Annotated in this window: 112 protein-coding genes and 4 pseudogenes; 51 read left to right on the plus strand and 65 right to left on the minus strand. The window is 59.1% G+C overall.

Going from position 1 to position 113,497, the window contains the following annotated elements:
- Positions 1–74: 74 nt before the first annotated feature.
- The 6 genes and pseudogenes from AWB76_RS25660 to AWB76_RS25685 form a co-directional block, all read left to right on the plus strand.
- Positions 75–353: pseudogene (locus AWB76_RS25660) on the plus strand (TraM recognition domain-containing protein); the annotation flags it as partial.
- Positions 354–363: 10 nt separating this feature from the next.
- Positions 364–882, plus strand: coding sequence for a hypothetical protein (locus AWB76_RS25665; protein WP_053572914.1), 519 nt, complete (start codon positions 364–366; stop codon positions 880–882).
- The gene (locus AWB76_RS25670; protein WP_236572880.1) at positions 839–1,093 is read left to right on the plus strand and encodes a hypothetical protein; all 255 of its coding nucleotides are present in this window, start codon (positions 839–841) and stop codon (positions 1,091–1,093) included. Before AWB76_RS25665 ends, AWB76_RS25670 begins: the two co-directional genes overlap by 44 nt.
- On the plus strand, positions 1,086–1,700 hold the full coding sequence (locus AWB76_RS25675; protein ID WP_061162952.1) for an IncC plasmid conjugative DNA transfer DtrJ family protein: 615 nt from the start codon (positions 1,086–1,088) through the stop codon (positions 1,698–1,700). Before AWB76_RS25670 ends, AWB76_RS25675 begins: the two co-directional genes overlap by 8 nt.
- Positions 1,701–1,985: 285 nt before the next feature.
- The gene (locus AWB76_RS25680; protein ID WP_061162953.1) at positions 1,986–2,822 is read left to right on the plus strand and encodes a hypothetical protein; all 837 of its coding nucleotides are present in this window, start codon (positions 1,986–1,988) and stop codon (positions 2,820–2,822) included.
- 10 nt (positions 2,823–2,832) lie between these two features.
- Entirely contained in the window at positions 2,833–4,557 is a 1,725-nt protein-coding gene (locus AWB76_RS25685) for an ATP-dependent helicase (RefSeq protein WP_061162954.1), read from the plus strand.
- Between the two features lie 668 nt (positions 4,558–5,225).
- Here AWB76_RS25685 and AWB76_RS43095 read toward each other — a convergent pair.
- The 5 genes from AWB76_RS43095 to AWB76_RS25705 form a co-directional block, all read right to left on the minus strand.
- A complete protein-coding gene (locus AWB76_RS43095; protein ID WP_445343874.1) occupies positions 5,226–5,423 on the minus strand; it encodes an RNA chaperone Hfq in 198 nt (65 codons plus the stop codon).
- 267 nt (positions 5,424–5,690) lie between these two features.
- Positions 5,691–5,900, minus strand: coding sequence for a hypothetical protein (locus tag AWB76_RS25690; protein WP_061162955.1), 210 nt, complete (start codon positions 5,898–5,900; stop codon positions 5,691–5,693).
- A gap of 62 nt (positions 5,901–5,962) precedes the next feature.
- A complete protein-coding gene (locus AWB76_RS25695; RefSeq protein WP_061162956.1) occupies positions 5,963–6,415 on the minus strand; it encodes a bactofilin family protein in 453 nt (150 codons plus the stop codon).
- Between the two features lie 12 nt (positions 6,416–6,427).
- A complete protein-coding gene (locus tag AWB76_RS25700; protein WP_157696214.1) occupies positions 6,428–7,258 on the minus strand; it encodes a hypothetical protein in 831 nt (276 codons plus the stop codon).
- Positions 7,259–7,343: 85 nt separating this feature from the next.
- Positions 7,344–7,943: a hypothetical protein gene (locus AWB76_RS25705; protein WP_061162958.1), complete on the minus strand. Its 600-nt coding sequence runs from the start codon at positions 7,941–7,943 to the stop codon at positions 7,344–7,346.
- Positions 7,944–8,620: 677 nt separating this feature from the next.
- On the opposite strand from AWB76_RS25705, the gene AWB76_RS25710 reads away from it, so the two are divergent.
- From AWB76_RS25710 to AWB76_RS41700, 12 genes are all read left to right on the plus strand, one after another.
- Positions 8,621–8,887 (plus strand): DUF7696 family protein, encoded by a 267-nt coding sequence (locus AWB76_RS25710; protein WP_061163043.1) that lies wholly within the window; start codon positions 8,621–8,623, stop codon positions 8,885–8,887.
- Positions 8,884–10,209, plus strand: coding sequence for a recombination directionality factor (locus tag AWB76_RS25715; RefSeq protein ID WP_061162959.1), 1,326 nt, complete (start codon positions 8,884–8,886; stop codon positions 10,207–10,209). Before AWB76_RS25710 ends, AWB76_RS25715 begins: the two co-directional genes overlap by 4 nt.
- Positions 10,210–10,391: 182 nt before the next feature.
- Complete coding sequence (ybiA, locus tag AWB76_RS25720; protein WP_061162960.1) at positions 10,392–10,886, plus strand: riboflavin biosynthesis intermediates N-glycosidase; 495 nt, start codon at positions 10,392–10,394, stop codon at positions 10,884–10,886.
- 68 nt (positions 10,887–10,954) lie between these two features.
- A complete protein-coding gene (locus AWB76_RS25725; protein WP_061163044.1) occupies positions 10,955–12,349 on the plus strand; it encodes a metallophosphoesterase family protein in 1,395 nt (464 codons plus the stop codon).
- A gap of 239 nt (positions 12,350–12,588) precedes the next feature.
- On the plus strand, positions 12,589–13,137 hold the full coding sequence (locus AWB76_RS25730; RefSeq protein WP_061162961.1) for a hypothetical protein: 549 nt from the start codon (positions 12,589–12,591) through the stop codon (positions 13,135–13,137).
- A complete protein-coding gene (locus AWB76_RS25735; protein WP_061162962.1) occupies positions 13,125–15,446 on the plus strand; it encodes a nuclease SbcCD subunit C in 2,322 nt (773 codons plus the stop codon). The genes AWB76_RS25730 and AWB76_RS25735 overlap by 13 nt, the downstream gene beginning before the upstream one ends.
- 85 nt (positions 15,447–15,531) lie before the next feature.
- On the plus strand, positions 15,532–15,711 hold the full coding sequence (locus AWB76_RS25740; RefSeq protein ID WP_061162963.1) for a hypothetical protein: 180 nt from the start codon (positions 15,532–15,534) through the stop codon (positions 15,709–15,711).
- A gap of 40 nt (positions 15,712–15,751) precedes the next feature.
- Complete coding sequence (locus tag AWB76_RS25745; RefSeq protein ID WP_061162964.1) at positions 15,752–16,138, plus strand: hypothetical protein; 387 nt, start codon at positions 15,752–15,754, stop codon at positions 16,136–16,138.
- 91 nt (positions 16,139–16,229) lie between these two features.
- Positions 16,230–16,415 carry a hypothetical protein gene (locus tag AWB76_RS25750; protein ID WP_008343260.1) on the plus strand — a complete coding sequence of 62 codons (186 nt, stop codon included), beginning with the start codon at positions 16,230–16,232 and terminating at the stop codon, positions 16,413–16,415.
- Positions 16,412–16,708 carry a hypothetical protein gene (locus AWB76_RS25755; RefSeq protein WP_061162965.1) on the plus strand — a complete coding sequence of 99 codons (297 nt, stop codon included), beginning with the start codon at positions 16,412–16,414 and terminating at the stop codon, positions 16,706–16,708. Before AWB76_RS25750 ends, AWB76_RS25755 begins: the two co-directional genes overlap by 4 nt.
- 307 nt (positions 16,709–17,015) lie before the next feature.
- Positions 17,016–18,959, plus strand: a complete 1,944-nt coding sequence (locus AWB76_RS25760; RefSeq protein ID WP_167357788.1) for a hybrid sensor histidine kinase/response regulator — start codon at positions 17,016–17,018, stop codon at positions 18,957–18,959.
- A gap of 107 nt (positions 18,960–19,066) precedes the next feature.
- The gene (locus AWB76_RS41700; protein ID WP_061136767.1) at positions 19,067–19,333 is read left to right on the plus strand and encodes a hypothetical protein; all 267 of its coding nucleotides are present in this window, start codon (positions 19,067–19,069) and stop codon (positions 19,331–19,333) included.
- On the opposite strand, the gene AWB76_RS25770 is transcribed toward AWB76_RS41700, so the two are convergent.
- Complete coding sequence (locus AWB76_RS25770; RefSeq protein WP_061162967.1) at positions 19,330–20,691, minus strand: sensor domain-containing diguanylate cyclase; 1,362 nt, start codon at positions 20,689–20,691, stop codon at positions 19,330–19,332. The genes AWB76_RS41700 and AWB76_RS25770 overlap by 4 nt on opposite strands.
- A 200-nt stretch (positions 20,692–20,891) precedes the next feature.
- On the opposite strand from AWB76_RS25770, the gene AWB76_RS41145 reads away from it, so the two are divergent.
- Positions 20,892–21,218, plus strand: coding sequence for a hypothetical protein (locus AWB76_RS41145; protein ID WP_157696215.1), 327 nt, complete (start codon positions 20,892–20,894; stop codon positions 21,216–21,218).
- Between the two features lie 877 nt (positions 21,219–22,095).
- Here AWB76_RS41145 and AWB76_RS25780 read toward each other — a convergent pair.
- From AWB76_RS25780 to AWB76_RS25790, 3 genes are all read right to left on the minus strand, one after another.
- On the minus strand, positions 22,096–23,196 hold the full coding sequence (locus tag AWB76_RS25780; protein ID WP_061162968.1) for a hypothetical protein: 1,101 nt from the start codon (positions 23,194–23,196) through the stop codon (positions 22,096–22,098).
- Positions 23,197–23,211: 15 nt separating this feature from the next.
- Positions 23,212–24,018: a hypothetical protein gene (locus AWB76_RS25785; protein WP_157696216.1), complete on the minus strand. Its 807-nt coding sequence runs from the start codon at positions 24,016–24,018 to the stop codon at positions 23,212–23,214.
- A gap of 178 nt (positions 24,019–24,196) precedes the next feature.
- Positions 24,197–25,885: a zinc dependent phospholipase C family protein gene (locus tag AWB76_RS25790; protein WP_157696217.1), complete on the minus strand. Its 1,689-nt coding sequence runs from the start codon at positions 25,883–25,885 to the stop codon at positions 24,197–24,199.
- Positions 25,886–26,147: 262 nt separating this feature from the next.
- Here AWB76_RS25790 and ligD point away from each other — a divergent pair.
- From ligD to AWB76_RS41155, 4 genes and pseudogenes are all read left to right on the plus strand, one after another.
- Positions 26,148–28,055, plus strand: a pseudogene (gene ligD / locus AWB76_RS25795) (DNA ligase D).
- A gap of 206 nt (positions 28,056–28,261) precedes the next feature.
- Positions 28,262–28,564, plus strand: coding sequence for a hypothetical protein (locus tag AWB76_RS41150; RefSeq protein ID WP_157696218.1), 303 nt, complete (start codon positions 28,262–28,264; stop codon positions 28,562–28,564).
- A gap of 625 nt (positions 28,565–29,189) precedes the next feature.
- Positions 29,190–29,699, plus strand: a complete 510-nt coding sequence (locus AWB76_RS25810; RefSeq protein ID WP_061136751.1) for a hypothetical protein — start codon at positions 29,190–29,192, stop codon at positions 29,697–29,699.
- Between the two features lie 604 nt (positions 29,700–30,303).
- Positions 30,304–30,786, plus strand: coding sequence for a hypothetical protein (locus tag AWB76_RS41155; RefSeq protein ID WP_157696219.1), 483 nt, complete (start codon positions 30,304–30,306; stop codon positions 30,784–30,786).
- Between the two features lie 55 nt (positions 30,787–30,841).
- Here AWB76_RS41155 and AWB76_RS25820 read toward each other — a convergent pair whose 3' ends face one another.
- The 6 genes from AWB76_RS25820 to ku are packed head-to-tail and all read right to left on the minus strand — an operon-like array spanning position 30,842 to position 35,048.
- The gene (locus AWB76_RS25820; protein ID WP_157696220.1) at positions 30,842–31,351 is read right to left on the minus strand and encodes a hypothetical protein; all 510 of its coding nucleotides are present in this window, start codon (positions 31,349–31,351) and stop codon (positions 30,842–30,844) included.
- A 4-nt stretch (positions 31,352–31,355) separates the two neighbouring features.
- Positions 31,356–31,685, minus strand: coding sequence for a DUF4148 domain-containing protein (locus AWB76_RS25825; RefSeq protein ID WP_061162975.1), 330 nt, complete (start codon positions 31,683–31,685; stop codon positions 31,356–31,358).
- Positions 31,685–31,894, minus strand: a complete 210-nt coding sequence (locus tag AWB76_RS25830) for a hypothetical protein (RefSeq protein WP_061162976.1) — start codon at positions 31,892–31,894, stop codon at positions 31,685–31,687. Before AWB76_RS25830 ends, AWB76_RS25825 begins: the two co-directional genes overlap by 1 nt.
- A 57-nt stretch (positions 31,895–31,951) precedes the next feature.
- On the minus strand, positions 31,952–33,256 hold the full coding sequence (locus AWB76_RS25835; RefSeq protein ID WP_061163045.1) for a cation:proton antiporter: 1,305 nt from the start codon (positions 33,254–33,256) through the stop codon (positions 31,952–31,954).
- A 9-nt stretch (positions 33,257–33,265) separates the two neighbouring features.
- Positions 33,266–34,090 carry a tetratricopeptide repeat protein gene (locus tag AWB76_RS25840; protein ID WP_061136748.1) on the minus strand — a complete coding sequence of 275 codons (825 nt, stop codon included), beginning with the start codon at positions 34,088–34,090 and terminating at the stop codon, positions 33,266–33,268.
- A 1-nt stretch (position 34,091) separates the two neighbouring features.
- Entirely contained in the window at positions 34,092–35,048 is a 957-nt protein-coding gene (gene ku, locus AWB76_RS25845; protein ID WP_061136747.1) for a non-homologous end joining protein Ku, read from the minus strand.
- A 196-nt stretch (positions 35,049–35,244) separates the two neighbouring features.
- On the opposite strand from ku, the gene AWB76_RS25850 reads away from it, so the two are divergent.
- Complete coding sequence (locus tag AWB76_RS25850; protein ID WP_061136806.1) at positions 35,245–35,955, plus strand: SOS response-associated peptidase; 711 nt, start codon at positions 35,245–35,247, stop codon at positions 35,953–35,955.
- 249 nt (positions 35,956–36,204) lie between these two features.
- Here the strand turns inward: AWB76_RS25850 and AWB76_RS25855 are convergent, their stop codons facing one another.
- From AWB76_RS25855 to AWB76_RS41160, 8 genes are all read right to left on the minus strand, one after another.
- Complete coding sequence (locus AWB76_RS25855) at positions 36,205–36,690, minus strand: hypothetical protein (protein ID WP_061162977.1); 486 nt, start codon at positions 36,688–36,690, stop codon at positions 36,205–36,207.
- Between the two features lie 323 nt (positions 36,691–37,013).
- Positions 37,014–37,208 carry a hypothetical protein gene (locus tag AWB76_RS25860; RefSeq protein ID WP_035510755.1) on the minus strand — a complete coding sequence of 65 codons (195 nt, stop codon included), beginning with the start codon at positions 37,206–37,208 and terminating at the stop codon, positions 37,014–37,016.
- Positions 37,209–37,312: 104 nt separating this feature from the next.
- Entirely contained in the window at positions 37,313–38,122 is an 810-nt protein-coding gene (locus AWB76_RS25865) for a CsgG/HfaB family protein (protein ID WP_244173451.1), read from the minus strand.
- Positions 38,123–38,312: 190 nt separating this feature from the next.
- Positions 38,313–38,495, minus strand: a complete 183-nt coding sequence (locus AWB76_RS25870) for a hypothetical protein (protein ID WP_061136744.1) — start codon at positions 38,493–38,495, stop codon at positions 38,313–38,315.
- Positions 38,492–39,433 carry a hypothetical protein gene (locus AWB76_RS25875; RefSeq protein WP_061162979.1) on the minus strand — a complete coding sequence of 314 codons (942 nt, stop codon included), beginning with the start codon at positions 39,431–39,433 and terminating at the stop codon, positions 38,492–38,494. Before AWB76_RS25875 ends, AWB76_RS25870 begins: the two co-directional genes overlap by 4 nt.
- 95 nt (positions 39,434–39,528) lie before the next feature.
- A complete protein-coding gene (locus tag AWB76_RS25880; RefSeq protein WP_061136742.1) occupies positions 39,529–40,038 on the minus strand; it encodes a DUF2726 domain-containing protein in 510 nt (169 codons plus the stop codon).
- 672 nt (positions 40,039–40,710) lie between these two features.
- Entirely contained in the window at positions 40,711–41,262 is a 552-nt protein-coding gene (locus AWB76_RS40480) for a hypothetical protein (protein ID WP_061162980.1), read from the minus strand.
- Positions 41,263–41,332: 70 nt separating this feature from the next.
- Entirely contained in the window at positions 41,333–41,818 is a 486-nt protein-coding gene (locus AWB76_RS41160; protein WP_157696221.1) for a CAP domain-containing protein, read from the minus strand.
- Positions 41,819–42,142: 324 nt separating this feature from the next.
- Between AWB76_RS41160 and AWB76_RS25890 the strand changes: the two genes are divergently transcribed.
- From AWB76_RS25890 to AWB76_RS25915, 6 genes are all read left to right on the plus strand, one after another.
- Positions 42,143–42,376, plus strand: a complete 234-nt coding sequence (locus AWB76_RS25890; protein WP_061162981.1) for a type II toxin-antitoxin system Phd/YefM family antitoxin — start codon at positions 42,143–42,145, stop codon at positions 42,374–42,376.
- Entirely contained in the window at positions 42,376–42,753 is a 378-nt protein-coding gene (locus AWB76_RS25895) for a type II toxin-antitoxin system VapC family toxin (RefSeq protein WP_061162982.1), read from the plus strand. The genes AWB76_RS25890 and AWB76_RS25895 overlap by 1 nt, the downstream gene beginning before the upstream one ends.
- A gap of 248 nt (positions 42,754–43,001) precedes the next feature.
- On the plus strand, positions 43,002–43,220 hold the full coding sequence (locus tag AWB76_RS25900; RefSeq protein ID WP_061136738.1) for a hypothetical protein: 219 nt from the start codon (positions 43,002–43,004) through the stop codon (positions 43,218–43,220).
- Positions 43,221–43,234: 14 nt separating this feature from the next.
- Positions 43,235–43,525, plus strand: a complete 291-nt coding sequence (locus AWB76_RS25905; protein WP_061162983.1) for a DUF2471 family protein — start codon at positions 43,235–43,237, stop codon at positions 43,523–43,525.
- A 118-nt stretch (positions 43,526–43,643) separates the two neighbouring features.
- A complete protein-coding gene (locus AWB76_RS25910) occupies positions 43,644–43,892 on the plus strand; it encodes a hypothetical protein (protein ID WP_061162984.1) in 249 nt (82 codons plus the stop codon).
- A gap of 15 nt (positions 43,893–43,907) precedes the next feature.
- Entirely contained in the window at positions 43,908–44,258 is a 351-nt protein-coding gene (locus AWB76_RS25915) for a hypothetical protein (RefSeq protein ID WP_061162985.1), read from the plus strand.
- A 600-nt stretch (positions 44,259–44,858) separates the two neighbouring features.
- Here AWB76_RS25915 and AWB76_RS25920 read toward each other — a convergent pair.
- The 3 genes from AWB76_RS25920 to AWB76_RS25930 all read right to left on the minus strand — a co-directional run bounded on the left by AWB76_RS25920 (position 44,859) and on the right by AWB76_RS25930 (position 48,345).
- Positions 44,859–45,641, minus strand: a complete 783-nt coding sequence (locus AWB76_RS25920; protein WP_061136734.1) for an SDR family oxidoreductase — start codon at positions 45,639–45,641, stop codon at positions 44,859–44,861.
- Positions 45,638–45,976, minus strand: a complete 339-nt coding sequence (locus AWB76_RS25925; RefSeq protein WP_061163046.1) for a hypothetical protein — start codon at positions 45,974–45,976, stop codon at positions 45,638–45,640. Before AWB76_RS25925 ends, AWB76_RS25920 begins: the two co-directional genes overlap by 4 nt.
- 506 nt (positions 45,977–46,482) lie before the next feature.
- Positions 46,483–48,345, minus strand: coding sequence for a CocE/NonD family hydrolase (locus tag AWB76_RS25930; RefSeq protein WP_157696222.1), 1,863 nt, complete (start codon positions 48,343–48,345; stop codon positions 46,483–46,485).
- 458 nt (positions 48,346–48,803) lie between these two features.
- On the opposite strand from AWB76_RS25930, the gene AWB76_RS25935 reads away from it, so the two are divergent.
- Entirely contained in the window at positions 48,804–49,715 is a 912-nt protein-coding gene (locus AWB76_RS25935; RefSeq protein ID WP_061136731.1) for a LysR family transcriptional regulator, read from the plus strand.
- Between the two features lie 267 nt (positions 49,716–49,982).
- Positions 49,983–50,234, plus strand: coding sequence for a hypothetical protein (locus tag AWB76_RS25940; protein ID WP_061162987.1), 252 nt, complete (start codon positions 49,983–49,985; stop codon positions 50,232–50,234).
- Between the two features lie 2 nt (positions 50,235–50,236).
- Here the strand turns inward: AWB76_RS25940 and AWB76_RS25945 are convergent.
- The 6 genes and pseudogenes from AWB76_RS25945 to imuA form a co-directional block, all read right to left on the minus strand.
- Positions 50,237–51,265: pseudogene (locus tag AWB76_RS25945) on the minus strand (helix-hairpin-helix domain-containing protein); the annotation flags it as partial.
- Between the two features lie 28 nt (positions 51,266–51,293).
- The gene (locus AWB76_RS25950) at positions 51,294–53,363 is read right to left on the minus strand and encodes a recombinase family protein (protein ID WP_061162989.1); all 2,070 of its coding nucleotides are present in this window, start codon (positions 53,361–53,363) and stop codon (positions 51,294–51,296) included.
- Complete coding sequence (locus AWB76_RS41165) at positions 53,356–53,547, minus strand: hypothetical protein (RefSeq protein ID WP_157696223.1); 192 nt, start codon at positions 53,545–53,547, stop codon at positions 53,356–53,358. Before AWB76_RS41165 ends, AWB76_RS25950 begins: the two co-directional genes overlap by 8 nt.
- A 344-nt stretch (positions 53,548–53,891) precedes the next feature.
- Positions 53,892–56,009: pseudogene (locus AWB76_RS25955) on the minus strand (error-prone DNA polymerase); the annotation flags it as partial.
- Positions 56,010–56,013: 4 nt separating this feature from the next.
- The gene (locus tag AWB76_RS25960) at positions 56,014–57,492 is read right to left on the minus strand and encodes a Y-family DNA polymerase (protein ID WP_074171416.1); all 1,479 of its coding nucleotides are present in this window, start codon (positions 57,490–57,492) and stop codon (positions 56,014–56,016) included.
- On the minus strand, positions 57,416–58,123 hold the full coding sequence (gene imuA, locus AWB76_RS25965; RefSeq protein ID WP_061163047.1) for a translesion DNA synthesis-associated protein ImuA: 708 nt from the start codon (positions 58,121–58,123) through the stop codon (positions 57,416–57,418). The genes AWB76_RS25960 and imuA overlap by 77 nt, the downstream gene beginning before the upstream one ends.
- A gap of 443 nt (positions 58,124–58,566) precedes the next feature.
- Between imuA and AWB76_RS25970 the strand changes: the two genes are divergently transcribed.
- Together AWB76_RS25970 and flhC are read left to right on the plus strand one after the other, a co-directional pair.
- The gene (locus AWB76_RS25970; RefSeq protein WP_061136729.1) at positions 58,567–58,863 is read left to right on the plus strand and encodes a flagellar transcriptional regulator FlhD; all 297 of its coding nucleotides are present in this window, start codon (positions 58,567–58,569) and stop codon (positions 58,861–58,863) included.
- A 2-nt stretch (positions 58,864–58,865) separates the two neighbouring features.
- Positions 58,866–59,450 carry a flagellar transcriptional regulator FlhC gene (gene flhC / locus AWB76_RS25975; RefSeq protein ID WP_045463915.1) on the plus strand — a complete coding sequence of 195 codons (585 nt, stop codon included), beginning with the start codon at positions 58,866–58,868 and terminating at the stop codon, positions 59,448–59,450.
- A gap of 5 nt (positions 59,451–59,455) precedes the next feature.
- Here flhC and AWB76_RS25980 read toward each other — a convergent pair whose 3' ends face one another.
- The 4 genes from AWB76_RS25980 to AWB76_RS25995 form a co-directional block, all read right to left on the minus strand.
- Positions 59,456–60,934: a 3'-5' exonuclease gene (locus AWB76_RS25980; protein ID WP_061162990.1), complete on the minus strand. Its 1,479-nt coding sequence runs from the start codon at positions 60,932–60,934 to the stop codon at positions 59,456–59,458.
- A gap of 81 nt (positions 60,935–61,015) precedes the next feature.
- Positions 61,016–61,408, minus strand: coding sequence for a hypothetical protein (locus AWB76_RS25985; protein WP_244173452.1), 393 nt, complete (start codon positions 61,406–61,408; stop codon positions 61,016–61,018).
- 8 nt (positions 61,409–61,416) lie between these two features.
- The gene (locus tag AWB76_RS25990; RefSeq protein ID WP_167357789.1) at positions 61,417–61,803 is read right to left on the minus strand and encodes a hypothetical protein; all 387 of its coding nucleotides are present in this window, start codon (positions 61,801–61,803) and stop codon (positions 61,417–61,419) included.
- 45 nt (positions 61,804–61,848) lie between these two features.
- Positions 61,849–62,352 (minus strand): hypothetical protein, encoded by a 504-nt coding sequence (locus AWB76_RS25995; protein WP_157696224.1) that lies wholly within the window; start codon positions 62,350–62,352, stop codon positions 61,849–61,851.
- Positions 62,353–62,515: 163 nt separating this feature from the next.
- Here AWB76_RS25995 and AWB76_RS26000 point away from each other — a divergent pair, with 163 nt between their 5' ends.
- On the plus strand, positions 62,516–63,163 hold the full coding sequence (locus AWB76_RS26000) for a TetR/AcrR family transcriptional regulator (RefSeq protein WP_061162994.1): 648 nt from the start codon (positions 62,516–62,518) through the stop codon (positions 63,161–63,163).
- 236 nt (positions 63,164–63,399) lie between these two features.
- Here the strand turns inward: AWB76_RS26000 and AWB76_RS39415 are convergent, their stop codons facing one another.
- From AWB76_RS39415 to AWB76_RS39420, 4 genes are all read right to left on the minus strand, one after another.
- Complete coding sequence (locus tag AWB76_RS39415) at positions 63,400–63,705, minus strand: Txe/YoeB family addiction module toxin (protein ID WP_074171417.1); 306 nt, start codon at positions 63,703–63,705, stop codon at positions 63,400–63,402.
- Positions 63,650–63,952 (minus strand): type II toxin-antitoxin system Phd/YefM family antitoxin, encoded by a 303-nt coding sequence (locus AWB76_RS26005; protein WP_061163049.1) that lies wholly within the window; start codon positions 63,950–63,952, stop codon positions 63,650–63,652. The genes AWB76_RS39415 and AWB76_RS26005 overlap by 56 nt, the downstream gene beginning before the upstream one ends.
- A 707-nt stretch (positions 63,953–64,659) precedes the next feature.
- The gene (locus tag AWB76_RS26010) at positions 64,660–66,183 is read right to left on the minus strand and encodes a hypothetical protein (RefSeq protein WP_061162995.1); all 1,524 of its coding nucleotides are present in this window, start codon (positions 66,181–66,183) and stop codon (positions 64,660–64,662) included.
- A 367-nt stretch (positions 66,184–66,550) separates the two neighbouring features.
- On the minus strand, positions 66,551–67,072 hold the full coding sequence (locus AWB76_RS39420) for a 2'-5' RNA ligase family protein (protein ID WP_074171418.1): 522 nt from the start codon (positions 67,070–67,072) through the stop codon (positions 66,551–66,553).
- A 410-nt stretch (positions 67,073–67,482) separates the two neighbouring features.
- Here AWB76_RS39420 and AWB76_RS26015 point away from each other — a divergent pair, with 410 nt between their 5' ends.
- A complete protein-coding gene (locus tag AWB76_RS26015) occupies positions 67,483–67,944 on the plus strand; it encodes a hypothetical protein (protein ID WP_061162996.1) in 462 nt (153 codons plus the stop codon).
- Between the two features lie 359 nt (positions 67,945–68,303).
- On the opposite strand, the gene AWB76_RS42295 is transcribed toward AWB76_RS26015, so the two are convergent.
- The gene (locus AWB76_RS42295) at positions 68,304–68,609 is read right to left on the minus strand and encodes a site-specific integrase (RefSeq protein ID WP_244173453.1); all 306 of its coding nucleotides are present in this window, start codon (positions 68,607–68,609) and stop codon (positions 68,304–68,306) included.
- A gap of 1,029 nt (positions 68,610–69,638) precedes the next feature.
- On the opposite strand from AWB76_RS42295, the gene AWB76_RS26025 reads away from it, so the two are divergent.
- The 3 genes from AWB76_RS26025 (at position 69,639) to AWB76_RS26035 (ending at position 74,035) form a co-directional block, all read left to right on the plus strand.
- Positions 69,639–70,823, plus strand: a complete 1,185-nt coding sequence (locus AWB76_RS26025) for an OmpP1/FadL family transporter (protein ID WP_061162998.1) — start codon at positions 69,639–69,641, stop codon at positions 70,821–70,823.
- Positions 70,824–70,890: 67 nt separating this feature from the next.
- The gene (locus AWB76_RS26030) at positions 70,891–72,387 is read left to right on the plus strand and encodes an aldehyde dehydrogenase (protein ID WP_061162999.1); all 1,497 of its coding nucleotides are present in this window, start codon (positions 70,891–70,893) and stop codon (positions 72,385–72,387) included.
- 4 nt (positions 72,388–72,391) lie between these two features.
- Positions 72,392–74,035: a GMC family oxidoreductase gene (locus AWB76_RS26035; RefSeq protein WP_061163000.1), complete on the plus strand. Its 1,644-nt coding sequence runs from the start codon at positions 72,392–72,394 to the stop codon at positions 74,033–74,035.
- 299 nt (positions 74,036–74,334) lie between these two features.
- Here AWB76_RS26035 and AWB76_RS26040 read toward each other — a convergent pair whose 3' ends face one another.
- On the minus strand, positions 74,335–75,543 hold the full coding sequence (locus tag AWB76_RS26040) for an FAD-dependent oxidoreductase (protein ID WP_061163001.1): 1,209 nt from the start codon (positions 75,541–75,543) through the stop codon (positions 74,335–74,337).
- A 298-nt stretch (positions 75,544–75,841) separates the two neighbouring features.
- Between AWB76_RS26040 and AWB76_RS26045 the strand changes: the two genes are divergently transcribed.
- From AWB76_RS26045 to AWB76_RS26060, 4 genes are all read left to right on the plus strand, one after another.
- A complete protein-coding gene (locus AWB76_RS26045; RefSeq protein WP_061163002.1) occupies positions 75,842–76,819 on the plus strand; it encodes a LysR family transcriptional regulator in 978 nt (325 codons plus the stop codon).
- A 162-nt stretch (positions 76,820–76,981) separates the two neighbouring features.
- Positions 76,982–77,938, plus strand: coding sequence for a VOC family protein (locus AWB76_RS26050; RefSeq protein WP_061163003.1), 957 nt, complete (start codon positions 76,982–76,984; stop codon positions 77,936–77,938).
- Between the two features lie 55 nt (positions 77,939–77,993).
- A complete protein-coding gene (locus AWB76_RS26055) occupies positions 77,994–78,761 on the plus strand; it encodes an alpha/beta fold hydrolase (RefSeq protein ID WP_244173456.1) in 768 nt (255 codons plus the stop codon).
- A gap of 177 nt (positions 78,762–78,938) precedes the next feature.
- On the plus strand, positions 78,939–80,021 hold the full coding sequence (locus AWB76_RS26060) for a maleylacetate reductase (RefSeq protein ID WP_061163005.1): 1,083 nt from the start codon (positions 78,939–78,941) through the stop codon (positions 80,019–80,021).
- Positions 80,022–80,208: 187 nt separating this feature from the next.
- Here the strand turns inward: AWB76_RS26060 and AWB76_RS26065 are convergent, their stop codons facing one another.
- Positions 80,209–80,760, minus strand: coding sequence for a sigma-70 family RNA polymerase sigma factor (locus tag AWB76_RS26065; protein WP_061163006.1), 552 nt, complete (start codon positions 80,758–80,760; stop codon positions 80,209–80,211).
- A gap of 635 nt (positions 80,761–81,395) precedes the next feature.
- Between AWB76_RS26065 and AWB76_RS42765 the strand changes: the two genes are divergently transcribed.
- A complete protein-coding gene (locus AWB76_RS42765) occupies positions 81,396–82,949 on the plus strand; it encodes a methyl-accepting chemotaxis protein (protein WP_061163007.1) in 1,554 nt (517 codons plus the stop codon).
- 551 nt (positions 82,950–83,500) lie between these two features.
- Here the strand turns inward: AWB76_RS42765 and AWB76_RS26075 are convergent.
- The 6 genes from AWB76_RS26075 to AWB76_RS26100 all read right to left on the minus strand — a co-directional run bounded on the left by AWB76_RS26075 (position 83,501) and on the right by AWB76_RS26100 (position 88,851).
- Positions 83,501–84,196 (minus strand): substrate-binding domain-containing protein, encoded by a 696-nt coding sequence (locus AWB76_RS26075; RefSeq protein ID WP_061163008.1) that lies wholly within the window; start codon positions 84,194–84,196, stop codon positions 83,501–83,503.
- Positions 84,197–84,209: 13 nt separating this feature from the next.
- Positions 84,210–84,893 (minus strand): 4-carboxy-4-hydroxy-2-oxoadipate aldolase/oxaloacetate decarboxylase, encoded by a 684-nt coding sequence (gene ligK, locus AWB76_RS26080; protein ID WP_061163009.1) that lies wholly within the window; start codon positions 84,891–84,893, stop codon positions 84,210–84,212.
- 1 nt (position 84,894) lies between these two features.
- Positions 84,895–85,920: an amidohydrolase family protein gene (locus tag AWB76_RS26085; protein WP_061163010.1), complete on the minus strand. Its 1,026-nt coding sequence runs from the start codon at positions 85,918–85,920 to the stop codon at positions 84,895–84,897.
- Positions 85,921–86,120: 200 nt separating this feature from the next.
- The gene (locus AWB76_RS26090) at positions 86,121–87,089 is read right to left on the minus strand and encodes a PDR/VanB family oxidoreductase (RefSeq protein WP_061163011.1); all 969 of its coding nucleotides are present in this window, start codon (positions 87,087–87,089) and stop codon (positions 86,121–86,123) included.
- Positions 87,090–87,218: 129 nt separating this feature from the next.
- The gene (locus tag AWB76_RS26095) at positions 87,219–88,547 is read right to left on the minus strand and encodes a Rieske 2Fe-2S domain-containing protein (protein WP_061163012.1); all 1,329 of its coding nucleotides are present in this window, start codon (positions 88,545–88,547) and stop codon (positions 87,219–87,221) included.
- 58 nt (positions 88,548–88,605) lie between these two features.
- On the minus strand, positions 88,606–88,851 hold the full coding sequence (locus AWB76_RS26100) for a hypothetical protein (protein ID WP_061163013.1): 246 nt from the start codon (positions 88,849–88,851) through the stop codon (positions 88,606–88,608).
- A 104-nt stretch (positions 88,852–88,955) separates the two neighbouring features.
- On the opposite strand from AWB76_RS26100, the gene AWB76_RS26105 reads away from it, so the two are divergent.
- On the plus strand, positions 88,956–89,900 hold the full coding sequence (locus AWB76_RS26105; RefSeq protein WP_061163050.1) for a LysR family transcriptional regulator: 945 nt from the start codon (positions 88,956–88,958) through the stop codon (positions 89,898–89,900).
- Between the two features lie 187 nt (positions 89,901–90,087).
- Here the strand turns inward: AWB76_RS26105 and AWB76_RS26110 are convergent, their stop codons facing one another.
- From AWB76_RS26110 to AWB76_RS26135, 6 genes are all read right to left on the minus strand, one after another.
- The gene (locus AWB76_RS26110; RefSeq protein ID WP_061163014.1) at positions 90,088–91,389 is read right to left on the minus strand and encodes a dicarboxylate/amino acid:cation symporter; all 1,302 of its coding nucleotides are present in this window, start codon (positions 91,387–91,389) and stop codon (positions 90,088–90,090) included.
- Between the two features lie 168 nt (positions 91,390–91,557).
- Positions 91,558–92,766 carry a porin gene (locus tag AWB76_RS26115; protein ID WP_157696225.1) on the minus strand — a complete coding sequence of 403 codons (1,209 nt, stop codon included), beginning with the start codon at positions 92,764–92,766 and terminating at the stop codon, positions 91,558–91,560.
- A 363-nt stretch (positions 92,767–93,129) separates the two neighbouring features.
- Positions 93,130–94,080: a Gfo/Idh/MocA family oxidoreductase gene (locus AWB76_RS26120; RefSeq protein ID WP_061163016.1), complete on the minus strand. Its 951-nt coding sequence runs from the start codon at positions 94,078–94,080 to the stop codon at positions 93,130–93,132.
- Positions 94,080–94,922, minus strand: coding sequence for a class III extradiol dioxygenase subunit beta (locus AWB76_RS26125; RefSeq protein ID WP_061163017.1), 843 nt, complete (start codon positions 94,920–94,922; stop codon positions 94,080–94,082). The genes AWB76_RS26120 and AWB76_RS26125 overlap by 1 nt, the downstream gene beginning before the upstream one ends.
- Positions 94,915–95,322, minus strand: a complete 408-nt coding sequence (ligA, locus tag AWB76_RS26130) for a protocatechuate 4,5-dioxygenase subunit alpha (protein WP_061163018.1) — start codon at positions 95,320–95,322, stop codon at positions 94,915–94,917. Before ligA ends, AWB76_RS26125 begins: the two co-directional genes overlap by 8 nt.
- Positions 95,319–96,236 (minus strand): amidohydrolase family protein, encoded by a 918-nt coding sequence (locus tag AWB76_RS26135; protein WP_061163019.1) that lies wholly within the window; start codon positions 96,234–96,236, stop codon positions 95,319–95,321. The genes ligA and AWB76_RS26135 overlap by 4 nt, the downstream gene beginning before the upstream one ends.
- Positions 96,237–96,347: 111 nt before the next feature.
- On the opposite strand from AWB76_RS26135, the gene AWB76_RS26140 reads away from it, so the two are divergent.
- Entirely contained in the window at positions 96,348–97,271 is a 924-nt protein-coding gene (locus AWB76_RS26140; protein ID WP_061163020.1) for a LysR substrate-binding domain-containing protein, read from the plus strand.
- Between the two features lie 1,097 nt (positions 97,272–98,368).
- Here AWB76_RS26140 and AWB76_RS26145 read toward each other — a convergent pair.
- The 6 genes from AWB76_RS26145 to AWB76_RS26175 form a co-directional block, all read right to left on the minus strand.
- Positions 98,369–99,238, minus strand: a complete 870-nt coding sequence (locus AWB76_RS26145; protein WP_157696226.1) for an alpha/beta fold hydrolase — start codon at positions 99,236–99,238, stop codon at positions 98,369–98,371.
- Positions 99,239–99,524: 286 nt separating this feature from the next.
- Positions 99,525–100,298, minus strand: a complete 774-nt coding sequence (locus AWB76_RS26150) for an alpha/beta fold hydrolase (RefSeq protein ID WP_061163022.1) — start codon at positions 100,296–100,298, stop codon at positions 99,525–99,527.
- Positions 100,299–101,785: 1,487 nt separating this feature from the next.
- Positions 101,786–102,730: a tyrosine-type recombinase/integrase gene (locus AWB76_RS26160; protein ID WP_061163024.1), complete on the minus strand. Its 945-nt coding sequence runs from the start codon at positions 102,728–102,730 to the stop codon at positions 101,786–101,788.
- Between the two features lie 47 nt (positions 102,731–102,777).
- Complete coding sequence (locus AWB76_RS26165; RefSeq protein WP_061163025.1) at positions 102,778–103,515, minus strand: nucleoside 2-deoxyribosyltransferase; 738 nt, start codon at positions 103,513–103,515, stop codon at positions 102,778–102,780.
- 94 nt (positions 103,516–103,609) lie between these two features.
- Positions 103,610–105,070, minus strand: coding sequence for a methyl-accepting chemotaxis protein (locus AWB76_RS26170; RefSeq protein WP_279616454.1), 1,461 nt, complete (start codon positions 105,068–105,070; stop codon positions 103,610–103,612).
- A gap of 114 nt (positions 105,071–105,184) precedes the next feature.
- Positions 105,185–105,673: a chemotaxis protein CheW gene (locus AWB76_RS26175; protein WP_061163027.1), complete on the minus strand. Its 489-nt coding sequence runs from the start codon at positions 105,671–105,673 to the stop codon at positions 105,185–105,187.
- A 413-nt stretch (positions 105,674–106,086) separates the two neighbouring features.
- Between AWB76_RS26175 and AWB76_RS42770 the strand changes: the two genes are divergently transcribed.
- The gene (locus tag AWB76_RS42770) at positions 106,087–107,778 is read left to right on the plus strand and encodes a methyl-accepting chemotaxis protein (protein ID WP_061163028.1); all 1,692 of its coding nucleotides are present in this window, start codon (positions 106,087–106,089) and stop codon (positions 107,776–107,778) included.
- 322 nt (positions 107,779–108,100) lie between these two features.
- On the opposite strand, the gene AWB76_RS26185 is transcribed toward AWB76_RS42770, so the two are convergent.
- The gene (locus tag AWB76_RS26185; RefSeq protein WP_061163029.1) at positions 108,101–108,706 is read right to left on the minus strand and encodes an LOG family protein; all 606 of its coding nucleotides are present in this window, start codon (positions 108,704–108,706) and stop codon (positions 108,101–108,103) included.
- Positions 108,684–109,322, minus strand: a complete 639-nt coding sequence (locus tag AWB76_RS26190) for an FMN-dependent NADH-azoreductase (protein ID WP_061163030.1) — start codon at positions 109,320–109,322, stop codon at positions 108,684–108,686. The genes AWB76_RS26185 and AWB76_RS26190 overlap by 23 nt, the downstream gene beginning before the upstream one ends.
- 283 nt (positions 109,323–109,605) lie before the next feature.
- Between AWB76_RS26190 and pdxR the strand changes: the two genes are divergently transcribed.
- The 4 genes from pdxR (at position 109,606) to AWB76_RS26210 (ending at position 112,760) form a co-directional block, all read left to right on the plus strand.
- Positions 109,606–111,027 carry a MocR-like pyridoxine biosynthesis transcription factor PdxR gene (gene pdxR / locus AWB76_RS26195; RefSeq protein ID WP_061163031.1) on the plus strand — a complete coding sequence of 474 codons (1,422 nt, stop codon included), beginning with the start codon at positions 109,606–109,608 and terminating at the stop codon, positions 111,025–111,027.
- Positions 111,028–111,148: 121 nt separating this feature from the next.
- Complete coding sequence (locus AWB76_RS26200; RefSeq protein ID WP_061163032.1) at positions 111,149–111,607, plus strand: carboxymuconolactone decarboxylase family protein; 459 nt, start codon at positions 111,149–111,151, stop codon at positions 111,605–111,607.
- 30 nt (positions 111,608–111,637) lie between these two features.
- Positions 111,638–111,949 (plus strand): DMT family transporter, encoded by a 312-nt coding sequence (locus AWB76_RS26205; protein WP_007589321.1) that lies wholly within the window; start codon positions 111,638–111,640, stop codon positions 111,947–111,949.
- Positions 111,950–112,133: 184 nt separating this feature from the next.
- Positions 112,134–112,760, plus strand: a complete 627-nt coding sequence (locus tag AWB76_RS26210) for a cysteine hydrolase family protein (RefSeq protein WP_061163033.1) — start codon at positions 112,134–112,136, stop codon at positions 112,758–112,760.
- 458 nt (positions 112,761–113,218) lie between these two features.
- Here the strand turns inward: AWB76_RS26210 and AWB76_RS26215 are convergent, their stop codons facing one another.
- Positions 113,219–113,404 (minus strand): hypothetical protein, encoded by a 186-nt coding sequence (locus AWB76_RS26215; protein WP_061163034.1) that lies wholly within the window; start codon positions 113,402–113,404, stop codon positions 113,219–113,221.
- Positions 113,388–113,492, minus strand: coding sequence for an FMN-binding negative transcriptional regulator (locus AWB76_RS43100; protein WP_074171419.1), 105 nt, complete (start codon positions 113,490–113,492; stop codon positions 113,388–113,390). The genes AWB76_RS26215 and AWB76_RS43100 overlap by 17 nt, the downstream gene beginning before the upstream one ends.
- Positions 113,493–113,497: the final 5 nt, after the last annotated feature.

Raw genomic sequence — 113,497 nt, forward strand, 5'->3', positions numbered from 1 at the left:
CCTGAACGACACGACTGCCACGAAATATAGGCGAAGAAAGCCCCATCGCGTGTAACTGTTACTAGATTACAGTTCAGGTGGTGCTTAGACTAGAGGACTCAGATACAGCAAAGTGGTTCTCGGACAAGGTCGGAGAGACTGCGATCCGCGTGGTGAACGTGTCCAACAGCACCAATACCACGACCGAGGCGCATGCGTTCGAATTCAGTGGCTCGCAGTCCCGGTCCATTCAGCTGGAGAAGGTGCCGCTCATTCCCGTGAAGCTGCTTCACAGTTTGCCGAATCTGCAGTACTTCATGCGCATCTCTGGCGGTGCCGTGTATCAGGGTCGAATTCCTATCATCGAAGGCTAAAACACAAGTTATGTCCGCTGCATATAAAAACATCATTCGCGATCACAAGCTCTCGCACCGGCTGGTTGCGGTCTTCAATGTCGCACCGGAGCTGGAGCTTGCGTGCTCGCGTGTGGCCGACTTCATCGGGGAGCGGTTTATGGGAGACAAAGGGCCGCTGGCCGCGGAGATGATCGAGTCGGCGCTCGATGGTTTCCGGCGCGCGAAGCGCACGGGCGACCAGCATATCGCGTTCATGCAAGGTCTATTCGAGCCATCGAAAGCTTTATACGCTCGCCGGCTTGTCGCGCGGTTTGGCGACAAGGTGTCGGTGTGGTGCCCGATGGTCGAGGCAATTCCCGCGTTTGAAGCGCGCCACTTCGAGTACCAGTTCGAGATGGTCGATGAGCGTTGCCCGGACGAGATCACTGAGCGCACCGCCGCGTTTCAGCTCGCCGCACGCGTGCTTCAAGGAGAAGCCTTCCGCCGTTACTTCGAGGAATACGATGTCGCTCACCGTTACGATCATAGCGAAGCTGTCGGGAGTTGAGCCGCGCACGGCTCAGCGGGCGCGCGACACTGCCGCCGCCTTCGACGGCGACGTCAACGCGGCCGTGCCCGAGGAATTCACTTACGGCGCAGGAGCGCGGTGCTACGCGTTGGCAACAATCGCCGAATTCCGGCCGGCGCTGTTTTGGGGCGGACTGATGGCGATCGTCGCGGTGCCCGCCCTCATGCTAGTCAAGGTGCTACATGGCTAGCCGGTTCGGTTCGCACATCAAGGTGTGGTTTCTGCTAGTGCCGGTGCTAGCCATCGCTGTCATGCCGGCGATCCCGGAGCGTAAGCTATTCGAGGTGCCGGAAGCGGAAACACATTCTCTCGTTGAGTCAGTCGGGCAGGACCGGGTCGACCGCGCGATGCGCAGTGCCAACGACCAGTTCCGCCGTGCTTTTGTCGACAGCGGGCTGCTGAACCGCACGCTAAATGCCTCGGGAAAGGTAGGTGGCTTGGACGACGGCGGGTTCTCGTCGTTCGCGCATACGTGGACGGAGAATTTCTGGCTGCTGGTGTACCGCATGCTTTTCCGTGCGATGGTGATGAAGATGTGGATCGTTGGAACACTTCTTTTCGCCATCGGCATGTTCATCGACGGTGCGGCGCGCAGAAAGATCAAAGCGTCGGCTGCGGGCTTCGTAAGTCCCTTGTCTTTCCATCTGGCAGGCCATGGACTGCTGCTTGTCACTGGAACGATGTTCGCGGTGCTGGTGGTTCCGTTGCCTGTCTTGGTTGGCTACTGGGTCGCCGTCGCTGCGCTCCTCGGAGGTCTCCTGTGGAAAGCTGCCGAGTCCTTCCAGTCATCGAGATAAGAAAAGGACATCGCGAGACGCATTAGCAGCACATCAAAATTTGCTTTAGTCCCTCTGGCAACGCTATCCGGATAGCGTTGCCTTTGTTTTTTTCGCCGCCGTTCTCGCGACCTCTTGCCCCGAGGCGCACCGATATTTCGGTGAAAGGCGCTGGAAATAGCCACCGTTTCGAGCTTTTTCGCGTTGCCACCGCCGCAACAATGTTGAGGATGGGCAACGCGCTTTGCTTGCCTGATCCCCAACGATGAAACGGGACCGATGCGGTCCAGACAGGAGAAATGGCGAATGAGCACGGTTGTCGAACCTGGCAGTGAAGAAAAAGTCGCGCTGAGCGCACTTGAACAAGGTACGGTCGAGGCGCCGCTGACGACCGACGGCGCGGACGACGGCGAGCTAGAGCGCGAACTGACGCAGATGGAGGCGGACGCTGACCGTCTCCAGAAGGAAGGCGTTATCTCCACCGACGACGCCGACATGAAGCGGGCGGAAGTCGCAAAGACGCGCAAGCTCTTCCGCGACCTGCCGGCCGCTGAGCGTATTGCCATCATCAAGCGCCGCCGCGATATCGGCCGTCAATTACTGGACCGCCAGCTTTCGGGCGCTGCCGTCGTGACCGCCCGCGTGCGTCTGAACCATACCCGCCTGAAACCGCTGTTCGAACAGTGGTGGCCGTACATCAACCGCATGAGCATCAACATGCAGCGTTTCGGCCGCTCGACGTTCGGCGAAAACGACAAGGAAGTCGTCAACAGCGCGCTCGAAAAGCTGCTCGCGGGCATTGAGAGCTACGTTGACGAGCAACTGCGCGTGGCCGAAGGCTTTCGCCAGCAAAAGGAAGCGGAGCTTCGGGCGAACAAGGAATTCGTGTTTGAGCCGACGATCCCGATGCCCGCGATGGACATCGAGGTCGAGGCGTATTCGCGCTTTTCGATGCGTGTGCTGGGCGTCATCATGAAGTTCGACCTGGCGATGGATCACTTCGACTTCATGGTGTGGAACGGCATTCGCGACCAGTCCGACGTCGACGACGAAGCCGTCAACTTCCTCAAGCGCTTCAACCCGCTTGGCATTCGCGGGTACATGACGCACCTGAAGCTGATGACGACGGTCCGCGGCAACTAAGGAGGGCGCGATGCTGGACGAACTCAATCCCCAGCAACGGGAAGTCGCCCAGTTGCGCCAGCATTGCGTGGCGATCGCCTGTCCGGGCGCGGGCAAGACTAAAACGATCGCCACGAAAGCAGCTCTGCTGCTACAAGACGGCGCCGCAACGGTCGGCGCCGTCACTTTCTCTAAGGACGCCGCGCTCGAATTGCGTGAGCGCATCCTGGCCGCTGCCGGCGAGTCGGTGAAGAAGCGCCTTATTGCGGGCACTTTCCATTCCCTAGCATTCAAACAACTGAAACGCCCCGGCGCGCAGGCGCACGATATCGCCTCCGATGGCGACAGGCTTGGCCTGCTGATCCGGGTGATGCAGGAACTCGGCCGCGACGGCAAGGCAGAAGACGTTATCCCAACGATCGAGAAGATCAAAACGAATTTCGGGCGGTGCGACCGGAACACCGCCGACGGCGAGCTGTATCACGCATATCAGGACGCGCTTGCGCGTAACGGCAAGATCGACTTTCAGGACATGCTGCGCTTGGCTGTCGAGGGGATGGAGCAAGGCACCATCGCCCCATACGCGTTCACCTATCTGCTCGTCGACGAGTTTCAGGACACCGACCCGCTGCAGTACCGCTGGATAGAATTGCACGCGCAGGCAGGCTCGATCGTGACAGTCGTGGGCGACGACGATCAGAGCATCTACGCGTTCCGCGAGGCGCTTGGCTACCGAGGCATGGAGTCGTTCATCCAGTCGTTCTCCGCAAAGCCCGTTGTCTTAGGCAGCAACTACCGGTGCCGCGCAGAGATTCTGGGCGCAGCGGACCGGGTGATTCGGAATAACGCCGACCGCATCGCAAAAGTCCTGCGTGCGGAAAAAGGCTTGGGCGGTACTGTGCAAACGTCCCGCCATCCGGATGAATATGAGGAGGCAACCGCGGCGGTCGAGGTGCTCGGGCCGCTGCTCGCGAAAGGGCAGTCGTGCGCGATCCTGGCGCGTACCAACCGCATACTAGACCCCCTCGAGTCCGTTTGCCGCTCGCATGGCATTAAATACTACCGGGCATCGGGCGCGTCCGTCCTGAGCCGCCCGGAGGGCGCGCTGATGTGCAATCTGCTCGAAATCGTGGAGCGAATCAAACACACAGGCCTCGATGCGGTCTTGGCGCACCTAGGGCTTACCGCCCAGCAGCTACGCGCCCTTCACGCGGATATGGGCGCGGAACTGACGCAGAAGGGCCGGGCTGAGTTGGTAGAACTGGGGCTGCCCGAAGACGTGGCGACGAACTATCGCGAGTTCATGAAGCGGCTCGCTGAGTGGCAAAGTCTGTGCGATCGCAAGTTTTATTCGCTGACGCTCTCCGGCGTCGCCGAATGGATGTTGAAGTACGCGAAGAAGGATTCCGCAATCCGCGCAATTCAGGCGACGAACGACGTGTTGTCGCGCCTGTCAGGCAGTTTCGCTGAGCGGCTGCTCTTCCTGCGTCAAGACAACAACGAGCCGACCCCGGGCGCGCTTATCTTGACGACAATGCACAGCTCCAAAGGGCTCGAATGGGATCACGTCTGGATTGCCCGCAGCGAGGAGACGATCGTCCCGGACCCCAAATCGACCGAGTCAGAAGAGCGCCGGCTGTTCTATGTCGCCATGACGCGTGCTCGCGAATCGTTGATGGTCTCAGGGACGTCGAAAAACTTCGAGTCCCGATTTGTCGTTGAGGCGCAGCTTAAGCAGGGCGCTATCGCGCTTTAAGTCGACCTGCAGAACTGCGCTTGCTGGGAGAATTTTGGAACGACGGGTGGCTGGAGCCTGACGTGCACAAAGAGAGTCTCGATACGCTTTCATAAAGCGAAAAATGCGCCGAATAAGGGGGGTGTGAATATTCGGCGCATTTTGTAACAAGCCTTTTCTTCCTTAAAATCAGGGGATTAACCAAACCCTCGGCCGCTATGGGACGCTCTCCGGAGAGCGTCCCATAGCGCTGTCGCGGCGAGGTTGGTCCACGCCGTCAATCGTGTTGCAGCGTGCTGCCCGTCCAAAGTCTCGACTCTCGCCTCGTCGTCGAAGTTTAGCTTCGGCAATAGCCGCGTCCGCCTGACGCTGTCGTTTGGTGGTTGCCGCGGTCTCAAGCGCCAGGTGGGCCGCCTGGACTACCTGACGATCACTAGGAAGCCTTTGAACGCCTTCCAAGCATCGTCGGGGCTGGCGCTGCGTACTCTCGCAAATCACGCCGCTTGATCAGCTTGATCTTCCTTGGAGCGTGCGTCCCACCAGTCCTTACCGCTGCGCGAGTCGTACGAGTACTGCAGGTCGGATTTCATAACTTCCACATCCCTTTCTGAGGCAGCTACATGCACGCATTCCGCGTACCGTTGCCACGACGAGCAAATAATCTTCGAACGTTCCGCTTTCGTGTCTGTTCATAGCACCCGTCGCGCGGGGCGCGGGCGCCGCTCGGGGCGGTCTTGCCGATCAGACGTCAAACGGCGGCCGTGGTCCTCAATGACCGTCGAAATGGAGTGCTTGTAGATAACCTGTGAGCCGGTGACGCCGTTCAGGTAGACCGTGTAGGAATCGAATGACTGAATGTTGCCTGTCAGCTTTATGCCGTTGACCAGAAAATTGAAACGCGCTTGTGTTCTTTGCTCAGCGCGTTGAGGAGCTCGTGCTCGGGCTTCGGGACGGTTTCAGGCATGGCGGCCTCACTCAGTGAAGTCGAAAAGTCGAGGTGGTCTGAGGTGCAGGCCGTGGCGACCTGCATATTCGCTTAACGTCAGATGAACCGCTGACAGTTCATTATCGATGCGGCCAAAAAAAAGCCCGCTGAAGGGCGGGCAGCAATCCATATCGGTCGAGACATGGAGGAGACGAGTTCAGTATAAACCCTATGGTTTTTGACGTATAGCCAGCTTGTACGTCACAACGGACTTGTACGCCGGGCGGTTCCAGTGTGGCGTGCCTGGCGTCATCCCCTGACTGTTCACAAGCCGCCCGGTGTCGAGCATGCAGAAGCAATGGCCTTCGAACGCGGCTTCTTGCGCTGCCGCATCCCACGTCACGGTGAGGAAATCGAAGATCGGGTCAATCGGTTTCATGGTCGGGGTTCTTAGAGGCTTTGACCCGTTATCGGCAAATCATGGGGGCTGCTTATAGAGACTCAGGCCATTGCGCGGGAGAGCTCTGTCACATTTGATTCCGCGCGTTCGTGGCCTTTAACTTCGTCCAGGCGCGGACCGGCGATAGGCCCTTCGTCCGGCGTGGAATCGGCCTCGATCGTCAGCATTCTGGCAACCCGCTTGAGCGTGCCGTTCAAAGACGCACGCGGACCAAGGCGGATCGTGCCGGAGTAGAAGATGTCGCCCGAGACTTGGCCATTGATTTCCAGCGAGCCCCGAGCGTGCACATCCCCGTCGACGCGCCCGTCAATGCGAACGTGCTCGCCCTGTGCGCTGCCCTTCACGAGGCCGCCTTCGCCGATGTGCAGCAGACCCTGCGTCGAGATGATGCCGCCGTCGAGCAAGCCGAAGAACGAAATGCCGTGATCCACGACCATGTCGCCGGAGATCGCGCAGCCGCGCGCAATAAGCGTGATATTGAGTTCGGTTTTCATGGTGTCGATTCCTTAAAACATTTGTACTTCGTTCGCCCCGCCGCGGTTCGCAGGCGCTGACTTCTTGCTTGTAGCCGACCTCGTGTCGCCATCGCTTACCTGCTCATCCCGCGAATGCGAGCGATGACGGTAGCTGTGCGTACGGGCCGGTGCCGCGTGTTGTTGCGACGCTTGTTCGTCGGCGGCCGGCTGCGCCACCGCTTGCGCGGGCGGCACTGACGCCACGGGTTGAGTGGGAGCTTGGCTAGCCACCTCTGCCTCGCGACGCGCTTGATGAATAGGCGAGGCAGCCGCGCGTTGCACATCGTTCGAGACAGGAGGAACGGCCTTGCTGGCGGCCGTTCTCGCTGCGCCCTCCGCTGGGCCGCTCGTTGTACCCAGCGAACTCTTGAACTGGTCAGCCGTCAGACCGATTGGAGAAGCCGCAGCAACGTCTTTTCCCGTCAGCATCGGAGCGAGCGCTACCGGATGAGGCGGCTCTGCGTCGATCGGGCGCGTCGCCGGGGCTACTGCCGGTCCTTCCGTTGTTGGCCGTTCGCTGCCGTCGGATTTCGGCTGCGCGGCGGTGTTCTTTACTTCGTGCGCGGACAGCGCGCCCACCGATTTGTACAACGACGCGGCTCCCATGCCCGCCATGGCCACGACAGCGGCGATAGCGACTGCGACGACGCTTCGGCGGGCGACCGGCACCGCCTTCGGAAGCCGCAGTCTGAGCGTGGGTGTCTTGGCGTCTGCCGTCAGGTCGGTCGGCGCTGGGAGCGCAGCGATCTGCCGCGGCAGATCGATGGTCATCGAGTCAGGTGCGAACTGCGCATGCAGTCGTTGAATTTCGCGTAAGTCCATGCGGGGTCCTCCCGTCGTTGTTAGGTCGAGCAAGTCCAGGCCCGCCGCGTGGCAAACGCGAAGCGCAGGGCCGTCTTATCGGATGTCAGTGAGTACGATCCGAGTCTGGAAGCAGCACACCTTCCGGTGCAAAGCGGTCGTTGTCCGGCATGCACAAGAAAGGGATTTGATTGATGCGTGCCTCGGCAGCCTCCAATGCGGATTGGCGCACTTGAGCCGTCATGGTTCTCGCCATCAGCGCTTCCATCGTCTTCAAGAAAAGCTGGTCATACATCGAGAGGAGTCGCACAAGACGACCGGACATGGCGTGCTTGATTTCAAGCGTGACCATCTCGGGCGGGGTCGGTGCACGTCGACCTGGAAATTTACCTGCCCATGCGAGCGCCTTCTTCATGAACGCCTCGGCAGTTCGAAACTCCGACTCGATCGCGATGAGCTTGCCTCCGCGTGCAACGGTCATCTTTGCGGCGGCGAAGTTGAAGTCGGCGCGCAGGAATTCACGCGCGAACAATGAGTAGTACGGCAGTTCCGTTTTTGCCAGCGTGTCGCCGTTGATGCGAGCGAGACGACTGTCGTTCGTCAGTCGGTTCAACGGACGCAGCCCGCTCTGCGCAGCGCTTTCGTTGCCGAGCGCAGCGGTTTGCTTAGGGTCTTCGTCAGGCGCTTCTAGGTCAATAACGGCCATGGGATTTTCGGGATGTCTGTGTTCTCTCTCACATATAATTTTCATTGATTAGGCAAGAGTCGAACGGGCGAAAGCTATATGAATTTCGTGAGCTTTCGAGCGCACGCGTACGTCATTAACCCGGATACTCAACTCCATTCCCCGCGTCACCGACGCATCGACCTCGACTCCAAGCCCGGAGTCCATCTTTTCTCTGCAAGTCGTGCCCGCCTCGTGCGTTGGCATGCGCCGACCGGATAGCTACCGGTGTGGAAATCTTCCTTGTGCTGAGTGTGCTCGCTACACACTCCCCAATTTCAGCCGTGATACTCGTACTCTGTGCTGCATTCATTTGCGCCGGTACATCGTTCGAACCCGGGTTTTCGGGTGTTCTCTCTCCAGAGCCTGATCTGGGTAGAACGATCGAAGTTGGCTGATCCGTGATTCCTGCGGCGGAAGTAATTCCGAAAAGGGCTGTTGCGCGGCGTGACCATGCTGCGCGAGAACGACTTTACGTTCTCTGACCGAGCGACACCGGCGTATGCCGGCCGCTCCCTGCACGCCACGTCCCCGGAAGGGACGTGGCGCGTAGGTCTCTATATCGATTTCACGAAGCTCGCTCCCTCACCGGAGCGGGCTTTTTTTTCGTCTGTCGCTTCTTGCGGCCGGACATTTCTCAACGGAGGTGCTGTTCCATGCTGTTACCCGACCGCCTCAATCAGCGTATCGCCGAGGCCATCACGCATCAAATCAATACCGAGCGCGAGCAGGCGGACACCTCGTCCCCGGTTTGGCGTGAGCGGTGCGAAGTAGCTCGGGTCGCGATGTTCAGCGACGCAGAGCGCTCTGTCTTCATTTCCCATATCAGCGAACGTCGCGGCAGTGCGGCAGCCCGACAGATGCAATCTCAGGCCGAATCACTGCGGACCAACGCCATCTTCTTTCTCGCAAGGAAACCGTCATGAATGCAGTCGTTCAGATGTTCGATCACGCGCCGCGCAGCCTCGTTGAAGAACGAGCTATCCGCCCGCCCACGATCGGCAAGATTCGACCCGGTATCAAAGTGCTTACGCGGGCGCATCAAGCCAACGAAAAAGCGGTCAAGCTCTATAACGACATGGTGGCCGCGGGCGAGTCGTTCGAAGCCATCGGCAAGGTGCTCGAAACGTCGCTGAAGCTGCGCAACGCCCTCATTCCGCGCAACGTCGACTACTTCGTCTGCAGACGCTCGGATTTCTCGAATCCGGACACGGCTGACGAGATCCTGCGGCTGTATGGCGAAGATCGCGGCGGGTTGCGGCTATACCGCTTCCCGATCATGTTTGCGTTCGACGACTGGCTGCGCAATGTGCCCAATCAGATGGCCGCGTACACGACAACCGGGCGACAGTACTTCTCGGAGTACGACCGCGACGGCAAGCGCTATTGCAAGACGTACGCGCCGGTCGAGCGTAACGCACGTGCACAGCGGGCGCGACGATCCTTCGGTGGGCGACTGGTCGTTCACCGGCAAGACGACGACATTCCCGATGGCGTCTGTGATCCTCACGTCTGTCCGCAGTATCAGGACCGGAAGTGCAACCTGACCGCAAACTTCTTGTTTGCCGTTCCCGACGTGAAGGGGCTTGGCCTGATCGAACTGCCGACCAACTCGATCTACGTGCTGCAGAAGGCGTATTCGGCGATGCAGACCGTGGCATTAGCGCGCGGCAGGCTCACCGGCACTCGCTTCTGGCTCTCGAAGAAAGAGTTCGACATCACGCGGATTGACGACAACGGCCAGGCCGTGCGTCAGAAGCAGATGTTGACTGTGCTCGATGCCGACATCGACCTAGGCGCCCTACTGGATGGCGCGGAGGAGGCTCAACCGGCGCTCGATGCTGCCAGTCGTGCAGTGGCGCTGTTGGAGTCAGACGGGACGGTACAGTCGATTGGCGATCCGGTCGTTCAGCCTCAGCAGGAGCAATCTGGGGCCGAACGGGCAGGCGATGGACAGCCGTCGGGCATCGACGGCGCAGCTGGTCATGACGACGACTCGCCCGACCCCGATGAGACGCTGGAAGACAAGCGTCACCGTATGTCCGACCTGCTGCATCGTCTGGGCCTTAGTCAGCCGGAGCGACAGAACGGCTTTCGCAAATACGCGCACCAGACCTACGGTCGCGGCTGGATCGAACGCATCGCCGATGTCGATGCGATGAATGCGCGTCTCAAGAACGCGCTCGATGATCCCGCTTCGCTCGACGTCGAAATTCAGGACGCGATTGCACAAGCTGCTTACGTGTAACCTTGGCCAGTCCCCCTTCGGGGGCTGGCATCCTTTCTCCGTGTGACACAACCTTTCTCGCTCGCGCATGAGAGCATTTCAGCAAGAACCGCTTGCTCAAATGTTTTCGACCGCGCTGTACCTGCGCATCGAATTCGTCCGCTTCGGCGGCCTATCTACTTGTTCACGCGAAGGAGATTCCGATGCGTAGAGTCGGCAACTTCACGCTGTTCTTCGGCGCGGAAGACGCTTTTAGCAACTGGCATCCGTGCCGCTTTTCGTATCACGACGTCGCTTTCGTCAGTGTTGAACAGTTCATGATGTTTTCGAAAGCCAAGCTGTTCGGCGACGAAGACATCGCTCAGGCTGTGCTCGCCACGCATCTGCCCAAGGAACAAAAAGCCCTCGGCCGCAAGGTCAAAGGCTTCGACCTCGACACGTGGAAGGCGAAGCGCGAGTCGATCGTGTACGTCGGATGCCGCGAGAAGTTCGCGCAGCATCCGGGTCTGCGAACGCTGTTGCTTGCGACGGCGCCGACCGAGCTAGTCGAAGCAAGTCCTTACGACACGATATGGGGCGTGGGTCTCGGTGAGCATCATCCTGACATCACGGACAGATCGAAGTGGCGCGGCCAGAACCTTCTGGGCAAGGCACTGATGAAAGTCCGCGACACGCTGTCAACGCAATCCCTTTCTTAGCGCGCCCGAGCGGCGCATCGGCAAATACTGGCTACCTTCGGGTGGCCTTTTTCTTTATAGGAGGCGATTTGAAGATCGCACATTTTTCTGACTTGCACTACGCGCCGGGCAACATCGAAGAGTCGGACCGATGCTTCGGTTTCGGCATCGACCATGCGGTGTTGGCCCATGCGGACGTGGCAGTCATCTCGGGTGATGCGACGGACCATCGTCTCGACGCACACGCGCCGTCGCTGAACCGCCTTGCAAAGCGCATCAACGGGCTGAGCGGCAGCATGCCGGTCCTGATGCTGCAGGGCACGTTCTCACATGAGCCTCCGGGGACGCTGCGCAACTTTGAGCTGATGGCGACCACGCATCAGATTTACGTTGCGGAACGCGTGCAGCAGGTGAGCCTTCACGAGGGGCGGTTCTACCCCTCGGACGGTCCGGTGTTCTCGGACGAGGAGCTGCGCGAGGTTCTGGCAATCGGCGCTGATGTCGTGTTCACCTGTCTGCCCACGGTCAATAAGGGGGCGCTGGCGGTCGCTGTTGGTGCCAAGGAAGCCGGGACGGGTCTTGAAGCCGTGCTGGGCGACTATCTCGCCGCAGCAGGGCGGGTCAACCAGCAGCTTCGTGCCGCAGGCATCCGCACTGTTGGCGTTTCACACGGCACGGTCAACGGTTGTACGACTGAGCACGGTGTGACGATGGCGGGGTTCGATCATGAGTTTTCGCTTGGTAGTCTGTTCGAGGCCGAATGCGATGCATTCATGCTGGGGCACATCCATAAAGCGCAGCAATGGGAGCGAGCGGGGCGAGTCGTGGCCTATCCGGGCTCCATCGGGCGATTCCACTACGGTGAGGAAGGCGACAAGGGCTTTCTGATGTGGAATGTCGAGGTGGGAAGCGCGCAAGCCGATCTGGTCGTTACGCCTTCTCGGCAGACCATCTGCGTCGATTTTGACGGACCACCCGACATGCAGCGCCTGACGGCAATCGCGCTCGATGCGACCGACAAGTTCGTGCGAATTCGTTGGCAGGTCGACGAAGAGCACAAACAGTCAGCGGACCGCGACGCGATCGCGGCGCTGTTCGGCGACGCGGCCGAGCTGAAGGTCGAAGCTCGCATTCTTCCCGTCGTCCGGTCACGCGCTCAAGGCATCAGCCTCGAAACCTCGATTGACCGAAAGCTCGAGCGGTGGTGCGAGCACGCTGATGTTGATCCGGCTCCCTTGCTTGACCGGCTGCAGTTGCTGGAAACGGGGGACGCGGAGGCAGTTGCCGCTGGCGTGCTGGCGCGACTGAGCGACACTGACGCATTGTCGAGCATATCCGAGCCTGCGCCGGTGACGGCCCACGTAGCTCCGGATAGCGATGTTGGCGACGATGCACTGCCCATGCCCGATGCGACGGTGGAAATCGGCGAGTCGGCGTCTGCAGATCAGCTTTCGTGGCTCAACGATGATTTATTCGCGGCTTAATTAGCAAATGAGGTAGCCGCTCATGCAGAGGAGGCCAGTATGGCTCCTTCGCCTGGACACGCGAGCCGTGTTCCGATAGCCGATTTTGATCGTCGCTATCGAAACGGAGGTTTCACCGCGTCTTTGACGCATCGATAAGTAGCGGCAGGACCTTTCTCTAGCAGTTCATCTTTTCATTCACCCTGGCGGGGAGCGATCCCTACCGGGGCCGCACTCCGCCCACCATAACGGAGTGCATCATGTTTGGTCTTTATCCCGCTGGCCCGAACTGGGTTCGCACCTTTGCGTTGGGCGACTGCTCATCGCGTGATCTTCAAAAGTCGTTGGTTGACCTGGCAGGCTTCACCGCTGCGATCCAGCATCAGCCGTTCGGCCAGTACCGCGGCGCAGTGCTGGCGCAGCTCGGTCAGACGCTGTTGCTGGTCGCCACGACCCCCGGCGCTTGCGAGATCGCCGTTACGCCGACCGTTGAAATGCAGCAAGTTCTGTGGTCGTATCAGGAAGGGTATGCAAGCCAGTGGTCTCCTGCCGAGATCCGTAGCCTCACCGGGCATAGCGGTTGGTCCGAGCTTCTGACGAACGCGCGTCGCGAGTTCGTCAAAGTCTGCGACATCGTGGCGGCCGCCCTAGACGGAACGCTTCAAGCGCCCAAAGCAGCGGTGCAGTCTATGCCGTCGGTCGTGATGAACGAGCCGTTTCCCAACGAGGACGACGACGCTTTCTATGCGCAGATGGCCGCTATGTCGGCTTCGATGAGCGTGTCGGAGGACGTGTCATGCGGCCTCTGAAACTGACACTGGAAGGCTTCGTTGGCGTGCGCGATGGCATGAAACGCGACAGCGTGACGCTCGATCTGGAGACGTTGCCGGATGGCCTGATCGCTTTGACCGGCCCTAACGGGGCGGGCAAGACAACGATCATGGACAACTTGCACCCGTATCCGATCATGCCGTCGCGCGCGTCGAAGCTGTCGGTCGACGCCTTCTCGTACTGGGATCACATCTGTGGCACCAGTGCGCTAAAAGAGCTCGAATGGGAGCACGACGGCATTCGCTATCGCTCGTCCTTCACCTTTCGCAAGCCCGGCAAGACAGGCAAGGCGGAGTACTACCTTGCCTATCGTGGCGTCGACGGTACGTGGCGTCCGGTGTCGCTGCCTGACGGAACGGTGTCGGACGGCAAGGCGGAGTCGTATAACCGCTGCGTCGAGGCGATCAACGGTTCGTTGGAAACGTTCTTCACGAGCGTGTTCTCGGCTCAGAACCGGCGGCCGCTCGCGTCCTACGGCGCGGGCGAGATCAAGACGCTGCTGGCCGAACTCCTTGGCATCGACCACCTGAAGGCATTGTCGGCGAAAGCCGGTGAGGTCGCGAAGGCGCTCGGCAAGTCGCTCGAAGGCATCCAGTCTGAGCTTGGTGCGCTCGCCGGAAAGCGGCAACGTAAAGCCGACGCTGAGCAGTCGATCGTCGCGCAGGGCAACACCTTGCGTGCCGCTCGGGAGCAACGCGATGCTGCGCTTGAGCACGCGAGCAAGCTGACTCAGGAGCGGGCGACGCTTGCGGCCAAGCAGAGCGAATCGGTCACGACCGAAGCGCGCCTGCGAGAGCTGGGCGTGCGCCGCAACGAGTTGGTGCGTGCCCTGAAAAGCGCGGCCGACGACGAGCAAGCAGCAGCGGTTCGTTGCCAGCAGCGCGTTGCCGTGCTGAGGCGGACGGTTGCCTCGCACCAAGCAACGCTGGCTCGCCGTGAGGCAATCATGGGTGCGGCGACGAAGCGCGAGGAGGCCGAGTTGGCGATTGCGCGCGAGGAAGCGAGGTTCGCTCCCCTGCAGCGCCACATTGCCGATTTGGAGATCAAACGCGCGACGTTGACGACGCTCGATGCAACGCTTACCAGCTTGATGAACCAGGGCACGACGAAAGCCGCGCACTTCGAGACGCTGAACAAGCAGGCAGCCGTGACGGAGCAGGTGCCGTGCGTCGGTCATTCGATGCATGCGCAATGCCCGCTGCTCGCGCAAGCCTTTCAAGCAAAAGAGCAAGCGGAGGTGCAGTGTGTATCGGTCGCGAATCTTCGCGCGGAGTATCGCGAGAAGAAAGCGCAGGCCGAAGCCTTGGCTCGCGTGCCGGCCGAGTTGGCGGCAAAGCGCGTCGAAATGCTGGCCATCACCGATGCGGCGGCGCAGCTTCGCCGTGCACTGCAGGCGGCTGCTGAGCTTGCTGCGACGAAGCCATTGTTGGATGCTGCCGTATCGGGACTCGAAGCGGCGCAAGCTGAGTTGCGTTCGATCGCCGAGGAAAGTGCCGCACGTACCGCCAAGTACCAGTCTGAGAAGACGCGTATTGAAGCGGAGCTTGCTCGCATTACCGAGGAGGTCGGACAACTCTCTTCGGTCGACGTTACAGCAGCGATTGCGAAGCTTGACCGCGACATCGCGGCGAACCGGGAGACCGTCGCGGCACTGGATGGTCAAATCGAGCAATCGATCCGGGCTCAGAGTGTGTTGCAGGCCCAAGCGGAAGCCCTGGCGCTGGAGTTGGAGAAGTTCTCGGCCACGCAGTCTCGTGCCGATCGCCTCTCCGACGAAATTGCTCATTGGAAGCTGCTGGCTAAGGGCTTGGGCAACGACGGCGTTATCGCGTTGACCATCGATGACGCGGGTCCAGCGCTGACGCACACCGTCAACGAGCTATTGCTCGCGTGCTACGGCATGCGGTTCACCGTTGAGATCCGCACGCAGCGCACGCTCGCAAGCGGCGAACTGCGCGAGGGCTTTGAGATCCTTGTTCACGACGCCGAGTTCGACAGCAGCAAGTCGGTCTCCGTCATGTCCGGCGGTCAGAAGGTCTGGATCAACGAGTGCCTCACACGGGGCATCGCGCTCTATCTCGCGCAGAACACCGGTCAGACGTATCAGACCTTGTTCAGTGACGAGTCAGACGGCCCGCTCGATCCCGAGCGCAAAGTGCAGTTCATGCGTATGAAGCGCGAGGTGTTGCGCCAAGGCGGGTATCAGCGGGAGTTCTTTATCTCGCAGACGCCGGACCTTGTCGCTGAAGCCGACGCAGTCATCGACGTGCAGGCGCTTGCCGCCTGATTTCTTTTCAACTCTTGTGGGGGAGTGGCCCCACAAGGGCGCTCCCTGTTTCTCTCCTTTCTCGCGCCGTTCGGCGACAGACCCTATGGCAAACCTTTTGATGCTGCTGCTCGCGGCAGCCGGCAGTCCGTCTCATTCGAACGCGGTGCGTCACCAGCCGCCAACGCAGCAAGCCGCACCGGCCACTGCGCAATCGCAACCGCCGCGGCCGCCGGACCTGCGTCGCGCGTCCGCGTTCGATAACGGCCGTCTGCGTCGCATCTGACACCGGCTCATTCTCTTTCACTTCTTGACTGGAGCCTTTCATGGCCTATTCCTGCACCGACTTCGTCGACGATGTACTCAATGACATGCTGATCCGAAGCTGGATCAAACCCGAGCAGTACGGACCTGACGACCCGCAAGCTCAGTGCGATGCGGTATTGGGCGCAATCGGCGAAGCGGATGTCTCGCTTCGTCTCGCCGCTGACGCCAAGCAGTTTCATGCCGAACTCCTTGATGCGGTCGAAACGCTCACCGGCATCGCCGAACAGCACGGCGCGCTCGCCCTCGCGAACGTCGTCTATCTCCAGACGGCCATCTTGAAGGGCGGTGTGATCGAGCTCACGCGCAAAGAAGCGGACGCGTTCTCTTTCGTCAGAGACCTGCCCTCGGGCGGTCGCTGGTGGCAAAGCGTCAAGCTGATCGAGTAAGCGGCGCGAAACCAGTCCAATTTCTTTTCTCAACCCTTGCGGGCAAACGGCCCGCTAGGGTCGCTCCGCGTTCTTTCTGTGGAGTATTCTCATGTTCGAAGCAGCGAAGCTGGGCGCATCGCCGGAGCAGTTTGCCAACCTGGAAGCGGCGATTGGTTACATCGCCGGCACCGCGACGCACGCGGGCGAAGTTCGCCCGTGGGTCCGAAACGTCGATACGAAGGTCTTCCTGATAATCGGCGGCAGAGTGCAACCCCAAAACGGGGTGCGCCAATGACGCCGCCGTGGCTGGAGCAATACGCCAGCGGCCAGAAGACCGGCTACGCGCAAGCGTTCATGTCGTACGCCGAGTACTACGGAGTCGACGGATCTGCTGACGATGACCCGGAAATCGAAGAGCGGATCGCCATGCATCGGCAGCCGCTTGTCGGTTACGCGAGCCGCACGGGCACACGCCGCAACCTGGCCGCACTCAAGGGCGCCGACTGGCACCTGCACCTACGACACTGCCTTCATGTTGGACCCGCAGCACCGCGACGCCATCGACTCAGCGCATTTCTGGCTGAATGAGGGCATCGTGAAGTTGCCGACCGGCATGGCGCAGCGGTATCAGGACATAGCAAAGCGCGGGCAGTACTTCGCGCGGCTGGCTCAGCGTCTTAACCTGACGCCCGGCTGAGCTCCATGCGCATCTCATTGAGAATGCAATGGACGACGATGAGCATCGAGCACTGTTGGGCCACGACCGGGCACAGCTCAGCCTCTTTGTAGCGGCCTAGCAGCCAGTCAATATCTAGAAGAATCCCGGGCATAGAACCCGGGATTTTTTTTTGCGCTGCGAACTGACTTTCAGTCGCTAATGTGCGAGGAATGCTTAATGCAGACGAATAAGGCGTCAGAAGACCGGGGAAAGTCCATGATTGTCCGAATCGCGCAATACCCGCTCAAGAAGCGCCTGCTGCTCGGCATGGCGTCAACGGCCGCCGTCCTCCTCGCGCAGCAAGCGCTGACCACCGTTGCGCATGGTCGGCTGACGTTCCTGCTGATCAGTGCCGCGCTGCCGTTCGTCACGGTGCTTTTCGGCGCTTTCTCGGGACTATTGCTTCTCATGACCGGGATCGGCTTTGGTGCACTGTGGATGATGCCTCTTGGCAGTCTGGCCGTCCAGCAGTCGGACGACCAAATCGTGCTGCTGGCTTACGTCGTCATCGGCGCATCCCTGGTGGTGGCCGGGCAGCAACTGGCGAAGGTTGCGCGACGCGCCGGAAGAGCCGAATCAGCGACGCATGATGCTGCGGGCCGCCTTTTGGAAGTCGAGCGCGACGCGCGACATCGCTTCGACGTAGCCCTCAACAGCGCAGGCGTGCCATTCTTCATACTTACACCCGTCGTGAGAGACGGGCAGGTAGCAGAACTCCGATGGGACTATCTCAATGAGGCGGCCGCGCGACTCTTCAATCAGGCCGCGACGGTTGTCATCGGCAGTTCGACGTCCTATGTGCGCCCGACGGGCTGGGACGCCGATCTGCTTCTCGACCGACTTGCGCCGCTTGCCAAACGCGGCGGTCGTGACGCATTCGATCTTCACGTGCAAGCGGAGACCGGCGAGCAGTGGTTTCATGTCGTCGCCGCATCTCTCGACGGCTCGGTCGTGGCATGGTTTGGTGACGTGACGCCGCATGTGCGGGCGGAACAGGCGCTTTCGGAGGCAGACCGCCGCAAGGACGAGTTCCTCGCCACCCTCGCGCACGAACTACGCAACCCGCTCGCGCCAATCAGACAGGTCGCCGAGATACTGGAGCAGCCGCGACTGACCGATGAGGGCAGGAAATGGTGCGTCGCGGTGCTGCGTCGCCAGTCCGCAGCGATGGCACTGTTATTGGACGACTTGCTCGACGTGTCACGAATTACGCGCGGCGCGCTGACATTGCGCAAGGGGGTCGTGTCGCTGCGGGAAGTTGTCGACGAGGCAGTCGAGATCGCGAGGCCGATTATTGAAGGCAAGGCGCACGAGCTTGTTATTAAGCCGCCCGCGCGACCATTGCATGTGGAGGCAGACCGCCTGCGCCTCGCGCAGGTGTTGGGCAACCTGCTTACAAACGCCGCGAAGTACACCCCACCGGGTGGGCGCATCGAACTCTCGACGAAGGCCGAGGATGACGAGATCGTGATGTCAGTCGCCGACAATGGGATCGGTATCGAGCCTGACAAGCTGTCGGCAATTTTTTTAATGTTTTCACAGGTTCACCCCGACCCTCACCGCGAGGGCGGGCTTGGTATTGGGCTCGCGCTATCGAAGTCGCTGATCGAACTGCATGGGGGCCGGCTGACGGCTTCGAGCGGTGGAAAAGATCGGGGAAGCTGTTTTTCGATCCACCTCCCGGACGAAATCCGAGTGGCGGCCGCGCCGATACCGGCGCGAGAGGCGCCAACCGTCGCGTCGGCGCTTGCGAAGCGTTGCATTCTGGTCGTTGACGACAATGTTGATGCGGCCGATGCGCTCACCGCGCTCCTTGAGCTTGAAGGGCACGAGGTACGGACGGTCTATTCGGGCGAGGAAGCCGTCGACATCCTCAATCACTACAACCCCGAGGTGGTTTTGCTCGATCTTGGATTGCCGGGCATGAGCGGAATAGACGTCGCGCGTCGCGTACGCGCGAGGCCGGCGACGAAGGACGTGACGATGATTGCCATCACCGGCTGGGGGCAGCCACAAGATCGGGCGAGGACCGCCGAAGCCGGGTTTGACTTCCATTTCACGAAGCCTGTCGATGTCGTCCAACTCAATGCAGCAATCGATAGCGCCGGGAGAGCCGCTTGAGGCGTTAGCCGTCGCGAAAAGATTGCCGGTTTTTAGACTTCTGTGCATTAATTGCCGATCTTGGTCTACTATTTAGGGGTGACTCTAGATGACTGAGAGAGGCGGTCATGGAAGCTGACGTTCTGTACAAGGGCTGGACGCTGTCGCCCATCGCTGTCGACGACGGAGAGTTTTTCACCGCGATGGTCCTGGTGACGACGCCCGACGGCGAGATGCGGGCAAGCGGTGCGCTCGGCCAGTTCCCATCTGCAGCGTCGGCTAGAGAGTTCGCGATTGCCCACGGTATGGCGGAAGTGGATCGTCGGGACCCCCCCCTCCCTGACGGGCCGGACCATAGCAAACCGCCTAAAGTCGGATATCGCGTCTCAGCTTAGTGGCCGAAACGCTCGGCGCTGGCGGGAATCACTATGGCGGTCGCTTCTCCGGCAATGTCGTCGACCACCCGATTGCGGCCGCGCGCTTTGGCTCGGTAGAGAGCCGCGTCTGCAAGGCCCAACAGGGCGGTCGCCGACTCGCCGGTGTTCGAAAACGAGGTGGCCAAACCGATCGAGACGGTGACCGGGCCGCCGTCCGGCGATGCCGATGGGATCGCGAGCTTTTCCACTGCTGCTCGCAGCGACTCTGCCACGCGCAGTCCTGCCGTCGGTTCACAGCCAGCCAAGACCACGACGAACTCTTCACCGCCGTAGCGAGCGACGACATCGCCTTGTCGACGCAAAGTGCCCGCGAGCGCGCCTGAGACTTGTCTCAGGCACTTGTCGCCAGCCAGATGCCCGAACATGTCGTTGTATTGCTTGAAATGGTCGACGTCGATGAGCAGGACACACAAGGGCTGATTGCTGGCGCGAGCGAAGGAAAACTCCCGGGCAAAACGCTCGTCGAAGTAGGCGCGGTTGAAGACGCCTGTCAGGCCGTCGCGTGCCGACGTCTCCACCAAGGTCCGGTGAGTCTCGGACAGACGCCGGTAGAGGCCCGTGGTCTCGTAGATCAGCATCCCGAGTACGGCGCTAGATGACACCATGGACGCTCCCCGTGCCGCGTACCAGCCCACGCTGTAACGGGCGCTCGCCGAAAGCGTCAACGTCACATCAATCAGCGTGCCAAGCAGCGCGACCGCGAGCCACAGATCCATCAACGAACGCAGGCGCGTGGCCGAGAGGTGACATCCGAGCGCTGCCAGACACATCGCCTCGACGATAAGTGCGGCGGGGCTGCTCGATAATTGCGCGTAGGAACCTGATTGGGCGACCAGCGAAGGAAGATGCGATTGGCCGGCGGATGCAAGCGCGCAAAGGGCAATCGCGATGGCGACTGCGCCCACGACAACAGCTCTGCCGCGCGCCCGGCGGCCAAGAGTCGAGGGTATGGACCGGCCAACCAGGGATGCCGTCACAAGAACAGGGAAGCCGCCATGCCAAAACACCCAAATCCAAATCGCCGTCTGCGGTCCCGCGCCGAGCAGTCCCGTTGTGGAAAAAATGCCTGGGAACACGAGCAACTGGATGGCGGCGATGACGCTGGTGAAGGCATACGCGCCGCTGAGCGCGGCGAACAGCAGCCTTCCCGAGACAACGTACTGCGTCCAGAGCAGCAACGCGGTCAGCCCTTCGGTGAGGGTGACCCAGGTCGCGAACACCGGCAAAAAAGCGGGAATGACGGGCCCGGCGTTCTTAGCGTGCGGCCAGACCAGAACGGCTGCAACAATCGTCAAGGCCGCCGCCGCGGCAGCCATGGCTCGATGCCGCGGCGTAGAGGGCAGGTGAATGAGGGTGGTATGCATCGTAGGAAAAGGCGTAAGTGCGACCGCTGCCGCTTTAGCCCTCAGCTGAGGAATCTACGCTTTCCATTACGGCCGCGGGCCATGGTTCTCGAGAAACCCTGGGTTCGAGTATTGCTATCGATGTACAGCAACGGTAGCTAGGATCGATCGGCATGAAAGTCATCATTGTTTGGCACGAGCCTCCACCGCTCGGATCGGCGGAGGAACTCCATCGGTTTCGTTTCGAAGCGGATGACGGCTTCGGCCCGCCTAGGATTCACGAAATCACGCTGCGCACCGCCCGCGTGATCGTCGGCAACCTAAGGCGCGACGATGCCGTCACCAAAATGCTTCGCTCGATCCTCAGCACACAACGCGCCGACTACGACACTTTGATCAGGAGCACCTATACGGATGACAACGACGCCAACGTTGCGCCACGTGCCGCAGCCCGACGATGGATCGGTGAACAAAACCGCGTACCGCGAGTGGACCATTGATTCGCGGCCCACCCGAAGCGGCCATCACTGGCACGCGTGGTGTGAGCTCGAGCGCAAACCGACCGAAGATGACGCCGACGGCCAAATCTTCCACTTTTCGGATATCGGGTACTTCGACAGCGAGCGCGCGGCGCACGACCGCGCCATCGCGTGGGCGAAGGCCTGGCTAGACGAGAATTTCGAAAGACGGCCAACATGCTCGGGCAGGCGCTTTGCGCAAGCGTCGCCATACCCACACTCCCGGAACGAGGCGATGACTAGCGGTAACGGAGCGGTGGACGAGGTCGTCGCCAGGCGGCGACGGACACTGGGTGGCGCATTGAAGTTCCCGATGCCGCCCGGCGGGGGAGAGTCTTTGTGACGATCGTAGCTCAAAAGCTAGAAACGCTAGATCTCGTCGCGCGACTCTGCCCTCAAGCGCACATCCACATTGTCAATGACCCAGCGATCAGCACATGAAAAGGCGCTTCTCGCGCGGTGGCGGGCGCACCGCTGATGAGCCGTTGCCGGAGTCCATCGCTCCTCAACTGGCCACGCTCGCGCGCTGACCTCCCGCGAGCGGCGACTGGGTCTACGAAATAAAGTTCAAGTAGGCACCTCGATGGGTGTTGCCATCCAAAGGCATGTCTCGCAAGGCTGTCTCAAACAACTGTTGCCTTTCAAAATCACGGGCTGTTGCCTTTCAACGATGCGCTCTTTCTACGCGCACCGTCGAGCCAATGCTTCATTGCGACCCAAGCGGGACACTCACCGATTCCAGGAACGGTCGGAGCCATCGTGCCGGCTGCCCATCAGAAGCGACGTGGCAGCCTTGTTGCCGGACAATGGATTGGATAAAGCTGCGGATAGATTCACATCAGTTGCAGCTGATGGCGCCTCAATGTTTGGAGATTTGGATTGCTTTTGCTAGTGCATCAGCTGATTTTATCAGTGCATCGAGTTCGTCGAATGTTTCCTGCTTCGGAATTTCAGCTTTTCGCCTTTGCATCTCTATCGAAATCATATCAAGCACCTTTTGCTCCACAACCTGATAATCGTCGTAATTATCGAGCGTGGCAAGCCAGGGAGCTACGTCTCGAGCCCAAACATAACCCTCAGGGGGAGCATAGGCGGCAAGCTCGACGGGTCCAAAACTAAACCCTCTCTCTACATCTCCATATAATTCTGCGTAATAAAAGGTGTAACTTTTTTCTACGAGTAAGATCCTTCGCGGAATGGCGTTAATGATTAGAACCTTTGCGTCTGCTTCTCGTCTTATACCTGAAAGCTCGTCGCGCGCCTTCTTCAGTATAGATCCCGATTCGACAATAAGATCACGTACGTCGTCGCGAGTGTGCTTGGGATCGGTGATGCTCTGGCCCGATGCGCGGACGATGAACAAATAAATCGTGTAACCGAAAGCCACGCCAACATGCGCGTCCTGGCCCCACTTACTCAATTGATATGTGGTTTTTATGGCATCAGCCGCAAGCATGCTAAGTTTTTCTATGTGATCTCGCTTAATGTCGTGACCATGCTCGGCGCCGCCTTTGACGTAATTCGCCAAGATTCCCTCGGCAACTTTGCGATCAGCCCACACCTCTGTCAAAAGTTCCGTTTTAGTGTTTTCTTCCATTTCGCGCTTTATTATTCCGGGGAGTCTAGTGACTAAACTTAGAATTTGGTCGACCTTGATCTTTACCTCTTCGAGTTTTTCCCTGATCCAATCAAGGTCACTTTCGACCCGTTGTTTGAACGCGCTGTCGGTGATGAAACCATAGACTTTTAGTACAGACACTGCTGCACCAACGTACGGGTTTGCAGAAGCAGCTTCGAGAGTCGCTATGATATCGTCGATCGTGTCTGCGTCATCGCCGCCTTGGGACGAATCAAAGACACCCAAACCATTACCCTCATTAAACAGAAGCCGTTTCCTGTGGTCACGAACCTTGGCCAGGAGTGAGTGCATCCGCCTCTTCCTCTGGACGCGTAGCTTCATGTTGGTACTCCTCAATCAATGGTGTACCAGTGTCATGACAAAATCTCCGAAGTCGCCATCGTTTCCTGCAGGATCATTCCAATTTATGCTGATCACGTCGGTGGTTTCCTGTGTTACATGTATTTGCGCGTGGCTGGGGTCTGCACTGCTAGCTACCTTGTCATCTTGACGCAATACAAACTCAATCTGCCCTGACGGCACCTTCACTCGGCTGATAGTGGCGCTACCGCCCAATTCGAGCGCGGCAATGTCTGAGAACAACAGTTGATCGTCTGGGCGAACGAGCAGATCAGCACTGGCCGACGTCCCTCGACTAGTCAGAAAAAAGTCGATGTAGCCCGCTACCTCATGATAGAGCGTGTTGCCAGAGACTCTAAAAGCCGGGGTTTGTCGAGGGATAGCACAAGCTAACTGCCGAGAAACCCTGCAAGGATGGATACCTTGATCACCTAGATATTGTCGCCCCTCCATCGCGGCTTTGAATAGTTCAGTCACGGTCATGTCAGGAGGGTCGAAAGGAGGATCAAAGACTGCCAGGTACAGCGCCGTTAGCTTGTTCAAATCGGTGATAGGGACGGCCGCCGGGCCGAACCTCATATCGGATATGTTCAGGCCGAACTGACCAACCAGTTGCCCAGGAGTGCCTGGATCTACGGGGGAGGTAGCCGGAACGTGATCGGCCAGTGGCATGCGCACGAAGCCAATCTCATTCGTCTCGATGCCCCATGCAACTGCCAGAAGAGAGGCGCCGTACGACGGCCGATCCCCCATATTTGAAATCGAGTATCGGACATCAGCATCGCTACTGGTCTTAACGTCCACGGTCAAACTATCCGAACGGGACCAGCCACACGATCGATCAAACGTGGCTACATTGCGCCTGACCAAGTCAAATCGGAAACTGTCAGTTGCAGTAAGCACTGGTCCATGTACTATCGGCTTGGACTCGCCGTCACCCATGGGCCGTAATGTTGGACTCACGGTTTTCAAAACATTCCCCCTAGATTTTTGGGCAACGAATGAAGCTAGTGTTTTCGCTCCACGGCAAAGGATCATCAGTAATCCAGTCGGTCCATCCGAATCCTCTGTCGCCATCTAGATTGAGGTTCGGAATCTCTCGGCCTCCATTACTTTGGAACTCATTTACTAGGAAATCCGCGAGGTCGATTGCACCAAATTGCGGAGAAGTCTCCACCGAGTGGCACGCGTTAATAAGAAATGATCTATCAACATTTGAGAATCGACTGAGCAGCAAAGATTGGAAACGCGTGCTACTGACATTTTGAATTATCCGCTCCGACGGTTTTTCAAGGTCTGCGCCTAAGTCGCTTGGGTGCACGAGGTGATAAGTTTGTTCGCTATTGGTCACATGTACATATGAAGTATTCTTCGACCGAAACGCGTCCTGATCTCCAATACGTACTATATGTGGGAAGCACTGCTCTACCTGAGCATAAGTCGGATGGACGAATCCGGACGTAACTAGAACGAGCCGTGACGTGTCATATAGTTCGTATAAAGTGAGCGATAACTTCCATAATAAATATCGTGCAGGCGCTGTGGCAAGTCGCATGCCTGCCGCCACAGGAATCGTAGCAATCATAACGGCGACCTCTGCCAACCACACGAGGTACTGCATCAGCGAAACTAGAAATGCAAGCCAGCTCCGCGGATCATTTGGATTGATATAAGGCAGTTTTCCGAGATTGGGTTGTCTCGACATGACGTCCTCGAATCTCACGCGGATCCATTCATCGAGGTCGAACCAGTCGAAATCTTCCGGGGGTTTGGGGCGATTCAAAAGCGTATTATCGGTTGCCCCTTTGAGATACTTGTAGTAGATCTTGAACATTTCTCTGACGTCATTTGCATCGGGGATTCCACTTGCAATCGCTAGATCTTGATATACGACTTTGTACGCATCAGCGAGGAACGCACACAGTTTCTCAGGAATAACCGGAGTGGAAGGGTCGTACCCGGGGAAGTGTATGCGACGATAGGCTCCGCTCTCGGTGAGTTCCTCTCCGGTCGAGGACTGCCATAGATGTGAGTCAAGGATCCTCTCGATGATGTTGTGTCGCCTCCAGTGATTCCTGTATGGGCCGCCGGAATACAGGTTTATAAGCGGGTGACCAACCACATCGGTGGCAAGATGGGTTAGATATCCCAAGACATATGCACGCAGTGAGCTATCGTTATTACTAGTTGCCCAAATTTGGCGAGCAAAATCAAAGCTGCGATGCTGGTGTGCAATGTCCGCCCACCACCATTCCTTGATTGCCGCTCCCTCTGGTCGCCTCGAAATCGGTGGACTAAAAGCCTCGAATAGATCGTGTGACGATGTCGCAAGCGCAACTAGTCGCGCGACGACGGTTGATTCTAGTAGCGCAACGTTCGCTTGGAGCGCACTCTGCAATCCACCGCTCAGCCAGTCAGTGACATTTTCTTGGGCGGTAACTACACTGTTGTAAAGGTTGACGATTTCTCTCAGATCATCAAATACTGAAAAGAACAGATGACCAACCTGTCCGAGGGGACCCCAGTCGTTTTTATAAAAATAGAGATAATCCGGTCCGATACTCCCAAACGCCACGTGCATCGGGTAATCTTGACCCGCCCTCGCCCATGGTTGACCAAGTTGTCGAGCGATTTCATCCACCGTTAGGAAATGAGTGAAGACTCCCGGCATGGTGCCCTCCCTGATTATCATCAGGTACACAGTGACTATGCGACTCGTGCAACGTATCGAGCTTGCGCTGCCGTGGAGTTATGGCTCTGTACGCTTACGCACATTTGCCGACAGCACCACAAGTGTCGCCCTGAAGGCGATGGAGGCTGTTTCGATCGAGGCCTGTCGGGCACGTATACCGGGCGTTTGCTCAATCGAGCGCTCTTGCTCTGCCAATTGCTTATAGTTGTCAACGATCTGCCGGTCTCCGCAGCGAACGGTTGTGGCGGGAATCCGGCAGATCACGATTTGCGGTATCCCGGTCCCCGGTCAGTATGAAAGGCAACACCGCAAAAGGTGCCTGTCTAAGTTCGACGGCTATCGCCTCATGTGCAGGCTGGACGCGGGGCGGGTCAAACTGATCACGCGCGGAGGCCACGACTGGACAACGAAGATGCGCACCCTCGCCACCGCGATCGAAGAAATGCCGGTCGACAATGCGTGGTTGGACGGAGAAGTAGTGGTGCTCACCGAGTCGGGAACTCCCGATTTCAACGCTTTGCAGAACGCGTTTGACCGACGCAGCACGGCGCAACTGACCTTCTTCGCGTTTGATGTCCCGTTTTTCAACGGACGTGACTTGCGTGAGGTGCCGCTCTCGCAGCGCCGCGAGCTGCTCGGCGAGCTAATCGCCCGGACGTCGAGCGAGCGCGTGCGCTTCAGCGAGTCATTCACAGAGGATCCGGAATCGCTGCTCGCGTCGGCGTGCCGAATGCGGCTAGAAGGGATCATCGGCAAGCGTGCGGATGCGCCGTACCGTTCCGGCCGCTCGACCGACTGGATCAAACTAAAGTGCAATCAGCGGCAAGAATTTGTCGTGGGCGGCCACACGAGGCTCGCGGGCGCGAAAAGCGGGATGCGATCGCTCATGCTCGGCGTGCACGAGCGAGACGGCAGTTTGCGTTTCGCCGGAACTGTGAAGGTAGAACTAAAGCCGCGCCCGCTAGCTGAGTTAGAGAAGAAGGCGGCGAAGCTCCTTCGCGACGATCCTCCTTTTTACAACCCGCCCCCATGCGAAAAGGATCGCGACTTCGTTTGGCTAGCCCCCGAGCTCGTCGTTGAAGCGTCTTTCCTTGAATGGACGCCCTCGGGCGAAGTTCGTCACCCCGTTTTCCAAGGCATGCGCGACGACAAGCCCGCCACGGCCGTGACAGAAGAAACAGTCGTCGATGTGGACGAGCCGGAGAGCCTGCCCCAAGCGAAGGGAACCACGCGCGCGTCACCGGGCCGGGCGGGAACGCTAGTCATCGCTGGCGTGAAAGTGTCCAACGCCGAGCGCATCATCGACGACGTGACACGCCTGAAGAAAATCGATCTGGTGCGTTACTACGACGAGATCGCGGAGTTCGCGTTGCCGTACCTGAAAGAGCGGCCGGTGTCGCTGGTACGCGCGCCGGAAGGCATCCACGGCGAGCTGTTTTTCCAGAAGCACGAGGAGCGCTCAAAGATCCCTGGCATCACGCGACTGCCCGTTGAGATGCACCCCGGCCACCCGCCGCTGCTAGTCGTCGACCATCACGAAGCGCTCATCGGCCTCGCCCAGATGAACGTGGTCGAATTGCATAGCTGGAACGCCGTGCAGCCCGACCTTGATCATCCCGACCGCTTCATCCTCGACCTTGACCCCGACCCGGAGCTGTCATGGCAAATGATGGTCGATGCGGCGACACTATCAAAGGTGCTGCTAGACGAGATCGGACTCAAAAGCTTCATTTAGACGAGCGGCGGCAAGGGCTTCCATATCGTTGTGCCGCTCACGCGCCGGCAGCAGTGGGATGAAGTCAAAGACTTCTCGCACGCGGTCGCGCGCTACATGGCGCGGCTCATGCCCGAGCGGTTCTCGGCGGTCCTCGGACCCAAGAACCGGGTGAAGAAAATCTTCATCGACTACCTGCGCAACAGCAAAGGGGCGAGCACGGTCGCGGCGTACTCGGCACGCGCGCGCTCAGGCATGGGCGTGTCGATGCTCATCGCGTGGGACGAGCTAAAGGACATCGGCCGCGCCGATCAGTGGACTATCAAAACGGCCGCGCGGCGCATGCATTCGCTAAGGGCCGATCCATGGGACGGCTTCCACCGCACGCGGCAAGGCATTACGGTTGCGATGCGAAGGGCGGTCGGCTTGCGCTGACAGCCCAGCGTCAGACTTCCTGCCGCCTGCCGCAATTGTCGAGCACCGCGGCACCTTGGTGGATCCAGCGGAGTGTCGTAATTTCATTGATGCCATACTGAAAATTACACGCTCAAACCGCGGTGTCTGTAGGTCTCGCCGAAAGTCAACCGGCACGCTGTTTGCATGATGTGACGGTACATGGAGAACTGATCCCCGGTGACATCATGCATCACTCGATCGAACCTCACGAGCTCAGCAAGATCGACCTCGCGGCCTTTCAGGTCGTGCAGGTCTCGGATGGCACGCATACCGTGGTGCTATGGGAAGCACCCGAACCAGACCTTTCGATGCGGCCGCATATGCAAGCGGCGACGCTGACGATACGTCTTTGCGATCCTCTTAATCCTGTGCGCAGGAAAGATGTCTGCGAGCGCTTGCAGTCGCATCTACGCGCAGTTCGCAATGAGAAGCGCGCTGTACGTGAGCGACCGCGCGGGCAGCGCTTAGCCGTGCAAGCCGCCGCGTAGCGACAGCGCGCGAAACAGGAAACGTCGTCTTGATCTCAACAAGAACGAACTGCACGACGTGCGAATGCCATCAAGCGCGCCCGCGCAGTTGTCGTCCTATCGGCAAGGAACTGATTCCCTATCCTCTGGGAAGAGCGCGTTTCCTGCTCCTTTTTAACGAATGAGACTATTGCACCGACACGTACACTTCTTTCCGTGGCGATGAAGCCCAAACACGAGTCGCACAACGGCAGTCACCGAGCATCCGGCCCAATCTCACGCCTATCCGGACAAGCGGTTGCCACGCGCGCGTCTCAGCGTTCATCGCTCCGCTTCAAGAGATTAGTCGTTACGGGGTAGTCGTTGCTGTCCAGCGTTAGAGAGACGTTGTAGGAAGTTGACGCAATCGTAGTAAGCGAAGCCCCGGCCCGAATCATCGGTCGGGGCTTCGTCTTTCTGCGGCTATCGCGCGTCTTTCAGTTGTGCGGTTTGGGCGGCGGCTTGACCTTGTTGTGCTCGCACTCCGGCGTGTTCTTCAGCGCTTCCTTGGTGACGCCCGCCCACGGCGCGTGACTTGCTATTGGTCCTAGCCAGTTCAAAGCAACCGTGGCCGTCGGCCGCGTTCTCATGAGCGAAGGGAGGGAAGATGAGCGAACTACAACGAGACGACATTGAAGTACAGCCTGCCAGCCTGCAAGACGCCAACGAGCGGCGAGCGCTCCTGCTGCATCTCGGTGACGTAGTGGAATCAATCGGCTGCGTATTGAAGTGCGCCGAGCGTCATAGGACGATCGGCGAGGCGGCCGCCGATGAGGAATCACTCGCCAGCTTTCCGATATTGGGCCTCGTCACACCGCAACTGACGCCGCACGACTTCGCTGCGCGAGCAGCCACCGCTTTCTTCCTCTGGACCAAAGAGCTGCTTGAGCCGACGCTCAATCGCAAGCTGTTGGCCTACACGATTCAGCATGACCTGTTCGCAGGCAACCAATCAGGATGGGAGTCGTACGTCGCGTTGCTGCGCGCGCAGGTGCCATGGTTCGGAGAGGGGCTTGGACCGGTCGCCGATGCCGAAGCTGAGTTCCTGAGCACCTCACTCTGGCCAGCCCGGGAGAGCGGGCAACGCAGCGCTGAGCTGCGCGATGCTTCAGACTGAGGCAAGGGACGCCGCCTCCTTGTAGAGGCAGGCATCAGTCGGATCGACTATCGAGGACTCGAGCTCGGGCTAGGCCAGCCGCGGTACGCGCTGGTCTCGAGCAACTCGCCGCGGAAGCGGCGGTAAAGAATGTCGCAGCTTGGCCCGCTCGTTGCTGAAATGATGTCACCGTTGAAGGAGATCGATGTGCTACGGAAACCCTCACGATCTGCTGGAACTCGTTGCGAGCGCGCTCCCCCTGCGTAACGAACTAGGGCACACCGGACAAGAAGACTTTGAATACTTCTGCGCATACACCGGACTTCGAGAGGAGAACGTCGGTGCCGATGCGTTTGCATGGGCTAAGCTAGCCTTCTTGTCCGCGTGGAGGCGCCGAACGGAAAACGTTGCGGAGCAATCAACATCGTGAACACGAGCCTCCCTCCGATTCGCCCCTCTCTGTTCGTCGAGGAGATGAATAGACTGCTGCCCCGGCAGCGAGGATTTTCTCCCGGCCTCCACGTCTTCTTGACGCCGCGTGGATGCAGCGACGAGGAGGCAACTGGGTGGGATTGGGCCCCGGATTCGCCTGCGGCAGCCGTGGCAGTGGCGCAAACGTTTGAGGATGTTCGACATCTTCATCGTCTCTAACTTCCCTCCTTGCTCGCCACAACCCGCCTCCGCCGCACACGCTATGATGATGCCGCCCACACGGCGTGCCTTGTCAATGCCGAGAGCTTGGACTGGTGCGATTCAAACCATTGCTCCGCCACGGGTGCCGCCAGTTCCGGCATCTCAGTCGCAAATTGCCCCGCACAAGCGCTGTTCGGCACATAAAGTTTCTGAAGCGAATGCCGAAAATCGAGTGATGGACAAGGAACAACGACGACGGCTAATTGTGGACGAGCAGCTACACGCAGATGCCCGGGCGCTGGCTATCAGCATCGAGACAATCCGGCGCGCACGCGGGAAGAAGAATCCGCGCGACGTCGATTTCGGTACGCCTGAGTGGAAGAACACCTGCATCGAATTTGCTAGAGATTTGCGCTGGGCTTTGGGCATTGGCGACGACGGCCTTACCGAATTTCGTCGACCAGACAACCCTTGATCTCGGCTTTTCATTGCCTCACTTAGCGCGCGATCATGATCCGGCCAACCGTGCTTCAGACTGAGGCGAAGACGACGCTGCCCTCCTTGTTGAGGCAGGCATCGTTCGGCTCGATGATCGAGCAGTCGAGTTCGGGGTACGCCAGCCGACGATACACGCTGGTCTCGATCAACTCGCCGCAGAAGCGGCGGTAGAGAATGCGCCCGGCGAAATAGTACTGCGGATCAAAGGAAGAGGGCGCTTCGGCTGGAACGGCTCCGCGGAATGTCGCGCGTGTGTCGGCCTCAAACGTCGTCCATAGCTCGCTGCGCGTCGGCAGGACCGTCGCGGGCGTGACCGCGTCGGTGACCGCGTAGCCCCATCCAGCTTTCGGGAGGGCGTGTCGTGCGCCGATGTACGTACGCTTGACCTCGAATGCGCTGCTGACGACCTCAAAATCGCAGTCGCAACGATTCTGCAGGACGAACGTCACCCGCGCTGGAGAACCAGGAATGACGCGGGCTCTGCTGATAGCGATCGACAGTTCCTGCGCGTTCGTCGTTGAGATTGAGCGGACTGCGGTCACCGGTTCACTGCATTCGTAATGGTGCGCATTCGTTCCTGTACCAATAATCAACGAGTCGCTGCGCCGCCTGCAGGTCCTCGGGATAGTAGGGGTCGTCCCAGAACGGCGATGGATCGTATCCTGCCTTTCGCAACGCGGCTAACTCCGACTGGTGCTCCGCCATTGTGGGGTTCGCGTTCGTCCTCAGCGCCGTCAGGTCGTGGCACTCGCGGTCCGTGAGGTACCGGCCGGGCGGTGGCATCTCGCCGATGGCTACGCAGCCGGCGAGCAAGTATGCCGATGCGAATGCCGTCACCAAGTGTTTCCGTGTCGCGCCCACGATTGCCACCTGCATTAATCGCCGCTGCCGAGCTCGCTGTGCTTGTGCGAATGCGTGGCCGCGTGAACGAGCTCGTAGTGAGCGCCTTTGCCACTCCGGGTCGGCGGAAAATGCTCGCCCTCGACGCATGTCACTTCGAAGACGGATCCGCCGTCGCCTTCCTTCACGACCTTGTAGATGCCCGAGGTCTGAACTTTCTCGCCGGGCTTGTGCTGTTCTGCCATGAGTTCCTCCGCGCTTTCGTTTATAGCGTGGAAGGAGCAAAGACTGTTCCGCCCCGATTACTTCCGTCTGAGATAGCGTTTGAGGAGGGGCGTGGCACTGGCGCCGTGCACGAACACCGACAGGACGATGGCCGCCAGGGTGATCGGCAGGAGCGGTCCGACGCGGTCGTGCCCGGCCTGTTCGAGAGAGAACAGCAGGTAGTAGAACGCGCCGACGCCACGCAGGCCCAACCATCCAAACAAAAACCGCTGATGGCGGTCCATCGACGAGCCAATCAGGGAGAGGGTGCTGCCGAGCGGCCGGGCCACAATAAAGAGGAAAAGCACCGGCCAGACTACGGACCAATGAATGAGCTCCCGCCAGTGCGCGGATACGACGCTGCCGATGATGACCATCAGGCCCAGTTCGACAAAGCGTTCGATCTCGACCGAGAAGCCCATCATGTTTTCCGCGATATACGCATGAGCCAATTCCGGATCTTTGGCAGCTTCCTCCCGCTGGCCCCGCTCGACTGATTCCAACACCTCGCTTGGTGGTTTGTCACCCGTTGCCTTCATTTCCTGCCGCCGCAGCGCGACGCCGGCGGCGAAGACTGCGATGAAGGCGTATCCATCGACGATCAGGGTTGCACCGTAGGCTAAGGCAACGAGCCCCAGCGCAAGAAATCCTTCTAGTCCCAACGCATAGTCGTACTTCGTGCGCAATTTCGTCACCAGCACGACCACCCCGGTTCCCAACGCCCAGCCGAAGAATAGTGCGCTCGTCATCCCCCACGCGATAGCGAGGGCAAACGTCCACGGGTTCTCGCTGCCCAGACTGCCGACGCCGCAAAGCGCGAGAGCAATGTAGACCATCGGAGAGGCCGCACCGTCGTTGAGTCCGCCCTCCGATGAAAGAGCGAAGCGCAGCGGTTCATCGTCGCCCGCTTCTTCGACGCGCAACTCGTTGGCCAATACGGGATCGGTCGGCGCGAGCGCAGACGCCAGCAGCAATGCCGGGCCTGCGGCGAACCCGAGACCCCATCGCGCGGCGGCGAACACGACCGCGATGGTAATCAGCATGGCTGGACCGGCGAGGCGTAAGGTCAGTCGCCAAAGCGGCCTGGAAAGCTCGACGCGCAGGTACATTCCGATGGCGAACAGAGACACCACAAGTCCCGCTTCGGTAAGCGTGCGAAGCAGGCGCACGTCGCGCTCGACGTCGATCGTCAACAGTCCAGCGCCCGCCGGACCCAGGAGGAAGCCGACGATGAGGTACACCATTGCGCCGGTCATCGGCAGCCGCTCAACCAGATTTCGGCCCAGCGCCATCAGCACCATCAATGCCCCGACGATCAGGAACCAGACGGCTTCGATCGTCATCAGCATCTCCTATAGCTTCTGCAGTCTGCGGAACTGGTTGAAGTGGCGAATGGCAAGGGTCGCTTCGCCCAGTTCTTCGTGGATGCGCGCGGCGTTGAAATGGGCATCCGCGAAGTCGGGGTCCTGTTCGATGCAACGCTCATAGAACTGCAGCGCCTCGCGGAAGCGGCCCGAATCTTCAAGCGCCACACCGATGTTGAACAGCAGCACCGGGTCGTTCGCGCGGTATCGCAGCGCGTCGCGGTACACCGCTATCGCCTCGTCGAACCGCTCGCTGTCCATCAGGATGCCCCCAAGGTTCAGCGATGCGTCGGTATAGTCGGGCGCGCGTTCAAGCGCTTTCCGATAGGCCGCTTCTGCGGCGTCGAGGTCATCGTCCTCCAAGGCGCGCGCCTGCCGGAACAGGTCAACGGCTTCTTCACGTGCCCGCTGCTCGCGCGGCGCTTGCATGGAAGCGACGTTTCCCGACGCCTGTGGCTGCTCGAAATCCAGCAGCAGTTGGCCGGTTTCCGCATCCCACTGGCGGCTTGCCCCATCCCGCACCGCAACCCGGTCGCCGACTGCAGCAATGCGCACGCCAGTGAGCGATCCTTCACGCCCCCAGCTCTTCTGAAGGTGATCAAGTGCGCGGACGATTTTCATGGGGGAGACACCTGCCACTCGGAGCGCGTGCGCGGTCCTGAGCATGACGATGTCCTGGAAGGTAAAGCGCCGCTCGCCTTTTTCGCCGCCCACCGGTGACACGAAGCCCGCTGCGATCAACCGTTCAACGACGCTGCGCGACACGCCGAGCATGCGCTGCACATCGCGAAGGCTGTACCCGTCGTCTTGCATATCACCGTTTCGTGCCAGTTTTGCGCGCCGGTGCCGGTTGGTCCTCAGTGGCCGCCCGGCGCACCGCCCGGCGCTTGGGCGCCGAAGCAGCTTCTGCCGCTTCTTGCGCTGGCGCGGCGGTGCGCGCGCTCTTGCGTGCGGCTCGCGGTGCGGCTGGCTGCTCTGCTGGCCGTTCCACAGGCGGCTTTTTCTTCAAACTCGCCCGCAGTGCTTCGACGAGATCGATCACCTGCGCGCCGGGCTGTTCGATGGCGGGCGCGGCGGTGATTTTGTTGCCCGCGATCTTCTTGTCGATCTCGGCGAGGATGCGCTCCTTCTCTTCGTCCTTGTACGCGGCGGCGTCGTAGCTGTCGACGCGGTACTGATCGATCAGTTGTTCGGCGAGCTGTAGCTCCGTCGGCTGAATATCCGTCTCTTCGATGCCGATATCGGCCTGCGAGCGAACCTCGTCGGCGTAGAGCAAGGTCTGGAGAATCAGGCCGTCGTTGCCGGCGCGCACCTGCACCATGTGCTGTTTGCCCTTCCACGTCCAACGAGCCACGGCGCACGTGCCGCTGTCCTTCATCGCTTCTTGCAGCAGCCGGTACGGTTTGCCGCCGCGCTTGTCCGGGGCGAGGTAGTAGGGCTTGTCGAGGTAGATCGGGTCGATCGCCTCGGTCGGCACAAACGACACGATGTCGATTGTGTGGCTCGCGCTCGCCTCCAGCGCCTCCAGCTCCGACTTCTCGAAAATCACGTACTTCTCTTTCTCGAATTCGTAGCCCTTGACCATATCGGCGCGCTCGACGACTTTTCCGTCGTGCGGACAGACGTACTGCTGTCTCAACCGGGTGCCGCACTCTTTGTGCATCAGGTTGAAACCCACTCCTGACTTGCTCTCGGTGGCCGTATAGACCTTCACCGGAACGGAAACGAGTCCAAAACTGAGCGTCATCGATGCGATCGAACGGGCAGCCATACGAACCTCTCGTAGGTTATATGGCCGGCCACATCTCGCCGCATGACGCGGCGCTACGGCTAGGCGGCAAGGCCAACGGCACGATTCGTGCAAAATAGGTGCCACGACCCGGGGCATGGCCCGGGACCCGATACATCGTTGGGCGGCGCCAGATGCGCTCCGGCAACTCACCCGTTTCGGCGAGAGAGAGGGAAAAGTGTGCACCAGCTACGAGTCTAATCCGAAAGATGCGTTCGACGTCTTCAGTCTGTTCCCGGTGCCGAATTTCGACTACAAGCCGGAGATTTACAAGGACTATGCCGCGCCGATCTTCCGCCGCATCGACGGTGAGTATTTGACTGACGCTGCGACGTTCGGCATGGTGCCGCGCGAGTTCATCCCGCAGGGCGTGAAAGCCTTCGATACGATGAACGCGCGGTCCGAATCAGTCGGGCAGAAGACGAGTTTTCGCACCGCGTGGAATAAGTTGCAACTCGCCCTGATCCCGTGCCGCCGGTTCTACGAGCCAGACTACGAGACGGGCAAGGCAGTGCGCTGGCGCATTGGGATGGCCGATGGCGCTCCGCTTGCTATAGCTGGGCTATGGCGTGCTTGGAAAGATCCCGCCGACGGCTCAGCGAGCCTGTCGATGACCATGTTGACGGTCAACGCCGGCGACCACCCGTTGATGAAGCGGTTCCATAGGCCGGGAGCGGAGAAGAGGTCGGTGGTCATCATCCCGCCAACCGAGTACGAGGACTGGCTGTCTTGCAAAAGCACGGACGAAGCGCGGTCCTTCCTGCAGCTTTACCCGGCCGACGAGATGCACGCCGAGCCGTTTCCTCTGCCGCCCAGAACCGCCAAACCGAAGGCAGCCGCTAACGTTGATCTGGCGCAAGCGTCCCTTCTTGCGGATGACGGTGGCTGATCGAGGGCGGAAGATGCCGGTATGAATAACAGGAGAAGGGCGATGCCTACTTATCGAGCGGCATACGTTCCGCCGGAATTCGGTTCGAACGGCGTCGGCGTGCTGCTGACGCCACCTTGACGGACGACGAATTGATGGCCGTTGCTCGGCAGGTGGCCGCTGCCAATGGCGTAGAAGGCGAAATCGTCATAGGCAACTGGAGTGACTGATGCGACAGAGGCGTCGCATCATCGATTGCACGCGAAGAACTTAGGCGGGCGTGCGTTTGACTGTGATCCGGTACTCTGCGCCGCGGTTGTCGGTCGCAATGGCCGTCGCGGCGTTGAGCGGGACCGTCGTGTCAACGTGCTGCTGCCAGCCCGAATCCTCTAAATCAACGACGACGTGCGCCGTATTGTCGGAATTGAGCGCAACGACGTTAGCCACTAGCGTGAATTGGCGGTGTCCGTCGTTGCTCTGCTGGACTCTCCAGCGGCCGATCACATCCTTGGTAGCATAAGACGCTTCGAGAGCTTTGGCCTCGCTGTATTTTTCGACATTGACAGTCGCCAGAGGGGCGGTGGTCGCATCCTGCCACTTGGCGTTGGCGCAAATGACTGCTTGATGCGATGCAGTCTCGTCGAACGCGCCATTGTTCTCGCCGGCGCATTTCGCGCCCATGACCTGCTGAGCATGCGCGGTTCCGAGCGTCGCTAGAATCGCCAATGCTGATGCAAGCAGTTTTGCTTTGTTCATTTCGAATTGTTTCCCGTAAACGAGGTCCCGGCTCTGTGCGCGACCACTCGCGGATGTCGATGTCGAGGTCACACCAACCGACGCTGGCCGCTCGCAGCGTCGTTTGCTAGTCGAATTCCGGGTCAACGATGTAGCCGCCACCGCGGCCAGCAACCGCGATCGGGCGCGCGCGAAGCGAATACTTGAATGTCTGCCACGTAATCCTTCGACGTAACAGAAGTCGCCCGACGTTGAATGCGTATCGGATGATCACGCTCATCTCAAAATGGGAACCGACGTGAAGCTCTGAAGCTCCTGCCCCGGTGACAGCCCCATTGCGTTTCTCAGGCCCGGCTGCCGAGCGCGCGCTCGATCTTACGATCGGTCTTGTACTGGCCGAGTGCGAAAACGGACCAGATAGCGGCGGGGATCCAGCCAATCAGCGTGATCTGCAGCAGAAAACAGATGATCCCGGCGATCGGACGGCCGATCGTGAAAAACTGGAGCCACGGGATGATGATGGCGAGAAAGAGGCGCATATGTGCTTCCTTGATGGTTCGATGAGACCGGTATAACGGCCTGCTTAAACGGTTCCTTAACATGCGGGAGACTTCTGGCCTCCCGCCTCTATGCGATACCGCGATCAGTTGACGACCAGAGCGCCGCCGTTGCCGAGACCGCCCTTGACGTTCTGCGCGCGGTACTGGCGAACTGCGCCAACGAGGTTGTTGAGGGAGTCGGTGAAAGCCGCGACGACGACCTTGCCCTGTGCCGTGCGTGCGTAGGCGCCGCCGCCCGCCGCACCAGCGCCGCCGAAGCCGCCTGCGAACACGCCGGAGAGCATGCCGAAGTCGACGTTGCGCGCCGAACCTTCTGCGGCCGCCAATTGGACGCTGGAGCGGTTGTCGACGAGCGTCAGCATGGTCGACGCTTCCTGCGCCTTCATCGTGCCAGCGGCACCGGCGAGCACACCGCCAACCACGGGCACAAATGCGAGGAGCCCTGCTGCGCCGCCGCCCGCGTCGCGATTGCTGAACGTCACGCTCGGGCTGATCGTGTAGTCGGCCGCGACCATCTGGCCTTTGTGCATCTTGGAGGTCTTGCGCAGTTCGCCCGATGCGTTCAGGGCGCGTTCACCCATCGCGGTGCCAAGCGCGCGGCCGCGATCGACGATCACGAAGCAGTTGCTTTGCTGGACGAGCAGTTTCAGCACAGGCACCGTCGAGCCGAGCTGATATTGACCAGTGAGAAGGCCGTACCACGGCGCTTCCGTATCCTCGACGATGGCCACGGTGCCGAGCGGCGCCGGGCAGTGCTGCAGGCCTGCATTGGCGTTCTGCGACGCTTCGCCGGCGGCGGAACCGGTCGCCGCCGTCTTGGCGGATTGCGCGCCCGGCTGCATCTGTGAGCATGCGGACAGCGCGAAAACGGACAGGGCGGCGATGCCGATCATTTTGAGCTTCATGGTTCCTCGTTGTAGTCGTGAATTCTTGATTTATGGCGCAACGGCCGATTGAGCCAGCAGCGGTTGCGCGGTCACCGCGCAGACGCTTTCATGAGCGAAAACAAGGCTACCGGCCGTGGGCGCGTCTTGGATTTGGAAAGACGCGTGTTTTTGCGCGTCTTTCATGTTTCTGAGGTGTCTAACGCCAGCGGCGCTCGAGCGGGGTTACTCGCCACCACACGCCGTCAAGGCTCGATGCTTGCGCGCGAACGCGACGCATCGCCCCGCGCTTCACCATCAGCCCGCCGTCCTTGACGAACCCCATGCCTTTCAATGCCTCAGTGGTGTATCGCCTTCTCAGCGTCGCGTAGATGCGAGTCATGACGACTTGCCGTCCGGAGAAGCCGCCACCTTCGGCGGGCAGTCGAAGCCGGTTCGGTCCCCTCGGATTACTTCGACATCTGCGCGGTTCGCCCGCACGAGAACGTCGCGCGACCCGTTTGTTTCGTCGAAGAGCCGTATGTACGAGCTTCCGCCGACCCCATGCCACACGGCGCGGGCGTCGCGCGTACCCCACTTATCGGTGGTCGGAAGCTTGCAGAACTGCACCTTCACACCGCTCGCCGTTGCGATCGCAGCCAACTGCGTATGCTCAGCATCGGAAAAGATCACATCTTGGCCGGGCGCTGAGCGCACGCCGAGGTTCACCATCGACAAATTCAGGGGGGCGGGGCGGGTAGCGACGAGCGCGCCAAAAATGGCCACCGCCAAGAAGACCACCGTGAGACGAATATCGCGCTGCTGCACTTTGGACGGAACGATCAGCACGATGATCGCGGTGATTGCGCCTACAGCAGCAAAGAACATAAGGGTCGCGTGCATGCGGGCGTCGGGGGACTGGTCCCTGACAAAAACGAGCAGATAGGCAAGGGGGAGCGCCACGAGAAACGACATAAAGACCATCGATCCGCTATCGACTGCGCGATGCAGCGAAGCCGCCGGCGGCTCCCCGCGCCGCTTGAGGCGGAAGTTGTTGGCGACAACCAGAAGCTTGAGCGCCCACAACGTCGAGAAGGCCCCGAAGCCGACGCCGATCAATGCTATGCAGGTGAATGAGAACGCGGCGGACGCCAAGAAGAACGCATCGCCCAGCGACAACCCCTCGGGCACGATGCTTTCGAAGTAGCAGTAGGCGACCAGTATCAGACCGCCGAGGAGGAGGACCGCTTTCCACGCGGTCGAGAAGGATGCTTGAATGACGTCGATGAGCGACTTGATCACTTTGATCGCGTCGACGGGCTCTTTCTTGTTGGGTTCCATGGGACCTCGCTTAGGTGACGATAGCGACGCGAGTTCGTCCGCGTCACAAACCAGCCTATCGACACCACCGCGAAGTCAAGGAACTTGCCGCCGCTTCACACCTGCGAGAAGAGCGGGGAACGTTCGGCTGCTTGAACCGCTTGAATGCGCGTTTCGGAAGGGAATAGCGCCGCGCGGATTCCGATTTCGTCCGGCTTCGCCTTCGACTGAAAGCGGACTGTCCGAATACCCGCGCTTGCGAGATATGCGTCGCGCACGGCGTCACGCGCGGCGTCGTGCGTCCTATCATCAAGCTCGACGACAGCAACGAGGGCGAGCTGTCTATCGTAGACCGCGTAGTCCACCCGCTTCTGCGAGATCCGTCGAAAGTCGATGGTGCGCTGCTTTCCGCTCGAGATCGGCTGGATGATCGCTGACATCGCGACTTGCGGAAAGATCAACGCCTCGGGAAGCGCGCGGCGAAGCCGCTCGAAGAACTCCCTCTCGTTGGCGGTCAGCAGAGGAATCGCCCTATATCGCGGCTTCGCGGCTACCTTTCTGGCAATGACCGCTACGATGCCCACCAGTAGGGCGATGACTACGACTGGCGCAATGTGGCTTTGCATGTTCCCTCGGTGCGGTTATAGGTTGAGCACTGCAAGCAGAGGCTGAACGCTTGTTCGGGCCTCGCTGAAAGCCGTGCATTTTTGAGGCGTTACTTTGGAACGGCTGTCGGATGACCACCGCGACGGTTCACGGGTCGAGCTTTCGTTGCTCGCGCATTGGTACCCTCACCGCTCCCGCCGAAACTCTTTAGGGTCGTAAACCGCCTTCTGCCACGCTGTGAGGTGCCTTCGTCGGCGGCTTCCGCGAATACTGCGGATTAACGCCAAGACAAAAAGGACGCAGAACAGTCCCAACAGTCGAGTTCTGTTTCGGTGAAACAGATCGACAGCGTGTGAGGCCGCAAGGTCCAAATGGAGGCTTCGTTGGGCCGCCCACGAAAAAACGAGGTACAACCCACCTAACACGAGCAGCCACACCAAAGCGATTTTGGCGCGGGATGGGCTCCGGCCGGCGGAGTGCAAGTGCCTCAGATTTGGGTGGATATATCCGCTCCGCCCTAGCGAACTGCTGGCAGAGTTTCTTCGGCGCATTTCTTCCCGATACCAATCTCTGTCTTCAAGGCTCATTTCTGGTTTCCGAGCTTGGGCGGTTTGTCATTGATCGCACGGCCCGGCCAAAGTGCGGACACCTCCCGGCGCCACGTTGCAAGCCGTGCATTTCGTGAAAGACGCTTATAGAACGGCTGGCGGACGAACACCGCCACTGTTCACCCTTTGAGTCTTCGTTGTGCTTGCAGCCTTGGTGGTGAACGACCAGCTGAGATCAAGCGGACTGTTCTGCGTCCCATTCGCCCCAAATGTGGTCAGAACGCCGACGACATGCACCGTGTACGTGGTGCTTGCGTTGAGCGGCTTGAAAGGAACGCACATCGCAGCGTTCGTGAGCTGCGTATCGTTGGCAGACGTCTGAAGCTGACACGGCACCGCATTCCCGCCGCTGTCGGTCACCGTATAGCTGACGGAATTGAGTTTCGACAACATGTTGCCCTGAATAGTGATGGGATAGCCGGTGTATGTCTGGTTGTACTGCGGCGCGGACGCGAACGGGCTCGGGATCTCGTTGACGTACCAATCCGTCGGAACGTCCGTCTCGTTCGGGTACGGATAAGCGATGACTTGCGTGCCGCTGAGGGCGGACGTCATGTTGCCGAAGTCGATGTTGAACGCCCCCCACGTCGAGCTGGAGGCGCTGCCCACGCCCATACTGGCGAGGTTGTCGAGCATGATGACACGGTGATAGGGCGCGTCTAACAGGAGCCTGACGGCCACCAGAGAGTCGGTGAATGCGCGCGCATCACCTGCAGACGTTACCTCGCCCCAAGCCGTGTAGCTGCCTTGTGCGTTGATGCGGACCCCGGGGGGTTGCACCGGTGAATCCCGGCTGACCAGCCGTCTCGTTGTGACTCAAAATCGAGTTGTCGGCAAGACAAGCAGCATGGTTTTGCGACGACGTCATTAGCCCCTTGTCGATCGAAAGCGCCGTCGTGTAACCGACGTTATGCCGCATGGCGTTAAGGTAAGCGATGCTGTCGGCGATGGGGTCTCCCGTGGCCGCAACGCTCTGCGCCGTGGACGCCGGTGGCAGGAAGCTCGCTTTCTGAGACGCGGCTGGCGTGCCGCTCTTTCTCCCCGTGTCGTTCGAGCCTCCTGTGCTGTTTGAGCTTTTCGCGCTGTTCGAGTCAGAAGAACCGCCCCCGCCGCATGCGGCGAGCACGGCGACGGTCAAAGCCGTCAAAGCGAAAAGGCGAATGGACGGCAATGCAGCAGACGACTGTTTCAAACCAGACCTCGTTAAGTTCGTGGACGCCGTAGGGCGTTCCGATCGTTTTCTTAGCCACCGACTCCCTCGCTTGCGAGGGGCGATGTAACGCCAGTGTTGAGGAAAAGGTGCCTTGTCAAGGCGCAGCCGCGCGCCTTGGCGGACCGGCAGCACTGCATCGTGAACAAAAAACCGAACCCTGCGCAGGCGAAAGCCACGGTTTTTCATCCGTCTTTTGCGCATCCCTGTCCCGGTTAGGTCAAGCATCAAACCACCTACTGCGTTCTACACATTGCCATCAGGTCGAGACTTGGCTAAACTAAGCTAATCAGTGGTGGAGGGTCCATGCAGACCGTGAATATCCATGAAGCAAAGTCGCAGCTGTCGCGCCTCATCGAGGCAGCCGTTAACGGCGAAGAAGTCGTCATTGCCAAGGCCGGAACGCCCGTCGTTCGGCTCGTTTCCGTGGAGCAGAAGCCGAAACTTCGCCTCGGCTTGATGAAGGGAAAAATCAAGATCGCCGACGACTTCGACGCGCCGTTGGCGGACGAGGTCTTGGCGACGTTCGAGGGCCGGTAATGCGCCTGTTGATCGACACACACGTTTTTTTGTGGGCGATGGGCGGCGATAAAAGGCTTTCCAAGCGTGCTGAAGCAACGATGCTTAGCGCCGACGTTGTGTTCGTCAGCGCCGCGAGCATTTGGGAGATATCTATCAAGGCGGCGCTCGGAAAGCTTGACGCCGATGTACCGGAGCTGGTCGCGCGGATGGAGGACGCGGGGTTTCGCGAACTACCAGTAACGGCGGCGCACGCTGCGACTGTTCGCGAGCTGCCAGACATTCACCGAGATCCCTTCGATCGGATGCTCGTGGCACAAGCCATCACGGAGCCGCTGCGCCTGCTCAGCGAAGACGACAACGTCGCAAAGTACACGGACCTCGTCATAAAGCTCTGACTGTCAGCCAGTCATGAAACACGGAAAACGAACCATGTCCAATTTGACTCCAGCGCTTGCTCTGCGGGCAGCGATTAACGTTTTGCGCGATTCTGCGGAGTCACGCAGGATGCCCAACGGCGAGCCGCTAACCGAACCGATACCGTTGTGCAGCTTCATTTGGACGCGGCGGAATGCTCGAAGAATCTCTGTCGGACCTTCGTGACCACGAATGAGGAAAACGACGCATCGAATCAGGAGATGAGACGATGGCTACTATCGAACTCCGAATCAACGATCGTGAACTTGAAGCCGAGCTTACCGCTGGATTAAGGGTAATCGTTCGTGAACGTGATGTGGCTGAGGTCGCTTATTCATTGACTGAAGCGTTCGCCGCGCTACTCCCGCAAGGTCGGGAGTATGTGCTCCGGTCGACGGTCGAAGATGCGATCAGGGCTCTGCTACGGAAGCACGCACTGCCCAATTAGGAAACGGAGAAAAAATGGACGCACTGTATGCCGCCGATGCGGCTTTGAGAGACGCCGCGCCTGCAGCCGTGCAACGCCATCGGCAGGCCGGGACGCTGACTTGGGCGCTAATTCATAAAATCGAGTCGGAGGTTCTCAGTGAAGTTGCATCCACTGGCGAACACAGCGCGCGGATGCTCGGTATGTTGCGGGCCTCTCCCGCAATGGGCTATCCAAACGACGACCGGCCGGTTTCTTTTGAAGGCCACGACGTGGTGCCCACGGTCTTCGGCGCGATCTACGCCGAATGGAATCGGATCAAGTGACAACGGGCGCATTGAACTGACCGACACGGTCTCACTATGAAATAGTTGGTGGGTGTCGCCGGCGCGCGCAGCGTCCACGGCCCGGCGGAACCCCGAGGCAGCGACAATAAGGATATAAATGGACATAGCTTGGAACGATAGCCTGCTTCGTATATTCGGGCTGGCCGCTCTCGTCGGGATCCTTTCCGGCGCCCTGGGCCTTATCGGGCTTCTCGTTGGGCAGGCGATTAATCTGGGTGCCGTTGAGTTGCACTACGCAACGGTCGACGTTTCAAAAGCCGGTGGCATTGGCGGAGCGGTCGGCTTCGGCCTCGCCGTTGTGATCTTCGTATTCGCACTCAAGGCAGAGGCGAAGCAGGACGTTTGATAGGAAGTTGGGGCCATGCAGCTCGATGAGCGCACTTATACGAAGCAGCAATGGGAAGCGATCGCGCTCTATGTGGAAGCTCGAAAGCGCCGTCGGCGATTTTTGTTCCAGGCCGGCGCGGCAGCCGTGTTCGGATGCGGCAGCGTCCTCATAACGCGTTCGTTGATGCAAGCGGGGGCGGAGCTTTCGAGCGCTCTGCAATGGACGCAGACCGTCGCGCCTATCGTCCTGCTTGTCGTCCTATGTCTTGGAGCATTCGCGTTCCAGAGGGAGGTCGCATCAGGCCGAGAAGCGATGTTGGCATCCGGGCTTACGGCGCAATTTGTTGCTGATTTCGAGAAGTACCCGACGAGCAAATTTCCCTGAATTCACATGCGCCCTAGACAGCGCTCGCGACGAGATACGAGCCTTTAACGGCAAGCGTCCCCCCGAAGCGATTGGACACCAGCATGCGCAAAGATTGCGAGGACAGACGGGCCTGTTGAGTACGCTCGTCGTGCGACGCCGGTCACAAAGACGCATATCGATTTGCGAGACGGTCCGACGGCGCCATCCGTAACTCGCCATCAAGCAACAAAACAACCAAACTTCTTGCACCAAAAAAAACCGACGCATTGCGCGTCGGCAAAAAGGCTCACAGTGGAGCCCTGAGAGACCGGCACACCGAACAAACTGCACCATGTCAAGGCGGATAGACGACTGCTGCACGCTGCCTATGCGACTGTCAAGACCGGTCCTCAGCTCGCTTCCCAATTGAAGTTGGCGGTGGCTTCAACGCTGTCGCAAGCCTGCTGGACACTTTGGGCACATGATCTTGCCGCCCATACCTTTTTCCAACTCCGCTTTCTGATTCGATCTTGAGCAGCGTCGCGGCGTTTGAGATGTTTCAGGACGGGTAAGAGGCCCCTTAACTAATGGAAGGCAAGCCATAGGGCTCGCGTTAGCTCAGCCGGCCGCTGCAGTCGGCTACACGGTGGGAACAGTGCCGCCGTCGATCCGATACTCGGACCCTGCAATCGAAGCGGATCGCGACGACGCCAAGAAGGCGATTAGATCGGCAACCTCATGTGGCTTGGCGGGTCGGCCCACTGGAATCCCTCCCAGCCAATCCATGACGATCTTCTTACCGCCCTCGTAGTCCGTTCCTGCCTGTGCACCCATCCGCTCAGCGAACGCTACCGAAGCCTCGGTCTCGATCCAACCTGGCGCCACGCTCAACACGCGCACTCCCTTTGGCGTCACCTCTTTTGACAATGATTTGCTATATGTCGTGAGGGCACCCTTGGCCGCCGCATAGGCAGTGGTCGACTCAGGAAGAGGCAGCACGCGCTGGATGGAACTGACGTGGATGATCACACCCGAGCCTTGAGCGAGCATCGACGGCAGCAGCGCACGATCCAACCGTACGGCGGGCATCAAATTCAGATTCAACTCGGCGATCCATTGGTCATCGCTAATTGCGGCGAAACCGCCAGCGGGAGTAGTTGAGCCGCCGAGCACGTTGACCAATATGTCGACGCCGCCCCAATCCTGCAGAATGGTATGAGCAAGCAGACTCGTGCCTTCCGCTGTTGATAGGTTCGCAGCTACGTAGGTGACTCCCTCCATCGGCTGCGCCGGCAAGGTGCGCGCGGATGTCGTCACCCGGGCGCCGGCCTCAGCAAAAGTTTTCACGACTGCAGCGCCAAGGCCCAGCGTGCCGCCGGTAACCACCGCCCGCAGACCATTCAGCTGAAGGTCGAAGCTCATACCGAGATCTCCAGAGATGCGATTAAGCCCGTGGCAGACCCGAAGCGGAGGGTCATGTCAATAGGACTCCCTTCGAAGGTACCGGCTGCATGTACGCGGACGATATGAAACTCCCCGTCGCGCTCCAATTCGAAGGGTATCATCGTGTAGGTGTACTTTGCGTCAGCTTTCGCCTTCCAAGCCTTGATTTCGTCAGTCCCGGTGTGCATTTGCCCGACATCGTTAACGACGGCTTGCGCGGTGAAGCACCGCGCGACGGCTTCAGGGCCCTGCCGATCCGCCGCAAAATACGCTGAGATCGGTTCGGGAAGAGTCAGCTCAACTTGTGCATTCATATACATGGCTCCTTGTAACGAACGAATTGGTAAGAGTGCTTCAAGCTTCGTAATTAGAGAATGAGTCAGAATCCGTATGGCCAGTTAAAAAAACAGCACATAATCAGCGCGGATGAGTTTCCCGGGTTCAGTGTTTTAGGCAGGTTGCTGATCGCGAGGTGCGCAGCGCAGCACCACCTTGCCGGCCTTTGCTCTGCAACCGAGCGCTCACTGAGCTGCTCACAGCCCTTCGCCGGAATACTGATTGCCGCGGCACACTCTGAGCCTTGCACCGCGTCGGCTTGAATCGCGAGGCGCCTGACGCCGATGGAGACGTCGGCGTCTGTTGAATTGCTGCAATGGCCGTCGATTCCGCGTTGCACCCAACGGAGCAGGTGGCCATCAACAGCCTGGAGGTCGAGACGAAGGGCTGGATCGACCCGCCCTTCGTCTTTTCCGACTACAGGGCTCCAAGATGCGCCTGCCCCGAGCCCAAGTATTTGAGACCTTCTGGGCAGCTCCGCCGTTCATCGCGTGATAGGCGCGACAGGTAGTTCGATAAAGGACTGATGGTTAGCATCATGAAAGATACGCTGCTGGGCCGTCTTTATCTGTTCCGTGCTGTTGCTGTCGAGCCCAGTATTCAAATTCCTCGCGTAGTGCGGAAAGTCCGAGGACGAAATCTGCACACGAAGCTTGTGATTCTTGGGCACGATGATCGCAGTCGGTCCCAGATCAAGTTCAAACTTGGTGGCTCCATCCGCCGTGAGCAGCTGCCGAGGCAGCTTCGATCCGGCACGATAACTTGCACGGACGATGCGGTTGACCACGTTGTGCGTACTGCCGTCGGGGCGAACGTCCACGAGCTTCATCGTGAAGTCCGTATCCACGGCTGAAGAACTCGCCCAAAAGCTGGCTCTGACATTACCGATCACGGGCATATCACGGTCCATGCGGTTGCTTGTATACACCAGGACGTCCGGGCGTTGTTCTACGGATGCCTGCTCTTGCGCACCCCCTCGTACGGCGTTCGTCGGACTGGCGAAGCAGCAGACATTGCCGCCCACGGTCGGCACTGGCTTGTTCGGGTCATATGCAAATGAATCGAAAGTGGCCCCCGTGGTCACCGGCGTCGGCGAGAGGAAGCCGTCGCCCGATCGCGTGTTGGCACTACCACCGCTGCCCATGTAGTAGCGGGTCGAAACCGTGCCAGGCAGCGGGAAGTCGTCGCCCGTCATCCAAAAGCCACTGCCCGTCTGGCCTGAATCCGGCGGAACCAGCACGTAGATCCGAACTGGCGGCTCCCTGTCAAAGCCGTTTGCAACGCCCTTCAGGTGGTAGTCGAAGAAGCGCTTTTCGATGCTCGGATCGGGCGTATCGTTGCCGAACGTCGGAAAGCCGCTATCGACAGAATGTCCGTAGGCTCTCCACACGAGCTTGGCATTGTTGCGCGCGGCCGCAGTTGCAGCAGCTTTCTTCATCCCTTGAAAATTACGAGCGCTTCCAACAGAAAAGATGTCATAGGAGGCACCGCTAGTGAGGGTCGCGATGTCAAGCGTGCCATATTTGTTCTCGATATCGATCCTCTCCCACGAGGCATCATAGGTGGGCGTCTTCAACCATTCCAGATAGAAGGGCTGGTCCGCGTTCATCACCTGAAGAGACGTCAGAGGCAGGGTATTGGGCCACGTCGTATCGACGTTCTGCGCGACTTCCGCAGTCCATGCTGCCGCTTGAGCGTCGATCGTGCTCTGGGGCGCCCCGCTGGCGGTCAACTTTCGAATGATCTGGTCCGCTTCGAAGGCTCCTGCCGTCCATGAGACGTTGAACCAGAGATCAAACACGCCATTTTGATACGTCCAGTTGTCGTGGTAGTCGGAGGCCGTGATGTCAGGCGCGATCGCAACTAGATGGGGAGGGCGCTTAATGGCCGCCTGCCACTGTGTTAGGCCAAAGTAGGACGCACCCTTCATCCCCACCTTCCCGCTCGACCACGGCTGGGACGCCGCCCATTCGATAGCGTCGTAGCCGTCCTGGCCCTCTTGATCAATCGGCTTGAAGGTGCCTTCGGACATAAACGTCCCGCGCGAGCTTTGCACGACCGCGACATACCCATCTTTTGCATACGAGACGAGATTTTCGAAGTGATACCCGGAAAAACATTTCTCGCCATACAGGCGGCTATAAGGACTTCGGATCATCAACGTCGGCATTTTCCCCGTCGTTTTGTTGTTGCGATATACATAGGTCTTGAGACGAGTGCCGTCTCGCGCTGGAACCATCTGTTCTTCGCAAACCAAAGACGGATAGTCGGGGGACGTGACGATTTTCAAATCGTTCACAGCAGAATGATTGTCTGCATCGCTGCCGCCACAGCCCGCTATCTGCATTGCCGCGCATGCCGAGACAAGCGCATAGCAACCCGTGCTCCGTACTATAGGCATACCGTTGTCTCCAGATTTTTTGTTTGAAAGTGCCTGCCATCCTTATCGATGACCGGATTTGCGCAGCCGTCTGGTTCCTTCCGAGCCGAACTCGCCGCGCAACAAGCATGACGCGGTCGGAGCTAACAGGTAATCGCTCGAATTCTTAATAGGTCATGTAGCGCGGCGCATACAAACTGCTGATTCAAGTGATGGGGAATTTTCCAGAGCCCGCTCGCCGGCCGTCCAAAGGAAGCCGATTTGGCCATTGAGGGAAATCTGGGCGTTCATTACCGTTCTCCGGGTCTGGGGCGAGGGGGCCGATGCGTTGGACTCTTTGGTGGAGACAGTTGCAGGCGTCGCCCTTGCGATAATTTAGGTAATCGCTGTATATTGCGTGCAGTCAATGAAGATAACGGTGCATAATGCGCGGGTCCGATTTTGCTGAGTTGAAGGCCTTCATTGCCGTCGTGGAGCGACAGAGCTTCGCGCGCGCCGCAGAGCATCTGGGCCTATCCGCTTCGGCACTCAGCCAGACCATCCGACAGCTCGAGGGCCGCATCGGAGCCCGTCTTCTGAATCGCACTACTCGAAGCGTTGCGCCATCGGCAAGTGGCGAGCTGCTGTACAGGCGCATAGCTCCGTTGTTTGGAGAGATGGCTGCTGCAGTCGCTGAAGCCAGTGAGTCGACGGGACAGATGAGCGGCACACTTCGCATTAACACGCTGGGGATAGCGGCGAGAACTATCATCGCGCCCCGGCTTTCACGTTTCCATCAAGCACACCCTGACGTGGTTCTCGACATCGTGGTCGACGATGCGCTGGCCGATATCGTGGTTGGCCGCTTTGACGCGGGCATCCGTGTGGGTAACCGACTCGAGAAAGACATGGTGGCCGTGCGCCTCACGCCGGACCTAGACATGGTTGCGGTAGCGTCCCCAGACTACCTCTCGCGTCGAGGGACTCCCAAATCACCTGCCGATTTGCATAAGCATGCATGCATCAACTGGCGGCTCCAGATGGATGGCAGGCGTTACCGCTGGGAGTTTAGGAAACGGGGGCAACAACTCGAAGTTGAGGTTGACGGCCCCGTCGTCACGAACCATGCTGACATCGGGATAGCTGCTGCCGTGAACGGGCTCGGCATTGCGTATCACTTTGAACGAGATGGCGTGGGTGAGCTTCTGGCCCAGGGACGGCTAGTCCAAGTTCTCGCGGACTGGTCAATTTCGCGCCCGGGGCTGTTCCTCTACTATCCGAGTAGGCAGCACCGACCAGCGCTCCTCGGTGCATTCATCGACTGTTTGTTGGATCGAAAGCCGTTCGATCAGCTTTAGGCCCTTCGCTATTGTTGACTGGTCCGCGGATCCCGGAAGTTTTATAGAAAGCTGGGCACCACCCGGCTCATGGTCTGTCCTGGCCAGTGCTCCGCGACGCGCCAGGCCGCTCTCGGCAACAATGTTGGTGCTGGCCTGCGCTCGTTTGCGACCGCGCAATGTCATTAGCAAAGGGAGCGCCAAGTCTTTTTTCAGTCGCTCAGCGAGCACATCACAAGCGGGAGCGAAGACCACGTTCTTGCGCGAAGACGCCGGAAAACCAAAACAATGAGAACCACTGCTTACGTCGTTGCGCTCGTTGCTGCGTTCGCATCTGGTTGCAGCGAGCACCGACCGTCCGACGACGAAAAAGAGTCGCTGTTGTCGGCTGCCCGCGCCGCGAACGAACAAATCCAGATGGCGATCGCCGAGGTAAAATGCGGCGATTTGGAAGCACCACAAGGTCTATGTGCGCACTTGAAGCAAGCCCAGGCAGACGTTGACAACACGATATACCGCATAAACGGTGGGCACAAATAGGTTCAGTGAAAATTGCGGCTCGACGTCGCCAAGTTGCCGAGTAGGGCAGTCATGTCGACGAGCCGATTCGCCACAAGGTGCTTTACCTCGCCCTCCTTCTGCCACACACCATAGACACCAAGCAGCGAGGCTCCGAGCGCTTCCTTTCTGAACTTCTCGACTAACGACGGCCAGACGATCACGTTGATCTGGCCGGTCTCATCTTCCAGGGTGATGAACAAGACTCCCTTCGCCGTGCCCGGCCGCTGACGAACGGTGACGATCCCGCATGCCTTGGCGAGCCGCCCGTTTGGATACGTGGCGAGCTTCGACGCCGCGAAGATCTTCTTCTCACTGAGCCGTTCGCGCAGCAAAGCAAGAGGGTGCCGGTTCAATGTCAGGCCCGTCGAGCGATAGTCGCTGACGATCTCCTGCGCCTCGTTGGGCGCGGCCAGTACCGGCAGTTCTTCATCGCGCGTCGTCGCGCGCAACAAGTCCTTGTCGGGAACGGCTGCCACCGCTTGCCAAAGCGCCTCCCGCCCATTGCCCGATAGCGCGGAAAGGGCGTTCGCGTCGGCGAGCAGCTGAAGGTCGCGGCGATCGAGCCGTGCTCTGTTGGCAAGATCATTGACCGACTCGAAAGGACGCACTGCTCGCGCGGCCTCGATGCGCGCGGCCGACTCGTCCCGCATGCCGCGAATGAGCGACATGCCGAGCCGCACCGACGCCATCGAGCCATCGCCTTCTAAAAAAGAATCCCAGTTGCTGATCGTGACGTCGATTGGCAGCACGCGCACCTTGTGACGCTTAGCGTCTTGGACCAGTTGCGAAGGCGAGTAGAAGCCCATTGGCTGGCTGTTGAGCATCGCGCAAAGGAACGCGGCCGGTTCGTGGCACTTGAGCCAGCAGCTTGCATAGACGAGCAGGGCGAAGCTCGCGGCGTGGCTCTCCGGAAAGCCATATTCGCCGAAGCCCTGGATCTGCGCGAAGATCGATTCAGCGAACTCGCGGTCGTAGCCGCGATCGAGCATGCCGTTCACGATGCGGTCGTACAAGTGTGATTCATAGTGCCCAACCTCGCTATGTGGTTGATAAATCTAGAGATCCCTGTTGTGCCGGTGGTATTGTGGGGTATGTGCGCCGGGCGCGGGTACGCGCGACGAACTCATTGACGGCGCGGGTGTTCAGGGAATCGCGACTAAAGATCCATGGCCCAAGCGATAGCGGATGCTCCGCCGCGATCTCGCCGCGCTCGACTGCGAGCCTCAGGGTTTTGGGACTTACTCCGATAAGCGCTGATGCCTCGGTGAGGTTTATCCATCCTTCGGCTGCCCGCCGCTCGCTCGAATAGACTGGAATTCGATGATGACTGCGCAGCGCAGTGACGCGCTCCTGCGTCCAGAAATTGCCTCGTCCAGTTCGCAGTCCGTTCCGATTGAGCATGCTGGCAATCACCAGATCCGGGCAGATGCGAGCCAGCAGGCGAACCGCATCAATCGCTTCAGGGGATGTCTGGGTGGCGCATTGGCCGCGACGTCGGCGCGGTACGCGGATCTCGGTGTGGACGCCACCCTTCCAGTGGATGACGAGCACGATCTCGCTGGTCGCGTCATCGAGATCAACCACAACCTCATGGATCAGGGTTCGCACGATGCGCTTCTTCAGGCGGGCGTCAGCCTGCGGCCATATCAATTCGAGCGCTGCGGCAAGGTCGTTGAATTCGTCGGGTTGAACAGGCGGTATCTGGCCAGATACGTGCGAGCGCTGCTCAATACGCGACTCCAATTCTTCCACACGCAGCAGTGCATCATTCCATCGGCGTTCCAACTCGTCGGCGACGAGCCGGTTCTCGGGATCTGCAGTGTCATACTGCTTCTGCGCACGGTGTGCGTTGTAACGAGCCGCCTGCAGGTCACGCTGCAATGCGGTCAGTGCTTCGTCATGCTTATGGGCTTCTTCTTCACGAGCCACGATAGCTGCCTCAATTGCTGCAGGTTGGACTACCCGCAGGACGGCCTGGGCGATTGCCGCATCCACGCGCGTGCCACCGAATGCGATGCAACGGGGCAGTCCCTTGTCCAGCCACGCGCGATGACAGCTGTAGCGCAGGGCGTCATGCCGGCTACCTGTGTAGTGTACCGTGAGCTTGCTCGCGCATCGCCGGCACCTCAACAGACCCGTGGCAAGTGCCTCGCCGTTCTTCGGAGCGCCGGCGTGTGCGCCCATACGCACGTTGGCACGAATGGCGCGCTGGATCCGTTCGAACTCGTCCCAATCAACGTACCCATCGTGAGCATTGGGGATGAGCGAAAGCCACTGGTCTCGCGGCTTGCGCCGATCGCGTTTGCGCGGCTCTCCCGCCTCATAGTGGACGGTACATTCGGTCTTCCCATACGCATAGGCGCCGCCATACGCCGGGTTGGTCAGGATCTGGTGTATGGTCCCATAAGACGGTCGCTTCCAGTGGATCTCGCCACGCGGTGTGCATGCGGGCAACAGCAGATCATGTTCCAGAAACCATAGCAGGGTCTGCCTGACCGAGCCAATTGCGAGGAACTGACGGAATACCGACCCGATGGCTTCCTGCACGCGCAGGTCCGGAACCTTCTCGAGGCGCTGATCCTCGGTCTTGCGATAGCCGACCGGCGCGATGATGACGAGTTCACCCCGTCGGGCTTTCTCGCGCCGCGCCTCCAGCGAACGCTGACGCAGCAGATCCAGTTCGTATTCGTTGAGACTGCCCTTCAGTCCAAGCAGCAGGCGGTCATTGCTTAACCGCGGGGCATATACGGTCTCCTGATCGATCAGCACCGTATCGACAACGCGGCACACCTCAACCAGTCGCTGCCACTCACGACTGTTGCGTGCAAACCTTGATACCTCGCGAGCAGCCACCGCTCCAACGCGCCCAAGACAGACTTCAGCCACCATGCGTTCGAAACCTGTGCGAGTCTCCGTGCCGGCCGCAGAGCAGCCCAGGTCCTCATCGATCACTTCGATTTCCTTCCAGCCCAACTGGCGCAGACGATCCTGCATCGCGTACTGCAGTTTCTGGCTCTCGAGATTGTGGCTGACCTGGTACGCGGACGACTGGCGAACGTACAGCACGGCCTTGCGATCCAGATGTTGAACTCGAATCTTGTCACTCATCGCACACCTCCTGTTCGCGTGCCGCGACGTGCAATTCGCGTCGGTGTTGCCGCAGTAGTTGCACCAGCAGGCGCACTGTCTGCTGCCGCACTTCCACCGGTAGATGCGCCCACGCGGGCGTCTCCGGACAAGGCTGAAACAGATCGGGTTGATCGCTCGGATGGGGGTTCGGAACGCGTCGCATCGGCTCCTCCTGTAAAGGACAAAGGACGGTGCTCGGCTTGTACCACATTGAGTTGTGAGGCAAGAGTTTTATCGGTCAACAGGCGCTTCAGATCACGTAGCGCCTCGCAGTTTGCAACTGGCAATACTGAATACCCGATGTGACGGCAGATAACCGGGTCAAACATCCACTGCGGCATCTCCGATACGCGCGCTGTCGCCTCGAAAGGGTCGAGTGCACATCGAAGAATGATCTCGCCATTCTTCTCGACCACGTTGAAGATCCAGGCCGTTCGACCGAACCACGGGTGCCAGCGATAGAGAACTTCTCGTGACTCGGTAATGTGGGTCTTGTGTTTGCGGCTTGTAATAGTGCTGCAGTCCACCTTTGCGCTTCCACGCAGCCATTGCGCGACGAAGCTGATCGGCCTCGCCGGCGCTGAAGCCTGCGGCAAGCATCGCGACCTGCATCACCTGCTCCTGAAAGATCGGCACGCCGAGCGTGCGGGCCAGCGCCGTTTCCATCTCGGGTGAGGGAAACGACACAGCTTCCAGTCCTTGCCGCCGGCGTAGGTACGGATGCACCATGCCGCCCTGAACGGGGCCCGGCCGCACGATCGCGACTTCGATCACGAGGTCATAGAACTGGCGCGGCTGCAGGCGCGGCAACATGCTCATCTGCGCACGCGATTCGATCTGGAACACGCCTACGGTGTCGGCGCGGCAAATCATTTCGTAGGTCGTGGGATCTTCTGCCGGAATGTCCTGTAATTCAAATGGCTCGCCGCGCTGCTTGGCGATCAGGTCGAGCGTGCGACGGATCGCCGACAGCATGCCGAGGGCGAGCACGTCGATTTTCAGCAGGCCGAGCGCTTCAAGGTCGTCCTTATCCCACTGAATCACGCTGCGATCGACCATCGCGGCGTTTTCGATCGGGACGAGTCGCGAGAGCTTGCCGCGCGCAATGACGAAGCCGCCCGTGTGCTGCGACAGGTGACGCGGGAAGTTCAGCAATTGCGACGCGAGGCTCGCCCACTGCTGAATGATGGGTGTCGACGTGTCTAGGCGCGATTCGACAAAGCGGTTGAGTAGATCCGCGCTGGAGTCGAACCAGTGGTGCGACTTGGCTACCTTGTCGACGATGATCGGATCGACGCCGAGCGCCTTGCCCGAATCCCGCAGTGCGGATTTCGGACGGTAGGTGGTGACGGCGGCCGCGAGCGCCGCGCGGGTACGCGTGTACTTGCGATAGATGTACTGGATCACTTCTTCGCGCCGCTGGTGCTCGAAGTCCACGTCGATGTCGGGCGGCTCGCCGCGCTCCTTCGAGATGAACCGCTCGAACAGCATCGAGCTGCGCGCGGGGTCGACCTCGGTCACGCCCAGGCAGTAGCAGACCGCAGAATTCGCCGCCGACCCGCGCCCCTGACACAGGATGCCTTCGTTGCGCGCGAAGCGCACAAGGTCGTACACGGTCAGAAAGTACGGCTCGTACCGAAGCTCGGCGATGAGCGCGAGTTCGTGCTCGATGTGCGTCTGCACCTTGTGCGGGATGCCTTTGGGAAAGCGGCGATGCGCGCCTATGTACGTTTCCTGTCGCAGGTAGGCGGTCGGTGTGGTGCCTTCCGGGATCAGCTCGTCGGGATACTCGTATCGCAGTTCATCCAACGAAAAGGAGCAGCGATTCGCAATCGTCAGCGTCTCGGCCAGCGCCCGTTCGGGATAGAGATTCGCGAGCCGCAACCTGGCGCGAAGATGTTGCTCGGCGTTCTGCGCCAGTTCGAACCCGCACTCGGCAATAGACCGGTTCAGACGCACGGCGGTCAGCGTATCCTGCAGCGGCTTGCGAGAACGCACGTGCATGGTGACAGCGCCGGTGGCCACGACCGGTACGCCGTGCTGGTCGGCGACGTACTCGACGATGCCGCGGTGGATATCGTCCATCGCGCGGGCGTGGAGCGTCAGCGCCGCCCAGCAACGGCCCTCGAACGTGCGGGCGAGCCATTCCATCTGCGCATCGAGTCGCTCTTCCTTTGCGGGATATTCGGGCGAGAGGATGACGAGGCAGTCGGGCAGACCCTTCAGATGTTCGTGCGGCGCTTCGGGCCGCGCCAGATCGTTCGGCCTCAGCAGGTAGGTGCCCTTCGACGTGCGCGTGCGCGCGAGCGTGATGAGTTCCGACAGGTTCCCATAGCCATTGCGGTTCATGGCCAGCGCCGTGAAGGCGAGGGCAGGCGTGCCGTCGGCGTTGGCCAACTGGAAATGCGCGCCGACGATGAGCCGGATATTTGCTTCCTTGGCGGCGACGTGCGCGCGGACGATGCCGGCGAGTGAGCATTCGTCGGTGATGGCGATCGCGAGATAACCAAGCTGCTCAGCGCGCAGAATCAGTTCTTCCGAGTGCGAGGCGGCGCGCAGGAACGTGAAGTTGGAGAAGCACTGCAACTCGGCATAGCCGGGCAGCATGGAGGAGTACACGTCCATCGCTTCACCCGAACAGGCCGTGCAGGAACCATCGTGGATCTTCTTCGGCGCGGCTGCCGACGCGCTCGCGGTAGATCCAGTAGCAAGTGTGGTCGTCGGCTTCGGCGACGAAGTAGTCGCGCGTGACGAGCTCGCCTCCCCACCATCCCGCTTCGACGCGCTCACCGGGCGAAACCGTGCGCAACGGACTGCCATAGAACGGCCGGTGCTGGCGCGTCATCAACTGGATGGGCGTCTCCAGCAGCCATGAAGGGCGCGGCTGATCGCCGGGCAGCGGACAGCCTTTGACGTCGCTCGACACCGGCACCCAGTTCGAAACGATCTCGGGCCGATGATCGGCCACGGGCGCGGCGCGCAACACGTTCTTGTGGCCAAGACGCGCGACGAGCAACTCCATCAACCGGTTATGGTCGGCCGCGCTGCCGCCTGGCTCGGGAAATAGCGTGTCCGACGGCGGCTCGGCCGCTTCGACGTCATTGACTTCGAGGCGCACGGCGATGACCGCGGCCGCCAGCTCGACGCGCCCAAGCCGCTCTTTCAGCAAGCGCGTGAGGTGTTCCTCGTGCCACGTGGGTTCCGCGAGCGCTACCTCAATCGTCGTTGGCGGCAACGCCGCGCGCCCGCGCTCATGTTCGAGTTCCATTGAGAAACGCGTGAGCGCCAGTTGCTTGCTGGCGAGCCAACCGGTCAACTGCACGATGAGCCGCCGCGCGACAAAGAGGACAGCTTCCGCATGCTCGATGCGATCCGGCAACTCGATTCGTGCGTTGAAGGACGGCGACGTCTGTACCCATTCATAGAGTTCGGGCGCTTCGCCCACGGCGCGATCGAGCGTATCCAGCAGCGCGGTACCGCAGCGCTTTTTCAGACCGGCGCGCGGCAAGCGCCGTAGGTCCGCCACGCTCGTGCATCCGAGGCCATCGAACCAGTCGGCATAGCGTCGAGCTTCCAACACCAGCAAGGCGGGCAAGCGCGGCAATTGACGCATCAGCGAGCGGATGGACAGACGGCGGCCGCCGCGATAGCGGGCCATGAGCCACGCGCTCTGGCCGGTGGGCGCGACGCTCATGCGGACAGTGAAGCCAAACGCCGCGAGCGAGGCGCAAACCGCGCGTCGGAGCGCGCGCACCCCGCCGAATAAGCGCAAGCTCGCCGACACGTCGACCAAGACTGTCTGCTCCTCGGCGATGGCGACTTGCGGACTGAACTGCATTAGGGCGGTGGCCACGTCCGCGACGGCCTGCTGCTCCTTCAACTCGTCTTTGTCGTGAATGCGCGCATCGGGCGCGAGCGTGAGAACGCCGCCTTTGCGCATGCCCATGCGGACACCGGCCTCGTGCGCCATATGATCGAGTGCGACCACACGCTCATGGTCGAGCACGACTAGGCCCGGACCGAAGCCGGCTTCACTCGTGGACGACCAGTTCGGCTGGAAGACTTCTCGGCTGAGGTGCGGCAGATACACGCCGATCCACACTAGCATGGCGATTCAACAGGATAGGCGAATGAGTCAGTTCAACCACAAGCGGCTCATCACGCGCCGGGCCGCGGCGCTTGACGAACTCCAATGAAACGCTGTCGCGCGCGGGGCGTACAGCAATGCGAAGCGGAGCAGGCGACGTATCGCTCGCAGCAGCGAGCGGCCGGACCATGAAGAACAACGACTCACTCGTCTGCGCGGCAAGGTGCAGGCGGCGTAGCGCTTCCGGTCGAACATGCGTTTGCCAGAAGATCAGTGCGCCGAACGTCCCCGCGCGAAGAATCTGCTCGCCCGCCCAAAGCGCATCTGCGGTCTTCTGAGCGCGCACGACGTTGATCGACGTCTCAGACAGACCCCAGTACGCCGCTGCTTCGGGTTGAAAGCGGTGAGGCGGCTGCACGAAAGCAATGCGCCGTCCGGCGACAGCCTTCAGCGCCGGCAGCAGCAATCGCATTTCGCCAACGCCCGGCTGCTGCACCAGCAGGTCGGTCAGCGCGCCTTTGGGCCAACCGCCGCCCGGCAGTTCTGCGGCGAGCGTCTCGGAGCCACACGGCACGACGTTCACGCGAGCAGAGGCCAGCTGCGAGCCGCGCCAGATCGATGGATGAAGGTCTTCGAGGGCCAACGCTCCCATGTTCAACGCCGTACTGTATGTTTGTACAGTAGTCTACAGGAAGGACAGCGGTTTGGTATGCCAGAGGAGCGCAACAACTTTCGCAGCGCGAGTAAGCTTGTCGCATGGAAACGTCAGTCTTGATTGCCGAATCGGTATCGGTTACTTATTCGGGCGCTTTACATTTCCAACAGCCACGAAGAGGACTGTGCTCACGCGAGTGAAAAAGCATGACAGCAGACAGCACACAGATCACCGGAAAGGAGAATATTCTGTGTGTGGAGGTGGCGTTCAGAAGAAGAATCCTATTCCGCGCTAACGATTGCGAAAAGACTGACTGCCTCCCGCAAACGTTTACCCTGTGTAACTAATTGTTGCAAAGTCGGATTTGTGATCAGACAACTCATTCGCGCCTTCGTTGACAGCGCGACGAGCAAGTCGAAATTACTCTCTGGTCTGCCGCTATGAACACCACCTCCGATCTCAGTGCTATCCGCGAACTGAACATGTCGTACCTCGCGCTCGCGCAGCGCATTCTGGCATCGGACCGGGAAGCGGCACAGTCGCACTTGGGTCTCTCGGTGGATACGGCGGACATGCTTCTGAAACTCTCGCCGGAACAGACGCTGAAACTCGCATCGTCGTCGCAAGTGCTGTGCTTCTTCCGCATGAGCACCGATGCGATGCTCGCGGGCCTCGCCGGTCGCAGCCACGACGTTGTGGCGTCGCCCGTCGCTAACGACGTCCTTATGGCGGCCTGAAGATGACCACGACCACGCCTTCGAAGAGCCTCGCTGACGAAGCGGCACAAGTCATGCGCGCCATCACGCTGATCAAGCTCGGCGCTCGCATGCAAGTGCTGGAATCGGAAATCCCGACGATTTCGCGTGAACGGCTCATTCGTCTCTATCGAGAAGTGAAGGGCGCATCGCCGCCAAAGGGCATGCTGCCGTTCTCGGAGGACTGGTATCTGACGTGGGCGCCGAACATCCATACGTCGATGTTCGCAAACGTCTACGCCTTTCTCGAAGCGAACAGCAAAGGCTTGGACCGCGTGGATCTGCTGACTCGTGCGTACTCGCTCTATGCCGAGCACTTCGACATGATCGGCGAGCCGTTGCAGATGGACCTGACGCGCGCGTGGACCTTCATCCGTTTCAAGGACGCCGGCATCCTGCGTCTCGCGGGTTGCACGCGTTGCCGCGGCAAGTTCGTCGCGCACGCCCATGAGCCGTCGCATTCGATGGTGTGTGGCATCTGCCAGCCGCCGTCACGAGCAGGTAAGACCAAGGCGGCCGCAAAAGCCGCGCTCGAGCGCGACGCCGCCTTGCAGGCAAAGGCGGCCTGAGCGTTTTATCCGCGAGCGGCCTTCGGCACGTTGAAAAGCCGAAGCAGCTCGTCACGAACATCGGAGATGTCGAGCACATGCTGCGCGCGCGTAAGTGCGACATACAGCAGCCGCATCTCGTCCTCGTCTAACGTCAGCCGGCCGTCGACCATCTTGAAGCGGAAGTCGTTGACGATCCGCACGCGCTTCCATTCCAGTCCTTTCGCCCGATGGATGGTCGAGATGACATAGTCAGCTTGGCCCTCCGGCGTCTGACGTTGAGCGAGCGCGCGCAAGTAATCCGTGCCGCGATCGTCGACGATCTCTACGACAGGCAGCAAATCGCGCCCGACAGCGCTGCGCGCGAAAGCCTGAGCTTCTTTCCAGTTCTCGAATAGCGATAGGGCCGTTGGGCGGAAAGCCCGTCTTCCGTTGAGCAACTGATCGGCGCCGTCCGCAAAGGCAATGATCTCGCTCGGGTTCATGCGAAGCGCCGGTCGGTGTCCCATCTCAATGCCCGCCGCGAACTGCCAGATTGCGGTCGCGTTCTTCCGGCAAAGCACCGCGTCCACGGGCGGCTGCACTGACGGATCTTCGACCATGATCGAGCCGATGGTCGGCTGGCCGCGGATCGGGGTGGATTCCCCAAGCAGTGCGAGCACACAACTCGCGAGTCCTGCGAAGGTCGGCCCGAAACGGAACGATTCGGTCAGCGGCCGTTCGGGCGCAGCGATCTGCGCCATCGCGTTGACGGCGCCGCGCCACTCGTAAATCTGCTGATACGGATCGCCCACGTAGATCTTTTGCGCATGCCGTTGCTGGGCAAGAACGGACAGCATGATCCCATCGCTATCCTGGGCTTCGTCGAACAAGATGAAGTCGGCGTTGATGCGCGGATTGGACTGGCCCCACACCTTCAGATAAACGTCTGGCTGTATCGCCTTCAGACCGCGTGGGTTGATGCTTTCCGCCCATAGCCGCCCAACGCTGGGCGCGAGCTGCTCTCGCAGCCAGTCGGCCGCATCGTCGCGGATCTTTTCATCGACCGGTATGTGGAAGGGCTGCGGCGTGTCGTCAGCGGACCGACAAAAGCGGCCGAGACCGTCTGCGATCATCCGGCCGATCTCGAACGGCGCGACTTCCGCATTCTTTCCCGTGATGGTCGGCACTTCGATAGGACCGACCCCATATCGCGCGGCGAGTTCGTGCGGTGGCTCCGCGGGCAGATTGATGCGCGCGGTCAGCCACGCGGGCGTGCTAGCGTAGGCGAGCGAATGGACGGTGCGGGCTGAGACGTTGGCGGGAAAGCCTCGGCGCGCCGAGTCCGCGATCTCCTTATTGAACGCCAGATAGCTACCGCGCCGGCCAGTGAGCTGCTGAGCGACGAGCCGAAGCGTCGAAGTCTTTCCAGCGCCCGCATACGCTTTGACCTTCAGATCGCCACCGCCTTTTGCGGCTTCGACGACGGCTTCCTGTTCCGCCGTGGGTTTGTATGCCTTGGCCACCGATCGCTCTTCCAACGAAAAGAAGCAGTGTGCCGCAAGTTCGACCGACCGGTGCCGACGCGGCCGCCGCGCTCGCTGCCGCTACTTGCGTCCGCCGGCGATGAAGCGAGGCGGAAAGATGATGCAGCCGTGTTCGTCGCGCTCGAAGGGCAGGTCTGAACCGTCCAGCATCTTCTCGACGTCCTGGACCTCGGGCAATGGTGGCCACGGCCACGCTTTTGTCGCCCATGATGGAATCCAGTCCTGACGAACAAAGCCGAGTTCTTCCGGCTCGTCCCATATCGAATCGAACGTTTCGTCGAGAAGTTGCTGCATATAGGCGACGTGCTCAAGACGCATCGACCACCAGTGACGTCGGACGCGGTCTTCGCCGGCGATTACGGTGCGCGACTCCAGATCGAGCACGAACCGGTGCTTCATGTAGGGCTCGGTGGCCCACAGCGATTCCCATTCTCCGACCGCATATCGTTGCATCGACGCTCCTAGTCCCAGCCCCAATCGTGACGCTCTTTCGCATGGAGAGCCAACCCAAGAATTTCCGGTAAGCCAAACGACGACGCCCTTCGTTTTGCTGCGATGAACTGGTCGACGAGTGCCGGCTTCACCCTGAGCATCACCATCGCCTTCAGTTCGTCATAGTCGAAGAGATGCATCATCGCGGGTCGGTTTGCAACCAACGCGCTGATCTCGCGACAGCGAACCGCCTCGCGAGCGCTCGCCAATCCGTAATTTTGCCGCACCTGCTCATGTACGGCGCGACGCGCGTCGATGCGGTCTTCTTTCGTCTGGTACTGCTCGAATACATCAAACTCGATGTCCAAAAGCGCGAGGCTTATCTCGTTTCCTGCTTCTATAAATCTCGGCGGCACAGCAGATCCCTTCTCCCTAAAACTGTTGCTCAGCGGTAGATGACGTCATAGCGGCCGCGCCACGAAACTCTTAAGGGTTTGCCGAAAAGCCCTTATCTGGACCGTCGGTCCAGAACCTTCAGCAGCCACGTCGACGGGGCGCGCGCTTGCTAGGTCCACGAAGATGGGTAGACTGCCGCCGACGATGTCGCGTGACTCTACGGAGACAACGGGGGGCGTCCATGGTTCGGCAGACGGCCGAGTGGTCGGCAGGTCAGCCGCATTAAAGTCGAGCGAGTATTCAGTGAAACGCCGGTCTGTCTCGACAACGACACGCGTGCGGTCCACGCGAATGCCCCGAAGCTCTTGGCCGACAATGCGGCCGATGACGACGTCGAGTTCTTGCTCTCGCGCAAGGCGAACGGTTCCTGCGTGGTGCTTACGATGCAGGTGAATCACAACAGCCGCTGTGGGTTCTTCTTCAAGTAGCACCAAGCGGTAAGTCGCGACTCGAGGCTCCCGTTTCTCATTCGCGTAGACGATGTCTCTGAATTTTCCTAGATACGCCATGCTCTCTCCGTTAGCTGCCGCGACACCATCGTCACGACTCACTACCGAGCCTACGGAACGGCCAGTGAAGTCAAGGGAAGCCGGCAAACCGATCGAGGGTGCGATGTGGCGTTCATAATGCTGTCGAGCAGCCATATGCCGCCGCTAATTTGACCGACAAAAAATGGACAGCAAACCGCCTAAGCCAGTAGTCAAGCGTGATCCCGAGGGGACTCGTCGCCGCATTCTCGAAGCGGCAAAAAGCCAGTTCGCCAAGTTCGGACTAGCCGGCGCGCGGACCGACGCAATTGCCCAGGTCGCCGGTACGAACGAACGAATGCTCTACTATTACTTCGGCAGTAAGGAACTCCTCTACGTCGCCGTGCTGGAGTCCATGTACGCAGACTACGCGGAGAAGGAGAGCGAACTGGACCTGAGCAGCCTGCAGCCTCGTGAGGCGATGGCAGCGCTCGCAACCTCCATCTGGGCGCATCTATGGGACAACCCCGAATGGATCGGCCTGATCAACAACGAGAACCTGCATCAGGGCCGGTACCTGAAGTCTTCACAAAAACTCAGCGAGACGATCTCGCCAGTGGTTGAAGTCGTCAGGTCGATTCTTGCGCGGGGAGCCGATGCAGGACAGTTTCGTAGCGGAATCGATCCGCTCGATTTTTACGTCACGCTAGTTGGGATGGGCTACTACATCGCTTCGAACCGCTTCACTATCAACGCGTTCACCGGTCGCGATTATGCGCATTGGTCTGACCGGCAGAAAATCTGTGAAATGCATTTGGAGATGCTGGACGCCTATCTCCGTTCAACAACATAGCCGCGCAGACGCCGATGTGTCGAGCGGCACCGGCTGTTGCCGACTCACACGCGACGTTCGCGTCATTGCTACGTCGATGGCCGGTCGCGAACGTACAGCGGACGTATCGCGGCCGAGTGTTTGTCGGCGTTTCGGATATCGTTGCGCAGCACCTTGACTTCCTCTGCGCGTTTGATGCACGCTCGAAAAATCCCTAAGCCATAAAAAAGGGCACTGTCTCCGGTGCCCTTCATTAGTTAATAGTGATAGCGGCATTGCATCACGTGAATTACACCGGCTTGAACCACGTACACCAAGCGATCGCCTTTGGTGATTCGGCGAGACCAGAAGCCAGTAAGACTTCCTTTCAAGGGCTCCGGTTTGCCGGTTCCTCGAAACGGATCGCGCGATATCTCTTCTAGCAAACCGTTGATCTCGCGGACGACTGCCATGTCGGTTTTTTGCCAGAACAGGTAGTCATCCCATGCGTGGTCAGACCACGCAACCTTAACTGCGCTTACGGCCTCGGCTTTGTTCCGGGCCTTCTTTTTCTGCTGGTTCATTGCTCAAACCTCGAATGGAGGTCTTGCCAGCATTGAATTGGGCGATAGACTCGCTGAGCCGTTTCGCATTGGCAGGAGATTCAAGCAGCCGCAAGGTCTCCTGCATGCTGTTGAAGTCGTCAAGCGACATCAATACCACATGCTCTCCGCGTTGCCGGGTGATCACAGCAGGCTCATGATCCCGGCAAACGTCGTCCATCGCCTGCTTCAGGCCGGCTCGCGCCTCGCTGAAAGTCAGGATGTTCATCAAGAGCTCCAAGGGATCCTGTCCGATCCCGGCAATAGTCATCGTTAAATAGAGAGTTAAATTAGCGCCAGAAGTATCAGTATCGAGATCAGTAGTCGTTTAGCTTTGACAGTGTCAGTTCAATTTTCGTAAGCGGCGTCAGGATCAGTTTCAAGTATTAGATCATTGTCAGGCCGGAGGCTCGCTACAGCAGACACTTTCCGGACAGTGAAAGATGCTGTGTCTGCTGAACAGTGCAACGGGATCATTGTACCAATCTTTGTACCTTTGTCAATGAGCGCATGTCTCAAGGGCATGACAAGCGTGGTGGCTTCCAACGCCCGGTGGAGCACTCGGAGGCCCGATAACGGGGGCGTACGGACGTTTGTGCGCAAGGCAGGCCAAACCAAACCGTGACTGCGCCTGGCGATTCGGTCAGGTCCCGACGAGCCGCTTTTTAGCGAAACGGCGAACGTCAGCAAAGGCCGACCGAGCGCGCGTGCAACAACCAGCGGGTTTCGGAGTGGACCGGCCAGCCGAGTGACCACTAGACGGCTGGGCGAGCGGTAGGAAGCGGCCGGCTTACTGCCCGAGGCGGCCGGTCGCAGCCGACGTTGTTCGCGCTGGCGGATGAAAGGCCGCCGGCGGTTTAGAAATCACCCAACGTCCATGGAGCCGCTCGTGGGTACTGGAGGGGCGTCGGCCAAAGAGGCCGCGCCCCTTTCGCCTTACGCTGTTTGGCCCGAACGTGTTGCCGCGTGGTCAGCCAGGAAGGCGTCTATCCCATGGCTGCGCGGGAACGCTTCCTTGACGGCGTCGTGCGTGACCGACCCCGCATCGAGCAGGCGTGTCAGCTCGTCTTCCCAACGCACGAGGCGGTGGGCGGTCATGAACTCGTCGGCCTCCCTGAAGCGCTTTGGGGTTCCGAGGGCCCGCCCGTTGGCGATGTAAAGATCTGCGACAGACGCGGTGCTGTTGCTGCTGGTTCTGATATCGACAGTGGCGGCAATGGCAACAATGCGGCTCAGCAGGCTTTCCTCGTCCTTTGCACCACCGTAGCGCGACGAAGCCATGAACACCTGCGCGAGGTCACTGCCATAGGCACCGCTGATCAACAGCGCGTCCTTGCTCGCGCCCAGCAAATGGTCAGAACGGCTATAGCACGGTGTGTAGATGATCCGGCGATACCCTTGGGCGTAGGCGCTCTCGATCGATGGGAGGAAAGGCAGCGCGCGAATCGCTTCCGGCACGTCCCAATCCTTCGACGGAGTGGAGCGGTGGCGGGGCATGACACGAGCCGCTGGGCCCGCGTGCTCGGTCAGTGCGAGCGATGCTGCCACCAGGTGGATGGCTGGGTGCTCGTCGATGGTCCCCGACCCGAACAGCAAGAGGCCGCTCGTCTTCCCGGCGAGGGCCTCGCTAAGCGGGCCCATGATCGAGGCTGGGAAAGCGTCGGGCGTGGTCGCGGAAGGCACAAGCTCAATGCGGGGCCAGGGGCGCGCGAACGGCGTGCGCGGTTCCAGTTCCCCATCGGCCGTAACAACACCGGTCAACGCCGTGTCGTCATCCGTGTGGTCCGGACGCGACGTCACAAGGAGCTGAACATCCTGGTGAACGGTTTCCGGTGTGGGAGTGTCAACAAGTACGGCGATGCGATGCCCAGAGTTCAGGGCATGGTTGCACGCCATCTCGAGCCGCTCGCCCGCGTCGTTCCACGATTGCTGGTCGAATTTCAACGGCCCGACGATGAGCAGCGTGCCGCTGGGCACCCGGTCCAGTCCGGACGACCATAGGCCGTACTCACCCAGATCGATGCTCCCGGCCCACTGATTGCCCGCACGTTCGGCGTAGACGACCGCGCCGTCGGTGGCGTCCTCGTAAATCTCCAGCAGGGCGTCGATAGCATCCTGCGAGGTGGTGATGTAGACGCCGGGAACGGGGCCCGCTGGCCAGACCTGCGGAGCCCTTCGGCTGACGACCGAGCCGGGCGGTAACAGGGCTGCGAGCAGTTCCTGCGGCGACCAGTCCACCGCGAAGCGCTTTTTCAGTCGGAACGCCAAGCGGCCGGTTGCTGCGGTGTCCAGTTCAGTTGCGGCGACGCGATCCGGAAACGCCATTACCTCGGGCCAGTTACGAAGCCCTGGGAGCGCGGCGATGAGGTCGAGCGATTGCCCGTGGCTAACGGAAGGGTGCGACGGCTGCAAAAGGCCGCGGACGACCGCAGCCAGCAGCTTCAACTGCTGAGTGTCCATTGTCTTCTCCTGGGCGGTACATCCGGTGCACGCTTTGCGGACCGCCCATCGAAAACAACGACGATTGAATGGGGTGGGTGCGGTTAAACATCGTCTTTGTCATGCCCCGGAGGGGCGCGCGCGGCAGGCGACGACAGCCAGCGGCAACTATATCAGGAAAAAGACGTCGATCGGAGCAGCAAACGCGTAGTCTCACCGTTCTCCGACAGTCGAACGACCGGTCGCGGAGGAGCAGCCGACGCCTGAACGGCGGACCGGTAACCCAATCGACCGTCGGCTTATGCCGGTTATGGCCGCACGGCGTCGGATGGCTATCGACTTAAGATTGCTTCATGGCGAATCGTCGAATTCGACGCAGCCTGCACCGCTATCCAAGCGTATGCACGTTGCGGGCTCCAAGCTCGATTACATGCATCCGTTTCCAGCGACCGGATGAGTTCTCCAGTAGCGTTACAGCGCTACACCACGTTCGAATCGGATCCAGCATGCTTAGCCGCCGTTCCAATTCAACTGCGGCGGAATCTGCGCGTTCAGAGTCTCCGTGTGCGACAGTCAGATGCGGGACGATGTCGCCGTGTGCGCCCCCATACGGCCGGAACATTGGAAAGCGCCCAACAAGCGCATTCGTTAAGGCATTGAAGGGCTCTGGAGGTTCTGGGCAGAGATAGCTAGTGACCGGGAACCTCCCGACCTTCGTAAGCGAGAATTCAAACGGCTTCACGGCAGTCAACGCGCCCTGTGCCTCGCGAAGCACATCGGAGGTAATCTCGTCGGGCGACATGAAGGGGAATAGGACGGTGATATGCGCCGGGACACCCAAACTGGAAGTGGCGTCGTAACGGCTCCGGAGGTCCGCCACGGCCGGCTCTGCTGCGGGAACCTCAACCAAGCATGCCTGTTGTGGACATTACAGGGATCCTGTTGCCAACACACGGGGATACGATGCCTTGATTGTCAGCAATTTGCGATAGCAAGTCCAACGCGACCGTCTATGGCCGCAACCTCTCACCGGTCACTTCGAGCCTAGCGGGAGGCACATGTGACGGACGGCTCGCCCCTTCGCCGGCTCCGTCCACGAGTCTGCGCTTCGGCTCCTATCTTAATTTTGGTCTGTGAGCGCGAAAGCCGCGCGGGGCTCTTTTTTGCTCCTATCCTTAAAGCGGCGGTCAGCACCACGGCGCGCTGTATTGCGCCTCCCGACACCATGGCTCTGTTCCTTGGCCGGACAGCAAGCCATTCGACGAAAGTCATGAACTCAAAGCTGGTTTTCGTCGATGACCTCCAACTGCCGGAGGAGACATGTTTCTGTGCTACCTGATTGACCCGGACAGACGCTCGATAACTAAGGTGAATGATGGGTTCGACCGTGCATCGGAGCTGACGCGCAGTGAGACCCCTAGACTCGCCGAACTGTGGACCGATTTTGCGGATTCGACACTCGACGTTGCGTACTCACCAGACGCGGATGAGCAGCCCTCGTTTCGCGTACGTCTTTCCTTTCGCGGAAAGACGATCGAGCGGGCGATTAACGGAAAGGGCGTGTTAATCGCCTGTGGTGAAATCCCTCCCGAGATCGCGCGACAAATACAGACAGCGAAAGCGGTCGAGGAATCGGTCGAGTTCTCACCCGCCCGCTATATAGCCGTCGATAAATGGCTGAGGGGTGGTTCCAGCGGGACGCGTGCGCCCGCTCGACGCGCGGAGTCGAACGGTCGTTTGGGCTCGCAGGAAGACCATGACAAAGCATCTGGCAAGCGTTGACGCACTGACGGTATTCCGATCAACGTACTGATCCTGCACGGACCAGGTGACAGGGACAAGCGCGGTATAACGTCCGATCGCCCTCGTTCCCGACGCCGGCCGCAAGCCACTAAGCCTTTGCTTCGGACACCTCGCACGACCCAAGTGTTTGACGAAGGCGAGTCGCCGTGCGATGGCTCGACAAGCCCATGAGATTGCTCACTTGCTCGTTGGTCTTACCGGCGAGGATATGCCGTCGCCCGAACGTGTTTCTGAGTAAGCGCGGGCTCTCGTCGGCCGCCGACCAGTCCGCACAGCGTAGCGCTACGCGGACACATTTCAGCATCGTATCCGGCAGCATCGGCTTGCCGCCGCAGTGGCTATGAACAGCCATTGCGTTGGCGATGAATCCGGCTCCGCGCTTCGTGACAGCGGCGCAGCACGTCGACCGAGAAAGATTCGATCGGCACCCGCCGTGCGATACGAGGACCATGCTTGTCGACGAAGACAGTGGGGCGCTCGCCATGCATATCGCGGTCGTCGACGCGCAACTGCTTGAGTTCGGCGGCCGTGACCCCTGATGCGAGAAATAGCGCCACGATCGCCGTGTTTCGCAGTTCCTTGAACGCCGCGCCTTCGGTTGCAACGCACACCGCTTGTAGCCGTGCGTCGGGAGCGATAACCAATCGTGACGCGATTCGAGTCCACAGTAATGTCGGTTACGGCCATGCCTCTGCGAACGTCAACCGAGAAAAATTGACAGCAGGATGCTTAAGCCACTGAGGCGTGGACGATGGTCCCTTCAACATACCGGAAACGCAGCCGGTGAGCCGACGGCCACAAAGATGGCCAAGATGGGTCTCTACGGTCCACCGCACTCGCGGGAACGGGTTGTCGTGTAGAGAACGGCGATTTTGAAAGAGCAGCGGAACGCAACGTGGTTCATGTAATCCTCGGGCCGTGACGCGACCTGATCAAACGGGATAGATTCGTTGTCCGCTTCCCTACTCGGCGTGTATAGCAGATATGCAGACTACACGATGTATTTGGACCCAATATCTCTATATCGTAGCGCTCGTGGGCCTGGCGATGTCTGCGCTCCGAGAAATTGAATGACTGAGGCGCGGCCGCTTTGTTTTCCGGAACGCGCTCATCTGCTCGTTTCCGACGGGACCGCCAGACATGTTTAGAGATTGGCGAGGTGTGAGGTCCGAAAGGACTATGCGGCCGCCGGCGGCCGGATTGGCTGTTACTCACCGCGATGAACCATCGACTTGCGACTCAACGGCTCATGCGGGGTGCTGTTTGGTCTCAGCGCATGCGGTTCAAGCGACGTCGGCCAATGCGCTGCGCGGCCGCCGGACGGCAGTCGACGGCGCCTTTGCGGACGTCAGCTTTCATGGACAAAGTCCGCACCGTCGCCACAGGTCATGGTCGGCCGTAGGACGCGGCTCATTTCGAGGGGTGTTTCTGCGGTGTCATTCGATGTCGAACGGCTAACGTCGTGCGACGTCTAGCTCGCCCAGTCATAAAAGCCGTTCGCGGTCCCGGCGGATACGTCGAGCCATCCGCCAAGGGCTAGCGTTGGGACCACGCTAGTTGACGAACTTAAATGATGACGTTACTCGAGGGTTGCCCTGACCGTCGCGACATAGTGGCTGTACAACTCGTAGTTAGCCGTTAGAAAAAACTCACTAAAAAAATTGGAGACAACGATGTCGAAGCAATTCGGCAGGACCGGTTGCGTACGCACGCTAATAGCGACCGCTCTTACCATGCTGCCTGTTAAGTATGCATCGGCAGTTGACGGCATCGCACTGAGTGGCTCAAATGTGCTGTCCGCCGGTATGGCTGGAACCTCGATCGCATTTCCCCAAGACAGTACGGCCGCGGCTGACAATCCTGCGGGCATGGGACTAGTCGGATCGCGGACAGACTTTGGCGTCCAGTTCCTGGAGCCGCTGACAGATTTCGAGTACGGCAGCACGTCGAACACGCTGCATAGCGGAAAAGTATATGCGGTGCCTGGCGGCGGCGCGAATTGGCAAATTTCACCGCGGCTGACGTTTGGCGTGTCCCTGTTCGGGGTCGGCGTGGGCACGAGCTATGGTCGACCGGCCCTCCCGATTGCCGGTGCGGGGGTGGCCCAGTCCAGCTTGCAGACCGCCGTCGCCGCACCGACCGTAACGTACAGGATTACAGAGCATAGCATCGTTGGCTTCAGTCTCGCGCTCGCCTACCAGCGCTTCTCCGCCAACGGCGCAATCGTCCCCATGGGCGATGGCACACTTCAGCCGTTGCCTTCACATGGCGTGTCAAACGCGTTCGGTTACGGTGCGCGCATCGGCTACATCTGGAATCCCGTACCTGCGTTCACTTTTGGCGCAAGCTACGCCTCTCGCATCCGGATGAGTAAGCTGGCCGGCTATAAAGACGATTTGCTCGCTGGCGGAGGTGGCCGAATCGATATTGGCGCTCAATACGGACTTGGCATCGCCTACAAGATCGTACCAAGCGTGACGCTGGCGGCAGACTGGTTGCATATGGAATTTTCCAACACGGTAATAGGCTCCGCGGAAGGATTCGGCTGGCAAAACCAGGACTTCTTCCGCCTCGGCGCGGCGTGGGACGTCGATTCGAGGTGGACATTGCGCACGGGGTTGTCGCGCGGCAATCATCCGATCGGTCCCTCTGTGGTCGCGCAGAATCTGCTTTCCGCGATGCCAGTTTCAACATCGGTTTCCGTCGGCACGACGTACCGGTTCAACAAAACTGATGAAGTGAGTGGAGTCTTCGAATATGGATTTCCCGTCACCGTAACCGGAGAAGGCGCCAGTACCGGATTCAGCCTACGAACGCGGACCGAGGTCGTTGGCATTAGTTACGGGCATCGCTTTTAGGTCGCACCCCAAACAGATGCCGGCATTGTATTCGGCCACCAAAACGCTGTGAATATTTGGAGAACCCATGCCTACCTTTCCGTTCGAGCCAACATCCGAACTGGCTCCTCACCTGCTGTCTGGGTTTTACATCGATGGGCAGTGGGTGAGACCGAGCTCCGATGCGTCCGTTTCGGTCGTGGCGCCGTCGACCGAACAGGCTTTTGCGACCGTCCCTGTTGCGAAGGCGGAGGATGTTGATAATGCTGTCGGTGCCGCGAGAAGAGCGTTCGATACCGGACCTTGGCCGCGCATGAGTGGACCCGATCGGGCAGCCTACCTGCGAAGGATGTCCGCTTTGCTCGCGTCCCGATTGCCGCTCCTGTCGCGCCTCTGGACCGCTGAAGTCGGTGCTCCAGTCTGGTTCGCAGATATGTTCGTACCCACCGCGACGACGATGCTTGACTACTACGCAGACCTCGCGTCAACCTTCGCTTTCGAGGAGAACCGGCCCACGCGCAATGGAGCGGCCAGCATTATCCGGCAACCCGTCGGCGTTGCCGCGCTGATTGCGCCGTGGAACGCGCAACTTCCTATCCTCTCCTATAAGCTGGGCGCGGCACTGGCTGCAGGATGCACGGTTGTGGTCAAGGCTCCGCCAGAAACACCGTTCGACGCGCTCGTCGTTGCAGAGTGCGCGCACGAGGCGGGCCTGCCGCCGGGCGTACTGAATGTGATCATCGCAGACGCAGACGGTGGCGCGCATCTTGTGGCTAAACGGGAAGTCGACAAGGTCAGCTTCACCGGAAGTACAGCGACAGGGAAAGTGATTGCGAAAACCTGTGCCGACCGGCTCGCAAGAGTGACGCTCGAACTGGGCGGAAAATCTGCTGCCATTGTTCTCGATGATGCGGACCTGAATCCGACGCTTGCCGCCCTCGCGCCGTTCACGATGCCTTTCTCCGGCCAGATTTGTTTTGCACAAACGCGGATCCTAGTCCCGCGAATACGCGAACGGGAGTTCGTCGAAGCGTATAGCGCAGTTATTGGCTCTCTGAAGGTCGGGGACCCCTGGGACATGTCGACGCAAATTGGCCCACTCGCGAGTCACCGTCAGCTTCACCGGGTGCTCGGATACATCGATTCGGGGCGCAAAGAAGGGGCGCAGATCACGACGGGCGGGGCGCGCAGCGCTCAATATGAACGCGGGTTCTTCGTCGAACCGACGGTGTTCGCGGGGGTCACAGCCGATATGACGATCGCCCGCGAAGAAATTTTTGGCCCCGTCGCTTCGATCATCGCATATGACGACGTAGATCAAGCTGTGGCACTCGCGAACGATACCGACTTCGGTCTAAGCGGTACGGTGTTCACGAGCGACGTTGAGCGCGGTTACGCGGTCGCGCGTCGCATCAAAACCGGCAACGTTTCGGTGAACGCGCTTGAGATGGCGCCCAACGTGCCGTTCGGCGGCTTCAAGCAATCGGGGATCGGCAGAGAGGGGGGGCCGGAAGGCTTGCAAGCGTTCATGGAAGACCAGGCGATCTATCTCCCTGCCGGTTCGTCCAGCACGCGGAAGGATTAACCCGATGGACTACGACTTCATTGTGATCGGTGCCGGCAGTGCGGGCTGCGTTACCGCGAACCGACTGGTGCGCGAGTGGCGAGCGAAAGTCCTGCTGTTGGAAGCAGGGCCGCCAGCTAACAGTGCACTTATCCGTATGCCCGCTGGAACGTTCAAGATGCTTTTCAACGGTAGCCCATTCATAAAGCGCTATGCGTCGGCCCCCCAGGCGTCGCTGGGTGGTCGCACGGTCTCTATTCCCCAGGGAAACGTTGTCGGCGGCGGCAGTTCCGTGAATGCGATGGCCTATACGAGAGGATCTCGCACCGATTATGAACGCTGGGTCGCCGCAACGGGTGATCCGGGCTGGTCGTGGGAGGGACTGCTGCCGTATTTTCGCAGACAGGAAGGCAATCAGCGACTGGACAATGAGGCGCACGGCGCCGATGGCCCGCTGAAGGTTTCGGATCCGTTGTACAAGGCCGACGTGGCGGACCGTTTTGTGCGCGCCATGCAGCGCCAGGGCTTACCATTTGCGACGGACTTCAATGCGGGAACGCTACGCGGAGTCGGTTATATGCAGACGACTACGCAGGGGGGGCAACGCTGCAGCGCTGTAAATGCGTTCCTTGGGCAAGTCATGTCCGATCCGCTGCTGTCACTCATCACCCACGCAAGCGTCCATCGGATTATTTTCGAGGGAGAACGCGCTGTCGGTGTTGAATACACGGCGGGCGGCGCGCGAGTGCAGGCGCGGGCGTCGTCGGAGGTAATTGTCTGCGCGGGCGCTTTCGCGACGCCCAAGCTATTGATGTTGTCAGGGATAGGCCCCGCCACTCATCTGCAAGAACATGGCTTAGAGGTACGAGTCGATTCGCCGGGCGTAGGCGAAAACCTGCAAGATCATAACGTCGCTGTGGTCTCGATGACCACGCACGGTCAGCATGGTTACTTTGGGGAGGATCGTGGAGCACGTGCTCTGTTGAACGGATTGCAATATCTTGCCTTCCGTAGCGGTCCTATCGCGTCGAACGGCGCGGAAACAATGGCGTTCGTGAACCTTAGAATCCCGGACGGCGAACCGGACCTGCAGCTTTATTGCGTTGGAGTCATGTGGCCCGATCCGGAGGCTCCGCAACCGTCCTATGGCATGACGCTGATGGCAAATCTTGTTCGGCCACGCTCGCGCGGAACGGTCCGCCTGCGGTCGGCTGATCCGACAGACGATGCACTGGTTAATCCGAACTGGCTCCACGATGACGAAGACACGAAGCGGCTCGTCGAAGCGATCCGGTATATGAGGGAGATCGCGGCAAACGAACCGTTCTCGTCTATCGTCAAGGCCGAAGTGGGACCAGGGCTACAGTACCAATCGGACGATGAACTCGCGCAGTACATTAGACGCACGACGGAGTCCAACTACCATCCCGTGGGCACATGCAGAATGGGGCGTCCCGACGATCCTTTGTCGGTCCTGACACCGGATCTTAAGGTGAAAGGCGTCACCGGCCTGCGCGTGTTCGATGCATCCATGATGCCGTCGATCATTAGCTCCAATACCAACGCAACCGTGATGGCGGTTGCGGATCGAGCGGTCGACATAATGATGTCTGGTGCATCCGTGGTACGTAAGGCGAGCGACCGTGTGGATCCTGTGCATGCCGGGTAGAAACATGACAGCCACGCAAGATGCGGCGAGCGGTCGTTTGCCGGCCATCTTATCGCGCACAGAACTCGGCTGCCTGCCCGATCATAAGGGCCAGCCCGATAATGGTCAAACGGTGAGCATATAGCGGTCACGCAAGGTGAGATGCGGTCGTGATCAGGCTATAAACGCACATCGCGTACTCGCGCCTCAAGTCTGGCTGCGGCTGCTTGTGCGTGGAATGCGTCCGGGGTGGCGTTTGCGCATCGTTTCTCCGGATCGGCCAGCCGATACCATGTCGGCCCTTACGGGTACCTGCGGATTCAGCGAATTTGCTCGGCGCTCACGACCGCGCTTAGCATTGACGTTTCCATCAGGTACTCGCGGCTCTTTTCAGGATCGAGGGAAATCGAGCGCAGCACTTGCTGGTTCCGACGACGCGCTTCCGGGTCGCGCTCATCCATCAGCTTCTTATTTCGAATGCTGTTTTTCTGCACAACTTCTAGCGCTACTGTCCGGCGTTGACGCGAATAAAGGTGAAGCGCCTCGCTCCCCGTGCGTCCATGCCACACGTCCGCCAGCCTGGGGGCAAGATTGCATGCATCGTGCACCCCACCGTTCAGTCCGAAGCCACCGATCGGATTGTTGATGTGTGCCGCGTCGCCCGCAAGTATGACGCGTCCCTTGACGAATGAATCGGCGACGCGTTGGTGGACGCGATACGTTCCAGAGTATGCCAGCGAGAAGGGCATTTCCGAACCGAGCGTCTCGCGCAGACGGCGCTGCACGCTCTCAGGTTCGAGCAGCACCGAATCTTCGATGTCTGCGGCAGCCGGCATCGCGACACGCCAGAGATCGTCGCGCTGCTCGTCATAGAGCTTGAGCACGACGGCCCACGCATCCGGATCCGAAACGTAGGTGGTGCCTGTGTAGCCCAGCGTTTCGAGCGGATTGCATACGTTGGTTACCAGGAACTTCTCCTGCCACGTAAAGCCGTGGAAACTGAAGCCCGCGTTCTTGCGGACTGTACTATGCGCACCGTCCGCGCCGACGACCCAAGGAGCGGTCGTTTCACGTGGCCCACCCGCTGTGGCAAACACGAGACGCACCGAGTCCGCTTCCGGTTCGATCGATTCAAGTGTTTCGCCAAATCGGATCTCCACGTTGGGTCGCCGTCGCAGTTCGTCAAGCAATATCGCCGACAGGTAATGCTGTGGCAGATGAAAGCGGAACGGGAAATCTGTGACGTCTGCGAGCAGACCGAGATCGAATTCTGCGTACACACCATCAACGCGGTCCCGCATCTGCCAGGTTGAAACGCGTAGACCCATTTGCATCAACGGCTTGCCGACGCCCAGCTTGTGCAACATCTCCAGCGTAGGCGGGTGAAATGCCGCCCCACGCTGCTCGCGTGGAATTGTCCGCAGCGATTCGTAGATGACGCAGGGCACGCCACGCTGCGCAAGGCCAAGCGCCGCGGTCAGACCGACGGGGCCCGCTCCTATGATTGCCACTCTATTATTCGCGTCCATGTTGCCTTCCAAAACATTCCTTAATTCGTGCCGGGGAACGCGGCTGCTGCGGTGACCGCCTAACAGCTGCGCATTTGTGAACGAGTCTTTCGTTTGTTTAGTGCCGCTGTCCCGAGTCGTCGTATGCTTCCTACAGAAGAGTAATGATCCCGGTGTGCGATGTCGACATTGCGGAACGCATTTGCGACATGCCGTATCTGAATGACCGGTCACCGCAGTCATCGAGGCGCCTCCCTATTGACGCGCATTTGCCGGCTAGATGACGATAGATTCGATTTCTCGACGTGGAGGTACTACCGTGGCGATCAGCAATAGCTTCGCCTCATCTCTGGACTTGCGACTGTTGGTAGTATTTGATGCGGTTATGCGGAAGGCGAGCCTTACGGTCGCGGGCGACAGTCTTGGCATGAGTCAGCCGCTCATGAGCCAGTCGGTTTCAAAGTTGCGTCAATACTTTGGCGATCCGCTTTTCGTTCGGACGTCCGGCGGCATGTCGCCTACACCGCGCGCACGCGAACTCGCTCCCAAGATTGCCGCGATGATCCAACTAATGCAGGAGGCTCTCGATGGCTCGGCCGATTTCGATCCGGTCACATCCTCCCGCACGTTCAGCTTCGCGTCCACCGATTTCGGCGTGGCTTATCTAGTACCAAAACTTATGCAGTACCTGGCGAGCCACGCGCCCGGCCTACGTGTGCGCGCGACCAACGCGCCGCGGTACGGTGTCGATGAAATGATCGAACAGGGAGAGGTAGACGTCGGGGTTGGTAGTTTTGCCATCAACCGGCAGTCGTTCTATCAGCGCCGACTGTACTACTGCGACTATGTATGTCTCGCCCGGCGTGAACATCCGACAATAAGAGGGCGTCTAACGCGCAACAGCTACCTGAGCGCCGCGCATGCTATGGTCGCTCCGTTGCCATCCGGCTACGAGGCGCTTGAGCGTTTCCTCCTCGAACACGTCCCCGCAGCACGTTTTGCCGTCGTCGTGCCGAACTTCCTGACAGCAATCACTTTGCTGCCCAGTTCCGACGCGCTCTTCACTGTCTCGCGCCACGCGGGCGAGCATATCGGGCGGTTGCTGGGTGCTCAAGTCCTGGAACTGCCTGTCGATATCCCCGGATTCACTGTGCGTCAGTTCTGGCACGAACGCTTTCACAAAGACCCAGCAAACAAGTGGTTTCGTGATCTGATCTATACGCTGGTTGCCAACCCCGACGGGTCGCTGCGCGGCGGTACACGTATCACTTCTGATTCTTACGCGCCGGACGACTGACGAGGAAGTCTGCGCGATTCCATTCGAGATTTGCATGGAACGAATTCAGCTTTAAGGATAGTGCTCCTGCTCGTCGGATCTCATACTGGAACGGAACTAGACCGCCTGCACAGCGTGCTTTGCCTGCATGCCGGTTTGACTGTTCAACAACCAGGAGACGCAATGGAAACCGGGCTGATACGTGGCCTCCACCACATTACGCTATGTACGTCGACTGCACAAGGCGACGTCGACTTCTTTGTCAAGGTAATGGGGCAGCGCTTTATCAAGCGCACACTTTTTTATGATGGTCGCATTCCGATCTATCACTTGTATTTCAGCGATGCACAAGGAACGCCCGGCACTGTCATGACGACGTTCCCCATGCGTCGCACGGGACTGGTTGGGCGCAAGGGCTCGGGCCAGTTTACGGCAATTGCCTATTCGGTTCCGGGTCGATCGATCGATTTCTGGCGCGAACACTTCAGTCGCAATGGAGTGAGGGTGGAGGAGGACTCGGAACGGTTCGGCGAACGATATCTTCGCGTTGTTCACGCAGGGATCGACTTCGAAGTCGTGGAAGATCCAACCGATACGCGCGCGCCGTGGAAATCGGAGTACGTTCCTGAGCAATACGCGGTACGTGGCTTTCACAACTGGACAATGACGGTACGTGAGCTAGAGGATATGAAGTCGTTCATGACGGACGCTTGGTATTTTCGTCAAACACTGCAGGACGGGCGCTTTACGCGCTTCGAGGCGAACGGTGGCGGTGGCGGGCGTCGCATTGACGTGCTGCATGCGCCCGACCTGCGCCAGGGAACTTGGACGCTCGCTGAAGGAATCGTCCATCACGGCGCGTTCGATGTGCCTGACTACGACGCCCAGGCACGCGTCAAGTTCGACACCGAGGGCATGGGCTTTACCGACTTTTCGGACCGTAAGAACCGCGGCTACTTTGAGTCTGTGTACGTGCGCACGCCGGGTGGCGTCATGTTCGAGGCGACCAAGTCGCTCGGCTTCGAGATGGACGAAGATGAGTCGATGCTAGGAACGGAATTGAAGATATCACCGCAGTTTGACGTGTCGCACGACGACTTGCGAAAGCTGATGCAGGTGGAGGATCCCATTCATGTCTGACGGGGACGAATCGTTGATAAGGCGGCCGTACGAGGAGGACTGAACAGTGAAATCCATGAAGCTTGTTGGGCATGGGTCCAAAAAGGTTTTGTTGTTTCCGGGGGTGCTCGGGACGCGTGATGCATTCGACGAGATGCTGCGCTATGCCGATCTCGACACGTTCCAGTATGCTGTTGCCGAATATCGCGGGTATGGTCAAGCACGCGGCGACGTGGGATTGCTGACTTTGCGCGAGGTGGTCATCGACGCCGTTCGGCTTCTGGACTATCTGGGCTGGACGCGCTTGGCGGTCGGTGGGCACTCGCTAGGAGCACTCGTGGCGCAGATGCTTGCAATCGCGTTGCCGAGCCGCGTAAGCGCGATCGTGTCTATCGCGGGTCTGGGTGCCAATGGCGCGAGCGCACATCCAGATCGGACAGCGTCTATGCAGTCCCTCGCCGATTCACGCGAGCGCCGTGAAGCGCTGGTAATGACCGGAACTGCTGGGCGGTACACGGAAGGGTTTGCAAGGAAGATCGTCGCCTCGACATGGGATGAGATCGACGGACGCGCGCTCGCCAGCTATGCATCTGACGCGAGCAGGACGGACATTCACGCAGAGGTTCAGAAACTCGACGTACCGATTCTCGTGCTCGTCGGCGAATACGATCCAAACTGCACTGAGACGGCTGCCCGGGCGACTACGTTGCGGTGGTATCGACGCGCAAAGCTCGAGGTATTGCGCGGGGCGGGTCACTATCCGACGATCGAAACGCCTGCGGCGACTCTATCGGCGCTCGAGAGCTTTGTTGCTACGCCAGATGCGAATGCTCAGTTGCGGTAGCTCCCGTCATTCGGAGCGCAGGCAATAGACCCAGCCGGCGACGCACGTCCCGCCATGAGTGTCATACGCGAAACGTGCCAGGAGATGTCACCACGCAACAACCCTCGATAGCTGCACCGTGCTCCGTCTTATCGGGCGCACGGCGGCGTCTTGACCAACGTCCGGACCTACCATCCCATGTTCCAGCGAACTTTCGTCTTCTCCGCTTTACCGGCAAGAGTGCTCTTCGGTGCCGGCACCCTCAGTAATTTGCCCGATGAGATTGACGAGCTGGGAGTCGCACGGGCGCTGGTAGTCTGCACGTCCGAGCAGTCAGACTTGGGCGATTCTGCCGCTCGAATGATCGGCGACAGGTGCATCGGTGTGTTTCCTGGCGCAACAATGCACGTGCCAGTCGAAACGGCGAGGCAGGCACGTGTGCAGGCGAATGACGCTGGAGCTGATTGCGTCGTGGCCATCGGTGGAGGGTCGACCATCGGACTTGCTAAAGCTGTCGCACTCGAATCCGGTATTCAGATCGTAGCGATTCCGACTACCTATGCCGGTTCCGAAATGACACCGATCTATGGCATCACGGAGAATGGGACAAAGAAGACCGGACGCGACCTTAGGGTGCTGCCGCGAGCGGTCATCTACGATCCAGAACTCACTCTGTCGCTACCGACGCGCATGAGTGCGACGAGCGGCATGAACGCGATAGCGCATTGTGTTGAGGCCCTGTATGCGACTAACGCGAATCCGGTCACGTCAATAATGGCTGAAGAAGCAATTCGTTATCTCGCGCGAGCTCTGCCGCGCATCGTGAAACGTCCCCAAGATATCGACGCCCGCGCGGAATGCCTGTACGGTGCATGGCTTGCGGGATCAGTGCTGGCAACAACTTCAGTGGCGCTACATCACAAGCTTTGTCATACGCTGGGCGGCATGCTAAATCTGCCTCATGCGGAGACGCATACGATCGTCCTGCCGCATGCAACGGCTTACAACGCTTCGGCGGCTGCCCAGGCGATGGGCACCATACGTCACGCTCTGCAGAGCCGCGACGCGGCACAGGGCTTATTCGACCTGGCGGCGCATTTGGATGTACCCGTTGCCCTCCAAGCGCTGGGGATGCGACTTGCGGATCTCGATCGCGTCGCGGATGCTGCGCTGGCCGCGCCATATCCGAATCCGCGTCCTATGGAGCGCGACGCCATCCGCTCCCTGCTCGAAGATGCGTACTGGGGGCGCAGGCCGCGTGCTGCGTTATCGGGAGCCTAAGCCGGTTGTAGAGTTCTAGAAGCGTCAGCTTCAGAGCGGAGCCGTTTTCGGGGGCTGAGGCAGGCCCGAAGAAGGCGGCTGCGAACCGATGCTGTGTGGACCAACCCCGACGCGCGAACGCCGCCCAACGGCCGCGTGAACGCCGCGCGTCGCCTGATTCGCGAGCAGACGGATGAGGCCTCTGTTTCTATGGCGCGCCTCGTAGCAGACGGGCGGCGAGCGCCTTGAGGCCGCGATGTACGCCGACTTTCACGGCCGATTCCGAAAGCCCCGTGATAACAGCGGTTTCCGTCACCGACAGTCCTTTCAGTTTCATATGCACGATGGGCAGACGCTGCTTTTCAGGCAGTTGCTCCAGCAGTTTGCCGATATCGCGACGTGCATGGGACGGTTCGTCGTCAGTTGCAGCGAGGATATCGGAGAAGTGGTCGATCGAATCGTGCAGCGGTTCGTGATGCGCACGCGACCGAGAGGTGTCCACCAGCTTATAGCGGGCAATCGCGTGCAGCCACGTGATCAACCGTTCGTCCGAGCGGTACGTGTGGCGCGCGTTATGCACCGCCAAAAGAATTTCCTGTAGCAGATCCTCCACGTCGTTGCGATGCCGTGGGTCGCGTCCGCGCAGGAAGGCGCGTAAGTGCCGCGCCAGTATCAGCAGGAAGCCGCGATAGGCGTCTTCGTCGCCGTGGAGCCCGCATATGAACAGCGCTGTCAGATGGCTTTCCGTTTCCTGGGACATGATGCGGGCATCAGCAGGACGGGTGGACGAGGAGCGTCTAAGCGAGGCGTACAACTGCGGACGCCGGCCGAATTTCAAGTAAGTGCTTGAGAATAGCCGACCCTGTGCGGCGTAGCAATAGTTGCACTGTTTGCAATCGCGCGCTCAGGTCCATCGTCGGTGTCTCTCCGCGTTTCCTCGGCTTCCTTTGGCATCGGCGAAGTCCCATGAGGCGAAAAACTCACTTCTGAGAACTCGTTTGTGATGGAAATAGGCGAGCGTCCGGAAGCGTAAGCTTAGAAATCTTTCTTGCGCACTACGTAATATTTGGCGCGCTACGTTCCAATCAACAGCAAGCAGCGCATGAGAGCGGCGTCGTAACGCGGTGGGTCATGGGCGACAGCGCCATCGAACCGATCGCCGGAGGCGGAGACATTCACCACGTCCCTAACGCCTAGTTGATCGTGTCAGCCCTCCTGCCGGATTTATCTTATACGCGTGTACGTTCAATATTTGCATAACAGCTATGTCGACGACACTTCGCATCTCCCTCTAAGTTTGTCTTGGTCCTGTCGATATACAAAGGGTCACGCTCTCTTTCGCGGAACCTACGCGACACAGTTCGCGCCGTTTCACCCAGAATCAAACGGATATCAATGAACAATCTAACCATTCGTGCGCGGCTGGCGCTCGTCATGACCTTTCTGACATTTTTCCTCTGCCTTTGCGTAGGATTGGGGCTCTATGGAATGAGCGTAATTTACGACTCTGCGAAGGACGTAGGGACGAATTCACTTCCCGCGATTGATGCTTTAGGCACCTCGGAGGTGTATCTCAACCGGGCAAGGGTGCTCCTAGACCATTATGCGCTGGACCCGGAAGGCGCGAGTGCGGGCAAACTTCAGGAGCGGGCTCAAAAGGCGCTCGCCGATTCCGACGAGTGGTATGCGAAGTATGATGCGATCCCTCGTGACCCCGAGGAAGATACTCTCGCGAAAGAGGCTGCGAAAAGTCGCGCGCAGCTGCGTAGGGCGTATGAAGCATTCGCAGCGGCCATTGACAGCCACGACCGCGCGGCAATTATGCAATTCGTCGGAATTGAAGTACCGAGAACATACGAGCGGACAAGCGAAGCTTTTCGAAAGCTTAGGGAGTTCCAAATGGCGGACGCCGCGCGCCAGGACGCCGCGAACCAGAGGGAAGTGTCAGTGTTCCGGACGCTCGGCGTCTTTTCGCTGCTGTGCGGAATTGGAGGGGCCATTTTGGCATTCGCTCTCCAAAGCCGTTCGATTTTGAAGCCGCTCAATCAAGCTCTCCGACACTATGAGCACATTTCTTCCGGTGATTTGACTCGTCCGGTGAAGATTGTCCGGCACGATGAGATGGGGCAATTGCTGGCTGGCGTAGCTGCGATGAAAGAGAGGCTCGCCAGTACCGTTGGCGCGGTTCGAACTAGCAGTGAAGCGATTGCGAGCGCGAGTAAGCAGATCGCCGCTGGGAACACGGACCTATCGTCCCGCACTGAGCAACAAGCGGCCTCACTGCAAGAAACCGCGGCTAGCATGGAAGAACTAACCGTTACTGTGAAGCAGAACACCGAGCACGCAAACCAAGCAAGCCGCATTGCGACCGAGGCCAGCGCCGTCGCGCGCGAGGGTCGTGTGATCGTAGGTAAGGTTGCCGAGACAATGAGCGACATCGAGGATAGCTCGAACCGCATTGCAGACATCATTGGCCTAATCGAGGGTATCGCCTTCCAGACGAACATTCTGGCGCTCAATGCCGCTGTTGAGGCAGCTCGCGCCGGAGAACATGGCCGTGGCTTTGCGGTGGTTGCCAGTGAAGTTCGGAGCCTTGCGCAACGTTCCTCCACTTCATCGAAGGAAATAAAAGAACTTATTGAGACGTCTGGTGCAAGAGTTGAGGCTGGATCGAAGCTTGTCGCTAGTGCAGGAGAGACAATGGAAAAAATACGCGACGCGATTGCGCGTGCCAGCGACATCATGCATGACATTGCTACGGCATCGCACGAGCAAAGTCGCGGCATCGAGCAACTCAATCAAGCGATATCGCAGATGGACGAGGTAACGCAGCAGAATGCAGCACTGGTCGAAGAGGCCGCAGCGACCGCCGTCTCGATGGAACAGCAAGCCTCGTATCTAAGCGCTGCTGTCGCCGTTTTTCGCATTGGGGAAGCACCGTCGACGTAGGCCCCGATTGGCTTTCTCCTTGGCATTGCTCCCTTTGGACCGAAAAGCGCTGATCGCGATAAGCGGGACGGGTCGTTTGCCGAGGACGTTCACTCTTGGACGTCAGCGTGTTGAGACACCTTGATAGACGCTTGGTTGCAGCGCTAGCCGTCGAGTAAGCTACATGCAACACGGACACTTCGATCCACGCCTCGGTGCAGTTGGATATACCGTGGCCGATGACGAAACGGCGTATCTCAAAGATTCAGGCGTCACCAGGGCCTGGAATCACCGACTAATTGCTCGGCAGCTGGTACCAGGGTAACCCCGGCGCTCGATGACGGACGCGCGGCAAACTAAAGTGTATCTGCGGCGACGAATGATAGAGCGGGCAAACCGTCGACAAAAGCGCGTCCCTGCGCCGTCCAACGTCGGCGTCACGAAGTCAGCCGTGGCATATGTGGCTGCTCATGCAAGAAAGCGCGACCGCTGGAGCTGGGCATATAAGTGAGAGGGAGAGTGGGTGCGACGGCGATGACGAAGCGTGTGTGTCTGCCGACATAATTAGATCGCTAAGCCGGTTCCATCCCGTGGATCCGCTTCGTGCTCGCGCTTTCAGGCGAGGCAATGTAGGCGAGAAATGCTTTTGCTGCTTCCGGTGCTGTGCAGCCAGATGTGATGGCGGCACTAAAAACGGTGGTCAAACCGACCGGTGAAGGCAGCGGCCAAAGCAGGTCAATACCCTCAATGTCCTTCAGTTCGCTGAACTGCTGAAAGCCGATATCAACCTCACCGCTTGCTACCAAAGAGCCGACCGGCGTTCCTGGCTGCGCCTGCACGAGTCGTGGCCGGCGCATTTCGGTTTCCCCGTCGGCCACGCCCCAGCGGTGGAGTAATCGCAGCACATGTGCACCGCTGGGCCCGGTTGAGTACCCAACGGAACTGGCGCACCGCACTGCATCGCGAAGCCCCGCTTCGCTGCTTACATCAGGTGCGGAAGCGCCGGCCTTCACGGCAACCGCCAACGAGGAGCGGACCACTTCAACGAGGCTAGCGCGGTCGATTCGCCCAGCATCTGCGAGAGGCGACATAGCGTCCGATGCCAGGATGACGATGTCGAACAGTTCGCCGTTCAGCACGCGCTTCGCCGCTTCTACCCCGCCCACCGATTCGATCGCGACGCGCGATGCAGAACTTACCCGATATTCCGCGGCGAGAGCATTAAGTAGATTGCGCGTCGCCATCGATGAGATGCAGGTGAGTGTCATTATCTTTCCGCCGTCAGTCGATATAACGTAAGCCGGCCTTTTGCAGCGGCTCCCGCATCTTGTACATATCGAGGCCAAGCACGCCGCTCAATAGCTTCGCCCGCTTCTCTTCTTCGAGCGCCTCGCGTGCGATCGCGTTGTCGAGTACTTGCTTCGCCATCGCCGACGGCACCACGACGACGCCATCGTCATCGGCGACGATTACATCGCCCGGCGTGGTCATCGCGCCCGCGCACACCACCGGAACGTTCACTGAGCCGAGCGTGGCTTTCACCGTGCCCTTCGCGGAGACGGCACGGCTCCAGACGGGAAAGTTCATCTCCGTCAGAACCCGCACATCGCGCACGCCGCCATCGATGACGAGCGCCCGCGCGCCGCGCGCTTTAAAGCTCGTCGCGAGGAGGTCGCCGAAGAAGCCATCGGTGTTCTCGGTAGTGCAGGCGGCCACGACGATATCGCCCGGGCGAATCTGTTCGGCCGCAACATGCAGCATCCAGTTGTCGCCCGGTTGCAACAGCACCGTAACGGCGGTGCCGCTTGCCTGCGCGCCGCTAAAGATCGGCCGCATATACGTCTTCATCAGGCCCACGCGGCCCATTGCTTCATGCACAGTTGCCGATCCGAGCGCCCCGAGCCTCTGCGCGGCATCTGCATCCGCGCGATCGATGTTGCGGTAAACCACTCCAAGCTCGTACATATCAACGCCCCTTTGCTTTAAGCGCGGAATCCAGGCGCGGATAGACACGACGGGCGTTGCCTTCGTAGATCTTGTAGCGCGCTTGCGGCTCGATGCTTGCCGCCTCGATATACCGCTTCGTATCGTCGAAATAATGTCCCGTTTCAGGATCGATGCCGCGCACCGCGCCAATCATCTCGCTCGCAAATAGAATGTTATCGACCGGAATCACGCGTGTCAGCAGATCGATGCCCGGCTGGTGATAGACGCAAGTATCAAAGAAAACGTTATTAAGAAGATAATCTTTCAGCAAAGGCTTTTTCAATTCTTGCGCAAGTCCGCGGAACCGGCCCCAGTGATAAGGTACTGCACCGCCTCCGTGTGGAATGACGAAGCGAAGCGTCGGAAAATCTTTGAAAAGTACCGACGTCAGGCACTGCATGAATGCAGTCGTATCTGCGTTCAAATAATGAGCGCCGGTCGTATGAAAGCATGCATTGCAACTAGTACTTACATGGATCATCGCCGGTATGTCATATTCAACCATCTTCTCGTAGATCGGATACCAATAGCGATCGGATAACGGAGGGCTTGTCCAGTGACCTCCAGACGGGTCCGGATTCAAATTAACAGCGACGTTCCCGTACTGCTCGACACACTTCACCAGTTCGGGGATGCTTGTATCGACGTCGACGCCCGGACTCTGGGGAAGCATTGCCGCCGGCGTGAAGTTGTCCGGAAACAGTTGACAGACGCGATAGCAGAGCTCATTGCAAATCGCAGCCCAGGTACTGGAGACCTCGAAGTCTCCAATGTGATGTGCCATGAAGCTCGCGCGAGGACTAAAAACGGTCATGTCGAGGCCGCGCTCTTTCATTAACCGTAGCTGGTTGGTCTCGATTGACTCACGCAGTTCGTCGTCGCTGATTCTCAACTCAGATACTTTTGGCATTTCTGCCGGGTTTTTGATGCCGGCAATTTGCCGAGTGCGCCACAACTCTAACGCTTTGGGCGCGGTCGTGTAGTGCCCGTGAATGTCGATAATCATCGCTACTCCGCTTGAAGTGGATCGACCCATACATAGGGCGCCCGTTCGACGCCCGAGTAGTACGACGGCATGGGCGACGGTGCCGCTTCGTCAACGAAGCGGCTTGCCTGGGCCAATTCCACTAACTTATTAAGTTTCGAAACCCTCGTGCTCGGGCAACAGTCATCGAAGCCAAAGACAACATCGTCGATTGCATTGCCTTAGATATCGAGGGTTATGCCAGGCGATTTCGAACGTGAGATGCAGATTGCCATGCAGTCGCCTTGCGCTTTCTCGGCAGACGTCAAAAAGCAATCGCGGTGGTCAGGCACGCCTTCCAGTACCGTCGTGACGCAAGTACCGCATACACCCTGTTCGCACGAGGTTTCCACTTCAATTCCTCGCGCGCGGAGTGCGTCGATGATCGTTTCATCGGCCCCCACGTCGACCGTCACACCGCTTTGTGCCAGGGTTACTTGAAAGCTACGACTTCCGACCATCGCTATCGCCTGCTCTGACGTGCCAAAGTACTCAAGGTGCACTGCGTCGACTGGCCAGCCTGATTGCGCCGCAACCTCTTGGACGGTGTCCATGAACGGGCGCGGTCCACAAAGATAGAGGTGCGTGTCCCCGGACCGGACGGAAAGCGCGTCCCGCAGCGCTTCTGCGACCGCCTCCCGGTTTAATCCAAGAAACATGCGGCATGACGTAGACAGCGCGCCACTCTCGAGTTCATCGCGAAACGCAACGTGCTCCGACGAACGGCAGAAATAGAGCAGCTCGAAAGACTGCCCCTGTGCGTTTAGCACACGCGCCATACTTATCAAAGGGGTTATGCCGATGCCGCCGGCAACAAGAATGCTGTGTCTCGCGTGCTCGGCCATCGGAAAGTTGTTGCGTGGTAAAGAGATCTCCAGTTCCGTACCGACATCTAGGTCTTCGTGCACCCACTTGGAGCCGCCACGCGATTCCGGCTCCCGCTTGACAGCGACAGAATAGCTAGCAGGATCGTCATGCGGTCCACACAGCGAATATTGGCGAATCAAGCCTGGCCCCATATGCAGATCGATATGCGAGCCGGGTTGGTACGTGGGAAGCTGAGCTCCATCAACCGCGCTCAGCGTGACTAGACGGATGTCTTGCGCGATCGGCGACACGGAAGTCACCCGCACGAGGATTGTATTGGCCATCGCATTAGGGTCCGTTAGAAACGATGCTACCTGCTATTTACATTCGGGATATCGATCCCTGGCGCGAAGCTGCGCGGATGGCCCGCACAATCACGAAAGGTCAGTGATCAAGCGGGCACCTATCGCGCGCTATTCGGTGACACCCTTGTTGTTCAGAGCAAAGAGCGTTGGATCACTTGCATAACGTGCGCAGAACATCTCTTTTGATTCAGTCGACTCAATCTCGCCTGTGACGACGACCAGGTCGGTGAACTGATTCTCGGATTCAGCGCGCACGACGCCTCTCGGATCCCGACCCTCCGCCACATCTTTTGCACCTTCGTCGAGCATGCGTCGGGCTCGCATGATGGCGATATCAGAGGAAGAAAGATGCTCCCCGGTCTGATCGTGAATCGTTCCTTGCGACTGAGTGATCGCAATATCGTGGACAGAAAAACACTCACCCAGGCCCAGATAGGCCTCCCTCTTCATCGAGTCACGATCTTGCGAATACAAATCGCGTTTGTCCCGCCGCATGCGGTCGCCTTCTGCTTTTTCGGATTCGTATTGCTTAGCAAGCGCTGCCTTGTCGAGTTGACCGCTTCGATGAAAGATAAATTCCCAGCGCCAGTGATGTTCGTCGTCGATGGGCACATCCCAGAGCATCGTGAGTCCGCCCTCGCCGAGGTAGCCCTCAAAGCCGCCAACGGCGCAAGCATTAGGCATTACAAAGTTGGTAATGCGAATTGATGAGCGATCGGTTCCGTCAATCTTGCGGAGCGTGTAGAGCCTCACTCCAAAGCGTGTATCTTCGACGGCAAGTTCGGGCCGAGCTTGGTTGGCGAATACGCCCCAACGCGCTTGCATGTCGGAGCTAGTCAACTCCAACTGGTGCAAATAGGATGTGTGGACCGGGTCGATGTTGCCCTCGCTGGCTTGCATCCAGTTGCAGTCGCCAAACCAGCGCGTCGTGTAGCGAAATTCGTCGCCGCCTGCGAGCGCCGGATAGTTTGGGAAAAGCGGCGCCTCGCCGGGACCCATATATGCCCAGAATGCTCCTCCGGCCTCATGAATCGGATAGGACTTCATTCGGATGCGGTCTTTCGCTGTCGGCGACGCTTCGGCCGGTTGATCGAGGCATCGCCCGTTGACATCGAACAGCCAGCCATGATAGGGGCAGCGGATCCCGCCGTCTTCAATGCGGCCTAACGCGAGATCTGTGCAACGGTGAGCGCACTTTCGGTCAATCAGACCTACTTTCCCTTTGTCGTCACGGAACAGTACAAGGTCTTCGCCCATGATGCGAATCGGTTGTGGCGCTCCGTCTTTTGGCAATGAGTCGCTGGTCGCCACCGGTTGCCAATAGCGCCTAAGCAGTTCACCTGCGGGAGTCCCGGCATTGGTCTGCGTCAGATACTGATAACGATCAGCGCCTCGGGGGCGCGGTTTTACTACGATCGGCTGCGTCGGGGTTTCCATGCAGTGTCTCCTATGTAGGTTGCGCTTCAGTCCGTATAGCCGGACGAATGCGTCAGTATTAGCTGTCGTCGGAAATTAGCCGACGACGGTTTGCCATGAAGGGGAAGGCAACGACAACGACAACTGCTGCGCCGATGTAACCGAGTGAAAGGCGCCTTACAAACGTGGCGGCCTCAAGGGCGTGCACGTCCGTATCAAAGATCGCGTTTACAAAAGTGCCGACTAGACAGGTCAAAAACGAACCAAGAAGACCTGTCCCGATGACAGCGGCGCTGTGCTGCCACAGCTCAAGTAAACGTCGCATGTCGTTACCGCCTTAAGTTCATGAGTGTTAAGATATATCGATACCAGACAGTTTAAAACCGGAAATTCGACATAGCTGTTATGCATATATCGGGGGTACACGGCATGGAAATCAGGCAACTCCACAACTTCTCGCGCATCGCAGAGGTTGGAAATTTGACGCGGGCGGCCTCGCTCCTAGGGCTCACCCAGGCAGCGTTGAGCCGTCAGGTTGCGCAACTCGAGGCTGAGCTCGGGACTGTGCTATTCAAACGCAACGGCCGCGGCCTTGTGCTGACCGATGCTGGCCAGCGGCTCTTGGCGCATGTGCCGATCATTCTTCGGCAAATTGCTGCAGCAACTCGCGCCGTTAGGGGGGACGAAGGTCCGGTTCAGGGGACGCTGGTGCTTGGACTGCCGCCGAGCTTAGCGCGCACGTCGGTTGTTCCACTTATCGACGCGTTCCGAGAGCGGCTCCCCGCGGTAACCCTGCGCACTGTTGACGGCCTGTCGGCCAATCTGGTTGAGATGGTGGAAAGTGGAAAACTCGACTGCTCGGTCGTATACAATCAGCCGCCCAGCGATCTGGTCGAAATGCGACTGATTTGCGAGGAGGATCTCTACCTCGTGTCAGGACCGGCGGCGGGCGATAACGGAAAGGCGCCACCCCGCACGCTTGCCCTTGCGGACATTGCCCGCTTGCCGCTCGTAACCGCAGGAAACACGAATGTTATACACGTGGCGCTAGCGACTGCGATGGCAGCAGTTGGCCTGGAGCCGCAAGTCGCGCACGAGATCGAAAATCTCTCCGCAATTCTGGATCTAGTTCAAAGAGGCTACGGAAGCTCAGTAATTCCTTTAAGCGGAGTTCACTCGTGCATCGGAAATCCGGAACTGACACTGCATCGCATAGGCAAACCCTCAGCCCTGCGGTGCAGCCTCTCGGTCTTAAGACCCGTTCGTACGCTCGATGACGCGCTTATCGAACAAGGCACCTCGCTTATAAGCGAGGTTGTCCGTCAGCAACTTGCTGTGTTCCACGCTAATGTCGAAAGAAGCATCGATGCTTGACGTAAAGCAGTCAAGCAGTCGATAACCGTAGCGCATCTTTATGCGATCCTGTTCTCGCCGTGCTTGCTGGCTGTCTTCGTTGGCGCCACGGATCTTGAGAGTGACGTTGTAGGCCGCAGCGGCGGCAAACCGGTCCGCCGGGCAGCGCGGTGGGAGAGACGCACGAACCTAGACAAGAAAGCGGGAACTACTCGGCGCGCTGCCGCGACAACACCGCTTCCAGCATCGAGCGGTCGAGTTCTTTCTCCCAGGCAGCGATCACGAGCGTGGCCACGCCGTTGCCGATCGTGTTCACAATTGCCAAGCCCGTACCCATGAAGCGATGAATGCCGAGAATCAGCACCATCCCTGACACGGGAATCACCGGAAAGACGAGCAGAGTAGAGGTCAACATAACGAACGCCGCGCCCGCGATGCCGCTCGCACCCTTCGACGTGAGCATCGCGACGCCGACGAGCGTGAGTTGCTGCGCCAGAGTTAGTTGGACGTTGAACGCCTGCGCGATGAACAGCACGGCCATCGAGAGGTAGATATTGGTGCCGTCAAGGTTGAACGAGTAACCTGCCGGAATCACGAGACCGACGACTGACTTCGAGCAGCCGATGCGTTCCAGTTTATTCAGCATTTGTGGCAGCGCCGCTTCAGAGGAACTCGTGCCGAGCACGATGAGAATTTCCTCGCGGATATAGCTCATAAATCGCAAAATATTGACACCGAGCATGCGCGAGATCGCGCCCAGCACGACAAGCACGAACGCGGCGAGCGTCATATAGAACGCACCGATAAGTTTGAGCAAGGGGATCACGGCGTCGACCCCGAACGTGCCGATGGTAAAGGCGATCGAGCCGAACGCCCCAATTGCGGCCACCTTCATAATGATGTGCACGACGCCGAAGAAGGTATTCGCAGTCTTGTCGATTAGCTCAATCAACGGCTTACCTCGTTCCCCGAGCGCTGCCAGCGATGCCCCGAATAGCACTGAGATCAGCAGAATCTGCAGCACGTTGCCGGTTACGAACGCGCTGATGAAAGTGTCAGGAACCAGATGTAGCAGGAAGTCAACCGTGCTCTGCGCTTGCGCGGCTGTCGTATAAGCGCTCAACTCCTTGCTATCGATCATCGCCGGCGTCAGGTCGAAGCCGCTGCCCGGCTTGAATAGATGACCTGCGACAAGCCCGACAACAAGCGAGAACGTCGATACGATCTCAAAATACAGCAATGCCTTGCCGCCGACGCGCCCAACTTTCTTCATATCGCCCATGCCGGCTATGCCCACCACGACCGTACAGAAGATGATAGGTCCGATCACCATCTTGACCAGCTTAATAAAGGCATCGCCGAGCGGCTTCATTTTTACCGCGATCGACGGCGCAAAGTGACCGAGTAAGATGCCTAACACAATGGCCACGAGCACATGAAAATAGAGTGCGCGATAAAAAGGCTTCTTCTGGCGTTGCGCCCCTGACGTCGCGGTGGCTGCATTATTCACGCTGTTCCTCCACGCGGCACGTATATGTTCCGAGGGTCTTCATCTCCTCCAGGCCGCCGATCTCCAAGGGCGTACGCGCAAAAAAAGTAGGTGTCGAGAGCGCACCTCTGTAGGCGAATGGCCAGAAAAATAACTTCATATCTGTTGCGCCCTCGGGTTTGCCTGAATTTAAAATTTCTCTTGAAGGCCCAAGAGCACGCCGGTTTGTTTGGCTCCGGCGACCGTGAAGTAGCCCGCACCGACGGAATAAGAGGCGCGGCTGTTGTTCTGCATAAAGCCGAGCATGGTATAGACCGACGTTCGCTTTGATAAGAGGTACGTCGCGCGCATGACGTACATGTTAGCGTTCTTCTGATCCGTCGTCGTAATTCTGGACACTTCACCGGCCAACTCAATGTCTGGAGCCGGCATATACGATGCGCCTCCGTAGAAAATGTTTGTCTGATAATCGGTCGCAGTCGTGGTCTTCCGGTGAATCATGCCGCCACGCAATGCGACAGCTGCGAGTTGCACGTACCCACTGACCATGTAACGAGTTGTCTTCTGATGCGAATTAGCGAGGAGCAGCGGCATGGATGGATCGAATGAAACGCTCCCGGGCAACAAGCCAGGTCCACCGCGTAGGTCGTCATAGACGAACTGCAAGCCAAACTGCGGGCCCCAGTAACCGGCGAGCGCCGTTATTTGCCTGCACGATGTCGGACTACCTGCAACGTTGCCCGGACAATTCGTTGCTCCGGGGTTATATGCCGCGCCTCCGTTGACCGCGGCGCTTCCTGTGGCTACCGCCGCATCACGACCCGAACTATACGTGCCCCCTAACACGAAATGGCGGAATTCGGCGAGATAACTCAGCGCGTTATCTGAACGCGCGCTCGGGAGATACGGGTCTAGCGACGCCAACGAATAAAGAGCCGGTCCGATGACTGTCGACCTTAACAAGGCAATGTACGTCATGTTAATTTGACGACCCGCACGAAACGTCCCATAGGGCGTTTCGAGTCCCACCCATGCGGATCGTCCAAACAGCCGATTTCCTTGTTGGAGGCCACCGGTATTCGGCGCAAAGCCATTTTCCAATTCGAAAATGGCATTGAATCCTCCGCCAAGCTCTTCTTTGCCGCGCAATCCCCAACGTGACGGCAATGCAGCCGAGATTGATGTCATCCGGACGGCAGAACCAGAAGCCGCAGTCTGTCCAGGCGCAGTCGCGGCTTTATTTTCCCAGTCCACGCCAACGTCAAGAACGCCATAGAGGGTCACCGAGCCTTCCGCGCGGGCGCAGAGCGACACGAGTAGCATGGCGACCGCTAGCGTCGCTCTTACAGTACTTTTCATTTCCTGAATCCCTTGATAGGAGCCGTCTTTCCGGGTCATCGTTCTGCGTATGACCCAAGCAAACATATCTGAACGTGGCGCGCAGGCGACCCCGTAGATCCGACCGAACCTGATTCAGCCGGGGACCTTTGAACAAGCTACGCGCATCTCAGACCTCAATTTGCACTGCTGCATGCCGTTTTTCCGCCATTTCATTCGCCGAGGCGGTGTGCTGTGAGTGGGGGCGTCGATTATTAAGTGGCGGGGGCGGGTGATAGAAGGTTGCATAATGTTGTCTCCATAATTTTAATTTTTGATTCACTTCGCTTATTGACTCCGGGGAACGAAAGTCTGAGTTTTCGACGCACTGCGTTGTCAACGAGATAAATATTTTAGTTATACTTCGATCTCGATTTGCCTCCCTCATGTAAGCGTCATTTCGAGCCTTTGTAGCATTCGATAACATGGCAGCACGCCCGCGACGCTTGCGTTTGGCATTCGAGATTCTCGAATCGCACTGAAAAACTCATGATCTTGCCGCGTAATCCCGCTTAGGATCGAATCCTCATGACCGAGCTCGATGTTGTTCCCGTTTCCATCGGTCAAAGCGTCATTGCGCGCGATGAATGTAACGCCATCGCCAATATAACGAAACGTTGACCCTTGCGGCCCAGCGTTGTTGAAACTCAGGGATAAAGTACACAACGCCCCACTCGTGCTCTTCAGCTGAATCGACATATCAAGCGCGATCTGTAGCGCTGGATCGATCGGTCCTTGCAGCAGGTTCGCTTCAATCACGTCCTCACCTGTCTGGTATTGAAACAGATCAACGGTGTGAGCGGCGTGATGCCACAGTAGATGATCTGTCCAGCTTCGCGGCTCCCCGAATATATTCGTGTTCGAACGACGCAGAAAATGCGTTTGCACGTCCAACTGACGGAGCGAGAACTGCCCCGCAACGATGCGGTCATGCAACCAGCTGTGGCCCGCATTGAACCGCCGGGTATGCGCACACATGGCGATCAGTCCAGTGCGCTGCTGCCATAACGCCACTGTTTCAGCATCGGCTAGGGATTGTGCCAAGGGAATTTCGACCAGGACATGTTTTCCCGCTTGCAAGCATGCGATCGCTTGCTCTGCATGTCGCGGCGTTGGCGTACACAGTATCACCGCTTCTAACTCAGGAAGCTTTAGAACGTCGTCTAACTCCCTGTCAACTTGTTTGATGCCGTAACGGTTCGCAATAGCGCGCGTCTTTTCAGTCTCTTTGTCCACCAATGATATTATTTCGACATTTGTGGATTCCGAAAGCGAATCGAGGTGCTGTATTCCGATAGCGCCCGCGCCCGCCACTGCGACCTTTAGCGGTTTCATCACGCGTCCTCGAACACTAGCAGGCCAAAAGCGGTATTTGACGCTGGCACATGATAGAAGCGATAGACTTGACGGACCTGCTCATTGAGCGCACCACGCATGACAAGCCACATGATAATCTCTAGACCTTCCGATCCGGCTTCGCGTAACAGTTCGGTATGCCCAATTTTCGCGAGGGTTGAAGGGTCGTTATACATCCCATCGAGCCACTTCTCGTCGTAGGCGCGATTAATCAGGCCGGCGCGTTCGCCTTGAAGCTGATGGGACATTCCGCCCGTTCCAAAAATGGCAACCTTAACATCCGGTCCATAGGAATCGATCGCCCGGCGCAGCGCCTGTCCGAGCTTTAGACAACGTAGTGCCGTGGGTTGAGGATACTGAATTACATTTACACATAACGGAATTACTTTGCACGGCCATCGCTCGGTTTGGCCGAACATCAGCGATAGTGGCACAGTAAGACCGTGATCTACTGTCATGTCGCCGACCATCGCCACATCAAACTCGTCGTTCAATACGAGCGACTCGGTGATGTGCCATGCGAGGTCCGGGTCGCCTTCGCAAGAAGGTACTGGCCGCGGTCCGTACCCTTCGTCATGCGGCGGGAACTGTTCTGCTACGCCAATGGCAAACGTAGGAGTCAGGTCGAGCCCGAAACGCGACGCGTGATCGTTATAAACCACAATAACCACATCGGGCTGGACAGTTCGGATCCATTCGCGTGCTGGCTCCACGCCGTCGAATAACGGTCTCCAGTACGGTTCCTGTGTTTTTCGATGATCAATTGCGGCGCCGATCGAGGGCACGTGTGAAGTCGCGATACCGCCGACGAATTTAGCCATGTTTCCATTCCTCCACACTGCGATTGCCCTGGATCTGACGGCCACCGGCAGTCATCATTGCGCGGAAATCTTCCACCGACATTCCATCGGCTGACATGGCGGCCCCTACGTGCTGCATAGTCAGCCCATCAAAAATCGCGAGCTTAAACGTGTAATAAATGTTCCCGCCTAAGCGCAACATTTCTAGCCAATTCCGATCAAGCACAGCGCGGCGTTGGTCGTCGGTTAATTTATAGTTGTCGAGATACGCCGACTCGTCGGCGCGGAACGCTGCTCGATTTGATTCCTGGTCGAGCGACTTGCAGAACATGTTCAGTGCGTATCCTGCGCGGCAACGCGCCCCGTCAAACACGTAGGTGCCAGGGATTAGCTGATAATCGCGAGCGGTGTCTGTGTTCATTCGTTGCCCCAATAAAGACGGGTGGGATTGTCGACGAGCAGCTTTCGCTGTAGCTCTGCTGTGGTAGCAATCTGTGGGATGTAGTCCACAAGCAGGCCATCATCAGGCATGTGATCTTTGAGATTTGGGTGAGGCCAGTCGGTGCCCCAGAGAACGCGGTCAGGGAATGTCTCGACGAGACGCTTAGCAAATGGAACCACATCCGAATAGGGATGCCGTTCCCGACCCAACGCCGGCTTTCCCGACACAGAAAGCCTTTCCGGGCAGCTGACCTTGGTCCATACATTGGGACGTTCGTGCATAAACCTTACGAATAACTCGAACTCTTCCCCATCGACGGCTTTTGAAACGTCCGGACGCCCCATGTGGTCGACCACCACATCGGTGGGTAACCCGGTGAAGAAATCCCATAACTCAGGTAGATCCACCGCCTCGAAGTAGACAACGATGTGCCAGTTCAGCTTGGCAACGCGCTCCGCAATTGCCATCAAGTCGTCTCTAGGCGTGAAGTCAACCAGGCGCTTGACGAAGTTGAATCGGACGCCGCGTATCCCCGCGGCGTGTAGCTTTGCGAGTTCTTCGTCGCTGATGTCCCGTTCGACCGTTGCGACTCCGCGTGCCTTGCCTTTCGCAGCGAGGCAGGCGTCAACCAGCGCACGATTATCTGACCCATGACAGGTCGCTTGGACAATCACATTGCGCGCAAAGCCCAAGTGATCACGCAAAGCGAAGAGTTGATCCGCAGTCGCCTCGCAAGGGGTGTATTTGCGCTGCGGAGCGTACGGGAAGCGATCTGGCGGACCGAATACATGACAGTGTGCATCGACCGCACCCTCGGGCAACCGAAATTGGGGACGGGACGGGTTGGAATGCCAGCCCAGCCACCCAGGGGTCTTCGTGAAATGGTCGCTCATCGTCGCCTCGTCATGTCATCTAGCTTGTATTCTTTGGCATTATCTGCCATTCTTCAATGACAACTCCGGCATATCAGATATGCACGGGACGCAATTCTAGGCGGGGGAGATATGGAGCTGCGACAGCTAGAATTTTTTGTCCATGTAGCGGAATTGGGCAGTTTCACTCGTGCTTCGAACTTCCTGTCGGTTGCGCAGCCAGTACTCAGCCGGAACGTACGGGCGCTAGAGGTGGAATTCAGGCAGGTGCTGCTTGAGCGCAATGGGCGGGGAGTGACCTTGACCGAGGCCGGCAAGCGGTTTTTGGAGCACGGCCGCAGCGTCCTCGCCCAGATCGAACGAGCGCGTCTAGACATGGAGGCAGGCCGTGGGGCATTCACCGGCCGGCTTGTAGTGGCGCTTCCGCCAAGCGTCAGTCATGCGCTCACAGCGCCGTTGGTTCGGGCTTTCCGCTCTCGCTTTCCAGGCGCGACGCTTTGTGTGCTAGAGGGTCTGTCTACGAACATCCTGGAGTGGCTGACTATCGGACGCGTTGACTGCGCGGTGGTCTACACGGTCCCTACATCAGTGGGCGTGGACCTTGTGCCTGTACTCAATGAGCAACTGCATTTGGTATCTCGGCGGAGTGACCGAGACTGTCCAGAGCCCGCTGTTTCCAACGACATTAGCCTGGCTGAAGTGGCCAGAAAGACTCTTGTGATGCCAAGCAGGCCGCATTCCATTCGCATGCTAGTCGAAGGAACAATGGCCCAAGCATCGCTTAAACCACAAATCGAACTCGAGATTGAGAGCATTCCCGCGATCCTAACGCTTGTATGTAGCGAGGAACTGCATGCGATCCTTTCGTTGAAAGCGGTTCACTTGAGCGGACGGATAGACGACTTCACAGTTCGTCCAATTCGGTCACCGACTTTGGAAACAATGCTATGGATCGCCACGTCGGCTCAACGGCCTCGTGGACCGTTGTTGAACCAGGTCGTACCCATGCTGCAAGATCTATTACTCGATCTCTGGAGTATCAAACAATCGGTCTAGTTCATGCGGCCGTTAGAAAAAGTGCATGAGCCGGCCCGACCGAGGTGGCCTCGGTAATTCGGACAGTTTTTTAGGGTTCCTCATTGGAGCGTCTGGGCGAGGCCGACCAGAACTTGATGGCTGCGGCTCGATCGGGACCGACTCGAGTCCTTGGTGGCCGGTACACAGGTGATGACGCAGATGGTACGTTCGGGCATCGCGAGACGGTGTCCACGTCCGTCGAATGCTTGCGCACACCTCGCTCAATGCCGCCGACGGCAAATACGTCGCGCTGAAATCCAAGTTCCTTCGTCCAGCACGGTGAGCCCCAAAAAAAAGCCGACACTTTCGGGTCGGCGAAAAGGCTCTGGAGAGCCCCTGAGAGACTGGATTTCCCTTTGGCGGGATTTCATCCTTCGTTGCTTGTTGGTCAGGACACAACGCTCATCGTCAAGGATGACAATGTTGTGCGGTATCTGGAGTCCGTCGGACTAGCCGCTATGCACATTCGATGTGCCACAGTTGGTACACCTACTTGTTCGACGCACATTTCTGCGATGATCATGCCAGCCGGCGCCAAAGAGTGCGACCCTCCGGCGGTTCACGCACCGGTACGAGCGAGGACGACGCGCGCGGCCGGGCATCGGGCTGCGTGCGCTTATCTTATTAGCGCCACAACGAGTCCTATGCAGCCAACGCAGACGCGTCACCATGTTGTCAGTCCTCGTCTGTTTGGCGTTAACGGTCATCGCCCCTGACGATGCCCGGGCGCTCGGAGGTAGAGTGGCTGTCGTCGGATGTTGCTGAGGCTGATCCGACCGTCGCTTGCCCAAACCAGCCAGCGCATAGTCGTTGTGCTTCTTGAAACGCTCGAGAGGCGGTTGCGATCGACGACGGAGACACAAACAACTTGCAACGATAGGTCGACGGGTAAGGCCAGCGCGTCGGCTCAGGGGCCTTCCGGGCCGACGCCGACCGAATCCGTTCTTCAAGCTAAGAAGCGCCACCGTCTGGAGGCACCGACGAAGCTCATCCGCGAACTTGGCGCACGCGTTGACTACTACAGACGATCGCGCGAATACGACAACGAGACCCTTCCGCCGACCGAAGAAAGTAGATCACACAATTTGTAGGAGCACTTGTGTCACCTCGTCCGCATGCGATAGAAATGCTGAATGGCTACTGTCGATGCTTTTCTGGATATAACGATTCCGCGGAGTTAGCTCATCGCCTTCAAGGATCATCTGATCCTGTCCCGCGAGCGGAATCGCATTGTCATTCGTGCACCGAATATAGGCTCGTGGGACACTGCCCCAACGCCCGGCGGTCACGGTCGCGTCATCCGCAAGCCCGTGTAATGGCTCATCCGGCGTCATCAAATTGAGCGTCGCCGCAACCGCATTTTCAGTGGCGTCCTGAAAAAGCGCGTCCTTGGCATTAGACGTGTACGTAGAATCGTTGGAGTTGGGGTTAATTCGGGCGGCGCCCAATCGCGATGGGTCACCGACGAAGAGCGGCAAGAGCTTGGACGCGACGAAGTTGGGTTGGCTCAGATAGTCTAGAACCGATGGCTTTCGAACGGGAGCGAAAGCTGTGAGGTACACCAGTCGCCTGATCAGGGATGGTTCGGCTTCAGCGACGGCATTGAGCGTGACACCGCCCAAGCTGTGGCCGACCAAAATTACTGGGCCGCTTCCTTTGCTGACCAACCCGTTGATGATTCTGAGAACATGATCGCGATAGTCTCTAAGTGTGATTGTTGCCAACGGTGAGACCTCAGTGCTTAGGCTCGCGGGGCTCTGGGGGGTAGTCAGGTAAGCGGCGGGAAACCGGGCGCTTATACCATGTCCAGGCAAGTCTACCGCCACTGCGTTGTGGCCTTGCTGAGCTAAAAGCCTGACCACTTCGGCCCAGCACCAGCCACCGAACCATGCGCCGTGCACGAACACGAACGTCGATTTTCTCTCTTCTGCTTGAGCGCTGCTCACGCCCAGTGTCGCTAGACTTGACCCGACTACGCCTGCTGACAAATCTGCTAGGAACCTCCTGCGCTTCATCACTGACCCTCTCCATTAAACGTTGCATGGACCGTCAAAACTAGACAGCTCGATAGAGTGGGACGCAGGGCCGTTACATTACGGAGTCCAGCGGCTATGCACCGTGACCATAACTGCGTTAGACACAGCTACCGCTCGCTTTGTGACTCGCGCGTTAGCGCGCGAGGCGGCGAGGTCTTTCGTCGTCGCCTACGCCCAGTACCGAAGTCAAACACTTTTATACGGCTTGTTTCGCGGCCCTCGGAATCAGGTTTGTAATCACATCCGGGTGGGAGATCAAAGACAAGTGACTTGCCTCGATTTCGATGGTGGTCGCGCCCATCCGCTTAGCCATGTAGCGCTGAAGCCCGGGGTTGATTGTCCGATCCTGAGTAGACACCGCGTAAAAGCTCGGTTTCGAGCGCCATGCCGCATGCGCGGTTTTGCCAGCGAGAAGGTCCTTGTGGAACGGCACTTGCACTGCAAAAAGCTCCCTTGCTTTGGCGATTGGAAGATCTCCAGCGAAATCGCGCAAAAAGGCTTCCTCGGTCAAGCGCCCCTCATCGCCGTCGAAGACGATTCCAGCGGAAGCCGGAGGGGCCGGGAACGTTTTTGCAAGCGCCGTGTAGTCTTCCTCTGCGTCTGGCGCACGCGCTGCCACATACACAAGTGCCGTCACATTAGGATTCGTGCCGGCCTCGGTCACAATCATCCCCGAAAAGGAATGCCCGACGAGGACAGTGGGACCGTCCTGCCTCGCCAGCACACGCTGCGCGCTCGCAACTGCGTCGGGGAGTGTAGTCAAAGGGTTTTGCACGGAGGTGACGTTGAGTCCTGCCGCCTGTAGTCTAAGAATCACCTCGGACCAACACGACCCGTCGGCGAATAAGCCATGAACAAGTACGACGTTGCGGGCCCCGGTAACTGCCGGCTGTGTAGCGTTAGCCCGCGCCGCAAGCGCCGCAGTAATGGCGCCGGCGACCATGCCTGTCGTGAACTTACGTCGGTTCATTGACGGATCCCAATAAGGAATATCAAGAGCGGCCCCGGGACGGCATTTTTTTGACCCTTCAGCAGACGGATCGTTATAGATCCCTGCTAGAGTTTCGGGGGCGGGGCTGCCAAGAGTACCAACACCGACGATAATGGTCGCAAAACGAGGTTCGCAAGGCCAGTCCCGGGTTCCTGCGCGCTTGCCAATATATCGCGCGGCCGCCACGGTCTGTTAGCCCGGTTCAGACATAACTGTTATCTCGTTTTTATCTAGCCTCAAGAGTTCCCTTAGCCCGTGGCGCTGTTGCACTGATTGGTCGCGGCTTGATAATGGCTCTGCTGGTCGTCTTTAAGTGAGTAGCGACAGCGGGGCACCATTGGCTGCGCTTCGAGGCGGAACGTGCCTTGGCTAGGTGGCCCAAACCTTAATTGCAGTCCTTCGATGCACCGGCAGCGGTGAATTCGGAGAGCACTGGTTGTTCTTGGTGAATGGCGATGAGCGTCGTACGGTGTCTCTAGTCAGTCGCGCAAGGGCCACGATATACGGTTGAGGCGGCTGCCCTGGCATCGATGTCGACGAAGAGGGCGACGTTGCCGCCGACGCTGTCTCGCGACCGGACAGGGAATTCGCTTGCGATAGCGGCCGCTTTCGAGACTTTCCAGTCTTGGCGGGTGACCGCTGCCGGCGTTGTTATTGAGGACCTCAGATTTCAACGGTCGACTTTTCGCCAACCATCCGGCTCTTGCTTGCCGTCACCCCCGCCTCTAATCGGCGTGGAAGCCGGCACGTTCAGAGAAGCGATGGGCGTCACTGGGAGTCCGCGAGATAAGAAGCATGGGTGGCAGAACCGTTCGGCCTCCGGTATCAACGCCTTCCCGTGCCGGTCCCTCAGAAATCTCGTTGAACTACGAGATCCTCGACCACCGCAACGGCTGGCCGGCGTACATTGCGTCCATACATAGCCTAATTAGTACGGTCCTGCGCACGTCGTCCGACGCGTGTGCACGGGCCTGGGGTTCCGCGACGCGCACGTCGTTGTCCTTGACCAGTCGGTGGTACAACGACCCAACGGCGTGTGCGCCCGCACTTTTCGCTGTTCGGAGACCGGATGAAGGGAACGTCGCTCAAGGCCAGAGGCAGAACAGCGTCGACAACGAAGGCGTCATCAGGGATGTGTACACGGTGACCGCAAAGGGCGCTCTTGGCAGTATGGACGCCACAAAAACGAACGCGCGATTTTCCCTCATTTCGTCGGAATGGATGAAGCGAGTTCATCACAAATGAGCCGGTGGGGACTACCCTGGTTCATCGCGCGAAGCGACATCCAAGCCGGCCTCTGAGCTTGACGTGCCGACCACGTGCTCTTCAACCCTTCAACCATGCCCGCCAACACGCGGAAACATGGTGCATTTTCCTGGCCGCACGACCCATATCGAACGGGAACTGACCCTCTGACGTCATCACTAGGCCGTGCGCAAATGTCGCTTGTTGGACGCCTGGCAGCGTTATGCGCCGTTAGACCTGTTCCCATGGAGCATCACGCCAACATCAACCGTCTGCCGCAGGCGGGTAGCGGTGCGATGGCTCGACAAGCCCATGAGATTGCTCACTTGCTCGTTGGTCTTGCCGGCGAGGATATGCCGTCGCCCGAACGTGTTTCTGAGTAAGCGCGGGCTCTCGTCAGCCGCCGACAAGTCCGCACGGCGTAGAGCTATGCGGACACATTTCAGCATCGTATCCGGCAGCATCGGCTTGCCGCCAGCCGTGGCGATGAACAGCCATTGCGTTGGCGACTGAATGCTGCTGCGCGCTTCGTGATAGCTGCGCAGTACGTCGATGGCGAAGGCATCGATCGGAACCCGTCGTGCAATCCGCGGCCCGTGCTTGTCGACGAAGACAGTAGGGCGCTCGCCATGCGTATCGAGGTCGTCGACGCGCAACAGCTTGAGTTCGGCGGCCGTGACCCCTGACGCGAGAAATAGCGCCACGATCGCCGAGTTTCGCAGTTCCTTGAACGCCGCGCCCTCGGTTGCAACGCACACCGCTTGTAGCCGTGCATCGTCTTCCGATGAGAGATAGATCGGCGTCGGCTCGTCTTGTGGCCAGCTCTCATTGACCAACATCTGTGCCGCCGGATTGTCACCGCGCAATTGGATGTTCACGAGGTGACGCGTGAACCGGTCGATGAGCTTTAGATAGCGCAGGCGTGTCGTCGTGCCGGGAGCGCAGTCCTGCGCCAGTTCGGCGAAGAATCCATCAATGTGATCCGCCCCGAAGCTCGCCACCGTCGCACGGTGCGCGATCAGATAGTCGTTGAAGCGCGAGAACATCGAGCAGTGCTGGACGATCGATTGGTCGGCGAACGCCCGGCGATCGGAGCCGGTGGCTTCTTCTCGTTGCCATTGGACGTAGGCGTCGTTCGGTGCAACAAGCCAAATATCGTCAGACATAGAACTCGATATACTGAAATTCGCTCAACTCAAACCCTACAGCGAAGCTAACGCTTCGCCAACCCCGAGCCACCAACGCGGTAGCTGCCTTCGACGACCTCGCTTCGAATGGCGTCGAGGCAAGCAGCCGGTCCGCCGACAACAAGCTGAGCCGAGCATGCCAGCATGAGATTTACGGTTAGGCCAAAGTCTTCGATGAGGTAGCCGCCAGCACAAAACCCGCCCTCGCTCCCGATCGCGGCTGCCTTCACGCGCTCAACAAGCGTCTCTCCGCTGGACCGATATGCCCATATCGGCTTTCCAAGCGCGGCCGCAAAGCCAACCTCAAAAGCCGTCCCGCTGTCTGGTTCACCCGACCCGCGAAAGTCATCGAGGTTCGCCATCGCGATATCGGCCGACCGGATCAGTTCGATGTTCGCGGCATATATCCATCGAGCAGCGTCTTGCCGTTGAAGGGAGGAGGGCACTTGTCCGTCGAGTGGATAGAGGCCAACGAAGCGGCGATCGCGACAGAGCTGCTTGAGGTGCTCGCCGTGTTCCTTCGCGTCGCGGCGGAACACGTCGAATCCGGCTAGGTAGATGCGCGGCTCGCTCGCGGCTCGTTCGATTGGCAAAGGAGACGGGTCGATCCTTCCTTCGCGGACCCGGCGTTTGATCCGGTTCAGCTGCTTCTTGACAGCCAAGGCGCTCTTGCTGAGACTGTTTGCGATCTGCTCTACCGGTAAGCCTTGATCGAGCAACTCCATCACGGCGCGCTGCGACTTCGTCGGATTTCTTTTGGGCATCGGTTCGTGGCTTCTACTGCAGGGCTATTGGAACGCCTATGAGCTTACCAACAACCCCACGTAGTCAAGTCCGCCGCTCCCAGTCCTTGACGATTTAGGCGGCAGTCGTCTTGAAGACGGCCATCGTCGCGCGCAGCGTTTCCGCCTGATCCTGCAGGGAACCGGCAGCGGCCGCCGCCTGCTCAACGAGTGCGGCGTTCTGCTGCGTCACTTCGTCCATCTGGCTGATCGCCTGATTCACCTGTTCGATGCCGCGACTCTGTTCGTTCGATGCAGAGGCGATCTCGTCCATGATGTCGGTGACCTTCTGGATCGCTGCGCCGATCTTGGTCATCGTCTCTCCGGCTTGCCCGACCAGTGCGGTGCCAGTGTGGACGCGCGAACTGGACGCCTCGATCAACTCGCGAATTTCCTTGGCGGCAGTCGAGGAACGTTGAGCGAGACTGCGCACTTCGCCAGCGACGACTGCGAAACCGCGCCCCTGTTCGCCGGCGCGCGCGGCCTCGACCGCAGCGTTAAGCGCGAGGATGTTCGTCTGAAACGCGATGCCTTCGATCATCCCGATGATCTCGGCGATCTTGTGAGAGCTTTGCTCGATCTCAGCCATCGTGCCAACGACGTTCGTGACGATTGTCGCGCCTTCCTGGGCAACGTCGCGTGCATTCCCCGCCAAGCCGCTTGCCTGACGTGCGTTTTCGGAATTGTGCTTCACGGCCGCAGTCAACTCTTCCATGCTCGCGGCTGTCTGTTCGAGCGACGCCGCTTGCTGCTCGGTGCGTGACGACAGGTCTGTGTTGCCGACAGCGATTTCACGGCTAGAATTGGCGATCGCATTAGCAGACGTCTTCACACTGTCAACGGCTGACAGCAGTTGCGTGCGCATCCGGGCCATCGAATACATGAGGCTGGAGCGGTCGTCCGCGGCGGTGGCCACGTCGACGGCGAGATTGTTGTCTGCGATCTGATTCGCCACTTCCGCTGCGTATGCCGGCTCCCCGCCCATCGACCGGAGAATCCCGCGATTCAGGCGCGACACTACAACGCTCAACACGACCGCAATCACCACGAGCACGCCGAGACTCCATTCGAGGGATGTGTAGAACGCGGCATTGATGTCGTCGATGTAGACGCCGGTGACGACTAGCCAGTCCCACGGCTGATACATCGAGACATAGGACATCTTCGGCAGGATCTCATTGGTGCCGGGCTTCGCGAACGAGTAGTACGTGTAGCCCGCACCCTGACGCTTGCCCACATCGATAAGGTCTCGATACAGATAGACGCCGTTAGGGTCTTTAAAGTCCATCATCGTCTTGCCAACGAATTCGGGCTTCATCGGATGCACAAGCACCTTCGCCTGCGAGTCGAAGACGCTGAAATAGCCGTTGTCACCGAACCGGATATCGCGGATCGCGTTGAGCGCCCCTTGCTTGGCCTGGTCCTGCGTCATTGCGCCGGTGTTTGCCTGCTGCGCAAACTCACGAATGATGCTGTTTGCGACATCCGTGGCGTGCTTAATGCCCAGCTGCGTCTGTTCCGTGCGGATCGAGCGCATGCGAAACGCGTCGGCAACGGAGATTCCTGCGAGGCATACCAGGCTAAGCAGCAGAGGCAGCCAGAGTTTTCTGGAGAAAGGTCATGTCGTTGGCGTGTTGGTTTGTTGGTGTGCTTAGGCAGTGGCGCTTTCAACCAGCGCCATTTCTTCGCTCGTCATGAGTTTCTCGATGTCCATCAGAATCAACATACCGTCGTCGATCGTCCCGATCCCTGTGATGTAGTCCGTGCTGACCGTGGAATTGAATGCGGGCGCTGGTCGGATCTGCTCGGCCGTGAGCGTCTGCACGCCCGAGACACCGTCAACGACGATGCCGACCACGCGGCCCGCGACGTTGAGCACGACGACAACCGTCTGGTCGTCGTAGACCACTCGCTCCAACTCGAACTTCTGGCGCATATCGGCGATTGGCACAATCACGCCGCGCAGGTTGATAACGCCCTTGATAAACACCGGCGCGTTTGCAACGCGCGTCACCGAGTCATATCCGCGAATTTCCTGGACTTTCAAGATGTCAATCCCGTACTGCTCTTGCCCCAGGTTAAAGATGAGGAACTCTTCGCTGCTCGCCTCTGGCGCGCCGTGTCGTTGATCGGTCTTCATTCTGAATTGGCCTCATGTTTTATTCAGGCAGGGCGCTCGTGTGCAGACGCTGCTAACTACCGGACAACGGCATGCTGGATAAAAACTGAACCATAAACCCGATATGTTCGTTGGCGCTTGGCGACGGTGTGTGCGTCTAGGTTGATGGGGGGGCTTGTTGCGCCGCGACTGGAAGCCGCGCGTGGGCGGCAAGAGGTTCGCCCCCCGCCGTCCATTGCGACGCCGGAGTGCTGGCCAATTCCGGGCTGGTTTGCCGAATCCCGTTCTTTTGCCTTCCGTGCTGGATCGCTTTTCCACTACAAAAGTGCCTTTCTGCAGCCGATATACACGAACCGTCGTCTATCGAGAAGCGGCAGGCATGCGCGGGGCGCGCGACCGGCAGCCTTTTGCGAAAAGCGCTTGAACCAAAAACTATGAAGAACCTCACGATTCGAGCGCGACTCGCGCTTACTATGGCCTTCCTCGGCTTGATTTTGGCGCTTTCGGTAGGTTTTGGCCTTTATGGCATCAGCGCGATTCACGCGTCGGCGAAAGACATCACTGCGAACTCTCTTCCCGCGGTCAACGCGCTCGGGATCTCGAGCAATTACATCGCACGCGCGCGACTCGCGCTCGATCGCTACGCGCTGGATCCGTCAGATGCTGATGCACCGGGACTTCCAGCGCGCGCCAGTGGTTTCATGCGCCAGTCAGACGAGTGGTACAGCAAATATGACGCGATTCCACGCGGCGCCGATGAGGACGCTCTGGCGAAGGCAGTCGTCGATGCGAGGGCGGACGTGCGACAGAACGTCGAAAAATTTAGCGCTGCAATTCAAGCGGGTGACAAGGAGACCGTTACGCGCCTCGCGTACAAGGACCTCCCTGCGTCATATACCCGAAGCATCGAGGCGTTCGACAAGTTGAAGGCGTTCCAACTTACAGACGCGGCGCGCCAAGAGGCAGAGAACGAAGCCCGTGCGGCGACACTGCGCAACCTGGGTCTTGTCGCGCTTTTTATGGGAATCGCTGCAGCGGCGGTTGGCTGGCTCGTCTTGCGCCGTGCCATCATGACGCCGCTTGGTGAAGCGCTGATGCACTTCGAGCACATTTCAAGTGGCGATCTCACGCAAGAAGTGACGATCAACAAGCGCGATGAGATGGGTCAGTTGCTTGCCGGCGTTGCCGCCATGAAAGACAAGTTGGCCGCTACTGTCGGAAGCGTCCGGTCGAGCAGCGAAGCGATCGCTAGCGCCAGCAAGCAGATCGCCGCAGGCAATACGGACCTGTCGTCGCGTACCGAGGAGCAAGCGGCATCGCTTCAAGAAACTGCCGCGAGCATGGAAGAGCTCACCTCCACGGTCAAGCAGAATTCTGAGAATGCCAAGCAGGCGAGCGGGCTGGCGGACAACGCCAACGTCGTCGCGAACGAGGGCAGTGCGATCGTCGGACAGGTCGTTGAGACGATGGCTAGCATCGAGCAGAGTTCGGCGAAGATTGCTGAGATCATCGGCATCATTGAAGGTATCGCCTTTCAGACCAACATCCTTGCACTCAACGCCGCCGTGGAAGCGGCTCGCGCCGGCGATCAAGGTCGGGGCTTTGCCGTAGTGGCGAGCGAAGTTCGCAGCCTTGCACAGCGCTCATCCTCAGCGGCGAAAGAGATCAGGGAGTTGATCGAGACGTCTGGCGGCCGCGTGCAGGCCGGAACGGAACTCGTCGCGAGAGCAGGCGAAACCATGCAACGCGTCGGCAGAGCGATCCAGCGTGTCACCGACATCATGGGCGAGATCGCCTCGGCGTCGAACGAGCAGAGCCGTGGCATAGAGCAAGTGAATCAAGCCATCTCGCAGATGGACGAGGTGACGCAGCAGAACGCGGCGCTTGTTGAGGAAGCAGCGGCAGCCGCAGGTTCGATGGAGGACCAGGCGAAGCAACTGACTGCAGCCGTCGCCGTTTTCCGTACCGGCCACGCGAAGCAGCCAGTGAGCCACCGAGGACTTCCCACGCCGCGGGCTACGTCGGCAAAAAAGAGCGCGCCGACGACCGGTGCGTTGAAGCCGTTGGCTGCGCCAAAGCCGTCAGCAGTGGCGGAAGCGGCTGAAGGCGACTGGTCGAAGTTCTAGCCTGATCGCCGTTTGGAGGTAGCGTAGGCCGTATTAAATCTGTCACCGTTGCGACAGTAAATGTGTCACTTGAGGAATACTCGATGCTCCGAGGTCTATAGAGACTCGTTGGGCAAGGGTTTCGACGACGCAAAATAAAAGAGTCACTGGCTAGGCGATTGGACTCGCGCTCCGCTACGCATGCCGCCGCAGACCCCCGTCGGGCGGCTCGCGGCCACAAGCGGTCGTACAGTTCCTCCGCTCTTAGGTCATGCGAGTGCCTCTTCGAGACTCGTAAGCGGCCGTCCGATCATATTCATGATGTAGATGATGGTCTCATCAGCTAAATCCATTTGGGTACATCGATACGTGACTGACGACGTAACGACTCAATCAATTCGTTTGGGTCGCTATGGATAGCGATGGATTCACGATGTGCGAAAGGCAGAAATCTCTGCTCAACCAAGTGATCGATGAAACCCATGAAGGGCATGAAGAAGTTCGCAGTGTTCAACAGACCCAAAGGCTTGTCGATTTCCTGCAACTGGTTCATCGTCCAGGCTTCCATCACTTCTTCAATCGTTCCGATTCCTCCGGGCAGTGCAATGAATGCGTCAGCAAGCTCGACCATCCGCTCCTTGCGCTTTCTTAGCGTGGATGCGATCTCGCATTGAGTTAGCGCCGAATGCGAATGGCCGCGCCGATGCAGGTTTTCTGTGATGACGCCGTGCACCTGGCCTCCCGCCGATATTGCCGCATCGGCTACGACACCCATCAATCCTTTGGTCGTCCCACCATACACTACCTTTATGCCCACACCTGCCAAGGCCAGGCCGAGCTTGCGTGCGTCCTGTGCGTATTGTTCAGAAGCACCGAAGTTCGAGCCGCAGAAAACGGCGATGGCGTTGATTGTGCGCGACAGCGTTTCAGTCGAGGTTTTCTCTGGCATGCTGAAGCTCAAGAGAGTTGAAATGGGACGTGAGCGCTTGATCGGCCACGCGACGGGCGAGTTCCACGGACTCCGCGCGTGCGCCAGTCCCTTCTACTGAGAAGAAGCGCAGATTGTTGAGTCCGATCGACGCCAGAAAGGCTTTCAGATAGGGCGTCAGGAAATCCAGCTGATGAGCGTTCGTTCCGGAAAAGCGTCCGCCGGACGCTACCGCGATGTACACAGGTCGATCGCGCAGCATGCCCTTCTTGCCCGAGGTTGCCATGGTGAACGTCCTTCGCGCACGAACCACATGATCGATCCACGCCTTAAGGGAGGACGGCACGCTGAGATTGTGCATGGGCGTTCCGATGACGACTACGTCCGCCCGCTCAAGCTCCACGATCAACTCGTCGGACATGGCGGACGACCCCTTTCCGTAGGGTCCCGCATCGTTTGAATGCTGCATGAACGCATAGTCCGCATCGACGTGCGGTAGCGCTCCATCACCAAGTCTGCGGACGACCAGTTCGGCCTTGGGATTTCTTTGAAAAAGCATCTCGACGATTTTCCTCGAAAGCCTTTGACTCTCTGAAGACTCTCCCCGTGCACTGAATGTGAGATGCAGGATGTTCATCTAAGTGGTTCCCAAAGTTCCGTTTCAAGGCAGCGGTGCTGTGTTCTTCTGATGCGCCTGGATCGCTTGATGAAGGCGTCGCGTGGGAATACTCTAACGAGGGGATGGTTTAGCTAACAGAACCAAGAATTGAGTTTTCGTATGGACCATCACGACGACGTCGAATTGAATAGCGGACAATGCCGAAGCGGCAGACAAAACTGTCACTGCTGCGAACAGCATGAGACGCCTGTTTCGCATGCCATGGTTCAATCCTTTTTCAGACGCGCAGACGCGACCGCTCATGGTCAAATTGAAAACATCGATTGTTTCACCGCTCGATCCAACCGCGGAGACTCCGCTTTATCGCCAGATCTATGAACGTCTCGTGGCGGTCATCGCGGATGGCACGCTCAAGCCCGGCGACCGAATACCCTCCGCGCGCGCCCTGACGACCGAACTGGGTCTGGCCCGGGGCACGGTGAATACTGCGTATGAGCTATTGGCCGCCGAAGGGTATGTCGTCTCGCGAGGTCAGGCGGGAACCATCGTCACGCCCGGCCTCCGAGAACGGATTCCAACACGGGAGGTGCAGCCAAAGTTGAAGGCCGTGCCAGAAGCCCCCAGCTTCCGACCCGATTCCATCTTGCCTTTCCAGATGGGCTTGCCTGCACTCGACATGTTTCCACGAAAAATTTGGGCCCGGCTGGGCGCGAACCGGATTCGTGCCATGCAAGCGTTCGACATGATTCACCCGCCGGTGTGTGGCCTGGAAGAGCTTCGCGGGGCTATCGCGACATACCTTCAGGTCGCGCGCGGGATTAAGTGCGCGCCAACACAGGTGTTCGTAACATCAGGCTATCGTCAGTCGATCGAACTCATCTCTCACGCGCTATTCCACGCGGGCGATCAGGTGTGGTATGAAAATCCGGGGTACCCGCCGACCCGGCAGTTGATCGGTATGCTCAATCTGAGCGGAGTTTCCATTCCGGTGGACGAAGAAGGAATAGATGTTGCCTGCGGCATTGAACTTGCGCCGCGCGCGCGGGCGGTGATCGTGACTCCCGCCCATCAAAGCCCTTTAAGCGTAACACTTTCGTTGCCCCGCCGTCTGGCCTTGCTGGAATGGGCTGCGCGAAACAAGGGATGGATCGTCGAAGATGACTACGATGGCGAATATCGCTATGTCAGCCGGCCCTTGCCAGCGCTGAAAAGTCTTGATGGAAACGAAAGAGTCCTTTATGCGGGCACCTTCAGCAAGGTGCTGATGCCGAGCCTTCGACTCGCGTATCTGGTCGTCCCCGACACGCTCGTCGAACGCTTCGAGCAGGTCGTTCAAACGCTTGGCACAGGCACGTCCCACCTCGTTCAGGCAATGGTGACATCGTTCATGAGAGAGGGGCACTTTGCACGACATATTCAGCGAATGCGCAGGCTATATGCCGAACGACGCGATGCAACGGTTGCAGGTCTTGAAAGCGCTCTGGGTGACTATGTGGACATCGATGCACAACCTGGTGGGATGCATCTGATCTTGCGTTTGCGTGGTCGCCGGTCGGACCGCCGGCTCGTTGCGAGTATGGGTGAAAACGGCCTGTACGCCGAAGCACTTTCGGATTGGAGCGAGGGACGGCAAGTCGGATCGGCGCTGCTCGTCGGCTTCACGAACGTTGACAGTCAGGCAACCGCGGCGCAACTCGGCAAGCGAATCCTGGCGCTGATGTGACCGGGTCGACACATGCGCCAAGAATCATGGCATAGCGCGGATGCAAGTTCATGGTCCTTTTGAACTAGACCAAGGTGAGACAAGATGAAGCCTCTTTAACGATCGATCAGAGGGATTCTTGATGACACAACGCATCAACTACAGCAAGGCGTCGCCGGACGCGTATCGGGCGTTCGGTGAAGTACATTCGATACTTCAGAAATGCGGCCTTGCGAAGGAGCTGATCAACCTCGTGTACTTGCGCGTCTCGCAGATCAATGGCTGTGCTTTCTGTATCGATATGCACACGCGAGACCTGAAGAAGCTCGGGGTATCGGAGGAAAAGCTCACCCTTCTACAGGTCTGGCACGACGCCGGCACGCTGTACAGCGCGCGCGAGAAAGCAGCGATCGCCTGGGCGGAAGTGGTCACGGATGTGGCGGCAACGCACGCTCCCGATGACGCTTATCAAGCGGCGGCGGCCGAATTCAATGACAAGGAACTCGCCGACCTCACCTATGCGATCAGCCTGATGAACGCTTTCAATCGTCTTGGCATCGCCTTCCGCACCGTTCCCGCCGCAGCTTACGCTAAAGCCTGACATCGCGCACCTTGTACGGAGTTTTCACTGATGGCATGGCTACTACTTAGCCTGGCAGGCGTGCTTGAGATCGCTTTCGCCTTTGCGATGAAGGCCTCAGACGGCTTCACGCGACTGACGCCCGGGCTGCTTACGGTCGCGACCGGGCTGTCGAGCGTGATTCTGCTCTCCGTGGCGCTTCGTACAGTGCCGGTCGGGACCGGCTACGCCGTGTGGACCGGAATCGGGGCGGCGGGTACGGCAATTCTTGGTATCGCTTTGCTCGGAGATTCGGCCGCACCGTTGCGGGTGTTTTTCATTCTGCTGATTCTCGGTGGCGTGATCGGACTCAAGTTTGCATGAGCGCGCTCGATACGCCTGTGACCGCCGACCTGACGAAAGTCGGATCAATTTCTTTGACACAGTTGTTCTCATGACACGTGTAAAAAAGGCAGCAGCCGTACAGATCGCCCGCTAATTCTATTTTCAGCAAGCGCCGGCGTCGCCTCTGGCCGGTTCGGCTCGCAGTTCAACAGCGGAGATTTCGATGACCAGCTACGACCCCAAGATCACAGCAGTTCTTTGCGTGGATCTGTACAACGACTTTCTGAGTGACGGAGGCAAGCTATTTCCGTGGATCAAGGACATCGCCGCAGAGAACAACATGATGGAGAACCTTCGGACGATCGTACGAACGGCGCGTACCTCCGGCCTCACGATTTTTCACGTACCGCACCATCGTTGGGAGTCGGGTGACTACGTGAACTGGAAATATCCGTCGCCTTACCAGCTTGGTGCGGCTGAGCGTCAAGCCTTTGCAAAGGGAACATGGGGCGGTACGTTTCACGATGAATTTCAGGTGCAACCAGGCGACATTGTTGCGACTGAGCACTGGGCATCCAGCGGCTTTCCAAATACCGATCTGGACCAACTGCTTAAAAGGAACTACAAGGAAAAGATCATCCTGATTGGACTGCTTGCGAACACCTGCCTTGAAGCGACGGGCCGCATCGGGATGGAACTTGGCTATCACGTAACTCTCGTTCGGGATGCGACCTCTGCGCGTTCACATGAAGCACTTCGCGCTGCCATGGATATTAATGGCCCCACCTACGCCCATGAAGTATTGACAACCAGGGAATTGATCGCTGCCATCACAAGCAATGCGACATGAGAGACTCGCTGTGAGTGGCGGCGCCGGTAATGTCCAGGATCGGCATGCGCGGACCATCACCGGATTCCGCAGTGCGGAAGGCCTGCGCGGGCTTTGTCACGTTCACGGAAGCTTTCGTTTGCCCGAACGCACGCAGATCTTTCTGTCCTCCTGCCTTTGAGCGATCGCCTCACGAAGGGACGTTCACGAGCAACCCTGGGCAGCCGTTCGGATGACCGCTGCTGCTCGGTTGCCGCCGGCTGGACGACGCTGTGCGACCGGTGTGTAGCCCACTTGCGCTTAACCGCTCGATTGCCCAGTGCATGGACCAGAGGTCGCGTTGGCGCCTGTTTTCCGAACGGGTGATGCGCGAGCGGGCCGACGGCAAGACCACGACAGAGGCGAAGCACAACTCCATCTTTAGCCCTGCCGCCCCGAGTCCTCGATAGGCATTCAGCGCCTAGCGTGACGTAGCAAGCTCAATCAACCTTCCCGGCGGCACGGGCAAGCATCGCGTCACCGATTTGCTGGTTTCCGCGAGACACGAGTATTTCGGCAGGACCACGGATGTCGCGCGCATCCTTATGCTGACCCAGTTTGCGCTTTCCGACCAACTGCGTGAATTCGACTTCGAGCCCAACGATTCCATCAAGCATTCTTTCCATGCGTTACGAGCGCCGCGAACGGGTGCTGGGCGATCAGCTGCTGCAGGACTTCAGTGTCGGATTGGTTGAAGTGATGAGGTATGTACATAGCGG

The organism is Caballeronia temeraria, assembly GCF_001544795.2.
In the GTDB taxonomy this organism is placed as follows: Bacteria; Pseudomonadota; Gammaproteobacteria; order Burkholderiales; family Burkholderiaceae; genus Caballeronia; species Caballeronia temeraria.

Coding starts and splice junctions, on each gene's coding strand:
- AWB76_RS25825 (WP_061162975.1), bottom strand. CDS start 31,685: ATGCAGGTGGCAATCGTGGGCGCGACACGGAAACACTTGGTGACGGCA.
- AWB76_RS25750 (WP_008343260.1), top strand. CDS start 16,230: ATGTTCGAAGCAGCGAAGCTGGGCGCATCGCCGGAGCAGTTTGCCAAC.
- ybiA (WP_061162960.1), top strand. CDS start 10,392: ATGCGTAGAGTCGGCAACTTCACGCTGTTCTTCGGCGCGGAAGACGCT.
- AWB76_RS25685 (WP_061162954.1), top strand. CDS start 2,833: ATGCTGGACGAACTCAATCCCCAGCAACGGGAAGTCGCCCAGTTGCGC.
- AWB76_RS26100 (WP_061163013.1), bottom strand. CDS start 88,851: ATGCGACGTTTACTTGAGCTGTGGCAGCACAGCGCCGCTGTCATCGGG.
- AWB76_RS25755 (WP_061162965.1), top strand. CDS start 16,412: ATGACGCCGCCGTGGCTGGAGCAATACGCCAGCGGCCAGAAGACCGGC.
- AWB76_RS25985 (WP_244173452.1), bottom strand. CDS start 61,408: ATGCAACGATATGCGGTCGGAGAATGGGAATCGCTGTGGGCCACCGAG.
- AWB76_RS26140 (WP_061163020.1), top strand. CDS start 96,348: ATGGAGCTGCGACAGCTAGAATTTTTTGTCCATGTAGCGGAATTGGGC.
- AWB76_RS26005 (WP_061163049.1), bottom strand. CDS start 63,952: ATGAACATCCTGACTTTCAGCGAGGCGCGAGCCGGCCTGAAGCAGGCG.
- AWB76_RS25735 (WP_061162962.1), top strand. CDS start 13,125: ATGCGGCCTCTGAAACTGACACTGGAAGGCTTCGTTGGCGTGCGCGAT.
- AWB76_RS26050 (WP_061163003.1), top strand. CDS start 76,982: ATGGAAACCGGGCTGATACGTGGCCTCCACCACATTACGCTATGTACG.
- AWB76_RS26190 (WP_061163030.1), bottom strand. CDS start 109,322: ATGAACATCCTGCATCTCACATTCAGTGCACGGGGAGAGTCTTCAGAG.
- AWB76_RS25745 (WP_061162964.1), top strand. CDS start 15,752: ATGGCCTATTCCTGCACCGACTTCGTCGACGATGTACTCAATGACATG.
- AWB76_RS25770 (WP_061162967.1), bottom strand. CDS start 20,691: ATGGCTGCCGCGGCGGCGGCCTTGACGATTGTTGCAGCCGTTCTGGTC.
- AWB76_RS25995 (WP_157696224.1), bottom strand. CDS start 62,352: ATGGCGTATCTAGGAAAATTCAGAGACATCGTCTACGCGAATGAGAAA.
- AWB76_RS26200 (WP_061163032.1), top strand. CDS start 111,149: ATGACACAACGCATCAACTACAGCAAGGCGTCGCCGGACGCGTATCGG.
- AWB76_RS26075 (WP_061163008.1), bottom strand. CDS start 84,196: ATGACACTCACCTGCATCTCATCGATGGCGACGCGCAATCTACTTAAT.
- AWB76_RS25730 (WP_061162961.1), top strand. CDS start 12,589: ATGTTTGGTCTTTATCCCGCTGGCCCGAACTGGGTTCGCACCTTTGCG.
- AWB76_RS25835 (WP_061163045.1), bottom strand. CDS start 33,256: ATGACGATCGAAGCCGTCTGGTTCCTGATCGTCGGGGCATTGATGGTG.
- AWB76_RS25925 (WP_061163046.1), bottom strand. CDS start 45,976: ATGAATGCACAAGTTGAGCTGACTCTTCCCGAACCGATCTCAGCGTAT.
- AWB76_RS26215 (WP_061163034.1), bottom strand. CDS start 113,404: ATGGAAAGAATGCTTGATGGAATCGTTGGGCTCGAAGTCGAATTCACG.
- AWB76_RS25890 (WP_061162981.1), top strand. CDS start 42,143: ATGCAGACCGTGAATATCCATGAAGCAAAGTCGCAGCTGTCGCGCCTC.
- AWB76_RS26085 (WP_061163010.1), bottom strand. CDS start 85,920: ATGATTATCGACATTCACGGGCACTACACGACCGCGCCCAAAGCGTTA.
- AWB76_RS25665 (WP_053572914.1), top strand. CDS start 364: ATGTCCGCTGCATATAAAAACATCATTCGCGATCACAAGCTCTCGCAC.
- AWB76_RS26040 (WP_061163001.1), bottom strand. CDS start 75,543: ATGGACGCGAATAATAGAGTGGCAATCATAGGAGCGGGCCCCGTCGGT.
- AWB76_RS25810 (WP_061136751.1), top strand. CDS start 29,190: ATGAGCGAACTACAACGAGACGACATTGAAGTACAGCCTGCCAGCCTG.
- AWB76_RS42770 (WP_061163028.1), top strand. CDS start 106,087: ATGAAGAACCTCACGATTCGAGCGCGACTCGCGCTTACTATGGCCTTC.
- ligA (WP_061163018.1), bottom strand. CDS start 95,322: ATGAACACAGACACCGCTCGCGATTATCAGCTAATCCCTGGCACCTAC.
- AWB76_RS25950 (WP_061162989.1), bottom strand. CDS start 53,363: ATGAGTGACAAGATTCGAGTTCAACATCTGGATCGCAAGGCCGTGCTG.
- AWB76_RS25920 (WP_061136734.1), bottom strand. CDS start 45,641: ATGAGCTTCGACCTTCAGCTGAATGGTCTGCGGGCGGTGGTTACCGGC.
- AWB76_RS26210 (WP_061163033.1), top strand. CDS start 112,134: ATGACCAGCTACGACCCCAAGATCACAGCAGTTCTTTGCGTGGATCTG.
- AWB76_RS41165 (WP_157696223.1), bottom strand. CDS start 53,547: ATGCGACGCGTTCCGAACCCCCATCCGAGCGATCAACCCGATCTGTTT.
- AWB76_RS26030 (WP_061162999.1), top strand. CDS start 70,891: ATGCCTACCTTTCCGTTCGAGCCAACATCCGAACTGGCTCCTCACCTG.
- AWB76_RS26095 (WP_061163012.1), bottom strand. CDS start 88,547: ATGGAAACCCCGACGCAGCCGATCGTAGTAAAACCGCGCCCCCGAGGC.
- AWB76_RS26170 (WP_279616454.1), bottom strand. CDS start 105,070: ATGCGCTCGATCCGCACGGAACAGACGCAGCTGGGCATTAAGCACGCC.
- AWB76_RS25970 (WP_061136729.1), top strand. CDS start 58,567: ATGAACACCACCTCCGATCTCAGTGCTATCCGCGAACTGAACATGTCG.
- AWB76_RS41150 (WP_157696218.1), top strand. CDS start 28,262: ATGCATCACTCGATCGAACCTCACGAGCTCAGCAAGATCGACCTCGCG.
- AWB76_RS25895 (WP_061162982.1), top strand. CDS start 42,376: ATGCGCCTGTTGATCGACACACACGTTTTTTTGTGGGCGATGGGCGGC.
- AWB76_RS25935 (WP_061136731.1), top strand. CDS start 48,804: ATGCGCGGGTCCGATTTTGCTGAGTTGAAGGCCTTCATTGCCGTCGTG.
- AWB76_RS25860 (WP_035510755.1), bottom strand. CDS start 37,208: ATGCGCCTCTTTCTCGCCATCATCATCCCGTGGCTCCAGTTTTTCACG.
- AWB76_RS41145 (WP_157696215.1), top strand. CDS start 20,892: ATGAAAGTCATCATTGTTTGGCACGAGCCTCCACCGCTCGGATCGGCG.
- imuA (WP_061163047.1), bottom strand. CDS start 58,123: ATGGGAGCGTTGGCCCTCGAAGACCTTCATCCATCGATCTGGCGCGGC.
- AWB76_RS25870 (WP_061136744.1), bottom strand. CDS start 38,495: ATGACTCGCATCTACGCGACGCTGAGAAGGCGATACACCACTGAGGCA.
- AWB76_RS25840 (WP_061136748.1), bottom strand. CDS start 34,090: ATGCAAGACGACGGGTACAGCCTTCGCGATGTGCAGCGCATGCTCGGC.
- AWB76_RS26090 (WP_061163011.1), bottom strand. CDS start 87,089: ATGGCCAATACAATCCTCGTGCGGGTGACTTCCGTGTCGCCGATCGCG.
- AWB76_RS25695 (WP_061162956.1), bottom strand. CDS start 6,415: ATGAAAACCGAACTCAATATCACGCTTATTGCGCGCGGCTGCGCGATC.
- ku (WP_061136747.1), bottom strand. CDS start 35,048: ATGGCTGCCCGTTCGATCGCATCGATGACGCTCAGTTTTGGACTCGTT.
- AWB76_RS25915 (WP_061162985.1), top strand. CDS start 43,908: ATGCAGCTCGATGAGCGCACTTATACGAAGCAGCAATGGGAAGCGATC.
- AWB76_RS41155 (WP_157696219.1), top strand. CDS start 30,304: ATGTTCGACATCTTCATCGTCTCTAACTTCCCTCCTTGCTCGCCACAA.
- AWB76_RS25680 (WP_061162953.1), top strand. CDS start 1,986: ATGAGCACGGTTGTCGAACCTGGCAGTGAAGAAAAAGTCGCGCTGAGC.
- AWB76_RS25790 (WP_157696217.1), bottom strand. CDS start 25,885: ATGCCGGGAGTCTTCACTCATTTCCTAACGGTGGATGAAATCGCTCGA.
- AWB76_RS26175 (WP_061163027.1), bottom strand. CDS start 105,673: ATGAAGACCGATCAACGACACGGCGCGCCAGAGGCGAGCAGCGAAGAG.
- pdxR (WP_061163031.1), top strand. CDS start 109,606: ATGGTCAAATTGAAAACATCGATTGTTTCACCGCTCGATCCAACCGCG.
- AWB76_RS39415 (WP_074171417.1), bottom strand. CDS start 63,705: ATGAACCAGCAGAAAAAGAAGGCCCGGAACAAAGCCGAGGCCGTAAGC.
- AWB76_RS25880 (WP_061136742.1), bottom strand. CDS start 40,038: ATGCAAAGCCACATTGCGCCAGTCGTAGTCATCGCCCTACTGGTGGGC.
- AWB76_RS26160 (WP_061163024.1), bottom strand. CDS start 102,730: ATGTCTGACGATATTTGGCTTGTTGCACCGAACGACGCCTACGTCCAA.
- AWB76_RS25740 (WP_061162963.1), top strand. CDS start 15,532: ATGGCAAACCTTTTGATGCTGCTGCTCGCGGCAGCCGGCAGTCCGTCT.
- AWB76_RS25855 (WP_061162977.1), bottom strand. CDS start 36,690: ATGAACAAAGCAAAACTGCTTGCATCAGCATTGGCGATTCTAGCGACG.
- AWB76_RS26065 (WP_061163006.1), bottom strand. CDS start 80,760: ATGTCCCAGGAAACGGAAAGCCATCTGACAGCGCTGTTCATATGCGGG.
- AWB76_RS26055 (WP_244173456.1), top strand. CDS start 77,994: ATGAAGCTTGTTGGGCATGGGTCCAAAAAGGTTTTGTTGTTTCCGGGG.
- AWB76_RS26105 (WP_061163050.1), top strand. CDS start 88,956: ATGGAAATCAGGCAACTCCACAACTTCTCGCGCATCGCAGAGGTTGGA.
- AWB76_RS26025 (WP_061162998.1), top strand. CDS start 69,639: ATGTCGAAGCAATTCGGCAGGACCGGTTGCGTACGCACGCTAATAGCG.
- AWB76_RS26015 (WP_061162996.1), top strand. CDS start 67,483: ATGTTTCTGTGCTACCTGATTGACCCGGACAGACGCTCGATAACTAAG.
- flhC (WP_045463915.1), top strand. CDS start 58,866: ATGACCACGACCACGCCTTCGAAGAGCCTCGCTGACGAAGCGGCACAA.
- AWB76_RS40480 (WP_061162980.1), bottom strand. CDS start 41,262: ATGCTCGACAACCTCGCCAGTATGGGCGTGGGCAGCGCCTCCAGCTCG.
- AWB76_RS26150 (WP_061163022.1), bottom strand. CDS start 100,298: ATGAACCGACGTAAGTTCACGACAGGCATGGTCGCCGGCGCCATTACT.
- AWB76_RS25760 (WP_167357788.1), top strand. CDS start 17,016: ATGCAGACGAATAAGGCGTCAGAAGACCGGGGAAAGTCCATGATTGTC.
- AWB76_RS25905 (WP_061162983.1), top strand. CDS start 43,235: ATGGACGCACTGTATGCCGCCGATGCGGCTTTGAGAGACGCCGCGCCT.
- AWB76_RS26060 (WP_061163005.1), top strand. CDS start 78,939: ATGTTCCAGCGAACTTTCGTCTTCTCCGCTTTACCGGCAAGAGTGCTC.
- AWB76_RS25780 (WP_061162968.1), bottom strand. CDS start 23,196: ATGAAGCTACGCGTCCAGAGGAAGAGGCGGATGCACTCACTCCTGGCC.
- AWB76_RS25675 (WP_061162952.1), top strand. CDS start 1,086: ATGGCTAGCCGGTTCGGTTCGCACATCAAGGTGTGGTTTCTGCTAGTG.
- AWB76_RS25705 (WP_061162958.1), bottom strand. CDS start 7,943: ATGGCCGTTATTGACCTAGAAGCGCCTGACGAAGACCCTAAGCAAACC.
- AWB76_RS25940 (WP_061162987.1), top strand. CDS start 49,983: ATGAGAACCACTGCTTACGTCGTTGCGCTCGTTGCTGCGTTCGCATCT.
- AWB76_RS25690 (WP_061162955.1), bottom strand. CDS start 5,900: ATGAAACCGATTGACCCGATCTTCGATTTCCTCACCGTGACGTGGGAT.
- AWB76_RS41700 (WP_061136767.1), top strand. CDS start 19,067: ATGGAAGCTGACGTTCTGTACAAGGGCTGGACGCTGTCGCCCATCGCT.
- AWB76_RS25900 (WP_061136738.1), top strand. CDS start 43,002: ATGGCTACTATCGAACTCCGAATCAACGATCGTGAACTTGAAGCCGAG.
- AWB76_RS26035 (WP_061163000.1), top strand. CDS start 72,392: ATGGACTACGACTTCATTGTGATCGGTGCCGGCAGTGCGGGCTGCGTT.
- ligK (WP_061163009.1), bottom strand. CDS start 84,893: ATGTACGAGCTTGGAGTGGTTTACCGCAACATCGATCGCGCGGATGCA.
- AWB76_RS26115 (WP_157696225.1), bottom strand. CDS start 92,766: ATGACCCGGAAAGACGGCTCCTATCAAGGGATTCAGGAAATGAAAAGT.
- AWB76_RS26165 (WP_061163025.1), bottom strand. CDS start 103,515: ATGCCCAAAAGAAATCCGACGAAGTCGCAGCGCGCCGTGATGGAGTTG.
- AWB76_RS26010 (WP_061162995.1), bottom strand. CDS start 66,183: ATGGACACTCAGCAGTTGAAGCTGCTGGCTGCGGTCGTCCGCGGCCTT.
- AWB76_RS26205 (WP_007589321.1), top strand. CDS start 111,638: ATGGCATGGCTACTACTTAGCCTGGCAGGCGTGCTTGAGATCGCTTTC.
- AWB76_RS26185 (WP_061163029.1), bottom strand. CDS start 108,706: ATGCCAGAGAAAACCTCGACTGAAACGCTGTCGCGCACAATCAACGCC.
- AWB76_RS26125 (WP_061163017.1), bottom strand. CDS start 94,922: ATGGCTAAATTCGTCGGCGGTATCGCGACTTCACACGTGCCCTCGATC.
- AWB76_RS25865 (WP_244173451.1), bottom strand. CDS start 38,122: ATGATCGGCATCGCCGCCCTGTCCGTTTTCGCGCTGTCCGCATGCTCA.
- AWB76_RS25930 (WP_157696222.1), bottom strand. CDS start 48,345: ATGCAGATAGCGGGCTGTGGCGGCAGCGATGCAGACAATCATTCTGCT.
- AWB76_RS25875 (WP_061162979.1), bottom strand. CDS start 39,433: ATGGAACCCAACAAGAAAGAGCCCGTCGACGCGATCAAAGTGATCAAG.
- AWB76_RS26000 (WP_061162994.1), top strand. CDS start 62,516: ATGGACAGCAAACCGCCTAAGCCAGTAGTCAAGCGTGATCCCGAGGGG.
- AWB76_RS25830 (WP_061162976.1), bottom strand. CDS start 31,894: ATGGCAGAACAGCACAAGCCCGGCGAGAAAGTTCAGACCTCGGGCATC.
- AWB76_RS26135 (WP_061163019.1), bottom strand. CDS start 96,236: ATGAGCGACCATTTCACGAAGACCCCTGGGTGGCTGGGCTGGCATTCC.
- AWB76_RS25715 (WP_061162959.1), top strand. CDS start 8,884: ATGAATGCAGTCGTTCAGATGTTCGATCACGCGCCGCGCAGCCTCGTT.
- AWB76_RS43100 (WP_074171419.1), bottom strand. CDS start 113,492: ATGTACATACCTCATCACTTCAACCAATCCGACACTGAAGTCCTGCAG.
- AWB76_RS26120 (WP_061163016.1), bottom strand. CDS start 94,080: ATGAAACCGCTAAAGGTCGCAGTGGCGGGCGCGGGCGCTATCGGAATA.
- AWB76_RS25910 (WP_061162984.1), top strand. CDS start 43,644: ATGGACATAGCTTGGAACGATAGCCTGCTTCGTATATTCGGGCTGGCC.
- AWB76_RS42765 (WP_061163007.1), top strand. CDS start 81,396: ATGAACAATCTAACCATTCGTGCGCGGCTGGCGCTCGTCATGACCTTT.
- AWB76_RS25960 (WP_074171416.1), bottom strand. CDS start 57,492: ATGCTAGTGTGGATCGGCGTGTATCTGCCGCACCTCAGCCGAGAAGTC.
- AWB76_RS25700 (WP_157696214.1), bottom strand. CDS start 7,258: ATGGACTTACGCGAAATTCAACGACTGCATGCGCAGTTCGCACCTGAC.
- AWB76_RS25670 (WP_236572880.1), top strand. CDS start 839: ATGTCGCTCACCGTTACGATCATAGCGAAGCTGTCGGGAGTTGAGCCG.